This is a genomic window from Paracoccus onubensis, assembly GCF_003591515.1.
In the GTDB taxonomy this organism is placed as follows: Bacteria; Pseudomonadota; Alphaproteobacteria; order Rhodobacterales; family Rhodobacteraceae; genus Paracoccus; species Paracoccus onubensis.
In genome coordinates this window covers 55190-166495 of sequence record NZ_QZCG01000003.1, presented here as the reverse complement: position 1 = coordinate 166495, position 111306 = coordinate 55190, and the positions used below count along the sequence as shown (strand labels likewise).

Annotated in this window: 117 protein-coding genes and 3 pseudogenes (1 of these 120 running past the window's edge); 39 read left to right on the top strand and 81 right to left on the bottom strand. The window is 60.7% G+C overall.

Translation table 11 applies throughout. The features are described 5' to 3' along the window. On the bottom strand, positions 1-679 hold the 5' portion of the coding sequence (locus D3P04_RS05815; protein ID WP_232844902.1) for an ornithine cyclodeaminase family protein. It extends 332 nt beyond the left edge of the window; the window shows 679 of its 1011 coding nt (coding positions 1-679); its start codon is at positions 677-679; its stop codon lies off the left edge, out of view. Next, on the bottom strand, positions 654-1754 hold the full coding sequence (locus D3P04_RS05810; RefSeq protein ID WP_119746836.1) for a mandelate racemase/muconate lactonizing enzyme family protein: 1101 nt from the start codon (positions 1752-1754) through the stop codon (positions 654-656). The genes D3P04_RS05815 and D3P04_RS05810 overlap by 26 nt, the downstream gene beginning before the upstream one ends. 57 nt (positions 1755-1811) lie before the next feature. On the opposite strand from D3P04_RS05810, the gene D3P04_RS05805 reads away from it, so the two are divergent. Beyond that, complete coding sequence (locus D3P04_RS05805) at positions 1812-2777, top strand: LysR family transcriptional regulator (RefSeq protein WP_220475276.1); 966 nt, start codon at positions 1812-1814, stop codon at positions 2775-2777. Between the two features lie 895 nt (positions 2778-3672). Here the strand turns inward: D3P04_RS05805 and D3P04_RS05800 are convergent. After that, the gene (locus D3P04_RS05800; protein ID WP_119746833.1) at positions 3673-4560 is read right to left on the bottom strand and encodes a LysR family transcriptional regulator; all 888 of its coding nucleotides are present in this window, start codon (positions 4558-4560) and stop codon (positions 3673-3675) included. Positions 4561-4606: 46 nt separating this feature from the next. On the opposite strand from D3P04_RS05800, the gene D3P04_RS05795 reads away from it, so the two are divergent. Both D3P04_RS05795 and D3P04_RS23930 read left to right on the top strand, forming a co-directional pair. Then, positions 4607-5653, top strand: coding sequence for a permease (locus tag D3P04_RS05795; RefSeq protein WP_232844901.1), 1047 nt, complete (start codon positions 4607-4609; stop codon positions 5651-5653). Next, positions 5650-5817: a DUF1127 domain-containing protein gene (locus tag D3P04_RS23930; RefSeq protein ID WP_119746831.1), complete on the top strand. Its 168-nt coding sequence runs from the start codon at positions 5650-5652 to the stop codon at positions 5815-5817. The genes D3P04_RS05795 and D3P04_RS23930 overlap by 4 nt, the downstream gene beginning before the upstream one ends. A 179-nt stretch (positions 5818-5996) precedes the next feature. Here D3P04_RS23930 and D3P04_RS05785 read toward each other — a convergent pair whose 3' ends face one another. The 5 genes from D3P04_RS05785 to D3P04_RS05765 form a co-directional block, all read right to left on the bottom strand. Beyond that, positions 5997-6764 (bottom strand): phosphodiesterase, encoded by a 768-nt coding sequence (locus D3P04_RS05785; RefSeq protein WP_119746829.1) that lies wholly within the window; start codon positions 6762-6764, stop codon positions 5997-5999. Further along, positions 6761-7528 (bottom strand): arsenical resistance protein ArsH, encoded by a 768-nt coding sequence (gene arsH, locus D3P04_RS05780; RefSeq protein ID WP_119746827.1) that lies wholly within the window; start codon positions 7526-7528, stop codon positions 6761-6763. The genes D3P04_RS05785 and arsH overlap by 4 nt, the downstream gene beginning before the upstream one ends. Then, the gene (locus tag D3P04_RS05775) at positions 7525-8712 is read right to left on the bottom strand and encodes an MFS transporter (RefSeq protein ID WP_220475275.1); all 1188 of its coding nucleotides are present in this window, start codon (positions 8710-8712) and stop codon (positions 7525-7527) included. Before D3P04_RS05775 ends, arsH begins: the two co-directional genes overlap by 4 nt. A gap of 70 nt (positions 8713-8782) precedes the next feature. After that, complete coding sequence (locus D3P04_RS05770; protein WP_119746825.1) at positions 8783-9130, bottom strand: PadR family transcriptional regulator; 348 nt, start codon at positions 9128-9130, stop codon at positions 8783-8785. A 209-nt stretch (positions 9131-9339) separates the two neighbouring features. Next, positions 9340-11226, bottom strand: coding sequence for a PhoX family protein (locus D3P04_RS05765; RefSeq protein WP_119746823.1), 1887 nt, complete (start codon positions 11224-11226; stop codon positions 9340-9342). Between the two features lie 249 nt (positions 11227-11475). Here D3P04_RS05765 and phnD point away from each other — a divergent pair, with 249 nt between their 5' ends. The 4 genes from phnD to phnE (D3P04_RS05745) all read left to right on the top strand — a co-directional run bounded on the left by phnD (position 11476) and on the right by phnE (D3P04_RS05745) (position 14928). Beyond that, complete coding sequence (gene phnD / locus D3P04_RS05760) at positions 11476-12426, top strand: phosphate/phosphite/phosphonate ABC transporter substrate-binding protein (protein ID WP_119746821.1); 951 nt, start codon at positions 11476-11478, stop codon at positions 12424-12426. 68 nt (positions 12427-12494) lie between these two features. Beyond that, a complete protein-coding gene (gene phnC / locus D3P04_RS05755; protein ID WP_119746819.1) occupies positions 12495-13316 on the top strand; it encodes a phosphonate ABC transporter ATP-binding protein in 822 nt (273 codons plus the stop codon). Further along, positions 13313-14119 carry a phosphonate ABC transporter, permease protein PhnE gene (gene phnE / locus D3P04_RS05750; protein WP_119746817.1) on the top strand — a complete coding sequence of 269 codons (807 nt, stop codon included), beginning with the start codon at positions 13313-13315 and terminating at the stop codon, positions 14117-14119. Before phnC ends, phnE (D3P04_RS05750) begins: the two co-directional genes overlap by 4 nt. After that, complete coding sequence (gene phnE, locus D3P04_RS05745; protein ID WP_119746815.1) at positions 14116-14928, top strand: phosphonate ABC transporter, permease protein PhnE; 813 nt, start codon at positions 14116-14118, stop codon at positions 14926-14928. Before phnE (D3P04_RS05750) ends, phnE (D3P04_RS05745) begins: the two co-directional genes overlap by 4 nt. Positions 14929-15308: 380 nt before the next feature. Here the strand turns inward: phnE (D3P04_RS05745) and arsJ are convergent, their stop codons facing one another. From arsJ to D3P04_RS05725, 3 genes are read right to left on the bottom strand one after another with little or no spacing between them, the layout of a single operon-like run. After that, positions 15309-16562: an organoarsenical effux MFS transporter ArsJ gene (gene arsJ / locus D3P04_RS05735; RefSeq protein WP_269902618.1), complete on the bottom strand. Its 1254-nt coding sequence runs from the start codon at positions 16560-16562 to the stop codon at positions 15309-15311. Beyond that, complete coding sequence (locus D3P04_RS05730; RefSeq protein WP_119746811.1) at positions 16559-17560, bottom strand: ArsJ-associated glyceraldehyde-3-phosphate dehydrogenase; 1002 nt, start codon at positions 17558-17560, stop codon at positions 16559-16561. Before D3P04_RS05730 ends, arsJ begins: the two co-directional genes overlap by 4 nt. Continuing rightward, on the bottom strand, positions 17557-18396 hold the full coding sequence (locus tag D3P04_RS05725) for an arsenate reductase/protein-tyrosine-phosphatase family protein (RefSeq protein ID WP_119746809.1): 840 nt from the start codon (positions 18394-18396) through the stop codon (positions 17557-17559). The genes D3P04_RS05730 and D3P04_RS05725 overlap by 4 nt, the downstream gene beginning before the upstream one ends. Before the next feature lie 294 nt (positions 18397-18690). On the opposite strand from D3P04_RS05725, the gene D3P04_RS05720 reads away from it, so the two are divergent. The 5 genes from D3P04_RS05720 (at position 18691) to D3P04_RS05700 (ending at position 25409) form a co-directional block, all read left to right on the top strand. Continuing rightward, positions 18691-19524: a substrate-binding domain-containing protein gene (locus D3P04_RS05720; RefSeq protein ID WP_119747114.1), complete on the top strand. Its 834-nt coding sequence runs from the start codon at positions 18691-18693 to the stop codon at positions 19522-19524. Further along, positions 19524-20960: an ATP-binding protein gene (locus D3P04_RS05715; RefSeq protein ID WP_119746807.1), complete on the top strand. Its 1437-nt coding sequence runs from the start codon at positions 19524-19526 to the stop codon at positions 20958-20960. The genes D3P04_RS05720 and D3P04_RS05715 overlap by 1 nt, the downstream gene beginning before the upstream one ends. After that, the gene (locus D3P04_RS05710) at positions 20954-22183 is read left to right on the top strand and encodes a sigma-54-dependent transcriptional regulator (protein ID WP_119746805.1); all 1230 of its coding nucleotides are present in this window, start codon (positions 20954-20956) and stop codon (positions 22181-22183) included. Before D3P04_RS05715 ends, D3P04_RS05710 begins: the two co-directional genes overlap by 7 nt. A gap of 162 nt (positions 22184-22345) precedes the next feature. After that, on the top strand, positions 22346-22870 hold the full coding sequence (locus D3P04_RS05705) for an arsenate reductase (azurin) small subunit (protein ID WP_119746803.1): 525 nt from the start codon (positions 22346-22348) through the stop codon (positions 22868-22870). A gap of 13 nt (positions 22871-22883) precedes the next feature. Then, positions 22884-25409 (top strand): arsenate reductase (azurin) large subunit, encoded by a 2526-nt coding sequence (locus D3P04_RS05700; RefSeq protein ID WP_119746801.1) that lies wholly within the window; start codon positions 22884-22886, stop codon positions 25407-25409. A gap of 46 nt (positions 25410-25455) precedes the next feature. Here the strand turns inward: D3P04_RS05700 and phoB are convergent, their stop codons facing one another. The 6 genes from phoB to D3P04_RS05670 form a co-directional block, all read right to left on the bottom strand. Continuing rightward, positions 25456-26145 (bottom strand): phosphate regulon transcriptional regulator PhoB, encoded by a 690-nt coding sequence (gene phoB / locus D3P04_RS05695; RefSeq protein ID WP_119746799.1) that lies wholly within the window; start codon positions 26143-26145, stop codon positions 25456-25458. Between the two features lie 3 nt (positions 26146-26148). Continuing rightward, positions 26149-26877 carry a phosphate signaling complex protein PhoU gene (phoU, locus tag D3P04_RS05690; RefSeq protein ID WP_408634356.1) on the bottom strand — a complete coding sequence of 243 codons (729 nt, stop codon included), beginning with the start codon at positions 26875-26877 and terminating at the stop codon, positions 26149-26151. Between the two features lie 17 nt (positions 26878-26894). Further along, positions 26895-27692 (bottom strand): phosphate ABC transporter ATP-binding protein PstB, encoded by a 798-nt coding sequence (gene pstB, locus D3P04_RS05685; protein WP_119746797.1) that lies wholly within the window; start codon positions 27690-27692, stop codon positions 26895-26897. A gap of 23 nt (positions 27693-27715) precedes the next feature. Beyond that, on the bottom strand, positions 27716-29008 hold the full coding sequence (pstA, locus tag D3P04_RS05680) for a phosphate ABC transporter permease PstA (RefSeq protein ID WP_119746795.1): 1293 nt from the start codon (positions 29006-29008) through the stop codon (positions 27716-27718). A 9-nt stretch (positions 29009-29017) separates the two neighbouring features. Continuing rightward, entirely contained in the window at positions 29018-30394 is a 1377-nt protein-coding gene (gene pstC / locus D3P04_RS05675) for a phosphate ABC transporter permease subunit PstC (RefSeq protein WP_119746793.1), read from the bottom strand. Positions 30395-30457: 63 nt separating this feature from the next. After that, a complete protein-coding gene (locus D3P04_RS05670) occupies positions 30458-31507 on the bottom strand; it encodes a substrate-binding domain-containing protein (RefSeq protein ID WP_076528414.1) in 1050 nt (349 codons plus the stop codon). 235 nt (positions 31508-31742) lie between these two features. Here D3P04_RS05670 and D3P04_RS05665 point away from each other — a divergent pair, with 235 nt between their 5' ends. Next, positions 31743-32507, top strand: a complete 765-nt coding sequence (locus D3P04_RS05665) for a helix-turn-helix domain-containing protein (RefSeq protein ID WP_119746791.1) — start codon at positions 31743-31745, stop codon at positions 32505-32507. A gap of 278 nt (positions 32508-32785) precedes the next feature. On the opposite strand, the gene D3P04_RS23540 is transcribed toward D3P04_RS05665, so the two are convergent. The 5 genes from D3P04_RS23540 to D3P04_RS05640 all read right to left on the bottom strand — a co-directional run bounded on the left by D3P04_RS23540 (position 32786) and on the right by D3P04_RS05640 (position 35743). Then, entirely contained in the window at positions 32786-33055 is a 270-nt protein-coding gene (locus D3P04_RS23540; RefSeq protein WP_119746789.1) for a hypothetical protein, read from the bottom strand. Continuing rightward, positions 33052-33279, bottom strand: coding sequence for a hypothetical protein (locus tag D3P04_RS23535; protein ID WP_119746787.1), 228 nt, complete (start codon positions 33277-33279; stop codon positions 33052-33054). Before D3P04_RS23535 ends, D3P04_RS23540 begins: the two co-directional genes overlap by 4 nt. Positions 33280-33403: 124 nt before the next feature. Beyond that, positions 33404-33952: an MFS transporter gene (locus tag D3P04_RS23530; protein WP_119746786.1), complete on the bottom strand. Its 549-nt coding sequence runs from the start codon at positions 33950-33952 to the stop codon at positions 33404-33406. Next, positions 33949-35358, bottom strand: a complete 1410-nt coding sequence (locus D3P04_RS05645) for an NAD(P)-binding domain-containing protein (protein ID WP_119746784.1) — start codon at positions 35356-35358, stop codon at positions 33949-33951. The genes D3P04_RS23530 and D3P04_RS05645 overlap by 4 nt, the downstream gene beginning before the upstream one ends. A gap of 43 nt (positions 35359-35401) precedes the next feature. Further along, entirely contained in the window at positions 35402-35743 is a 342-nt protein-coding gene (locus tag D3P04_RS05640; protein ID WP_119746782.1) for an ArsR/SmtB family transcription factor, read from the bottom strand. Positions 35744-36352: 609 nt separating this feature from the next. Here D3P04_RS05640 and D3P04_RS05635 point away from each other — a divergent pair. Then, positions 36353-36844 (top strand): annotated as a pseudogene (locus D3P04_RS05635) (TCP-1/cpn60 chaperonin family protein); the annotation flags it as partial. 124 nt (positions 36845-36968) lie between these two features. Here the strand turns inward: D3P04_RS05635 and D3P04_RS05630 are convergent. Next, a complete protein-coding gene (locus tag D3P04_RS05630) occupies positions 36969-37439 on the bottom strand; it encodes an Lrp/AsnC family transcriptional regulator (RefSeq protein ID WP_269902617.1) in 471 nt (156 codons plus the stop codon). A 117-nt stretch (positions 37440-37556) separates the two neighbouring features. Between D3P04_RS05630 and D3P04_RS05625 the strand changes: the two genes are divergently transcribed. The 3 genes from D3P04_RS05625 to D3P04_RS05615 all read left to right on the top strand — a co-directional run bounded on the left by D3P04_RS05625 (position 37557) and on the right by D3P04_RS05615 (position 42024). Next, on the top strand, positions 37557-39932 hold the full coding sequence (locus D3P04_RS05625; RefSeq protein ID WP_119746778.1) for a transketolase: 2376 nt from the start codon (positions 37557-37559) through the stop codon (positions 39930-39932). Between the two features lie 89 nt (positions 39933-40021). Then, positions 40022-40993: a GHMP family kinase ATP-binding protein gene (locus tag D3P04_RS05620; RefSeq protein WP_119746776.1), complete on the top strand. Its 972-nt coding sequence runs from the start codon at positions 40022-40024 to the stop codon at positions 40991-40993. Further along, positions 40990-42024, top strand: coding sequence for a PLP-dependent cysteine synthase family protein (locus D3P04_RS05615; protein WP_119746774.1), 1035 nt, complete (start codon positions 40990-40992; stop codon positions 42022-42024). Before D3P04_RS05620 ends, D3P04_RS05615 begins: the two co-directional genes overlap by 4 nt. Positions 42025-42089: 65 nt before the next feature. Here the strand turns inward: D3P04_RS05615 and D3P04_RS05610 are convergent, their stop codons facing one another. The 6 genes from D3P04_RS05610 to D3P04_RS05585 all read right to left on the bottom strand — a co-directional run bounded on the left by D3P04_RS05610 (position 42090) and on the right by D3P04_RS05585 (position 48314). Beyond that, entirely contained in the window at positions 42090-43598 is a 1509-nt protein-coding gene (locus D3P04_RS05610; RefSeq protein ID WP_119746772.1) for a tripartite tricarboxylate transporter permease, read from the bottom strand. Next, positions 43599-44036, bottom strand: a complete 438-nt coding sequence (locus tag D3P04_RS05605) for a tripartite tricarboxylate transporter TctB family protein (protein WP_119746770.1) — start codon at positions 44034-44036, stop codon at positions 43599-43601. It abuts the gene before it with no gap. Further along, positions 44033-44995, bottom strand: a complete 963-nt coding sequence (locus D3P04_RS05600) for a Bug family tripartite tricarboxylate transporter substrate binding protein (RefSeq protein ID WP_119746768.1) — start codon at positions 44993-44995, stop codon at positions 44033-44035. The genes D3P04_RS05605 and D3P04_RS05600 overlap by 4 nt, the downstream gene beginning before the upstream one ends. Positions 44996-45011: 16 nt before the next feature. After that, entirely contained in the window at positions 45012-46202 is a 1191-nt protein-coding gene (locus D3P04_RS05595) for a threonine synthase (protein ID WP_232844910.1), read from the bottom strand. A 116-nt stretch (positions 46203-46318) separates the two neighbouring features. Beyond that, positions 46319-47527 (bottom strand): M24 family metallopeptidase, encoded by a 1209-nt coding sequence (locus tag D3P04_RS05590; protein WP_119746764.1) that lies wholly within the window; start codon positions 47525-47527, stop codon positions 46319-46321. Then, a complete protein-coding gene (locus D3P04_RS05585) occupies positions 47517-48314 on the bottom strand; it encodes an IclR family transcriptional regulator (protein WP_119746762.1) in 798 nt (265 codons plus the stop codon). The genes D3P04_RS05590 and D3P04_RS05585 overlap by 11 nt, the downstream gene beginning before the upstream one ends. A gap of 140 nt (positions 48315-48454) precedes the next feature. On the opposite strand from D3P04_RS05585, the gene D3P04_RS05580 reads away from it, so the two are divergent. After that, a complete protein-coding gene (locus tag D3P04_RS05580) occupies positions 48455-48727 on the top strand; it encodes a helix-turn-helix domain-containing protein (RefSeq protein ID WP_232844900.1) in 273 nt (90 codons plus the stop codon). Positions 48728-48768: 41 nt separating this feature from the next. Here the strand turns inward: D3P04_RS05580 and tnpA are convergent, their stop codons facing one another. Together tnpA and D3P04_RS05570 are read right to left on the bottom strand one after the other, a co-directional pair. Further along, complete coding sequence (gene tnpA / locus D3P04_RS05575) at positions 48769-49167, bottom strand: IS200/IS605 family transposase (protein ID WP_119746758.1); 399 nt, start codon at positions 49165-49167, stop codon at positions 48769-48771. Positions 49168-49347: 180 nt separating this feature from the next. Next, a complete protein-coding gene (locus D3P04_RS05570) occupies positions 49348-49608 on the bottom strand; it encodes a helix-turn-helix domain-containing protein (RefSeq protein ID WP_232844899.1) in 261 nt (86 codons plus the stop codon). Between the two features lie 104 nt (positions 49609-49712). On the opposite strand from D3P04_RS05570, the gene D3P04_RS05565 reads away from it, so the two are divergent. The 3 genes from D3P04_RS05565 to D3P04_RS05555 all read left to right on the top strand — a co-directional run bounded on the left by D3P04_RS05565 (position 49713) and on the right by D3P04_RS05555 (position 52149). Further along, complete coding sequence (locus D3P04_RS05565; RefSeq protein ID WP_119746754.1) at positions 49713-50441, top strand: helix-turn-helix transcriptional regulator; 729 nt, start codon at positions 49713-49715, stop codon at positions 50439-50441. Positions 50442-50515: 74 nt separating this feature from the next. After that, positions 50516-51169, top strand: coding sequence for an acyl-homoserine-lactone synthase (locus tag D3P04_RS05560; RefSeq protein ID WP_119746752.1), 654 nt, complete (start codon positions 50516-50518; stop codon positions 51167-51169). Next, positions 51166-52149 (top strand): LysR family transcriptional regulator, encoded by a 984-nt coding sequence (locus tag D3P04_RS05555; RefSeq protein WP_119746750.1) that lies wholly within the window; start codon positions 51166-51168, stop codon positions 52147-52149. Before D3P04_RS05560 ends, D3P04_RS05555 begins: the two co-directional genes overlap by 4 nt. On the opposite strand, the gene D3P04_RS05550 is transcribed toward D3P04_RS05555, so the two are convergent. From D3P04_RS05550 to trbG, 3 genes are read right to left on the bottom strand one after another with little or no spacing between them, the layout of a single operon-like run. Beyond that, positions 52082-52321, bottom strand: a complete 240-nt coding sequence (locus D3P04_RS05550; RefSeq protein ID WP_119746748.1) for a DUF2274 domain-containing protein — start codon at positions 52319-52321, stop codon at positions 52082-52084. The two genes, D3P04_RS05555 and D3P04_RS05550, sit on opposite strands and share 68 nt — an antisense overlap. 3 nt (positions 52322-52324) lie before the next feature. Then, positions 52325-53452, bottom strand: coding sequence for a TrbI/VirB10 family protein (locus tag D3P04_RS05545; protein WP_119746746.1), 1128 nt, complete (start codon positions 53450-53452; stop codon positions 52325-52327). After that, entirely contained in the window at positions 53449-54411 is a 963-nt protein-coding gene (trbG, locus tag D3P04_RS05540) for a P-type conjugative transfer protein TrbG (protein WP_456299486.1), read from the bottom strand. The genes D3P04_RS05545 and trbG overlap by 4 nt, the downstream gene beginning before the upstream one ends. Before the next feature lie 57 nt (positions 54412-54468). On the opposite strand from trbG, the gene D3P04_RS05535 reads away from it, so the two are divergent. Next, on the top strand, positions 54469-54834 hold the full coding sequence (locus D3P04_RS05535; protein ID WP_119747108.1) for a cupin domain-containing protein: 366 nt from the start codon (positions 54469-54471) through the stop codon (positions 54832-54834). 8 nt (positions 54835-54842) lie between these two features. On the opposite strand, the gene trbF is transcribed toward D3P04_RS05535, so the two are convergent. From trbF to D3P04_RS05425, 22 genes are all read right to left on the bottom strand, one after another. Further along, the gene (trbF, locus tag D3P04_RS05530) at positions 54843-55532 is read right to left on the bottom strand and encodes a conjugal transfer protein TrbF (protein WP_119746745.1); all 690 of its coding nucleotides are present in this window, start codon (positions 55530-55532) and stop codon (positions 54843-54845) included. Next, positions 55529-56887, bottom strand: a complete 1359-nt coding sequence (gene trbL, locus D3P04_RS05525) for a P-type conjugative transfer protein TrbL (RefSeq protein WP_119746743.1) — start codon at positions 56885-56887, stop codon at positions 55529-55531. The genes trbF and trbL overlap by 4 nt, the downstream gene beginning before the upstream one ends. A gap of 3 nt (positions 56888-56890) precedes the next feature. Continuing rightward, positions 56891-57178, bottom strand: a complete 288-nt coding sequence (gene trbK-alt / locus D3P04_RS05520; RefSeq protein ID WP_119746741.1) for a putative entry exclusion protein TrbK-alt — start codon at positions 57176-57178, stop codon at positions 56891-56893. An 18-nt stretch (positions 57179-57196) separates the two neighbouring features. Next, positions 57197-57994 (bottom strand): P-type conjugative transfer protein TrbJ, encoded by a 798-nt coding sequence (gene trbJ, locus D3P04_RS05515; RefSeq protein ID WP_119746739.1) that lies wholly within the window; start codon positions 57992-57994, stop codon positions 57197-57199. Beyond that, on the bottom strand, positions 57991-60555 hold the full coding sequence (gene trbE, locus D3P04_RS05510; RefSeq protein ID WP_119746737.1) for a conjugal transfer protein TrbE: 2565 nt from the start codon (positions 60553-60555) through the stop codon (positions 57991-57993). Before trbE ends, trbJ begins: the two co-directional genes overlap by 4 nt. Before the next feature lie 10 nt (positions 60556-60565). Continuing rightward, complete coding sequence (locus tag D3P04_RS05505; protein ID WP_119746735.1) at positions 60566-60847, bottom strand: VirB3 family type IV secretion system protein; 282 nt, start codon at positions 60845-60847, stop codon at positions 60566-60568. Then, positions 60847-61176, bottom strand: a complete 330-nt coding sequence (locus D3P04_RS05500) for a TrbC/VirB2 family protein (RefSeq protein WP_119746733.1) — start codon at positions 61174-61176, stop codon at positions 60847-60849. The genes D3P04_RS05505 and D3P04_RS05500 overlap by 1 nt, the downstream gene beginning before the upstream one ends. Then, positions 61173-62105 carry a P-type conjugative transfer ATPase TrbB gene (gene trbB / locus D3P04_RS05495; RefSeq protein ID WP_456299487.1) on the bottom strand — a complete coding sequence of 311 codons (933 nt, stop codon included), beginning with the start codon at positions 62103-62105 and terminating at the stop codon, positions 61173-61175. Before trbB ends, D3P04_RS05500 begins: the two co-directional genes overlap by 4 nt. A 355-nt stretch (positions 62106-62460) precedes the next feature. After that, entirely contained in the window at positions 62461-63138 is a 678-nt protein-coding gene (locus D3P04_RS05490) for a UPF0149 family protein (protein WP_119746729.1), read from the bottom strand. A 20-nt stretch (positions 63139-63158) separates the two neighbouring features. Next, entirely contained in the window at positions 63159-64292 is a 1134-nt protein-coding gene (locus D3P04_RS05485) for a Fic family protein (RefSeq protein ID WP_119746727.1), read from the bottom strand. A gap of 457 nt (positions 64293-64749) precedes the next feature. Next, on the bottom strand, positions 64750-65118 hold the full coding sequence (locus D3P04_RS05480; protein ID WP_456299485.1) for a CopG family transcriptional regulator: 369 nt from the start codon (positions 65116-65118) through the stop codon (positions 64750-64752). A 63-nt stretch (positions 65119-65181) separates the two neighbouring features. Further along, positions 65182-67167: a conjugal transfer protein TraG gene (locus D3P04_RS05475; protein ID WP_119746723.1), complete on the bottom strand. Its 1986-nt coding sequence runs from the start codon at positions 67165-67167 to the stop codon at positions 65182-65184. Positions 67168-67192: 25 nt separating this feature from the next. Next, positions 67193-68932, bottom strand: a complete 1740-nt coding sequence (locus tag D3P04_RS05470; RefSeq protein ID WP_119746721.1) for a relaxase/mobilization nuclease domain-containing protein — start codon at positions 68930-68932, stop codon at positions 67193-67195. Between the two features lie 243 nt (positions 68933-69175). Further along, positions 69176-69937: a lytic transglycosylase domain-containing protein gene (locus D3P04_RS05465; protein WP_119746719.1), complete on the bottom strand. Its 762-nt coding sequence runs from the start codon at positions 69935-69937 to the stop codon at positions 69176-69178. After that, a complete protein-coding gene (locus tag D3P04_RS05460) occupies positions 69934-70275 on the bottom strand; it encodes a DUF736 domain-containing protein (protein ID WP_119746717.1) in 342 nt (113 codons plus the stop codon). Before D3P04_RS05460 ends, D3P04_RS05465 begins: the two co-directional genes overlap by 4 nt. Before the next feature lie 47 nt (positions 70276-70322). Further along, on the bottom strand, positions 70323-70859 hold the full coding sequence (locus tag D3P04_RS05455) for a S26 family signal peptidase (RefSeq protein WP_119746715.1): 537 nt from the start codon (positions 70857-70859) through the stop codon (positions 70323-70325). Next, positions 70856-71383 carry a DUF2840 domain-containing protein gene (locus D3P04_RS05450; protein ID WP_119746713.1) on the bottom strand — a complete coding sequence of 176 codons (528 nt, stop codon included), beginning with the start codon at positions 71381-71383 and terminating at the stop codon, positions 70856-70858. The genes D3P04_RS05455 and D3P04_RS05450 overlap by 4 nt, the downstream gene beginning before the upstream one ends. Beyond that, a complete protein-coding gene (locus D3P04_RS05445) occupies positions 71380-72543 on the bottom strand; it encodes a replication initiator protein A (protein WP_119746711.1) in 1164 nt (387 codons plus the stop codon). The genes D3P04_RS05450 and D3P04_RS05445 overlap by 4 nt, the downstream gene beginning before the upstream one ends. Before the next feature lie 18 nt (positions 72544-72561). Then, positions 72562-72843, bottom strand: a complete 282-nt coding sequence (locus D3P04_RS05440; protein WP_119746709.1) for a helix-turn-helix transcriptional regulator — start codon at positions 72841-72843, stop codon at positions 72562-72564. Between the two features lie 139 nt (positions 72844-72982). Continuing rightward, on the bottom strand, positions 72983-73471 hold the full coding sequence (locus D3P04_RS05435; RefSeq protein ID WP_232844896.1) for a DUF2285 domain-containing protein: 489 nt from the start codon (positions 73469-73471) through the stop codon (positions 72983-72985). Continuing rightward, positions 73410-73760: a transcriptional regulator domain-containing protein gene (locus D3P04_RS23525; RefSeq protein WP_119746705.1), complete on the bottom strand. Its 351-nt coding sequence runs from the start codon at positions 73758-73760 to the stop codon at positions 73410-73412. Before D3P04_RS23525 ends, D3P04_RS05435 begins: the two co-directional genes overlap by 62 nt. Before the next feature lie 107 nt (positions 73761-73867). Beyond that, positions 73868-74146, bottom strand: coding sequence for a DNA -binding domain-containing protein (locus D3P04_RS05425; protein WP_119746703.1), 279 nt, complete (start codon positions 74144-74146; stop codon positions 73868-73870). A gap of 425 nt (positions 74147-74571) precedes the next feature. Between D3P04_RS05425 and D3P04_RS05420 the strand changes: the two genes are divergently transcribed. Further along, entirely contained in the window at positions 74572-75039 is a 468-nt protein-coding gene (locus D3P04_RS05420) for a mobile mystery protein A (RefSeq protein ID WP_220475272.1), read from the top strand. Further along, complete coding sequence (locus D3P04_RS05415) at positions 75036-75626, top strand: mobile mystery protein B (RefSeq protein ID WP_119746700.1); 591 nt, start codon at positions 75036-75038, stop codon at positions 75624-75626. The genes D3P04_RS05420 and D3P04_RS05415 overlap by 4 nt, the downstream gene beginning before the upstream one ends. Positions 75627-75719: 93 nt before the next feature. On the opposite strand, the gene D3P04_RS05410 is transcribed toward D3P04_RS05415, so the two are convergent. The 5 genes from D3P04_RS05410 to D3P04_RS05385 all read right to left on the bottom strand — a co-directional run bounded on the left by D3P04_RS05410 (position 75720) and on the right by D3P04_RS05385 (position 84080). After that, positions 75720-76121: a single-stranded DNA-binding protein gene (locus tag D3P04_RS05410; RefSeq protein ID WP_119746698.1), complete on the bottom strand. Its 402-nt coding sequence runs from the start codon at positions 76119-76121 to the stop codon at positions 75720-75722. A gap of 706 nt (positions 76122-76827) precedes the next feature. Continuing rightward, on the bottom strand, positions 76828-77244 hold the full coding sequence (locus D3P04_RS05400; protein ID WP_119746693.1) for a hypothetical protein: 417 nt from the start codon (positions 77242-77244) through the stop codon (positions 76828-76830). Between the two features lie 163 nt (positions 77245-77407). Next, entirely contained in the window at positions 77408-78343 is a 936-nt protein-coding gene (locus D3P04_RS05395; RefSeq protein ID WP_119746691.1) for a DUF2493 domain-containing protein, read from the bottom strand. Positions 78344-78681: 338 nt separating this feature from the next. Continuing rightward, complete coding sequence (locus tag D3P04_RS05390) at positions 78682-79725, bottom strand: DUF7146 domain-containing protein (RefSeq protein ID WP_119746689.1); 1044 nt, start codon at positions 79723-79725, stop codon at positions 78682-78684. Further along, the gene (locus tag D3P04_RS05385) at positions 79725-84080 is read right to left on the bottom strand and encodes a strawberry notch-like NTP hydrolase domain-containing protein (RefSeq protein WP_119746687.1); all 4356 of its coding nucleotides are present in this window, start codon (positions 84078-84080) and stop codon (positions 79725-79727) included. The genes D3P04_RS05390 and D3P04_RS05385 overlap by 1 nt, the downstream gene beginning before the upstream one ends. Before the next feature lie 175 nt (positions 84081-84255). Between D3P04_RS05385 and D3P04_RS05380 the strand changes: the two genes are divergently transcribed. Together D3P04_RS05380 and D3P04_RS05370 are read left to right on the top strand one after the other, a co-directional pair. After that, positions 84256-84549 carry a hypothetical protein gene (locus tag D3P04_RS05380; RefSeq protein ID WP_119746685.1) on the top strand — a complete coding sequence of 98 codons (294 nt, stop codon included), beginning with the start codon at positions 84256-84258 and terminating at the stop codon, positions 84547-84549. Positions 84550-85000: 451 nt separating this feature from the next. Then, positions 85001-85213 (top strand): hypothetical protein, encoded by a 213-nt coding sequence (locus tag D3P04_RS05370; protein WP_182912744.1) that lies wholly within the window; start codon positions 85001-85003, stop codon positions 85211-85213. A 46-nt stretch (positions 85214-85259) separates the two neighbouring features. Here D3P04_RS05370 and D3P04_RS05365 read toward each other — a convergent pair whose 3' ends face one another. From D3P04_RS05365 to D3P04_RS05330, 8 genes are all read right to left on the bottom strand, one after another. Continuing rightward, entirely contained in the window at positions 85260-85559 is a 300-nt protein-coding gene (locus D3P04_RS05365) for a type II toxin-antitoxin system RelE/ParE family toxin (protein ID WP_119746679.1), read from the bottom strand. Then, positions 85556-85837 carry a type II toxin-antitoxin system ParD family antitoxin gene (locus tag D3P04_RS05360; RefSeq protein WP_119746677.1) on the bottom strand — a complete coding sequence of 94 codons (282 nt, stop codon included), beginning with the start codon at positions 85835-85837 and terminating at the stop codon, positions 85556-85558. Before D3P04_RS05360 ends, D3P04_RS05365 begins: the two co-directional genes overlap by 4 nt. 67 nt (positions 85838-85904) lie before the next feature. Then, on the bottom strand, positions 85905-86549 hold the full coding sequence (locus D3P04_RS05355) for an antitoxin of toxin-antitoxin stability system (protein ID WP_119746675.1): 645 nt from the start codon (positions 86547-86549) through the stop codon (positions 85905-85907). Then, positions 86542-86958 carry a hypothetical protein gene (locus D3P04_RS05350; RefSeq protein WP_119746673.1) on the bottom strand — a complete coding sequence of 139 codons (417 nt, stop codon included), beginning with the start codon at positions 86956-86958 and terminating at the stop codon, positions 86542-86544. The genes D3P04_RS05355 and D3P04_RS05350 overlap by 8 nt, the downstream gene beginning before the upstream one ends. A gap of 69 nt (positions 86959-87027) precedes the next feature. Further along, positions 87028-87375, bottom strand: coding sequence for a hypothetical protein (locus D3P04_RS05345; RefSeq protein ID WP_147391890.1), 348 nt, complete (start codon positions 87373-87375; stop codon positions 87028-87030). Positions 87376-87626: 251 nt separating this feature from the next. Next, complete coding sequence (locus D3P04_RS05340) at positions 87627-88001, bottom strand: DUF6915 family protein (protein ID WP_119746669.1); 375 nt, start codon at positions 87999-88001, stop codon at positions 87627-87629. An 11-nt stretch (positions 88002-88012) separates the two neighbouring features. Beyond that, positions 88013-88501 (bottom strand): DUF6878 family protein, encoded by a 489-nt coding sequence (locus tag D3P04_RS05335; protein WP_119746667.1) that lies wholly within the window; start codon positions 88499-88501, stop codon positions 88013-88015. Between the two features lie 192 nt (positions 88502-88693). Further along, positions 88694-88858: a hypothetical protein gene (locus tag D3P04_RS05330; RefSeq protein ID WP_119746665.1), complete on the bottom strand. Its 165-nt coding sequence runs from the start codon at positions 88856-88858 to the stop codon at positions 88694-88696. 519 nt (positions 88859-89377) lie between these two features. Between D3P04_RS05330 and D3P04_RS05325 the strand changes: the two genes are divergently transcribed. Next, on the top strand, positions 89378-90385 hold the full coding sequence (locus D3P04_RS05325; protein ID WP_119746663.1) for an AAA family ATPase: 1008 nt from the start codon (positions 89378-89380) through the stop codon (positions 90383-90385). Then, positions 90378-92879, top strand: coding sequence for a S8 family peptidase (locus D3P04_RS05320; protein WP_119746661.1), 2502 nt, complete (start codon positions 90378-90380; stop codon positions 92877-92879). Before D3P04_RS05325 ends, D3P04_RS05320 begins: the two co-directional genes overlap by 8 nt. A 124-nt stretch (positions 92880-93003) precedes the next feature. Here the strand turns inward: D3P04_RS05320 and D3P04_RS05315 are convergent, their stop codons facing one another. The 4 genes and pseudogenes from D3P04_RS05315 to D3P04_RS05300 form a co-directional block, all read right to left on the bottom strand. Then, positions 93004-93309, bottom strand: a complete 306-nt coding sequence (locus tag D3P04_RS05315; RefSeq protein WP_119746659.1) for a hypothetical protein — start codon at positions 93307-93309, stop codon at positions 93004-93006. A gap of 98 nt (positions 93310-93407) precedes the next feature. Then, entirely contained in the window at positions 93408-95537 is a 2130-nt protein-coding gene (locus tag D3P04_RS05310) for a ParB/RepB/Spo0J family partition protein (RefSeq protein ID WP_119746657.1), read from the bottom strand. A 125-nt stretch (positions 95538-95662) separates the two neighbouring features. Then, positions 95663-96044 (bottom strand): annotated as a pseudogene (locus D3P04_RS05305) (DUF2958 domain-containing protein). Continuing rightward, positions 96041-97003, bottom strand: coding sequence for an ArdC family protein (locus tag D3P04_RS05300; protein ID WP_119746655.1), 963 nt, complete (start codon positions 97001-97003; stop codon positions 96041-96043). Before D3P04_RS05300 ends, D3P04_RS05305 begins: the two are co-directional and overlap by 4 nt. Positions 97004-97153: 150 nt before the next feature. Here D3P04_RS05300 and D3P04_RS05295 point away from each other — a divergent pair, with 150 nt between their 5' ends. Next, entirely contained in the window at positions 97154-97429 is a 276-nt protein-coding gene (locus D3P04_RS05295) for a DUF6429 family protein (protein ID WP_232844895.1), read from the top strand. Positions 97430-97522: 93 nt separating this feature from the next. Here the strand turns inward: D3P04_RS05295 and D3P04_RS05290 are convergent, their stop codons facing one another. Then, positions 97523-97897 (bottom strand): hypothetical protein, encoded by a 375-nt coding sequence (locus D3P04_RS05290; protein WP_119746653.1) that lies wholly within the window; start codon positions 97895-97897, stop codon positions 97523-97525. 109 nt (positions 97898-98006) lie between these two features. On the opposite strand from D3P04_RS05290, the gene D3P04_RS05285 reads away from it, so the two are divergent. Next, positions 98007-99509 carry a DUF6880 family protein gene (locus D3P04_RS05285; protein ID WP_119746651.1) on the top strand — a complete coding sequence of 501 codons (1503 nt, stop codon included), beginning with the start codon at positions 98007-98009 and terminating at the stop codon, positions 99507-99509. 127 nt (positions 99510-99636) lie between these two features. Next, a complete protein-coding gene (locus D3P04_RS05280; RefSeq protein WP_119746649.1) occupies positions 99637-101022 on the top strand; it encodes an IS1182 family transposase in 1386 nt (461 codons plus the stop codon). Positions 101023-101331: 309 nt separating this feature from the next. Here D3P04_RS05280 and D3P04_RS05275 read toward each other — a convergent pair whose 3' ends face one another. Further along, positions 101332-101673: an ArsR/SmtB family transcription factor gene (locus D3P04_RS05275; protein WP_050525650.1), complete on the bottom strand. Its 342-nt coding sequence runs from the start codon at positions 101671-101673 to the stop codon at positions 101332-101334. A 56-nt stretch (positions 101674-101729) separates the two neighbouring features. On the opposite strand from D3P04_RS05275, the gene D3P04_RS05270 reads away from it, so the two are divergent. The 4 genes from D3P04_RS05270 (at position 101730) to D3P04_RS05255 (ending at position 104639) form a co-directional block, all read left to right on the top strand. After that, entirely contained in the window at positions 101730-102578 is an 849-nt protein-coding gene (locus tag D3P04_RS05270) for a cation transporter (RefSeq protein WP_050525651.1), read from the top strand. Then, a complete protein-coding gene (gene lspA, locus D3P04_RS05265; protein ID WP_050525652.1) occupies positions 102575-103084 on the top strand; it encodes a signal peptidase II in 510 nt (169 codons plus the stop codon). Before D3P04_RS05270 ends, lspA begins: the two co-directional genes overlap by 4 nt. 101 nt (positions 103085-103185) lie before the next feature. Then, entirely contained in the window at positions 103186-103653 is a 468-nt protein-coding gene (locus tag D3P04_RS05260; RefSeq protein WP_050525653.1) for a DUF411 domain-containing protein, read from the top strand. Between the two features lie 353 nt (positions 103654-104006). Further along, the gene (locus D3P04_RS05255) at positions 104007-104639 is read left to right on the top strand and encodes a tyrosine-type recombinase/integrase (RefSeq protein ID WP_119747105.1); all 633 of its coding nucleotides are present in this window, start codon (positions 104007-104009) and stop codon (positions 104637-104639) included. A gap of 174 nt (positions 104640-104813) precedes the next feature. On the opposite strand, the pseudogene D3P04_RS05250 reads toward D3P04_RS05255, so the two are convergent. Then, positions 104814-105327: pseudogene (locus D3P04_RS05250) on the bottom strand (Arm DNA-binding domain-containing protein); the annotation flags it as partial. 594 nt (positions 105328-105921) lie between these two features. Here D3P04_RS05250 and D3P04_RS05240 point away from each other — a divergent pair. From D3P04_RS05240 to D3P04_RS05225, 4 genes are all read left to right on the top strand, one after another. Continuing rightward, positions 105922-107418: a multicopper oxidase family protein gene (locus D3P04_RS05240; RefSeq protein WP_119746645.1), complete on the top strand. Its 1497-nt coding sequence runs from the start codon at positions 105922-105924 to the stop codon at positions 107416-107418. A gap of 10 nt (positions 107419-107428) precedes the next feature. Continuing rightward, entirely contained in the window at positions 107429-108046 is a 618-nt protein-coding gene (locus tag D3P04_RS05235) for a DsbA family protein (RefSeq protein ID WP_232844894.1), read from the top strand. A gap of 93 nt (positions 108047-108139) precedes the next feature. Next, the gene (locus D3P04_RS05230) at positions 108140-108592 is read left to right on the top strand and encodes a DUF305 domain-containing protein (RefSeq protein WP_010400332.1); all 453 of its coding nucleotides are present in this window, start codon (positions 108140-108142) and stop codon (positions 108590-108592) included. 81 nt (positions 108593-108673) lie between these two features. Next, positions 108674-109324, top strand: a complete 651-nt coding sequence (locus D3P04_RS05225) for a L,D-transpeptidase (protein ID WP_010400331.1) — start codon at positions 108674-108676, stop codon at positions 109322-109324. A gap of 27 nt (positions 109325-109351) precedes the next feature. On the opposite strand, the gene D3P04_RS05220 is transcribed toward D3P04_RS05225, so the two are convergent. The 5 genes from D3P04_RS05220 to D3P04_RS05200 all read right to left on the bottom strand — a co-directional run bounded on the left by D3P04_RS05220 (position 109352) and on the right by D3P04_RS05200 (position 111299). Then, positions 109352-109624 (bottom strand): hypothetical protein, encoded by a 273-nt coding sequence (locus D3P04_RS05220; protein WP_010400330.1) that lies wholly within the window; start codon positions 109622-109624, stop codon positions 109352-109354. Positions 109625-109662: 38 nt separating this feature from the next. Beyond that, positions 109663-110118, bottom strand: a complete 456-nt coding sequence (locus D3P04_RS05215; RefSeq protein ID WP_010400329.1) for a c-type cytochrome — start codon at positions 110116-110118, stop codon at positions 109663-109665. A 3-nt stretch (positions 110119-110121) separates the two neighbouring features. Beyond that, positions 110122-110601, bottom strand: coding sequence for a DUF411 domain-containing protein (locus D3P04_RS05210; protein WP_010400328.1), 480 nt, complete (start codon positions 110599-110601; stop codon positions 110122-110124). 93 nt (positions 110602-110694) lie between these two features. Then, positions 110695-111018 carry a hypothetical protein gene (locus tag D3P04_RS05205; RefSeq protein ID WP_010400327.1) on the bottom strand — a complete coding sequence of 108 codons (324 nt, stop codon included), beginning with the start codon at positions 111016-111018 and terminating at the stop codon, positions 110695-110697. Next, complete coding sequence (locus D3P04_RS05200) at positions 111018-111299, bottom strand: metal-sensitive transcriptional regulator (protein ID WP_101459771.1); 282 nt, start codon at positions 111297-111299, stop codon at positions 111018-111020. The genes D3P04_RS05205 and D3P04_RS05200 overlap by 1 nt, the downstream gene beginning before the upstream one ends. Between the last annotated feature and the right edge of the window lie 7 nt (positions 111300-111306).

The following is a 111306-nucleotide window of genomic DNA, read 5'->3' as shown; positions in this document are numbered from 1 at the left end:
GGTCGACATGCGTGCCGGGGCGCAGCCAGTCACCCATCAGGACGGGCTGCCGGGCCATGGTGGCGGCCGAGACAATGTCGGCCTGGCCCACGGCCTCAGGCAGGTTCTCGACGGCCGTGACGCTGGCCCGAAGGTCGCCGAGCGCCGCGGCAAGCGCCCGGGCCTGCTCGGGCCGGCGCGCCCAGATCGAGATCCGTTCGATACCGGGAAAGGCGGCGTCATAGCCGCGCGCCAGCGTCGCGGCCACCGCGCCGGCGCCAATGATCAGCAGGTGGCGGCTGTCCGGGCGGGCCAGGCATTGCGCGCCCAGCAGGCTGTCGGCAACGGTCTTCCATTGCGTGACCAACCGGCTGTCGATCACAGCACGCACCGCGCCGCAATCGGGATGGTAGAGCAGCACCGCCCCATGGACGGTAGGCAGCCCCTTGGCGGCATTGCCGGGAAAGATGCTGTCGCCCTTGATCGCGAAGCCCAGCCCCTCGATCCGGGCGGCGCGGTTCAAGAGCCGCGCATCGCCCGAACCCAGAAGTAGGTCGCCCTGCTCGGGCCGGGGCAGCCGGTGGCCCTGCCGCAACGCGTCGATGGCGCCGGGCCAGCTCAGCGCGGGAAGGCTTTCCTCATAGGTCAGCAGCTTGGGCAGCATGGCCGTTCCCTCACGAAAAACTTGCAACCGGCGCATCGAGCATCGCGCGGTCAACCGTAATGCCGAGGCCGGGGCCGGTCGGCGCGGCGCCCAGGCCATCGCGGGTGCGGGGTTGATAGCCGGCGACATGCTCGTTCGTCCAGTCGTTGAAGAACGAGGTATGCAGCAGATGCTCGGGGCTGGAACTGGCCGCCACATGCGACACCGCCGCCGAGGTGACGTCGCCGCCCCAGACATCCTCGATGGCGAAATGCATGCCCAGGTCCTGCGCGGCATTGCGCAGGCCGATGGTGGGAGTGATGCCGCCCAAGCGTCCCAGCTTGATGTTCACCGCAGCCGCCGAGACCTCGTATTTCGCGCGATAAAGGTCGGCGTGGTTCAGGACGGTTTCGTCCATGATCATCGGCAGGCGGCCGGTGCGGCGCAGGATGGCGCAATCGGCCAGTTCGCGGCAGGGCTGCTCGAAGAACATGCCGGTGCCGTCCAGTTCGCGCATCGCCACCTGCGCCTCCAGCAGGGTAAAGCCGGCATTGGCGTCGACGAAGAAGAAGATCCCGGGGAAGGCCTCGGCGATGGCGCGGGCGCGCGCGGCGTCCTTGACCGGATCGTTGCCGATCTTGATCTGATAGCGCAGGATGCCCTCGGCGCTGCGCTTCTGGACATAGGCGATGCTCTCCTCGACTGAGGACAGCGGAATCGCCTCGAAAATCGGGAACTCGGTGGAAAGCACGCCGCCGATCAGCGCCGAGATCGGCAGGCCGACCGATCTGCCGAAGATATCCCAGCAGGCCACGTCATAGGCGTTCTTGGCATTTGCCTGGCCCATCAGCACGCCGGCCATGACGCGCTGCAACTGGCTGGCATTGCGCGGGTCCAGCCCGATCAGCACCGGTGCCAGCTCGCGCAGCGCAGCGCGCGTGCCGCCGGCAAAGACCGGCAGGTAGTTCCCCGACAGCGTCGCCGCCTCGCCCCAGCCCTCGATGCCGTCATCGGTGATGAGGCGCACGAGATTCGAGGGCTGCTGCCTGGCCGAGCGCCCCTTGGACATCACATAGGTGCCATGGGCATAGGTCAGGTCGTATTCGTAAAGCTCGATGGCAGCGATTTTCATTTCGGGTTCCCGTTGCAGGCCGCATGGCGACGTCATTGATCTGATGCGCCGAAAATCATGCCTGGCGCGGCTTGCGACAAATCAGTTTTTGTCTATTCTAGGCTTAGAAAAACTGAGCCTCATGCCGCCATGCCTGTCGCCCCTCCCTTCAGCCGGATGCCGTCGCTGAACGCCCTGCGTGCCTTCGAGGCCGCCGCACGGCTGGGCAGTTTCCGTCACGCCGCCGAAGAGCTGATGGTCACGCCCGGCGCCGTGACCGCCCAGATCAAGGCGCTGGAGGCAGAATATGGCGCGCCCCTGTTCCAGCGCCAGGCGCGCGGTGTCGAGTTGACCGCGCTTGGCGTCCGTGTGGCCCCGGGCTTCATCGCGGCCTTCGATGCGCTTGGCGATGCGGTGCGCGAATTGCGCCGCCATGCCGCGCCGCGCAAGGTGCATGTCGTGACCTCGCCCGCCCTGGCGCAACTTTGGCTGGCCCCGCGCCTGGTCGGCCTGCGCGCGGTGCTCAGCGACGTTGACATCTCTCTGACCGCGCTGGAGGAACCGCCGGACCTGAAGCGCACCCCCTTCGACATCTGCCTGTTCTATGGCGCACCGGACCCGGGCTGCGCGACGCTGTGGGACGAGATGCTGCTGCCCGTCTGCACCCCTGCCCTGGCCGAGCGCCTGGTCCGACCCGAGGATCTGGCGGGCGTAAACTGCATTTCGGACGTGGTGTGGCAGGACTGGAAGATCTGGACGGCCGCGGCCATGCCGACGGGGCATGTCGTGCCCACCGGACCCGGTTATTCGCTTTACGCCATCGCGGTGCAGGAGGCCCTGGCTGGGGCCGGCGTGCTGATGGGTCGCCAGTCCCTGGTGCAGCCGCATCTCGACAGCGGCGCGCTGGTTGCGCCCTTCGACCTGGTCGTGCCCCTGGGCCTGTCCATCACCGCATGGATGCTGCCCGAAAGCCGCAAGGACAGGGCGGTGATCGCCGTGGCCGAGGCCCTGCGCGACGCCGCGGGTGGTGTCAAAATCCGTTGAGAAGGCGGTCGGGGCTGCAAAGCCACAACATTGAGCGGGTCGGCGCTCTCCCCCTTGGGAACAATCTGAATATCGTCAAATTCGCCGCGACGAAACAGAAGCACTTAGTATTGCGGAGGGGAAAACGAAGCGATCTGGCGCGCTTCACCGTAGCCTCACCAAGGTGAAGCGGTTGAAAGTCCAACAATATCAATAAAATATACTGTCATATATTGCCTATCGGTGAATTATGACAGCATTGGTTGCGGGGGCATGCAACCATCTCAACTTGCGACCGCCCTATCCGCTTCACGCCATACTGCTCCAGATGGAGACAGCGCTTCTCAGCCAAGCATTTCGCGCACCGGCGTAGAAAAATAATCCAGCCCGGACACGATTTCACCAACGAAATTTCTTATTTTTATCTCAAGCAGTTAGAACCCATCAAATCCTTTTTTGAGCCTTTATATCATCCTGTCGAACGTGATCTTCCAGCGAAAACTCGTAGAACAATGCCGCCTGTGCCTCCTGTCTCGGACCCATCATCGCCGGAAACCTCCCACCCTGATGACAAGATTGAATCAGCGATCAGTGCCTCGAGCAACAAGAGTTTTTCAACAAATAGGCTGCCTGCTGTCATCTGCTAAGGCGCCTGCAACCGAATGTGATGCTCTTGGGCGACAATCCACGCGCCGCGCCGCCGCAACGCGGCTCCGAGCCGATTGTTGAAAAACTCTCTGCGTCGTTCCGCACCCTCAAAAATGCAGAACATTGTTCTTTCTCGGGGCATTACTTGCGCAATTTCCAGCTGTCACGGGGGCAAAACAGAACATCTTTCCGCAAAGTTGACCCATCAGGCGCGGTTGCGGAGTTTTTCAACAGCATCAGCCCAAAGCAGCCGAGGCTTACAATCCCGCTAATCTAGTGGACCGAGAGATCGAACTACCTTTGTGACGATCGCTGTCAAACTATCAGCCAGCCTTGATTGCGCGCCCAATGATCGGGACATAACGAGGGGTGTTTCCCCAAGATGTGGCAGCGTGGGTTCCGACAGGCGCCTGATCTGCTCAGTCAGCGTGCTCTGCGGCAGCACGCCTATCGCGAGACCCGCAGCAATTGCTGCCCGTATCCCGGCAACGCTTTCGCTGGTACAGACGATTTCGTAGTCCGTGCCGGATTTCTGTAACAGGTCGAGACAACGTTCGCGCCACCAACACGCTCTGTCGAACAGGGCGACGGGAAGCGGTCTGCGGCTTTCGGCATCATGAAAGATTGACCCGGCCCAGACTGCCGTTTCCCGGCGGATAACGACATCATTCTTCGTGATCGTCTCGGGGGTGTGGAGGGCAAGGTCCAGGTCGCCCCGAGCAAGCGCGGCTGGAAATTCCACACTTGAGCCACAGCGCAGCAGGATGCGCGCACCGGGACGCTCCTGAGCAAAGCCGGCTAGGATCTCTGGAAGCAGGGTTTCGCTATATTCTTCGGGTATGCCAAGGCGGATTTCGCCTCGCACCTCGCTACCCCGCATCCCGGCAACCGCCTGATCAAGCATGTTCACCACGCGGCGCGCGACAGGCAGGAGGTGTTCGCCATGCGTGGTCAGTGAAACCCCGCGACCATGCCGGTCGAAAAGCCGTTGACCAACGATTTCTTCCAGCTTCTGCAGCTGGACGCTGACAGCGGACTGTGTCCGAAGCAAATGGATCGCGCCACCGCTGACGCTGCCAGCCTGCGCCACGGCAAGGAAGCTGCGCAGCAGATCGCTGTCGAGCTGTTGGGAAGAAGATATATCGTAATTATTCATACCTTCTATTTAGACTATTCGTTTTATTTATGAAATAGCGCATCCTATGATGAATCCCGAAAGGGTTATTCCGATGAGCACCTCACTTCCTAAACGCAAAATGCAGATGGTCTGGATCATTGCCGGAGCCCTGCTTGGCTCCGTGGCGCTGGTATGGCCAGACAAGGCATTGGACACCGTCCGCTTCGTGCTCGCGAGCTTCGTGGAGGTCGCACCAATCATTACAGTCGGTCTGCTGTTCTCGGCATGGATTTCGGCCAGCGGCGCTGCCACGTTCACCACAAGATGGTTGGAAGGACGGCGCGGTGTCACAATCGTTGTCGCAGCGGCTGTGGGTTCAGTGTCGCCTGTTTGCGGCGTGACCGTGCTGCCGCTGTTGACTGGTTTCCTCGCCGCAGGTGTGCCGCTCGCCCCGGTCATGGCATTCTGGCTGTCGTCACCCGTGACCGATCCGGCAATGTTTGCAGTGACATGGGCGGTACTCGGCCCGGCATTTGCCATTGGCAAGATGGTTGCCGCCTTAGCGCTCGGTGCTTTTGGAGGTCTGGGAACCGCTATGCTGAGCGGCACGCGGATGGTGCAACATCCGCTTCGTTCTGACAGGCATCTGGCTGCGGGCCGGTGCGGGGCCGACCCTGTTTTCGGCTTCAAGTTGCGGGTCTGGCAGGATGCAATGCGGATGGGCATTTTCCGCGCAGAACTGCTCGCCATGGCGCGGCTGATTGCGCTGTGTCTGACTTTCGCTTTCGCGGCCGAACACCTACTGCGAGACCTGATGCCCCCACATGTCCTGACTCCTTATGTCGGAGACGATTCCGTCTTTGCGATTCCACTGGCGGTTATCGTCGGAGCTCCAATGTATCTCGACGGCTATGCTGCGCTGCCGCTCGTCCGAGGGTTGCTCGATCTTGGCATGTCGCCCGGCGCAGCTCTCGCTTTTCTGGTTTCCGGAGGTGCGATCAGCATCTGGGGTGTTTTCGCAGTCATAATGGTGCTCCGGCCATCGACCATTACCCTCTTCGTGTCTCTTGCCGTGATCGGATCACTAGCCATCGGATACGCCTTTGCAGGGCTGTGGGTGCTGTTGCCATGAACGTGTCCGTCATCAAGAGAACATGGGTTCTGTTGTGCCAAAGGCTCGTGCTCTGGAGCGGCAATTCACGGCATAAACACCGGCTGTCAAAGCTCGACGATCATCTACTGGACGACATTGGGATCACGCGCGAAGAGGCCAAGAAACTGGATGGGGACCAATGACATTAAGTGAGCTCTAGTCGCGCTCCGCTCTCCCTGCTTCACTCCCAGTGCGGGCATTCCAATACTGTACTTCCTCATATTCGGCATAGCTTGGATTGATCGTCAATCCATCAAGTCTTTTCTAATGCTTTGGCGCCGAAGCACCGCCAATAATCGGCCGAGTTCCAATTAAAAAATCCTTACAAGGCAGGAATATCGCGATAATTCACGATGATCCCGTTCGGTTTTATGAGAACCACTGCGTATCCAGGTGGTTCGTCACCGCGAATTAGATTGGAGCCAGTCAAGTCCAATTCGAACTGGACATGAAGGCTCTTGAGAGCTGCCAAGGGATACCCGGCCCAAAGCCCGGAGGCATTCCGATGTACGTGGCCGCAAAAGAGATGGGTCGGAGCTTCCCGGGCCCGGATCAGGTCGCCCAGTTCGTCGCTGTCAACGAGGCTCAAACGATCAAGCGCCGGCACACCGATGTCGCATGGCGGATGGTGCAAGAAAATAAGGAGCGACCTTTCGTCTGCTGACCTGATTTGCTCACCGATCCACTGCATCCGAACCGGGCATAGTTCACCATGGTGTTTGCCTTCAGCAGCGAGCGTATCGAGATATAGAAGACGCACATTACCAACATCTTCGACGCCCTGAATGAACCCGTCAACACTACTGAGCTCCGGGAAACTGGTAAGCATTGCCTCGCGGTTGTCATGATTACCGACCAGCAGGCGATAAGGCATCGATATCCGAGTCAATTCCTCACGCAGAATACCATAAGCCCCCGGATTACCGATCTGGATGAGATCTCCGGAGATAACAAGGCGCTCCGCATCGGAATGAAACGCTTGTATTTCGTCGAGGCAGAACCGAAGTCTCGCCAAGGGATCAACTCCCTGTGGCCAATCTCGTCCCTGTTCGACCAGATGCAAATCGGTCAACCAGACCAGTTTCTTCATCGCTTCTCTCCCGCCACTTGATGGGCAATCGCGATCGCCGAAAGATCCGACGCGACTTCGCGCTCGGCATGCGCCGCTTCCTTTCGTTCGGAGTATCGATCGGTCAGATGATCGGTATGGGGCCGCAGCAGCACTGTGAAACGGACAAGTTCCTCGACGACATCAACAATGCGTTCGTAATATCTTGATGGCTTCATGCGCCCCGCTTCGTCGAATTCCTGAAAAGCTTTCGCGACACTCGACTGATTGGGGATGGTGACCATCCGCATCCAGCGGCCAAGCATTCGCAGCGTATTGACCGCGTTGAAAGACTGCGATCCGCCGGACACCTGCATGACGGCCAGTGTCCGGCCCTGGGTTGGTCGCATTCCGCCTATATCGAGCGGCAGATGGTCGATCTGCGTCTTCATGACGCCGGTGATTTGACCATGGCGCTCCGGGCTGCACCAAATCTGTCCCTCGGACCAAATTGAAAGCTCACGCAGCTCGTGCACCGCTGGATGGTTGTCGCCGGCGACCTGGTCCGGCAAGGGGAGGTCTGACGGATCAAAGATGCGCGGCTCGCCACCAAAATGCCGGACGAGGCGGGCGGCTTCCTCGACAACCAGGCGCGAATAGGAACGCTCTCGAAGCGACCCATAAAGAAGCAAAATGCGAGGCGGATGCTGTGGCGCGGTAGTCAAGTTGGTTGCGGGCTGACGCAGTGCATAGCGCGCATCCAACGCAGGCATGTGGTCAGGGTCGGGTAACGTTCTAAGTCTCATGCGTGTTCAACCTTTGATGTGGAGGTGAGGGAAAGGAGGGCCGCAAGGCCCGTGAGCCCAAGGATAATCGACAGAAGCAATGCGGCGGCACCGTATCGCTCGATCAGGAGGGCGAACAGAAACGGTGCGCCAGCCTGACAGAAACGTGCCGGGGCCATCAGAAGACCCTGACGAAATCCGTAACCGGAGGGACCGAAGATCGCGAGCGGTAGTGTTCCCTTGGCAATTGTCAGAATGCCGTTTCCTGCCCCGTGCAGGAGGGCGAATATGATTACGGCCGGAGCACCGAATGCAATGACCATGAGTGCTCCGAGTGGATGGGCAACGATTGCGAGGCGCGCCGAGAGCAACGGATGAAAACGTTGGAGTATGCCGAATTCGAGAAGGCGCCCCGCCACCTGCGCCGGCCCGACCAGGGCGGCAGCCCCGATTGCCACAGCTGGCGAAGCGCCCGCTTCCTGTAAAAGCAAGGGGAGATGCGTTGCCATCGCAGTGCTCGTAAACCACGTCACCGCGAAGACAAAAGCAAGGAGTGCCATTGTAAGGCTTGGACGTTCAGCGCCGCGTCCAGGGGGCGTGTGCGACATGTCCTGTGATTCTCTTGCGACCGACTGACTGCCCGATGGCACTACGAGGCGGTTGAGCGGCAGGCCGATAACCAGATGAGCCATTGCCCAGATGAAACAGGCCATACGCCAGCCGACTTCGGCTTCGAGGTAAGCGGTGATTGGCCAGCAGATGGTGCTCGCGAGTCCGGCGATAAGTGTAATACCGGTAATCGCACCGCGCGCATTGCGACCATAAATACCGGCGAGCGTGGAAAAGGCCGCCTCATATAAGCCCATGGCCATGCCGGCGCCGATAAGCAGCCAGCCGGTAAACAGCATACCCGCCCCTCCCGCTGCGCCGAGAACCGCAAGACCTGTCGCGAACACCAAGTTCGAGATCGCCAACACACCGCGACCGCCGAACCGGTCAATTCTTCGGCCGACCAGCGGCCCAAGACATGCAGAAACCATCAGTCCAGCCGAGAAGGCGGCGAAGACCATACCGGTCGGCACGTCAAGGTCATGTGCCATCGGCACGGCCAGGATCGCTGGCAAATAATAGGTCGAGCCCCATGCCAGCGTCTGTGCACTGCCAAGTGCGACAATCACCCGAGTCTGTTTCGCTGGCATGATCATGGCGCGTGCTTTCGACTATATATATCGATAGCCGATGCCTCGATCATCGATGTATATAGATAAAAAAATGTCACTCGCATGGGGGCTCTGCCTTGTCATAGGAAATCGCAAGTGCGCCCGCCGCCGCCTTGCTGGCAATGATGCAATCGGTCGCCTCCAGCCACGCGTCCACCGCAGTCTGGAACGCGATAGTCCCCTTCTCTGTCAAGGTATAGACCTTCCGCTCTCGGCCCTGGACAACGTCAAAATGCGAGGTGAGGTAGCCTCCTGCTTCAAACTCGTTCAACATCGGATAGACGGTCCCCTCGGTAGGACTACAGCATCCCTTGGTCGTTTGCTCGACAGCCTGAACGACCTCATAGCCATGCATGGGCTTCTGATGAAGCACACAAAGCACGAAAAACTTTGAAAGTGACATCTTGATCGTTCCCCTCCAATAGGCCGGATCGGCATAATCCGGAGATTGGCGAGGAATAGAGCGGATGGGTTTCGGGTCGCGAGACATGGTGCTAGGTGTATACCTTGCCCATCGAGGTATCAACCTTGATTATGCATATAATTGATCTCAAATGACAGAGAGGCCGTGCAACGGCACAGCCCCTCATTCGCAGCTTCCCTCTCTGCGCCTTACCCGATTTGCGCACCGTCCTCGCGTGTGATCGCGACGATCGTTGAACGGGGCAGGCTGTCTTCCCCGTCCGGGAAGGGAGCATCGGGGTGCTGGATGCCGACGAACATGGTCCGCTTGTCGGCAGACCAACACAAACCGGTCACTTCGCAACCAAACGGGCCGGTCAGGAATCGCTGGATCTTACCGGTTGACGGGTCGCCAACCAGCATCTGGTTGTTCCCCTGGCCTTCGAAATCACCCTCGTTGCTGTCATCGCCATCGGTCTGGATCCAAATCATGCCGGTAGAGTCGATGATCATGCCATCGGGAGAGTTGAACATGTTGCCCGCGGTAATATTGCGCGATCCGGCATAGTCATCATCATGTTTTGTCGGATTACCGGCCATGACATAAAGGTCCCAGGTAAAGTCCGGGCTGGCATGGTTCTCTTCTGCCGGACGCCAGCGCACGATTTGACCATAGCCATTCTCTGCGCGCGGGTTGGGACCACCAACGGGGGTTTCGTCTCCGCCGGCGTTCGGCTCGACACCACGTTTGCTGTTGTTGGTCAGCGCGCAATACGCTTCGGCCGCGATGGGGCTCACGGCGACCCATTCCGGGCGATCCATCGTCGTTGCACCCGCCTTGGATGCCGCGATCCGGCTAAAGACCAGGATTTCGTCCTCGGCCATTTCTGTCGTTTCAGGGGTCAGGGGAAGCCATTGTCCCGAGCCATCCTCAAGGAACTTTGCCGCATAGAGGGTGCCATTATCGAGCAGCGTGGAAGTGTCGCCACCGGGCACGTAAACTTCGTTCGACACGTATTTGTAAAGAAACTCGCTCCGCTCATCATCACCCAGATAGACGACAACGCGACCGTCGGGTGCGATTACGCAGGCAGCGTTTTCGTGCTTGAACCGCCCAAGCGCAGTGCGCTTGACCGGCGTGGAGTCAGGATCGGACGGGTCGATCTCGACGACCCAGCCTTGCGTGTTCGGCTCGTTGGGGTCCTTCGAAAGATCGAAGCGGTCATCGAATTTCTCGTAACCGTAACGCCCTTCGACATTCAGGCCATAGCGCACCTGTTCGGTTGTGCGCTCCAGATTGGCATCGGTCGATCCGAAATAGCCGTTGAAGTTTTCTTCGCAGGTCAAATAGGTGCCCCATGGCGTCTTACCGGAGCCGCAATTGTTCATCGTGCCGCGTGCGGTCATGCCCGTCGGGTCCGAGACAGTTTTCAGAAGATCGGAACCAGTTGCCGGACCGCTCATCTGGATCTCGGTGTCTTGTGTGATACGGCGGTTGAAAGGGCTGTCGACAACAACGGACCAACCGCTATCGGTCTCGGCCACTTCCATTACGGTCACTCCCTGCAGGTTGCGCAGGAGTTGGGCGTCTTCGGCACTATCCGCCACGCCGTCCGCATGCGTGTTCGGCAGATTGATCTTCGTATTCGCGTATTCGTGGTTGATGGCAATCACTTGCTTATTCCCGACAACAAAGAGCTCCATACCGTCGGTATTTTCTCCAAACACGCGTTCCGACGCGGCAAAGGAGACACCGTTTGCGGGGTCAAAAGGTTCCGCATCCGCGAACAAGGCATCGCCCCACTTGATTACTGGTTTCCAGCTGTATCCCTCGGGCACACGGACTGTATCATCGGTCGCGATCAGGATCGGTTTGAAGGCGAAGCGCGTCACCTGCTGCGCCTGTGCGGAAGTGCCGTTCAAGAGGCCCGCGCTCATAGCCGCGGCCCCGGAACCAACAGCGACCAGGCCAGAGAGGAAGCCGCGACGCGAGAGACCCGCCTCAACGATCCGGTCGAATTCCGTCCCTTCCGGGCGTGGGTCGTTCAACTCATCCCACTCGTCCCAGCTCAATGCGCTACGATCCGAATCTTTCATGATTTCTGGCTCCCAGTCTTTTGCTGCGCGGGAACCTATCGATCGAACGCAACCAAAAAATGACAGCCAGATATTTGATGGCTCTTGTCGCTTACCGGTGCACTGCAAAGAAGAGGTGGAGCAATCAAAGGAGCGCTCCCACAACTTGTCCGACTACAAAAATCACTATCGAAACAAACAACTGGCGTCACCTCACTGTCACAGTAAGGCGCTAGTTCCAGCAGAATTCATATCACCTTGGGGAACAAGATGAAAACTCTGACTAATCTGACTGCTGTAGCTGCGATTCTTACCGCTGTGCCCGCCTATGCCGAATTCAAACTGGACAGCCGCTTCGCGGACGCCGACGGCGACCTAATCGCAGACATCCCGACTGATGCGTCACAGCTGATCGATCCGTCAACACTGATTTTTGCCTACACCCCGGTCGAGGATCCCGCCGTATACGCCGAGGTCTGGCAAGGCTTCCTCGACCATATGGTCGAAGTGACCGGTAAGGAGGTTCAGTTCTTCCCGGTCCAGTCGAACGCCGCTCAGATAGAGGCGATGCGCGCAGGGCGCCTGCACGTCGCCGGCTTCAACACCGGATCGAACCCACTAGCCGTGGCCTGCGCAGGCTTTCGCCCCTTCACCATGATGGCCGCCGAGGACGGCTCATTCGGATACGAGATGGAGATCATCACCTACCCGGATTCCGGCATCGAAAAGGTCGAGGATATCGCTGGCAACAAGATGGCCTTCACCTCTGAGACCTCGAATTCGGGCTTCAAGGCGCCTTCCGCGATTCTTTCGGCGGAATTCGGGATGGAAGCCGGTGAAAATTTCGAGCCGGTGTTTTCGGGGGCGCATGACAGCTCGATCCTCGGCGTAGCCAACAAGGACTACCCGGCCGCCGCCATTGCGAACTCGGTCAAAGGCCGTATGTTCGAACGTGACGTGGTGACCGAAGACCAACTGGTGACAATCTACACCTCGCAGACTTTCCCGACGACGGGCTATGGCACGGCGCACAACCTGACCCCCGAGCTCCAGGAGAAAATTCAAGAGGCTTTCTTCAGTTTCGATTGGAAAGGATCCGCGCTGCTGGAAGAGTTCAGCAAATCGGGCGAGGCCAAGTTCATTCCGATCACTTTCCAAGAAGACTGGGCCGTGATCCGGACCATCGACGAGGCCAACGGCGTCGCCTACGAATGTAACTGAGTCTCCGGCAAATTCTGACATCCACGGGCGGCCGCACGTTGCCCGTGTATTCGTGCGAGACCAATTGAATGCTGACTCTCTCAGGCCTGTCCAAGACCTACAAAACCGGCGATACCGCCCTCGCCGATGTTACCCTGACCGTGCCCGAGGGCCAGATACTCGGCCTGATCGGCCCCTCTGGTGCAGGTAAATCCACGCTGATCCGTTGTATCAACCGGCTTGTCGAGCCGACCGCGGGAGAAGTCACGCTGGGTAAAGTGAACCTCGTGGGCCTCGGCAAGTCGGAGCTACGACGGCAGAGACGCCGCATTGGCATGATTTTCCAGGAATACGCATTGGTCGAACGGCTGACCGTGATGGAAAACGTGCTTTCCGGGCGCCTCGGCTATGTTCCGTTCTGGCGCAGCTTTCTGCGAAAGTATCCGGGTGCTGATGTCCAGCGTGCCTATCAGCTTCTCGACCGCGTCGGGCTGATCGATCATGCCGACAAGCGTGCCGACGCTCTGTCCGGTGGGCAGCGCCAGAGGGTCGGTATCGCCCGAGCCCTCGCTCAGGATCCAGAACTACTACTGGTCGATGAACCGACCGCGAGTCTCGACCCCAAGACGAGCCGACAAATCATGCGCCTTCTAACAGAAATCTGTGCCGAGCGTGGCCTACCGGCCATCGTCAACATCCATGACGTGCCACTGGCCCAGCAGTTCATGCAGCGGATCGTCGGGCTGCGCGCGGGGCGTGTCGTCTTCGACGGATCGCCCGATGAATTGACCGAGGCAACGCTTACCACGATTTATGGAGAGGAGGACTGGAACGAGATGCGCCGAGGCGACGAGGAGCAGGCCAAGGCGGAAGCCGACGCCCGCGAGCGGATGGAAGCCCTCGCCCAATGACCACACAAGCCTACCCCACAACCTGGCGACGCCCGCCGCAGATTATTAAGAACCACCACTGGCGCCTCGCTTTGCAGGTCGGCATCCTTGTTTACCTCGTGCTGGCAGTGAGCACTGTGGATGTGAACTGGGCCCGCGTCTACGAAGGGTTGGAGCGCGGGCAGCGCTTCATCATGGGTTTCCTTCAGCCCGATTTCACCAGCCGCTGGAAGGACATCAGCCAGGGACTTGTCGAGAGCCTGACGATGACGCTGACCTCCACGGTCGTCGGTGTTTTGATATCCATTCCCGTCGGGATCGGCGCTGCACGCAACCTCACACCGCGCTGGATCTACTATTTCTGCCGCGCGATCATCGCCACCAGCCGGGCCTTGCAGGAGATAATCATTGCGATTTTTTTCGTAGCGATGTTCGGCTTCGGTCCCTTTGCGGGCTTCATCACCCTGTCTTTCGCCACCATCGGCTTCATCGCCAAGTTGCTGGCCGATGATATCGAAGAGATCGACGCCGCCCAGGCCGAGTCGATCCGCTCCACCGGGGCTTCCTGGTGGCAAGTGGTCAATTACGCGGTTCAGCCACAGGTAATGCCCCGACTGATCGGTCTTTCGCTCTACCGGCTCGATATCAATTTCCGCGAAAGCGCGGTGATCGGCATCGTCGGGGCGGGAGGCATCGGCGCCACACTCAACACCGCCATTGACCGCTATGAATATGACAGCGCCGGAGCGATCCTGCTCATCGTTATCGCCATTGTTATGGTAGCCGAATACAGTTCCAGCTACTTGCGGAAGTTCCTGCAATGACCGAGATTTCCCACTATAGTCAGGTCTGGTCCCATCGTAGCCCGCGCGGGCGGCTGATGCTCTGGGTCGGATGGCTGGCCCTTGTCGCGCTCTTCGTCTGGTGCTGGAAGTTGATGACAGCAGACACGATCTGGTTCTTCGTGGCCGATGCACCCAAGCAAGCCGCCGACATCGGCAGCCGCATGATCCCTCCGCGCTGGAGCTACCTGCCCGAGCTGATGCAACCGCTCTGGGACACGATCAACATCGCCACATTGGGCACCATCGGAGGGGTGATCATGGCAGTGCCGGTCGCCTTCATGGCAGCCCGCAACACCACGCCCTCGGCCACGATCCTGCGGCCCCTTGCGCTTTTCATCATCGTGGCCTCGCGTTCGATCAACTCGCTGATCTGGGCGCTGCTGCTGGTGACCATCATCGGGCCAGGCCTGCTAGCTGGAATCGTTGCCATCGCGCTGCGCTCCATCGGCTTCGTCGGCAAGCTGCTCTACGAGGCGATCGAGGAAACCGATGTCACCCAGATCGAGGCGATCGAGGCTACGGGCGCCAGCAGTGCACAGGTTCTCAACTACGGGATTGTCCCGCAAATCATGCCAGCCTTCTGGGGAATCACTGTCTTTCGCTGGGATATCAATATCCGGGAAAGCACAATCCTGGGCCTTGTGGGAGCAGGGGGCATCGGCCTGAAACTCCAAGCTTCGCTTAATACCCTCGCATGGAGCCAGGTAACGGTGATCCTGCTTTTGATCCTTGCCACGGTCGTGCTGAGCGAATGGGTTTCGGCTCGGATACGCCACGCTATCCTCTAATCGAGCAGGTTCGCAGACCACCTAAACTGCTCAGTTCAGGGAGTGGTGGCGCCATATATTTAATGGCCCTTTGAACCTATTGGCGCGCGGCAAAGAAGAGTTGGGGTATACAAAGGAGCGCTCCCATAACTTGTCCGGCCGCGAATATCCCTGTTGGGACAAGCAACTGGCGATCCGGCGCAATAACAGCCGCCGCAGCTTGCGGTAGCATTGTGGTGACGCAAATCAAGAAGCCCATATAGACTAAGCGCGCTGGCAGCATGCTTCTCTCCTTCCACTGGCCCCATTGATCAGGATAAGATGTAAGCACTGATTGAGTGACCGAAGTCGTAATCCATCCGCTGAGACAAGTTCGGGTTAATCTGACGACACATCCGCTATCACGCCGGCCGCAACCGCCCTGCCCCAACCCAACTAAGGGCAATCAGCGCGGCCGCGGTCGCCAGGCAGAGCGCCAGCCCGCCAAGCTGATAGCTGAGCCCCGACAACAGCGTGCCCAGCAATCGGCCAGCCGCATTGGCCATGTAGTAAAACCCCACATCCATCGTCACTCGCCCGGAGGTCGAGAAGGCGAGGATCAGGTAGGAATGCAGCGAGGAATTGACCGCGAAGATGGCCCCAAAGACCAGCAGGCCGATCACGATCGCGGCGGTCAGTCCCGGCCCCGGCGCGCCCACGCTCCAGATCAGCACGGCCAAAGCCGCCGGAACGACGAACAGGAACCCGGCCCAACGCCGGGCCTCCCGGATCAATTCCGCCTCCGGGCGCTTCGCGGCCCCGAGCAAGCGCGGCGCAGCCGCCTGCACCGCCCCATAAAGGATGGTCCAGACCGCCATGAATGTGCCGATCATGAAGAAGGCGGCGCGGTTGCCCTCTTCCGACCCGTCGGACAGCACCGCGTAGAAATAGATCGGGATGCCGACGACGAACCACACATCGCGGGCACCGAACAGGAACAGCCGCGCCGCCGACAGTCGGTTGATATTCCGGTCCTTGGAAAACACTTCGCGGAACTTTGCGCCTTTCCTGCCCTGCGGCAGCCCCGCCGGCATTTTCAGCAGGACAGCAAGCAGGATCAGCGCCAGCACCAAGGCCATCGCCAGGATCGCGGGCACGAAGCCCAGAACGGCCAGCAGCACCGCCCCAAGCAGAAAGCCTGCCCCCTTCACCGCGTTCTTGGAGCCGGTCAGCAGCGCCACCCACCGAAACAACCCGCCCTCGCCCGAGGGGGCAAGCAGCTTCACGGCGCTTTTCGCGCTCATCTTGGACAGGTCCTTCGCCACGCCCGACGCCCCCTGCACCCCCATGACATAGACAACCGAGGCCCAGAGGCTCCAGCCCGGATCGAGCGCCGCCAGCGCCAGAAGCGCCAGCACCTGGATGCCCAGCCCCGCGTAAAGCGTCGAGGTCAGGCCGAAACGCGCGGCGATCCAGCCCGCCGAGAGGTTGGTGACGATGCCCGCCACTTCGTAAAGCAGGAACAAATAGGCCAACTGCACCGGCGAGAAACCGAGCGTGTGAAAATGCAGCAGCACCAGCATCCGCAGGGCGCCATCGGTCAGCATAAAGGCCCAATAGGCGGCGGTCACGGTGATATAGGCGGCAAGCCCCTCGGGCCGGGTTGTGGCGGTCACAATGACGCCCCGACCATCCGCGCGACATCGATCAGCCGGTGGGCATAGCCCATTTCGTTGTCATACCACGCATAAATCTTGACCTGCGTGCCCGCGACAACCATCGTCGATGGCCCGTCCACGATGCTGGACCTTGTGTCATTCACGTAATCGGCCGAGACCAGCGGGCGGTCTTCGAAGCCTAGGATGCCTTGTAGCGGCCCCTCGGCGGCGGCACGCAGCATCGTGTTCACCTCTTCGGCGCTGGTCTCGCGGGCCACTTCGAACACGCAATCGGTCAGCGAAGCGTTGAGCAGCGGCACCCGCACCGCATGACCGTTCAGCCGCCCCTTGAGCTCGGGATAGATCAGCGTGATCGCCGTGGCCGAGCCGGTTGTGGTCGGGATCAGCGAATTCAACGCCGAGCGGGCGCGGCGCAAATCCTTGGCCGGACGGTCCACGATTGTCTGGGTATTTGTCACATCATGGATCGTGGTGATCGAGCCGTGGCGGATGCCCAGCCCCTCATGGATGACCTTGACCACGGGGGCGAGGCAGTTCGTCGTGCAGCTTGCCGCCGTGATAATGTCATGCCGGGCGGGGTCATAGGTCTCGTGATTGACCCCATGAACGATATTCGCAACCGGCCCATCTTTCACCGGCGCGCTGACGATGACCTTCTTCACACCGGCGGCGAAATATGCGGCGAGTTTCGCCTCGCTCTTGAACACCCCTGTGCAATCGATCACCACATCGACACCGTCGAGCGGTAAATCCTCGATGCGCGCTGCGTTGCGAACAGGCAGGCGAATACCGTCAATGCCGATGCTGTCAGTGTCATGGGTGAACTCGGCAGGCCAACGGCCATGCACGCTGTCAAATTCCAGGAGATGGGCGTGCATCTCTGGGTCGCCCACCGCATCGTTGATCCAGGCGATTTCGGCCCCGCTTTCCAGCAGCGGCCGCAGCGCCAGCTTGCCGATCCGGCCAAGCCCGTTCAGCGCATAGGTGATGCTCATTGTGCCTCCAGGTCGCGGGCAATGTCGTCCACGCGATGTTGCAGCGAAATGCGATCAAGGCTGTCCAGCGGCAGCGCGGTGAAGGCGAGGATACGGTTGCGCAAACCGGCATAGGCCTGCTGGAAGGCAAGTTTCTTTTCGGCCTCGGTCCCCTCTGCCTTCACCGGATCGGGCATCCCCCAATGCGCGCTGATAGGTTGACCGGCCCATGCCGGGCATTCTTCGTTCGCAGCGCGGTCGCAGACAGTAAATACGAAGTCCATCTGAGGTGCGTCGGGGCCTTGGAACTCGGCGACATTCTTTGCCCACAGGTCCGCGATGTCATGCCCCTTATGGGCGAGCATCTCGATGGCAAAGGGATTTAATTTGGAATAGGGGTGGGTGCCGGCGGAATAGGCATTGAAGCGGTCTCCGGCCTCGAAGCGCAGGATCGATTCGCCAAATATCGAGCGGGCGGAATTGCCAGTGCAGATGAACAGGACATTGTATTTCCGATCGGACATGGGTCTTTCTCCGGAAGGGGTGGGTTGAATGAATGGCTGGCAGAGATCGGGGCGGCCACGGCAGCAATCGGCGACTAGGTAGCCGATCAGCGCCGCGGATTGTTCGATCTCGGCGCGGTAAAGCAATGACCGGCCCTCGCGGGCCTGGGAAATCAACCCGGCTGCACGCAGCGAGGCCAGGTAGGATGACAGGGTATTCTGACGCGCATCGATCGCCTCGGCCAGCTCTCCGGCAGAAACCTGGTCCGGATAGCGCCGCACCAGCAGCCGGAACAGGCCCAGCCGTTGCGGATGGGCGAGCGAGGCGAGCTGGTCTATGCGATTCGTATCCATATTTCGAGAATATTCGATATATGAGCATCGGCAAGTATGATCTGCACAAAGCTCCCTTGAGGATATTGACTCATTGGCACGATGTGCTGGTAAGAGACGACCATAGGCGATAAATGTAGTGCGCCTTGAACCTGCGCCATATCGGCCGGGAATATAGCCACCCGGCCAAACGCCTTTCACCATAAAGAACTGTTTTCATGACCATAACGCACTATGGCTTTAATAAAAATTATAGCCCAGTATCGGTGATGCATTGAGAAATTTACCATAGGAACGCCCATGTTGAGCAGGCGGATGTTTTCTATCGGCGCAGCAACGCTCGGTTTTCTAAGTCGACAAGCCGACGCACAAACGAGCTTTCGATTAGGGCTAACGCCGGTGTTTCTCGACAATGACTCCGAAACCATCGATCGCCTGCGCACATCTCTGAGCTATGCGGCGGGCATGCCAGTCACCCTGGTCCAGAAACGCACATACCAGGAGGTAACCGGATTATTGCTCGAAGGCGGTGTGGATGCGGCGTGGCTATGTGGCTATCCATTCCTCCAACATCGGGATGAGCTTTCCCTGGTCGCTGTCCCGCTCTGGCAAGGCGCGCCGACCTACCGATCCTACCTGATCACTTCTGCCGAAGATCCGGCATCGGGCCTGACCGACCTTAGAGGCGGCGCACACGCATTCTCAGATCCTAATTCGAATTCCGGATATCTCGTAACAGCCTCTGATCTTGCTCGCAACAATCTGAGGCCGGAGCAATTTTTCTCTCGTATCATTTTCACTTACGGGCATAGGAATGTCGTCAGGGCAGTGGCGGGCGGCCTAGTCAGATCGGGCAGCGTGGATGGATATGTCTGGGAAGCACTCACGAAGGTGGAACCAGAACTTACCGATCGCACCCGGGTCGTTTCCCGATCCGAACCTCTGGGCTTTCCGCCGTTCTGCGCAAGGACAGACCGGATCGGCGAACCCGATCTTGCCGTATTTCAGGCGGCCTTGCTACAGATGGCCGAGTCCGAACGAGGGCGAGATGCCTTGACGCTACTACAACTGGACGGAATGATTCGGGGAGAAGTGGCCTTGTTCGATGGTATCCTCACCCGGATGCAGGATCTCGCTGGACATCACTGATGGGCCGCTTCCTTTATCTCCCCCTCTCGCTTCGTGTTCCACTTTTGGCAGCAGTGTTGATGATATTGGTAGGTGTGATCGCGTCGCATCAGGTGCTTTCGACGCTTGATCGAGTGCAGGACAACAGACTTCGTGAGCTTGCCCGGCTTCATATTGAAGGTCTGTCACTGGCGCTTGGTCCCTCTGTTCTACGAAAAGATATCTGGGAGGTTTACGACACGCTCGACCGTGCCAGTTCTACGGGAAGTTCGCGCAGAATGCTTCTGACTGTCGTTGCCGACGAAACCGGGAAAGTCCTGGCGGCGACGGATCCCCGGCGAGTCCCGATTGACACCTCAATCGATGCTTTAGCGGAGGAGGCCCAACGCCTCGATGCGATTACTTTTGCAAGAAATTCCTCGCATGTCAGGGTTCGTGCCCCATTGGTTTACCAGGGGCGCGATGTCGGAAAAATCGTCACGGATCTCGATGTCAGAGACATGAGTGCCGAGCGTCGGCGCGCAGAACTTTTGCTGATTATTGGCAATACGCTGTTAACTGCTGCAATGGCACTTGTCGGATATCTTGCGGTTCGGCGAATGCTGCGCCCCGTAACGCAACTGGCGCGACGGATGGATGCGACAATCGGGCAGCCCAGTCCAATTCCCGCTGTCCAGGTTCCGCGCGGAGATTCGGAAGTTGCACGCCTCTTTCAGACCTACAACGCGATGGCCGAAGCCATTGAGGCGCGCAGCGAGGCTGAACGCCAATTGGCTGAACGTGAGCGGTTTGTGAGTCTCGGACAGCTTTCTTCCTCGCTCGCCCACGAGATCAACAATCCCCTGGGCGGTCTGATAAATGCGACCGACACCATCCGCCGCTTTGCCGACCGGCCGGATGTGGTTCGGCAATCGGCTGAATTGCTCGAGCGCGGATTAAAACATTTGCGGGACGTGACTCACGCCACACTCGAGCAAAACCGGATAGATCAAGATGGCCCGGATATGTCGCTGGATGATCTGGCAGATCTGCGCCTGCTGATCGGCCCTGAAATTACCAGGCACGAGCAACGGCTCGATTGGCGGATCGAACTCGACCCGAAAAATTTATCGGGTCACGATGCAGGAATGCTTCGGCAGGTTCTGCTCAACCTGCTGCTGAACGCATCAAACGCAGCAAAGCATGGGGGAAAAGTTGGGTTGCATGCGTATCTGGCCGGAGATGCATTGCGGTTCGAAATTTTCGATAATGGATCCGGAATGCCCGCCCCTGCCCTACGGCGCCTGCAAGGTTCGGAGCCAATTTTGCCCGGCGAAGGGGTCGGATTGCGAATGGTGCGAGAACTTGTGGGAATGCTTGCCGGAACCATCACACATTTAGCCCCACCGGATGGCGGCACCCGGATCATCATCTCACTTCCATGTAATCCACCAACTCCGGCCAGCCAGTCATGCTAAATCAACGCCGCATTGCTCTAATCGAAGATGACGAAATCATGGGCGGCTCAATCGCGCAGAGACTGAAATTGGAAGGAGCCGAAATCATCTGGCATAAACAGATGGTCCGGGCACTGGGAGCAATTCGCACCCCGCGTGCGCCCATTGACGCAGTGATCTGCGACATCATCTTGCCGGACGGCACCGGCGAGGACTTGTTCGCAACGCTGTGCCGAACCTCTACTCCACCCCCATTTTTGTTCATCACAGGGCAGGGAAGCATCGCCCAGGCGGTTCGCCTCATGCAGTCCGGCGCCGTGGATTACGTAACGAAACCCTTCGACATGTCGGTGTTTCTGGATCGGTTGGTATTGCTGATGAAACCACGCAATGCACTTGAAATGCCTCCTCTGGTGGGTATCTCGCCTGCAGCGCAGAGAGTTGAAGAACTGGTGGAGCAGGCCGCCAACCGTAACGGTCATGTAACGATTCTTGGTGGTCCCGGCACCGGAAAAATCTCGATTGCTAAGCGACTACACGAACTTTCCGACCGCTGCTCTGCGCCTTTCTTGACCGTAAATTTCGCGAGGGACCAGAAGGTTGAGCAAGCGCTGTTCGCAGCAGGCGGCGCAATGGAAGCTGTTGGAGAGGGCATCCTTTGCCTACAATCCATCGATCGGATGAGTGAAGCGTTACAGGATCGTTTGCTCACGTCGCTTGATCGGGATTTTGCCGGCCGTATCATTTCGACCACCGACCCGACAATCGAGGACGAGGTTGCATCAGGATCGTTCCGCGCCGATCTGTTTGCCCAACTCTCCGAGGTCGAAATTCCGGTCCCGCCTTTTCGTCAACGGCCTGACGATGCGGTATGGCTGATGAATCGTCTCTTCGACCAGCTGAATGCAAAACACGATCCCCCCTTGCGCGGCATTAGCGCCCTGACCGAACAGGCTCTGCGCGGCCATGACCTGTCCGGTGGCGGTCGGGAAATTCGGACCCGTCTGACTCGGGCGATTCAGACCGCGCGGGACGGCTGGATACAGCCCGCAGACCTTTTTCCCGAGAGACTCGCCGAAGGTGACTGGTTCCTGACCCTGGCAGAAGCACGTGATGCGGCAGAGCGGTCACAGATCATCGCGGCGCTGGAACAGACCGGCGGACATCTTGGCAAGACCGCCAAACTCTTGCGGATCGCTCGGACGACATTATGGGAAAAGATGCAGAAGTTCGGGCTTTCCTGATTATTTCCCTTGGCTTTCGCGGCTAATGTTCGGGAAACCGAACATCAATAAAATATAAATTAATACAATTTATTACCAGATTTTTCTTGCGTGATACTGCCATAAGATTGCCACGATAATTCGCTATACTCTTCTCAACCAGCGAGGGGAGAACCAAGCCAGATGACGAAATGCAATCGCTTGATCGATGCGGGGCGCCGCCAGTTCCTGCGAGGCGGGATGATGGCCACCGCGGGTGCGGCCGTGACGACATTGGCTGGAACGCAAGAGGCCAAGGCACAGGCTGCGCTCGCGCGGGTTGATTATCCGGCGAGCCGGCTGGGGAATATCGGCGAACTGACCGAAAACGAACCGCTCGACGTCAGCTACCCAGATGATGACAGCCCAGGAGTGTTGCTCAAGCTTGGGCATGCGGTGGAAGGCGGTGCCGGGCCGGATGGGGATATCGTTGGCTTCTCGGTCCTCTGCCCGCACAAGGGTTGGTATCTGGGCTATAACGCCGATGACCGGACCTTCAACTGCCCCGGCCATTATTCGCGTTTCGATGCCGAGGCAGGCGGGCAGCAGGTCTGGGGGCATGCCACCAGCAACCTGCCGCAATTCAATCTGCGCGTCGATGATGATGGCGAGATCTATGCCGAAGGCGTGGACGAGCTGATCTTTGGCCGCCTGTCCAATACGCTCTGAAGGAAAACGGATCATGGCTTACAAGAGACATATCGACCGTCTGCCGATCATCCCGGCGGACGCAAAAGTTCAAAATGCGGTTTGCCATTATTGCATCGTCGGCTGCGGCTACAAGGCTTACACTTGGCCGATCAATCGGCAAGGCGGCACCGATCCCTCACAAAACGTTTTCGGCGTGGATCTGAGTGAGCAGCAACCGCAGGACACCGAAGCCTGGTATGCGCCCTCGATGTATAACATTGTGAAACAGGACGGTCGAGACGTTCAACTGGTCATCAAGCCCGATGTGAACTGCGTGGTAAATTCCGGTCTCGGCTCGGTGCGCGGCGCGCGCATGGCCGAGAACCACCCTTCGACCGTTACCGGCACCCAGGGACATCGGCTGACCGATCCGCTGACCTGGCGTTATGGATCATATCAGCAGACAAGTTGGGAGGATGCTTTCGATCTGGTTGCAAGGGTGACCGCTCGGGTTGTGATGGACGGGTCTGAGGACGATCTGATTGTATCGATGTTCGATCATGGCGGCTCGGGTGGCGGCTATGAAAACACCTGGGGCACTGGAAAGCTGTATTTCGAGAGCATGAAGGTCAAGAATGTCCGCATTCACAACCGCCCCGCATATAATTCGGAGGTCCATGCCACGCGAGATATGGGTGTAGGCGAATTGAACAACGCCTATGAGGATGCGGAACTCACCGACACGCTGGTTGCCTGGGGATGCAACCCTCTGGAGTGCCAGACGAACTACTTCCTCAACCATTGGGTGCCGAACCTGCAAGGCATGACGTCGGACAAGAAAGCCGAATTGCTGCCGGACGAACCGCAAGAGCCCGCCAAGATCATCTTTATCGATCCGCGCAGAAACGTTTCGGTCAACGCGGCAGAGCAAGCCGCAGGGCCAGATAACGTTCTACATCTGCCAATCAATTCGGGAACCGATCTGGCACTGGCGAATGCGATCTTCACGCATATCGTCGAACAAGGCTGGCATGATCAGGATTTCATCGACGCTCACACGCTGCGCGAAGCCGCCGAACACCCGGCGGAGTTCCCGGCGAAGGGCGCATCAGACGCATATCCGGGCCTGCTGACCAGCTTCGAGGATGCCGTCGAGGCGAACCGGATGTCGCTGGAGGAGGCCGCCGAAATCTGCGGCGTTCCGGCCGACGATATCCGCAAGGCCGCCGAATGGATGGCCGAGCCGAAAGAAGGCGGTGCCCGTCGTCGCATGATGATCGGCTATGAAAAGGGGATCATCTGGGGCAACGATAATTACCGCACCAATGGCGCTATCGTGAATATCTCTCTGGCGACCAGGAATATCGGGCAGCTGGGCGGAGGTTGCGTCCGGATGGGAGGCCATCAGGAGGGCTATTTTCGCCCGAGTGAAGGTCATGTGGGACGGCCCGCGGCCTATGTTGATCAACTTATCATCGATGGCAAAGGGGGCGTGCATCATATCTGGGCCTGCAACCACTACCGAACCACTTTGAACGCCACCGAGTTCAAGCGCATCTACAACCACCGCACCAATATGGTGAAAGAGGCCATGGATTCGGTTGCAGGACAGGGGCGAGACGCCTTGGTCGATGCCATTGTCGGCGCGATTGCCGAGGGTGGGCTCTTCGCGGTGAACGTGGATATTATCCAAAACGAGATGGGCAGCCAGGCGCATGTCGTCCTGCCCGCTGCCCAGCAGGGCGAGATGAACCTGACTTCGATGAATGGAGAGAGGCGCATGCGGCTGGCCGAGAAATACATGGACCCGCCGGGTCACGCCATGCCCGATTGCCTCATCGCGGCAGGAATTGCCCGGCATATGGAGCGCGTGCTCTCCGAGACGGGCAACAGCGACTATGCCGCCAATTTCCAGGGCTATGACTGGAAAAACGAAGAAGACGCCTTCCGCGACGGCTATCAATCCGCCCATCCCGATGTCACCTATGAACGGCTGCGGGCAATGGGGACGAACGGCTTTCAGGAGCCTCCACAGGGTCTGGACGGCGAAACCATCATCGGCACCGACCGGCTTTACAAGGACGGTAAGTTTTCTACCGATGACGGGCTGGCGCGATTCATGGCTGGGCCATGGCGTGGCCTGGTTACTCCCGGAAAACAGGAAGAGAGCGAATCCTACACGTTCCTGATCAATAATGGTCGCTCAAATCTCAACTGGCAGAACTGGTTCCTGGACCAGGAGAATGAATTTGTTACCGACCGCTGGCCCTATCCGTTCATCGAGATGAATCCCGAGGACATGGCGGAAAACAGCATCGAGCCGGGGGACCTGGTGGAAATCTTCAATGGAAACGGTGCCACGCAGGCGATAGCCTACCCGACCGAGACGGCCACGCGAGGTGAGACCTTCATGCTGTTCGGTTCGCCGCGGGGAACCCAGGGCAATATCGTCAGCAAAGGTGTGAACGAATTGGTGATCCCCGTCTATAAGCAGACATGGGCGGACATTCGCAAAATAGCGGACGTCCCGGAAGCCGCACGGCATATTTCGTTCAAGTCGAAGGAGTTCCGGTTCTGATCCGAACCGCTACTATAGCTTGCCCGGCTCGACGCTGGGCAAGCCGTCAGCCAAGCGCGTAACCTGTTCCCCGCACCGTCCGGACCGGATTGTCGCCACCGTTTGACATCAAAGCTTTGCGCAACCGGCCGACATGCACATCGATGGTGCGGGTATCAACATAGATATCGCGCCCCCAGACCCGATCCAGCAATTGTTCGCGCGTCCAGACCCGGCCCGGCTTTTCCATCAGCGTGGACAGCAACCGGAACTCGGTCGGCCCCAGATGCAGGGGCTGGCCGGCGCGAAAGACCCTGTGCTCGGCCGCATCCAGGATGATATCGCCGAAACTCAGCCTTTCGCCCATGGTCGAGGGGCGGGTGCGGCGCAACTGGGTCCGAAGGCGGGCCATCAGTTCGACCACGGAATAAGGCTTGACGACGTAATCATCCGCCCCGGTTTCCAAGCCGCGCACCCGGTCGGTCTCCTCGCTGCGTGCCGAGAGCATGATGATCGGGATCCCGCGGGTCGCCGGATCGGCCTTGACCTGACGGCAGACCTCGATCCCCGAGACCCTGGGCAGCATCCAGTCCAGAACCAGCAGATCGGGCTGCTCCTCCTGCACCAACAGCAAGGCGTCCTCGCCATTATCGGCGACCACGACCTCGAAGCCCTCGGCCTCAAGATTGTATTGCAAGACCTCACGCTGGGCGTTTTCGTCTTCGACAACCAATACGCAAGGGGCCTGACTCGTCATCTCTTATCCCTCACTTCTCGCGATGCCAGCATCGGTTGACACGCTGCTGGCCTTGGGCCGGCTATCATCCGGCAATTCCCCGGTCACCAGGTAGATCACCTGTTCGGCAATCGAAGTCGCGTGGTCGCCCATCCGTTCGACATTCTTGGCGATGAAATGCAGATGCATGCAGGCGGTGATATTGCGCGGGTCCTCCATCATATGGGTCAGGAATTCGCGGAACAAAGCGTTATACATCTGGTCCACTTCCAGATCACGCTGACGGACATCCTCGGCCAGTTCGCCATCGCGGCGGATATAGCTGTCCAGCGCATCCTGCAGCATCTTGCTGACCGCCTGCGACATGCGGCGTATCGCCATGCCCGAGCCGTCGATCACCGGCATCTGCGTCAGCACATCGGTCCGCTTCGCCATGTTCTTGGCGTAATCGCCCACGCGTTCCAGCGAGGCGGCGATCTTCATCACTGCCAGAACCATGCGCAGATCCGTGGCCGTGGGAGCGCGCAGGGCGATCAGCCGCGCCGCATCCTCGTTGATCTGCAATTCCAATGTGTCGATCGCCTTGTCCCGGCGGCGCACCTCTTCGGCCAGGTCCTCGTCCCGGGTATCCAGTGCCGTCGCGGCGTCCGAGATGGCGACTTCGACCATGCCGCCCATCTTGACGACCTGCGCCTGAATCGTCTCAAGGTCGCGGTCGAACGCGGAGGATATATGCTTGTCGCGATTGATCATTCCTGTCTCCTCCAGAGTCAGCCGATACGGCCCGAGATGTAGGATTCTGTGCGCGAATCCTGCGGTTTCGTGAAAATGTCGTCGGTTTCGCCATATTCGACAAGGTTGCCCAGGTGGAAAAAGGCGGTCTTCTGGCTGACGCGCGCGGCCTGCTGCATCGAGTGGGTCACGATGACGACCGAGAACTGCGAGCGCAGCTGTTCGATCAGTTCCTCGACTTGCCCGGTGGCAATGGGGTCGAGCGCCGAGCAAGGCTCGTCCATCAGCAGCACCTCGGGCGCGGTCGCTACGGCACGGGCGATACAGAGGCGCTGTTGCTGCCCGCCCGACAGGCCGGTGCCGGGTTCCAGCAAGCGGTCCTTGACCTCGTTCCACAGCGCCGATCCGCGCAAGGATTTTTCGACGATCTCGTCCAGCTCGGCTTTGTTGCGGGCCAGGCCGTGGATTTTCGGGCCGTAGGCCACGTTGTCATAGATCGACTTGGGGAAGGGATTAGGTTTCTGGAACACCATCCCGACGCGGGCCCGCAGCTGCACTGGATCGACTTTGCGGTCATAAATGTCCTGTCCATCCAGTCGGATCTGGCCTTCGATGCGCGCGATGTCGATACTGTCGTTCATCCGATTGATGCAGCGCAGGAATGTCGATTTTCCGCAGCCCGAGGGACCGATAAAGGCCGTTACGGTCTTGTCGAGGATCTCGACATTCACATCCTTGATGGCATGGGTATCGCCATAATAGACCTGCACATTTCTGGCCGAGATCTTGATATCCTGCTGGGTCACGGCACTCTCCGCTCGGTTGATGTCATACATAATACTAGGCTCCTTCGACCGTATCACCAACGGCGTTCAAAACGGTTGCGCAGGAAGATGGCTAGGGCGTTCATCATGACGAGGAAGCCCAGCAGCACAAGGATTGCAGCAGATGTCCGGCTGACAAAGCCGCGTTCGGGACTATCCGCCCAGATGAAAATCTGCGTCGGCAGGGCGGTCGCGGCATCAAGTGGCGTAGACGGCGCAGCCGTCACGAAGGCGTTCATGCCGATCAGCAACAGTGGCGCGGTTTCCCCGAGAGCTTGCGCCAGCCCGATGATCGTGCCGGTCAGGATGCCGGGCATAGCCAGCGGCAGCACATGGCCGAACACAACCTGTTGCTTGGACGCGCCGACGCCAAGCGCCGCTTCGCGGATCGACGGTGGCACCGCCTTCAGCGCGGCACGGGTGGCGATGATGATCGTCGGCATTGTCATCAGCGCCAGCGTCATCCCGCCGACCAGAGGTGCCGAGCGTGGCATCCCGAACCAGCCCAAGAATACCGCCAGGGCCAGCAGACCGAACACCACCGAGGGGACCGCCGCGAGGTTGTTGATATTGACCTCGATCACATCGCTCAGGCGGTTCTTGGGCGCGAATTCCTCCAGGTAGATCGCAGCGCCGATGCCCAGTGGGAACGAGATCAGGAAGCAGACCAGTAGTGCATAGAACGACCCGATGATTGCGCCTTTCAATCCGGCAAGTTCGGGGAAGCGTGAATCGGCATTTGTGATCAGGGCCCAATTGATCGGCTTGGAAATCCGGCCTTCATCCTGCAATTGCTGGAACCAGCCGATCGCGGCGTCGTTCAGCCGCCGCATGGTTTCATCCGACTCGGTATCGACATTGCCCTTGTTCAATTGATCATACGGGTCCGAGACCGGCACCTTTATGGTAATGGTCTGGCCGATCAGCGAAGGATCGGCCACAATACGATCCCGCACCTCAAACTGGGCGGCATTCGACACAATCCCTGACAGAGCGCGCAAATCACCCTCTTCCGCATCCGGAAAAGTAACTTGCATCGCCTCGTTCATAACGTTGCGATAATTGCCGCGAGACGGGTCCTCGGCATCTACCAGCTCGGCCGAGATTGGCACGTCAAGCGTGATATGCGTTTGCCTAAATGCCTGCGTCCCTCCCGAAATCAGCGTCCAGAGCAGGATGCCCAGCATCAGGAAGGCAAAGAGGATCGCGCCCAGTCCAACCCCCTTCAGGATCGCCTCGCTCCGGCGACGACGCGAGAGTCTGTTTTGGAATTCCGGTGAAGCCCAGCCATGGGAGGCTTGAGGCGCGTCGTTCGTCTGATCGGTCATGTCCGGGCCTCAGTCGTAAAGTTCGCGGTATTTGCGCACGATGCGCAAGGCGACGATGTTGATAAGCAGTGTCACGATGAACAGCATCAGCCCCAGGGCGAATGCAGCCAGCGTCTTCGGGCTGTCAAACGACGTGTCGCCAATCAACAATGTCACGATCTGCACCGTCACGGTCGTGACGCTGTCCAGCGGGTTGATGGTCATCTTTGCGATCAGGCCCGCCGCCATCACCACAATCATCGTCTCACCGATTGCACGGCTGACAGCCAGCAGGACACCGCCGACGATGCCGGGGATCGCTGCCGGAAACAGGACTTTCGTGACGGTTTCGGCCCGTGTCGCGCCAAGCGCCATGCTGCCATCGCGAAGCGACCGTGGAACCGCCGAAAGCGCGTCATCCGCGAATGAGGAAATGAACGGGATCAGCATGACTGCCATCACGCTGCCCGCTGCAAGCGCTGTGTTCGGCGCGATCGGGAGGCCAAGCGACGCACCCCAGGCTCGGATTGCCGGAGCAACCGTAAGAATAGCAAAGAAGCCATAAACCACAGTTGGAATGCCCGCGAGGAGCTCCAGCACCGGCTTGGCGATGGCACGGAAACGCTTACTGGCAAACTCGTTCAGGTAAATTGCCGACATCAACCCAACCGGCACGGCAACGACTATGGCGACAAAGGTGATGACCAGCGTGCCCAGAATGACCGGCAGCCATCCGAAGGCTCCTTCTGCCGCAACCTGATCCTCGCGGATAGGTATCTGCGGCTCCCAACTCGTCCCGAACAGAAAGTCGGTGATCGGAACCATCTGGAAGAAGCGGATAGATTCGAAAACAAGCGACAAGACTATGCCGACAGTCACGAAGATTGCCACAAGCGAGCAAGAGATCAACAACCCCATGGTGATGCCTTCGACCGCCTGACGCGCCCGGAATTCTGCCCTGACGCTACGGCGGGTGACAAAGAGCGCCGCGGCACTCACCGCCGCCACGACAAGCAGCATCAGCCATCCGGATGCCGCCCGCAACGAGTTCATACGCTCGGCTGCATCCATCTTCCATTGTTCAGGATCGCCGAAAACCCGTCCTTGCGAGATCGATTGGATCTCGGCTTTGATCAGTTGGATCGCCCCGGAACCGAGATTGTCCAGAACCCCATCGGGCAAGCCGGCCATCACCAGCCTGTTGATAACCGTGGATTGCAGCACCAGCCACAAGAGCACGATGATGATCGCAGGCACAAGCACCGCCAGCAAAGCGTAGAGACCGTGAAACATACCAAGTGAATGAAGCCGCTGGCCACCATCCCGCAATGTCACTGCCGCCTGCCGGTTCATCATGTATCCTGCGAGTGCCGCAGTCAGCAGCAACGCAAAGGCGAATCCAGTCATGCCCAACCTCGCAAAAGGAGCCGCCCGCCCGGACTGATCCCGGACGAGCGTGTAGAGATAAAGTTACTCGGTAACTTCCAGCTTTACCGAACCGGTCGTAACGGCTTCCTGAAGCTTGGCGCGCTCGTCATCGCCAAGGGCGACCAGACCGCGCTCTTCCAGATAGCCACCCGGAGCCAGCGCGTTCTCGGACATGTATTCGTCGACGAATTCCTGCAGGTTCGGGATCACGCCGCGATGCGCATTCTTGACGTAGAAGAACAGCGGACGCGACAACGGGTATTCACCCGATGCGATGGTGTCCATTTCGGCCTGAACGTCGTTCAGCTTTACATCTTTCAGCGTATCCTGATTTTCATACAGGAAGGAATAGCCAAAGATGCCGAGCGCATTCGGATCCGAATTCAGGCGCTGCACGATCAGGTTGTCGTTCTCACCCGCTTCGATGAAGGGACCGTCGGTCCGCATGCGCGAGCAGTTCTCGTCAACCCAGTCCTCGTTGCCGGATTCTTCGGCAATCGCGGTGACTTCCTCAAGCGATTCACAACCGGCATGCATGGCAAGTTCGACAAAGGCGTCGCGGGTGCCCGAGGTCGGGGGCGGTCCAAGAACGACGATCTCGGTGTCGGGCAGCGATTCATCGATTTCCGACCATTTGGTATAGGGGTTGGCCACCATTTCGCCGTCTTGCGGCACCTCGGCGGCGAGCGCCAGGAACACCTGACCAAGCGTCAAATTCCAGTCGGTTTCGTTCTCGCGGCTGACAGCCAGCGACAACCCGTCATAGCCGATCATCGCTTCGCTGATATCGGTGACGCCATTTTCGACGCACAGATCAAATTCGGATTTTTTCATAGCGCGCGACGCGCCGGTCAGGTCTGCGGTATCTTCGCCGATACCTTCACAGAAAATCTGCATGCCGCCGCCAGTGCCGGTGGATTCGACGATCGGAGCCGGCGCGCCGGTTTGGTTTGCGAATTCCTCTGCCACTGCTTGCGTATATGGGAAAACAGTAGACGATCCGACGATGCGGATCTGGTCACGAGCCGCGGCAGCGGTCGCGGACAATGCGATGACGGACAAAGCAGTTGCCGTGAGGCCGATGGATTTCATAGGGATGCTCCCTGAGTTGAGTGTAAAAAGACCTAGCGAGTCGCTGATTACCCCGGCATTGTGACGGTAGCGCAACTATAATATGTCACTTTTGTGAACACTCTTGGCATCCATGCAACTTGCGCAGCTACGCGAGGACCAGAGCACAATGCAGGTCTATACTTTAGGAAAGTTCGTCCCATATGATCGCGATCGCTCTACAACTTCTGATAACGAAAAGGGCTACAAGTAGAAAATGGATAGGCATCTCGAACCCATATTTTCCGCGATCTCGAACCCAACCCGTCGAGCAATTTTGGATTTTCTATTGAGAAAAGACGGAGCTTCAAGAGCAGAAATAGAAGCGGAACTCAATCTCAACCAAAACACACTTACAGGGCATTTAAGAACACTCGCAAATTCGAGTGTTGTTATTGCCATGGGAAATATAACCAGACCACATTATTACGTGAACCTTACTGCGTTCAGAATTATGAATGAGCAGTGGATCCGCAAATTTATTGAAAGCGAAGGGTGTGACGATGAAACGCCCATCTTTAGCGACGAACGATCAATCAAAAGACATTTCACGATATACATACGCGCAACGCCAAGGATTGTTTGGATTCAAATGACAGATGATCGAAGAACAAAACTTTGGTTGCAGATGGAATTGAGCACTGAAACGGTAGAAAAGTCCATAAAATTTAAGACTGGCAACACTGTTGCTTTTACAGGAAGAATTACTAAATATAATACGAACAGAGAATTCTCATATGAAATTTATACATCCGATATCAAGGACATGCACGAACAGAAGATATCCCCAAATATCGCCTGGAAACTTCGCCCGATTGGGGATTACGCAACAAAACTTGATATATACCTTGAACATTTAGAAATAGACAATGACATTATCAACCTCTTCCTTAATCGCTGGCCAGAAGCTCTGTCGAAACTAAAAACGCTATCGGAAACTGGAACACGATTTTGGATATCTCCTTTAGACGCATCAAGTTAGAAAAGATCGACAGTGCACCCTCATCATTGAACGACTGAACGACCTGCTTCGACAAGGCAAATGATATGATTAATTTAACGGGGAAAGGTATCTTAGTCTCGCGACTTCGGAACATACCTGCAAGCTGTCAATTAAACCGCCATCTCACTGGAGGCGATTGCGAGTCGCACCACATTTATCCAGTAGAGCAATGACCTGCAACCTATCCAGGATCGCTGGCGAACTGGCCGTACAATCACGTCCGAAACGGTGGCACTGGGACAAAAAATCTAAGCCAGTCACGATGTCTGGCGGCCGGTCATCCGGAACAGTAGAACCGCAAAACCCAAAGGCACCGTGGACAGGGTGGCCAGGACAAGCAGCATAGCCGACGCGCCAAACGCATCGATTATCCAAGCCCCAGCCGAAGGTGCGATAGCAGAGGAGATCAGCATCGGCGTGGCCAGCCGACCCATAGTGCGCGCATATCCAGCCGGCCCGAAGACCGCCAGTGGCAGCGCACCCCGGGCAATGGACCACAGGCCGTTCCCGGCCCCGTAGGCGATCATGGCGATCGCTGCAGGAAAACCGAAGAGGAGCCCGCCAGTACCGCGAGGGCCGAGAAGAGCATTGTCCAGAGCGGATGGTGCCGACCACGCCCCATCATCTCAAGCAATCGCGCTGCCACCTGGGCCGGGCCGATCAGCGTGCCGATCCCGACGGCGACGACGGTGGCATAGCCCGACGCGGTCAGAATCGATACAAAATGCACCGACCAGATCGTCGAAAGCATGGAGAGCGTAACTCCCGTGAGGGCCAGGCAGAGAAACCGCGGGTCTGTTGCCGGAACCGGCGGAGGTAATGAGGCCGTGGCGTCTGATGTGGGGGGGTGTACGCCTCTTGGCCGAAGGCAGACCCTAAACGGCCAGTGGCGCCGTCACAGCAAGGTGGAATCCGGCATAGGCGAAGCAGGCAGAGCGCCAGCCGACCATCTCTATCAGCCAAGAGGAGAGCGGCCAGCAGACCGTGCTGGCGAATCCGCCCCAGAGCGTGAGCTGAGTGATCGCCAAGCGTGCATCCCGACCGAATACCTGTCCAAGACTCGAAAACGCCGCATCGTAAAGCCCGCACGCCATGCCGATGCCCATCACGGTCCAAGCGGCGTAATAAACTATCAGGCTATTTGCCAAGCCCAGCAGGGAAAGTCCGGCCGCCAACAAGACCATGCCAGACGCGAGCACCGGTCGGCCTCCATGCACCTCTATCAGACGGCCCACGAAAATTGCCGAAATGCCCGAGACGAGAAGCCCGATCGACACACCCGCGGAGATCGCGGCCCCGGACCAGCCAGTCTCGGCCGCGATCGGTTCCGCAAGGACGGCGATCAGGTAAAAGCTGCTGCCCCAGGCGAAGATTTCGATCACGCCAAGGGCGGAGACAATCCGTAAACGCTCGGATCCGGTCATGTCGCAAACGCGGCGGTGCTTTCGGCCGTGCAGCCGCACCCGGATTTGCCATCGGCCTTCGCCAACTCGTCCTTGCGGCAGCAGGCGTCGGCGTTGACGGTCGGGGCCCCTCCACAACATCCGGCGTTCGATATTGGAGCCGAAGGCGTGCCGCCAACCTTGCAGACGCCAGTTTCGGGTAGCCTCAACCGCACTTCGCGCGCCGCTGCCGGATCGCCAGCCAGTTCCGCCACGACCGAGCGCACCTGCTCGTAGCCGGTGGTCATAAGGAATGTCGGCGCGCGACCATAGCTCTTCATCCCGACAATGTAGAAGTCGCGCTCGGGGTGGCTCAGTTCGGTCACGCCATGTGGACGCACGGTGCCGCAAGAATGCAGGTTCGGGTCAATCAATGGCGCGAGGGCGGGGGTGGACTCGACGATTGGATCGAGTGACAGGCGCAGTTCCGACAGCATCGACAGATCGGGCCGAAAGCCTGTCGCAACGATGATCCGATCAACCTCGAAGGAAACCTCCTGCCCTTCCTCCCGGCCCGTCACGAGAAGCGTTTCTCCCCGTTTTGCGATCCGCTCCACGACGAAAGGCGACCGCAAGGTCACGCGACCCGAACCGACTGCCTCAGCTGCCCGGAGGCCAAGCTGACCCCGGCCGGGCAACTCGTCGGCGAGGCCGCCACCCAACAGACGATCGACCCCACCGGACCGAGTGGCCCATGTGATGCGTGTGCCTGGCTCGATCTCCTGAAGGTCCATCAGGTCAAGCGCCACGTTGATGGCCGAGTGCCCGGCGCCGATTACAAGGGTATGGCCTCCGACATGGGCTGCCCGAGCGGAACCCAGAACATCGGGAATGCCATAATCGATACGGGCGGCATACTCTGCTTCACCCGGCACGGGCAGACCGTCGACGCCGATCGGGTTCGGCTTGGTCCAGGTACCGGAGGCATCGATGACAGCCCGGGCGCAGGTCCGGTGACGCACGCCCTCGGTATCTCGCCAGAGCACCACGAAAGGCGAGTCTTCACGCCCGTCGCTTGACTGCTTGGAATGCCCCTCGCGCGTGATCGCTGTTACCTCAGCCCCGAGCCTGAGGCGGGTGACGATATCCGGGTGCGATGCCAGCGGGGCAAGATATTCAGAAATCAACTCGCCCCCGGTTGGCAGGTGGTCCGGGTCGGGCATCGTCCAGCCGATGACCTCGAGCAGGGCGCGGGAGGCCACATCGACATTATATTCCCAAGGCGAGAACACGCGCACATGGGCCCAGTCCGCGACAGCGGCCCCGACGGTCGCCCCCCGCTCAAGGATCAGGGGAACAAGACCGCGCGATAGTAAATGCGATGCGGCCGCTAGGCCGACGGGGCCGGCACCGATCACGACAATTGGGAGGCCTGTAGGATCTATCATATTATTCCATCCTTCCGGTACATTCGAAATATCGGTGAGAAATTTAGCCGATCGGGGCGCCGGCCTCGGCTTCCTCTGTGCGGGCATCGTCGATGCAGTCTTGATCGGCACAGCATTCATCAGTGAGATACCCGATCAGTGCCGACATCGCCGGGTACTCGGCGTGACAGATCAGGGTCGTGCCGGAGCGGTCCTGCCGCACCAGCCCCTGATCGACCAGGCGTTTCATGTGATGCGAGAGGGTCGAGGCCGCGAGACCAACGTGCTCCTGCACCTGACCAACCGTCAGCCCGCCGGTTCCCGCCCGGACGAGTGTCCGGTAGATCCCGAGGCGGGTTTCATTGCCGAGCGCTTCAAGCTGGCGTGCTGCTATTTCGATGTTCATGGAAATATCTTGGGGTATCTCAGTACAGCCGTCAAGTGTTATTTCGAATATGATCGAAATACACTCACTCCCCCGAGTACTGCTCATCATGCTAACGCATCTTGAGCAGAATTCACTCCCACTACTCAAATCCTCGATGAACTCGCTAGCGAGCGGTTCTATGGATCAACTTCCGGGATCACTCTAATTACACTTGTTATTTCAATGACTTACAACTTCCATCGACGACGAGACTTAGCACCGATCCATAATTCTCATAGTTCGGGTTGACTCGGTCACACAACGTTTTTACCTCTATATTCAGTCGATGCACGGTGGGGCGACGCTGCCCCCGCCTGCGGTAGAGATACCGCCTGCGAAGACAAATTCCGTGGAATGCTTGTCGTCTTACGGGCGACCGCATCGCGGAGAACAGCGTGCCGCGATCCAATGATTGAGCTTGCCGAACGTGGCTATGCCGCGGCGGCAGTGGGTTACATGAGGCCATCAATCATTGTCAGATTGCTGCAGGCGTGCCCATGGGGATAGGCTTTCCCTTGGCGCCTCGTCTGCCGCCCGACCGAAAGAAAGTATGGGAAGGCATGGCCACAAAAAAAATTACGCTTTGATATAGACGCACGAAACAGGTTGCTGGCTGGCGTCGACGTTCTTGCTGACGCCGTCAAGGTGACGCTTGGTCCCAAGGGCCGCAACGTGGTGATCGACAAATCCTTCGGCGCGCCCCGTATCACCAAGGACGGTGTGACGGTCGCCAAGGAGATCGAACTGACCGACAAGTTCGAGAACATGGGCACACAAATGGTCCGCGAAGTCGCTTCGCGCACCAATGACGAGGCCGGCGACGGCACCACGACCGCGACGGTTCTGGCTCAGGGCATCGTCAAGGAAGGCATGAAGGCCGTTGCTGCCGGCATGAACCCGATGGATCTGAAGCGCGGCAACGACAGCGCCACCGCCAAGGTCGTCGAGGCCATCAAGGCCGCCTCGCGCCCGGTGAATGACAGCGACGAAGTCGCGCAGGTCGGCACCATCTCGGCCAATGGCGAAGCCTCGATCGGCCGCCAGATCGCCGACGCGATGCAGAAAGTCGGCAACGAGGGTGACCGAGGCGATCCGCCACAGAACGCCGTCGACAGCCTTCCAGGGCGATCAGGACGCAATCATGGCCCTGCGCCCGTTGATCAGGCTTCCCCAATTCATATAACCTTCTAGTCATACTAAAAAATTACGGCTGCCTGGAAATCCCCGACTTGACGCGCCGGATCGGGATCGAGCTTTCGATGCTGGAGACGCAGGTCAGTCGGGTTAAGCGGCTGGTCAGAAAATCCTCGAAGCCCTTCAACCCGTCGGTGACCACCCGCAGCAGGTAATCGCGGTTGCCGGTCATCAGCCAGCAATCCACCACCTCCGGAAAGGTCTGGATCGCCGCCTCGAACTGCGCCAATGCCTGATCCACCTGCCGGTCCAGCTTGACCGATACGAAAACCGAGACCGGATAGCCCAGTGCCGCCTCGTCGATCAGCGCGGCATAGCCGGTAATGACTCCCATCGCTTCGAGATTGCGGACCCGCCGCGCCACCGGTGTCGGGCTGAGACCGATGCGCTCGCTGAGTTCCTGCAGCGACATCCGGCCGTGATCGCGCAATAGACGCAGGATTCGCAGATCAAAATCATCAAACTTGGTGGATTCAGCCACGTTTCTTCCATTTTCATACGAAAATCCTCGCAATTTGGCCATATCAGGGCTGAAAACGCAAGGACACCCTGCGCCTCTTCGGGGCATGATGCCCGAAAGACCGTCAGGAGACTGCCCATGCCCAACCAGCCCGAATCCACCCACCTGAAAACCGCCGAACAGCGCCTGTTGTGGCTGTCGCATTGGATGATCCACAATGCCAACCACCTGCGCCCCAGGCAGGACGGCATCAAGATCGGCGGGCACCAGGCCTCCTGCGCATCGATGGTGTCGATCATGACGGCGCTGTATTTCTCTACCCTGCGGCCCGAGGACCGGGTGGCGGTGAAACCGCATGCCGGCCCCCTGTTCCACGCGATACAGTACCTGATGGGCAATCTCGATCGCCAAAAGATGCTGGATTTTCGTGGCTATGGCGGAGTGCAAAGCTATCCGAGCCGAACCAAGGATGCCGATGACGTCGATTTCTCGACCGGTTCGGTGGGGCTGGGCGTTGCGGTAACCTCGTTTGCCTCGATCATCCAGGATTATATCGCCGGCAAGCCCTGGGGTGCAGATATGCCCATGGGCCGGATGATCGCGCTGATGGGCGATGCCGAGATGGACGAGGGCAATATCCACGAATGCCTGCAAGAGGGCTGGAAACACGATCTGCGCAATGTCTGGTGGGTAATCGACTATAACCGGCAATCGCTGGATGGCGTCGTGCGCGAGGGGCTGTGGAACCGGATCGAGAAACTGTTCGAGGCGTTCGGCTGGGATGTCGTGCGGATCAAGTATGGCGTGTTGCAGCGCGCGACCTTTGCCGAGTCGGGGGGCGAGCGGTTGCGCGAATGGATTGATGCCTGCCCGAACCAACTCTATTCGGCGCTGACCTTCAGCGGTGGGGCCGAATGGCGCAAGCGGCTGATGGATGATCTGGGCGATCAGGGCGAGGTCTCTGCGCTGATCGAGCGGCGCAGCGATGCCGAGCTGGCGGCGCTGATGGAGAACCTGGGCGGCAATTGCGTCGAGACCATGGCCGAACAATTCGCCGCCATCGACCATGACCGGCCGGTCTGCTTCCTTGCCTATACCGTCAAGGGCTGGGGCACACCCATCGCCGGGCACAAAGACAATCATGGCGGGCTGATGACCAAGGTGCAGATGCAGGACTGGCAGGCGCATATGGGCGTGCCCGCGGGCGAGGAATGGGAACCCTTCGCCGCTGTTCGCGACCCGGACGGCTTGCGCGATTTCCTGCGGCAGGTGCCGTTCTTTGCCGCCGGGCCACGCCGTCATATCGCCGGGTGGATTGCGGTGCCCGCCATGCCCGCCCCCGGCGGCGCCGAGAATTCGACACAGGCCGCATTCGGCAAGCTGCTCGACGATCTTGCGCGCGGCGACAGCGCCTTGGCCGAGCGGATTGTCACCGTCTCCCCCGATGTGACCGGCACCACGGGGCTGGGGCCATGGGTGAACCGGCGCAAGCTCTGGGCGCGACATGCCCGCCCTGATCTGTTCCGTAGCCAGAAGATCCCTTCGACCGCCAAATGGGACTTCGCCCCCGAAGGCCAGCATATCGAACTGGGCATCGCCGAGATGAACCTGTTCCTGCAACTGGCGGCGGCAGGGCTGTCGGGCTCACTTTTTGGCAAGCGGCTCTTGCCGGTGGGCACGGTCTATGACCCCTTTGTCTGCCGTGGGCTCGATGCGTTGAACTATGCCTGCTACCAGGATGCCCGCTTCATGATCGCGGGAACGCCCTCAGGCGTGACGCTGGCGCCCGAGGGCGGCGCGCATCAGTCGATTTCGACCCCGCTGATCGGTATGGCGCAGGACGGGCTGGCCAGCTTCGAGCCCGCATTCGCCGCCGAGCTGGCGGCGATCATGGAGTGGGCCTTTGACTATATGCAGCGCGACGGCGAAGGCGGGGCCGATCCACGCACATCACTGGCCGATGACAGTGGCGGCGCGGTCTATCTGCGGCTCACCACCCGTCCGATAGAGCAGGCCGCCCTGCCCGACGATTTCCGGCAAGGCGCCATCGATGGCGGTTACTGGCTGCGCCCGCCGGGGCCGAATTGCGAGGTGGTCATCGCCTATCAGGGCGCCGTTGCCCCCGAGGCCATCGCCGCGGCCGGCTTCATCGCCGAAAGCCGCCGCGACGTGGCTGTGCTGGCGGTGACATCGGCCGACCGGCTGCATGCCGGCTGGACCGCCGCGCAACGCGCCCGGCGCAGTGGAGCAGCCGCGAATTGCCATGCCGAAACCCTGCTGTCGCCCCTGCCCCGCCATTGTCGGCTGGTCACGGTGATCGATGGCCATCCGGCCACGCTGTCATGGCTGGGCGGCGTCGCCGGGCACCGAACCATCGCGCTTGGTGTCGAACAGTTCGGTCAGACTGGCACGATCAGCGATCTCTACCACCATTACGGCATCGACACCGCCGGGATCGTCGGTGCCGTCTCGGCCTTGACCGACGGCGCAAGGCTGGCGCCGGTCATGGGATGAGATGTCCCCTCCCCATATCTGGCGAGTGACACTCACCGCCGGAAACATGCATCCTTACGCCATGGGGCGACACCCCTGGAGAGGATGTGATGATCTGGAAAAACCCGGCGGCATTAAGCGAGGCAGGCAGCGGTGTGCTCGGCATCGGTGATGGCAGCCGCCTCCAGGTCGGCGTTGGACGTGCCATGGGTCATCACGGAGAACTGCTGCAAGGTGTGTTCGAGGGTGAAGATGGACGATTGCTTCGCGGATTGGTGACTTTACCTCTGGACCGCCAGCAATCGCTCGCAACCTTCTGGCCCAGGGACCAGGGTGAGATACGCGCCCGCCCACCCGATCGGAAGAAGGCGGCGCGCGCGGCAGCATTGACCCTTGCACATCTCGGTTTCAGCAGGATGGCAGGCGATCTGACCATCGAAAGCGATATCCCGGTCGGTCATGGTTATGGATCGTCCACCGCCGATGTCATTGCCACGATCCAGGCGGTTGGCTCGGCTGCTGGCGTGGCATTGCGGCGCTCAACGATATGCCGGCTCGCGATCACGGCAGAAGGAGCAAGCGATGCTATTGCCCATCATGATCAGGCCGTTCTCTTCGCCCATCGAGAGGGAAAGATCATCGAGCATTTCGGCGGAGAGTTACCACCGCTCATCGTGATCGGAATCCAGACGGATTTCAGCCCGGTCGATACGCTGACCTTGCCGCCAGCGCACTATGATCATCAGGAAATCGAACAGTTTCGCGTTTTACGCGGATTGCTGTATCGCGCTGTACGGCAACAGGATCCCGTCCTGATCGGGCGGGTTGCGAGCATGAGTGCACATATCAGCCAGCGTCACTTGCCCAAACCGCGTTTCGACCAGGTCGCGCAACTCGCAAACACATATGGCGCATGCGGCGTGCAGGTCGCCCATAGCGGCACATTGATCGGAGCGCTGTTCGATGCCGATCAACGCGGGATCGGAACGCATATCGCCAGGTTCGTCAGAGCCCTTGAGCGAAACAGCCTCCACCGGATCACCGCCTTCACCGTGAATGTCGATGGTGGAATTCTCTCATGAAAATACAGCGAGATTTCCTCACCGCCTATGAACTTCCGCGTCCTGCACGGCTCGCATCCAATCTCTACGCCGCCTGTTTTCCACTGATGAAGCTCCTGCCGGCACGTTACATCTTGGAACGCGCTAAGGCTGACGGCAAACTTCTGCGTTGCGGGAAAGTCGCAGAAACGACGTCAGGTACGCTCGGGCTGGCCCTTGCCATGTTGTCAGCGACCGAAGGGTTCAAACTGACACTGATCAGCGCGACAAGCCTGATGGACGAACCGCTTATGAGCCGACTACGTAATCTCGGCACCCATATAGAGATTATCGAGGATCCAGTGGGATCGGGGGCACAACGTGAGCGTCTCACACGGCTTCAGGCCATTCTCGAAGAGCAGCCGGACACGTTCTGGCCCCGGCAATATGACAATCCCGATAACAGGCTGGCCTATGGCAAACTGGCCGAATGGATCACTCGCGCATTTGGCCAGGTCGATTGTCTTGTCGGCTGCGTTGGTTCCGGCGGATCACTCTGTGGAACTGGCGAATTCCTGAGAGACCTGTTTCCAGACCTGATCCTGATCGCCGTTGACACGCATCACAGTGTGCTGTTCGGACATGAGCCCGGCCCGCGCCTGCTCCGCGGCCTCGGCAATTCCCTCCTGCCGGCAAATCTCCACCATGACTTGATTGATGAGGTTCACTGGGTCGGCGCCCTGCCCGCCTTCGCATCGACACTTCAACTCTACCGGGAGCACGCCTTGTTCATGGGGCCCACCAGTGGCGCGGCCACATTGGTAGCGAATTGGTATGCGCGTGCCCATCCCGATGCGAAGATCGTCGTCATCCTGCCGGATGAAGGGCACCGATATCAGCATACCATCCATGATCGTGCCTGGCTTGCCCAGCAAGAAGGTTGGCCGGTCAGGCTTCCCGATGCGCCCGTGACGCTTGAAAGGATTACGGAGCGGTCGGAAAGTGAATGGACGCGTTTTGCCTGGGCGCGGATGCCGAGAAAAACTGACCGCAGAGACATCGACTCTTCATGATGGCTTCTCGCCTCCTCCCAAAACCATATCCGCGACTCCGCATGTACTCGTCTGTAGATTTGTCCTCATGACGCAACACCTCCAGAACGGCGCCAGCGGAGCTTTTGCAACAGTGGCAGAACTAATGTCATTCCCGCAATGACAAGAAAAGCCAGGCTGATCGGGCTCGTGACGAACAACATCGGGCTTCCAAATCCCAGGATCAGGCCTTGGCGAAGGTTCTGTTCGAGCAGCGAGCCAAGCAGAAAGGCCAGTAACAGCGGGGCCAGATCGAAGCCGCTTTTACGCAGAGCATAGGCAAGAAACCCACAGATGATGACGATGCCGACATCGAACATGCTGTTGTTGATGGAGAAGGCGCCAATGACACAGAAGATCAGGATCGCGGGAGCCATCATCGCAGGCGGGATCCGGAGCAGCAGGACGAACACGCGGATCAGCGGCACGTTGAGGATGATTAGCATGGCATTGCCGATCAACATGCTTGCAATCACGCCCCAAAAGAGTTCGGGATGATCGAAGATCAGCCGCGGCCCCGGCACGATACCCTGCATCAGCAATCCGCCCATGATGACACCGATCACCGCATTGGCAGGGATGCCCAGGCACAACAACGGAATGAAACTGGCCTGGGCCGCCGCGTTATTCGCGCTTTCAGGTCCGGCCAACCCCTCGATCGCTCCCTTTCCGAAGCGTTCGGGTTCTCGCGAAATTCGTTTCTCCATCACATAGCTTGCAAAACTGGCAATCAGGGCTCCGCCGCCCGGAAGAAGACCAAGAACGAACCCCAGCACCGTGCCACGCGCCATCGGCTTCCCCGATGCTCTCCAGTCCGAGGCATCCGGCAGAAGATCCCGGAGCCGGTAGCGCGCTGAAAGCGCCGACGTGAAGTCTCGCTTGCGTTCAGCGAGGATCAAGACTTCGCTCACCCCGAACATCCCCATGGCAAGCACTGCAACGTGCAGACCGTCCCGCAGATACGGGATGGAAAATGTGTAGCGCTCTTCCCCGGTAACCAGATCGACGCCCATGGTGGACAGCAAGAGACCGAGCGCCACCATGACCCAGGCCCGGATACGCGGCCCCTCGCCGATATTGGCGGCAAGCGTCAGGCCGAAGACGACCAAGGCGGTTTTCTCAACCGGTCCGAAGACCAGGGCCGCAGACGCAAAGCTCGGTCCGACCAGGGCAATCGCGAATGTCGCCACGATACCCGCGATAAAGCTTGCGAAAGCCGTAATCCCGAGCGCGACGCCCGCGCGACCGGATTGCGCCATCGGATATCCGTCGAAACAGCTGACAACGCTGGCCGCCTCACCCGGAACCCGAAGCAGGATCGATGCGGTCGAACCGCCATAGAGAGATCCATAGTAAATACCTGCCAGCAGAATTACTGCCGCGGTCGGATCCAGCATGATCGAAATCGGCAGGAGCAGGCTGATCGTCGCAGTCGGCCCGAGCCCCGGTAGAACTCCGATTGCGGTACCCAGCACAGAGCCCAGAAACGCAACTGCGAGGTTTGCGGGCTGGAGGACGACACCCAGTCCGGCCATTAGATTAGAAATACTGTCCATCTATTGGATCTCCATAAATCCGGGAGGAAGCGGTACACCAAGCAGATAGCGGAAGATGCCCCAGGACAGGCCCGCGAGCACAACAGCCACGGCAAACGCATGTCCCCGGGACCGATCTTCGATAAATCGCAATACCCCGCCGATAAGTCCAAATGTGGCAATAAGCGTCCCGAGCGGCTTCATAGCAATACCGAACCCGATAATTGCAACGGCGTATTGCCCGAGGCGCCTGAAATCGACTGGCCCATCGCCGTCTTCCGGGTTCCGGGTTTGAATCGCGGAAAATATGGCCGTGGCGCTTAGCAATATGCCTGTCGCGAAGGGAAATAATCCTGGCCCCGGTTGGCCCGAGGTCCAGATTCCGAGCCGCCATGCCATCGCGGCAGCCACAAGGCCAACCATCGCGAGAAGCGATGCGCTGATGCGAGACATGGTCATGGGCGCAACCCAAGCGCATCGATCTGCCGACCAATGTCACGATAACCATCAAGCACCGTCTTGGTGAAGCTAGCACTGTTGGAATAGATCTTATGCCCGTGAAGCGTTTGTAGAAAACCTTTATAGGAAGCGCTCTCGGTCATTTCTTCGACAAGTGTTTCCCACCAGGACACGATTTCTTCGGGTAAACCGGCCGGTCCGAGAAGGCCATAGGTCGCTGGAATCGCGAGAGGATAACCCCGCGATTTATACGTGGGCAGATCGGGCTGTTCCGCGATCGGATCCGGGCCGGTCTCGATCAGCAGGCGAATTGAACCGGCTTCGAGATGTGGGCCATAACCGGAAGCAACGACGGCATCGATATGGCCGCCCAGCAAGGCAGTGACGGCCTCGGCCCCGCCACCGAAGGGCACATAGGCCGACTCGACGCCTTCCTGGCGAAATGCGGCCTCGGTGGCAATATGCGCGATACCTCGAGGTGCCGCGGTTGACCATCTCAGCTTCCCTGGATTGGCCTTGGCATGATCGAGCAGCTCGTCCCATGTACCGAGTTGGCTATCATTGCGCACGAAGAGCGGGATCGAGATTCCAGCAAAGGCTGCAATATAAGTAAACGCCTTGAGGGGATCATATGCCACCTCCTGGAGATGCGGAGCCACCATAAACGGGCTCACCGAAAACAGCGCCAGAACCGATCCATCCGGCTCCGCGCGCGCAACCTGATCGCTGGCAATGGTTCCACCGGCTCCCGGACGAAAGTCGAGCGTGACAGGGAGCTCCCGAGTAGAATTCGCGTATTTTGCGACAGCACGGGCGGCCAGATCCCCGGCCCCACCGGCGGCGAATCCGACAATAATTGCCGGATCACGCGCCGGATAGGACGTTGCCGCCGCCAGCGCTGGAAGCGGCAACGTAACGCCGGCCATTGTCGCGCCGGCCAGAAAGCTTCGTCGATCCATGATATACCTCCTCCTTTTATACTCCAGACAGCTGATTACATGCTGGGTTCACGGGTCCTGCGAATCTCCTCTCCTGCCATCCACTCCCGGACAGGTATTCCCAGGCTTTCGCAACCGAGGCGAACGATCCATGGGGTGTTTCTTCCGGGGATGATCGCTCGACATCTTTCAACCCGCTTGCGGTCGCGATCACGACCACCCGGTCATCATGTTTGATGATGTTTTCATTTCGCAGCACTTCAATGGCGGCCAATGGCGCCACCGATGTCAGCTCAGTGAATATACCCTCTCTTGACGCCAGTTCTTCCTGCCAGGCAATCAGATTGGCGTTGCCGATCGTGACAGCCCGCCCCTCGGATTGCCGGAGCGCCTGCAGGGCCTGGAAAGTGCTGCGTGTGGCACCAATCGACACAGCAAGAGTCTCACCATTGGCGCGCATGTCAGAGACAAGATCATCACCACCGGCCAATGCCTTGCTCAGGGAACCATGCACCTCGGCCGCCACCAGCCGCGGCAAGTGCGAAATCTTGCCCTCGGCATATAGGTCCTGAAACCCCCACCACAGCCCCGCCAGCGCATCGCCATAGCAAACCGGCAAAACGCACCAGTCCGGAACCTCATCACCCAATTGCTCAACGATTTCATAAGCAAGGGTTTTATATCCTTCGACACCGGCTGGATGGCTGCCAACAACGGGCGCTCGGAAGGGCGAGGTAGCAAACCAGCCCTGTTCATCGACTCCTTCGGCAATGAAGGCCCACCGATCAGCTTTGTTTGTGAAGGGCACGATGATCCCTCCGGCTTTGCGGATTTGGGCCAGCATCGGACCGGTGGCACCGGCGAAGGTCGCGACGAGGCATGTCAGGCCGGCTCGCGCCGCATAAGCAGCAAGGGACGCTCCGGCATTCCCCGAAGAGGCTGTCGCCATAATGCGGGCACCCTGCCCCTTCGCAACCGACACAGCGACTGTCGAAAATCGATCCTTGTGCGACCATGTCGGATTACGGCCCTCATCCTTGACATAGAGATAGGCGAGTCCAAGTCGATTTCCGATGCCAGGGGCTCTGATAAGCGGAGTCAGGCCCTCGCCCAGAGAAACGGCATGGTCTTCAGGACAAGGAAGGCGATTGGCATAGCGCCAAAGCGAAGGAAGCTCTGCTCCAGTGGATATGGAACTCGCCTGTTTACCCGGCGCCTTTCCCTGCATCACGCGCAGATTCGCAGGGGCATCCTCGTAACAGGCCGGACAACCACGTGAGTCGATCGACAGCTTGTCGGAATATCGCGCTCCACAGCGAATACAGATATAGCCACGCCCCATGTTCATGGCTCGACCTCGATGAGATCACCGCTTGTCGCCATCAGCCGCTCGGCGCCATCGGAGCGCACCACGAGCATGTCCTCGACCTGAAGTCCCCACCGACCGAGCTCGTAATAGGGCGTTTCGACACAGAGGACCATTCCGGCTTCCAGAACCTCGTCACTGGTCGCCGTCAATGCCGGGGCGTCATATCCATCTATGCCTATCCCGTGCCCAACATGGCTGCGGCGATAGTGAGCGATACCTTCGCGGCGCACCGTTTCGACTGCTGCCTCGAATATCGATGAAACTCGGACACCGGGGCGGATTAGCTCACAGGCCCGCTCGACACCCTTGAGAAGCGCGCGGTGGTAACGGCGTACATCACCCCGAGGTTCGCCGAATGTCGCGATGCGAGCAATATCGGCCCGATAATGACCATAGCGTCCACCCACGTCAAAACGAATGACATCCCCCCTCGCAAGCTTGCGTTCCGAGGGTTGAACATTGGGCAGCGCACTTCTCTCGCCAAATCCTATGCAGCCGAGAACGGGAACAGCATCATCCGCAACCGTTCGGGCATGGAAGGCTCGCGCGAGTTCGATCTCGCTCACCCCCTCTCGCGCGATCTTCAGCGCCGCCCTGATCGAGCACTCCGTGATGTCGGCAACCCGCGCCAACCGGGCGATTTCTTCTGGTGTCTTGATCGCGCGTACTTTCCGGAGCAGAGTTGCCGCAGGGGTGAATTTTGCTTCTGGCAGGTGCTCACGGAGTTTCTCCATCTGCCCCGGCAGGAGTCCGATTTCGTCGATGCCGATACGGGCAGACGCCAGCCCTGCCTCCGAGATCCCCGTTACAAGCGCAGCGAGGCCGTCCGCGTTGTCGGGTGTCCCCATCTGGTCGACAAGCCGTTGCGTGGTGGGGTCCAGGGCGGCATCCGGATCGCGATCGAGGTGAAAGCTGCCGAAGCGGCGAATATTGCTCACCCAGATTTTCTGATCCGCCAGGAGATCGAGCGTGGAAGAACTGGTAATGATTTCCGGTTCCACATGACCGGGCCCAGGCCATAACACATAGGCTTGCGGGCCACGGCGTATCCATTGTGGCAATGCCCAGAAGCCGCTCATATAGGTGACATTTTCTGGAGAAGTCGCCACGATCACGTCAAGTTCGGCGTCAGCCATCAGATTGTGCAGGCGATCATGGTTCAGCAACGCAGTGTCAGGCAGCATGATGAGGTCCCTTCTCGCCGGATCTACCATTCGCACCGCTTCCGAGCCCAGCTGATATGCGCGCGGCCGCCGCGGCCACGCGCTCTCCCAACTCGGCAATTTCAGTTTGCGGTCCGACTGAACGTGGATATGCGACACTGATCGCGGCAATCACGTTATGATCCGCGTCCCATACCGGCGCTCCGATCGAGATCACCCCCAGAATATTTTCGTCGAGCGAGGTTGTGTAGCCGACGGCGCCTGCGGCCTGAAGCTGGGCAATCAGACGCTCTGGTTCCGTGACCGTGCGTGGCGTCAGTTTTTCCAGCGGCGCCTCTGTCAGGAACGCGCGAAGAGCCTGATCGGGCAATCCGAGAAGCAGGGCCTTGCCCAATGCCGTGGAATGCAATCTCATCGGCTCCCCCGGCGCGGAACGGATGACGACCGGGCTGCTGCTTTGCACGGTGAGGAGATACATTCCGGCTGATTTGCCGCGCACTCCAAGGAACGCGTTGAAACATCCTTCGGCGGCCAGTGCCTGGAGTTCCGGATCGGCCAGTTCAATCAACCGATCCTTCTTGAGCAGATGTTGGGCGAGCACCAATACGCCATAGCCCAGGCCATAACGACGGGTTTCAACATTCTGATCGACATATTCATGTTCAGCCAGCGTATTCAGAATTCTCTGGACGGCGGGTGCACTCAACTCCAGCCGTCTGGCAATTTCACGCACGCCGAGCGGTTCACCTGACGATTTCAGCACCTCCAGCACTGACAAACCGCGATCCAGGGAAAGACTACCAGACATTTACTGTTCCTTATTTAGGAATACTGTTCCGATATATATCATTCAAGCGCATCATCGTATCCTGTGTCAAGAACGAATGTTCACTATAGTGTGTCGCTCTAAAGTGTGCGTGCTGAGATCTAGGCTGGATGGATATCCGCGTGACCGTCGGTCTCAACATTCAGCGCCTCAGGCGCGCACGGGAAATGTCGCAGGAGGAATTATCCCTGCGTTCCGGTTGCACACGCGGTTATCTGAGCGGCATTGAAACAGGGAAGAAGAATCCGTCGATCCTGTTTCTTGCCAAACTGGTCAAGGCACTGAAGAGCGACATGACAGAGTTTTTCATCCCGCCGACCAAGCAGGAAACGACGAAGAAAACTTTGGCCAGAAAGAAACCTGCTTCCACCAAGAAGAGGATAGCTTCCTCTTGATAATCAATCAGTGAACGACACACCGGCTGACGCCGGTGGCATCATTTGGCGGAATGTAATTCCAAGTACTGCATGATGATGTCGTCGGTGACATTGCCCGAAGTGGTGGAGAAATATCCGCGCGCCCAGAATCGCCTGCCCCAATAGCGCTTGCGCAATTCCGGGAATTCCATCTGGATGCGACGCGACGACCGGCCCTTGATCCGCTGCATGACATCCGACAGCGACAGCTTCGGCGGGATCGACAGGAACATGTGGATATGGTCTCGCGCCAGCACGCCGCGCACGATGTGAACTCCCATTTCGTCACAGGTCTGACGGATGATCACCTTGATACGTTCCCGCATCGGGCCCTGCAGCACCTTGTAGCGGTATTTCGTGACCCACACGACGTGGAACCTGTGGTAAAATCGCGTGTGCGCGGATGACGAGTAGCGCATGATCCTTCTCCCCGGAATCTGAAGCCATACCGCCCAGGCGGGTTTCAGATTCCGGGGAGAAGGATCAAAGATAAATACGCTGAAGCGGACCGGCTGGAAGCCGGTGGTTTAAATCCAATTCGTGGAAAATTAATTAATTCCAAACGGGCAGCCTCTCGCTGCCTAACCAGATTGATCGCGTTATCTGTGTGCCGGCAGCTCGCGCCGTAGAAACCATTCAACATCGACCTGCAGCGCCAATGCGACGGCTTCCAGCGTATCGACCGTGGGGGAATTTTCTTCGCGCTCGAGTTTACCGATGTAATTTCGATCAAGGCCCGCAAGATCCGCCAGCTGCTCCTGCGTCAGGCCGGATGCCTGACGAAGCAGTCGGAGATTTCGTGCGACGACGGTTCTGAGCCTCATTGCGAGAATGAGCCAGCAGCACGATTTTTTCTCCACCTAATATAGTACGCATTCGTATGCTGCCACCTTGTCGCCCGGAGATGACCCTAGGTAACCTGTTCATGTTGCTCTTGGATTTCACTCGGCCAACGGCGTGACTGATGACACAAAAGAAGCTCCTCAACCTCCTTCAACTCGTCGAAACAGTCGACGAGGCAGGAGATGTCGATGAGGTCGTCTCCGCTCTTTGCCGCAGCCTTGAGCTATACGGTTTTGATGCCTGCCTGATTACGAACCTGCCGATGCGCCGGAGGGATCATTGGCACGAGCATATCCTGGCCAATCGTTGGCCCGAGGAATGGTTTATACGTTACAATGCCTCCGGGCATTATCGCCATGATCCTTGCGTCACACGTTGCTGCCAATCCGCGGCTCCCTTCACCTGGAGCGACGTTCGGCAGGAATCTCTGGAAGACGCCGCGATCAAAGTCATGGAAGAGGCACATGAGTTTGGTCTTCTGCAAGGCATCTGCGTGCCTCTCCACACGCCATTCGCTCCACCCGCCGTCGTGAGCATCGCCGGGGAAAACAGCGAGATCGCGCAGCAGGCCATATCGTCCCTGTCCATCATTGCACGCCATGCGCTAGAAACAATCTTGCGCTTCCTATTGAGTACGAACGAGCCACCCCAATCGCACCTTTCCAGGAGGGAGCGCGAGGTCTTGCAGTGGATCGCCGAAGGAAAAACGGCTTGGGAAGTCTCCCGGATCCTGTCCCTTTCCGAGCATACGGTGCTGACGCATCAACGTAATGCCAAGCAAAAGCTGGGGGCTGCAAACACGGTCCATGCCGTTGTCAAAGCCTTCCTGAGGCACGAAATCCATCCCTGATCAATCGCCAGATCTCGGTATGGTGACCTGAAACCGCCCCGTCATACTCGTCGGATATGCAGGGGAGAAATGCCATGTTCCATGTCCGCGCCATCGATCGCTCAAACAAGCATCTCTATCTTGATCAGCTCGAGCAACATTTCCGGATCAGACATGATATCTATGTAGGCGAACGGGACTGGCAGGATCTCAAGCGTCCCGATGGCCGGGAAATCGATGCATTCGACAATGACGACGCCATCTACCTCCTCGGGATCACGGCAGATGACCGGGTGGTCGCCGGTTCACGACTTGTGCCCAGCCTGAAGCCGCATCTGATGAGCGACGTTTTTCCGCAACTCGCGCCCAACGGGATCCCACGGGACACCGATTTGTTCGAGTGGACACGCATTTTCGTCATCCCGGCCTTACGCAGGCCAGGTCGTTCCTGTCTCGCGGCAGGCATCATGTATTGCGGTTTGCTCGAATACTGCCTTCAGCAATCCATTCACCGCTTGTCCGGCGTCTGTGAAACCTACTGGATTGCTCGCCTGACCCAACTTGGCTGGCGACCAGAGCCACTTGGCCCGCCCATTCATTACCAAGGGGAAACCATCATCGGAATCACGGTCGAGATGTCTGTCAATGCCTTTGAGATGACTCGCCGGGCCTATGATATCAAGCATACAGTTCTCTGGGAGAAGCATCCGCCGATGTCAGCGACCCGGAGGTCCGAACAAACATCATGACGGATCTGACTTGGGCGGTGCAAATGCGTCATATTCGCTATGTCCTGGCGGCTGCGGATCATGGCAGCTTCCGCAAGGCAGCCGCGATCCTCAACATCCAGGAATCCGCGATCAGTCGCCGCGTTCGAGACCTGGAAGCCTGGCTGGGCACGCCCCTGTTCATTCGCAATCCGGGCGGGGTTCAGTTGACGCCTGCCGGTCATCAGTTCGTGTTTCATGGGCGCAGGACAATTGCTGAAATCAGATCCGTGCAAAGTGAGATCAGCACGATCGGCAAGGGGCAGACAGGCAAACTGCATATCGGGATCTTTTCATCTTTGGCATCCGGATTTCTCTCCGATCTCATCCAAAAATTCAGAACCCGGCACAGGGCGATACATCTGTGCTACGTAGATGGAAATTCCACCGGAAACATCGCAGCCGCCCTGCGACAGCAACGGCTCGATGTCGCCTTCGTTATCGCCCCCTCCCGGAGTGAAGGCTGCGAGAGCCGGCGTCTCTGGAATGAACGGCTTTTCGCGGCACTCCCCGTGGGGCATCCTCTCGCAAGGCGCATCGAGATTTATCTCGGCAGCTTGACGGATGAGACCTTCATTATCAGCGACACACCACCAGGTCAGGAGATTCATGATCACCTGATTCAGCGGTTTGCAACTCTCGGCCGCCGCCCGATCATCCGATATCAGGATGTAGGACGGGATAATCTCATGTTATTAGTCGCCCTGGGTCATGGGGTAACGCTGACAAGTGAAGCCACGACCGGCGCTTATTTTCCCGGCGTCACGTACCGCCCCGTGATAGGGGAGACTCTCTCATTCAGTGTGATGTGGTCGCCCAAAAACACCAATCCGGCACTGCATCTGCTGCTTGACCTCGCCCGATCCATGTCCGAGATCACCGGACGATCAGAGGTTACCTCCTCATCTGCTGGTTCGAGGTTGATCGCTGCGCCTTCGCGAAGCCACGATCCGTCGCGATGAATTTTTCCAGCATGGGCACGATGAGTCGCACAGGCTCAACGGATCCTTGCCCGCCGTCCCGGCCAAGAATCTCGCCATAGGAAACAAGGTCCCGATAGAGGCTGGCGGGCAGTTCCACCGTGATTTTCACCGGCTTGACGTCCTTGATCGGCGCGAGTTTCAGTTGTGTCATGAATCATTCTCCTGCGTTTTCGAATACCAGATCCCGGATCACGAGCACCCGCACAGGAAAGCCCGGCCGGATGGTCAGTGTCGGTTCCACCTGCAATTGCCGCTGGACGATCTGTTGCCCGGTCTCATTGATGGTGTCGACGGCGCCTTCGCGGATGGCGCGGGTCAGGCGGTCCTCGTCGTCACTCGCAAACTCGGCGCTGGCGGCGAGCAGCGTGGACAAACCGGCCCCCTTCATCAGATCCCACCAGTGGTAATCGACACCATCCTCCAGCCCGCCAAAGCCGCTCGCATCCGCACCCGGCAGGCGCTCCAGCACGAGGGAGCGGCCATCCGGGAAAATCAGCCGGTTCCACACCAGCAGCACCCGGCGCTGCCCGAAACTGACGCTGTCATCATATGCGCCGATGAGCCGCGTGCCCTGCGGGATCAGCAGGATCGAGCCCGTTGGGCTGTCATAAACGGGCTCGGTGACCTGGGCGGTGATCTGGCCAGGCAGATCGGAACGGATACCAGTAATCAAGGCGGCTGGAATGACTGACCCCGCCTGCAGGATATAGGGCGAGGCCGGCGGCGTGATCCGATCCGAGGCCACTGCTTGCCGGTCGATGGGGCTATCAAGGAAAGCCTGGTGCCCGTCCTGCGCCCCTGCTGAATCGGATCGTCCTGCGAGTCCCGCGAAACTCGTGGTGGCCCCTGACACATTGCCGGTATCCGGCCCGGTCTGAAAGAACACGCCACTCAGCCGCGCGGCCTCCTCCTCGGCGCGGCGTCGTGCTTCCTCCGGATCGACGGTGGGCGTGGTGATTGGAGGCGGGTCTACCGGCTTCCCTTGTTTCCGAGCCTTCAGGATCGGGCCGCCAAGATCGCCGGGCAATGCCGGCCCGAGCACCGGGCCGGTATAGTCGGAGGGCAGGTCGGCAAGTCCATCCGCCGTGGTACGGTTTTGGGTCGAATAGAGTTCCTCACCGCCCGGTGCTGCCTCTCGGCTCTGCAGCGCATAGATCAGTGCCCCGCCGATCCCCAGCAACACAGCGGCGCCGACGCCGAGGAGCAGTTTTCGGGACAGGCGGGTGACCCGCGGCGGGTTCGGGTGCAATCGCATCCGCGCGGCAATGTCCGCCCTACTCATGACCTCCCCCCATGACGCGCAGTACCTGCCTTCGCGGCCTTCACCTGTGTCCTTTCAATCCGGACGATCCGCACCACCTGCTGGCGATCACCACTGCCGAGACGCAGCTCGGCGGTTGCAAACAACCGGTCCACGATCAGGACGTTGCGGGAAACGCGGCTGTTGACGATCTGCGGCTCGCCATCGGGTCCCAGCACGAAGATCGGCGGCATTTCACCCTGCACGATGCCGGGTGGAAAGACCACATAGGCATGGCGGCCATCATCGAAGACGGAGACAGGCCGCCAGGGAGGGCTGTCGCCCGGGATCTGCAGTCCGTAGCGGTAATTCCGGGCCGAGACTGCGGGGATGGCGGGCTGCGCCGGCGTGACGCGCCGTGTGACCCTCAACTGCGGATAATCCCATGAGACAGCCGGCATCCAGGTCTCCTCGCTGGCGCGCAGCTCGATCATGTAGCTGCGCCGGTCGGTGCTGATAACCAGGTTCGTCGAGATATCTGGCCGGGTCGGCTTCACCAGCACATGGGTGCGGGCACCTGCACCGGAGCCGCTTGTCGTATCGCCGATGATCCAGCGGGTGGTATCACCCGCCGCGATCGGTCCGGCATCGGTGAGTTTCTCGCCCGGCTCCAGCGCGATATCGGTGATTTTTCCAGGCGCGGCATAGATCTGGTAGAGCGCGCCTTCCGACCAGGGATAGATCTGGATGGAATTGTAATAGCCTTCGCGGCGTGGCTCGACCCGGGCGGCGGCATTGGCGTTCGCGACCTGCGAAGCCGGCGCTTTCGCCATCGCGCCGCCCTTTGCCGGTGTCCAGGCGGGCGGTGTGTGCAAGGGTTCGGGCGGCGCGTCCGCCTCCGTCACGGCAGGCGACTCCGCCAAGGGCGGCACATGATCGTCATAGCTGAATGGCGGCGGTTTGTTCGCGGCACAACCGACCAGGGCCAGAGTGGCAAACACGATGCTCAATCCGTATATGACATGCTGACGAAACAGTCTTAGAGGCAGGGGCAAAAGATGGTGCAACATGGAGATATCGCTGCGAAGTTTTCGCTTTTCTCGGAACATTGGCGCCCGAAGGTGATCGCAAGCCTCAACGGGCAGGAGGTGAAAGTGGTCAAGGTTCAGGGCGTCTTTCCATGGCATCAGCATGAGGATTGCGAGGAAATGTTTCTGGTCTGGAAAGGACGTTTCCGGGTGGAGTTTCGTGACAGGATTTGTGATATGGGCCCAGGAGAGTTTGTTGTCGTTCCGCGCGGTGTCGAGCACCGCACCGCAGCCGATGAGGAAGCGGAAATTCTGATCTTCGAACCAGCTGAGGTCCTGAACACCGGCAATGTCACCGATGAGGCATTCACAGCCCCACGAGGCGTGACGATCTGAACCTGTCCTCATTGGCTCATCTCCCGCGACCAGTTGATGGCATTGACATAGATGCCGAGCGGATTGGCGCGCAGGCGCTCGGCATCGCGCGGAGTCTGGATGACGATAGTCAGTATCGCGGTCCAGCGCTCGGTGCCCGAATGCTGGCCGTTCTCGTAGTGACGCTCGGTCCAGGCGACACGAAAGCTGTCCGGCGAGGCCCGGATCACGGATGAGACCTCCACGGAGATCTGCTCCTCGCCAACACGGGCGAAGGGATCATTGGCACGGGCGTAATCATTCAATGCCGCCGCACCCCGATCCGTGGTGAACTCATAGGCGCGCAGCCAGTTCTGCCGCAGGATCACCGGATCGGCAGGCAGCCCACGGGTCTGCTCGATGAAACGGCCGAGATGGAAGGCGATCTGGGGGTCGGTCGGCCGGTAATCGGCCTCGGCGGGTGCCACCGCCTGAGCTTCGCCCAGCGCATCGACCTGCACCACCCAAGGCACCACGGTGCCACGCGCCGATTGCCAGATCAGCGCTGCGGCGAAACCACCTGCCAGCAGCAGGCAGAAGAAGGCCATGAAGCGCCAGTTTTTCGCCTGCACCCGGGCCGAGCCGATCCGCTCGTCCCAGGCCTGTGCGGCCTTCTGATAGGGCGTCACCGGTTCCGAGGCCTTGCCGTAATGCGTGGTCGGGCGTCTGAAGATATTCATGAGCGGGTACTTTCGGAGAGATTGACGGAGGCACCGGGGCCATGGCTGTCACCTGCGCGCAGGGCGTGGGCCGTAACCCGGGCGCCGTGGCCCAGTCCCGGATGGCGGCGCAAGCGCTGCGCCCAACCGGGCGCGTTGCTGAGGGAGGTTGAATTACCGGACGTGGAAGCCTCGCTTCCGCCCAGCGTCCCCATGGTGGAACTGCCGCCAGTCGCCATGACACTGCTTTTGGCACCCTGCGCATAGCTGGTCTTCATGCTGTCTGCGGTGCGGGAGGCGGCATGCTTGAGCGGAGACGAGATCGCGCTTCCGGCAGCGCGCCCAATCCCGCCCATGCCCGCGGCGGTGCCGCCAATTCCGGATTGTCCCCCGGTCCCGAGCCGGTAGGCGGTGGAGGCGCCGCCGGCAAGGGCCGCTCCACCCCGGGCGGCAGCCGCAGTTCCGGAAAGCGCGGCCGCGCCACCGCCAGCCGCGAGCATAGCTGCACCGCCTGCGGCCACAGCCGCGCCGCCCACTGCCAGCCCGGTGCCGGCTGCGGCGCCTGCGCCGAGTTGCGGGCCGCCGGAGACCAGCCCGGTGGCGATGCCGGGGCCGAAGATCCCGAGGCCCAGTAGCGACAGCGCCGCCAGCACGATGGCCATGGCCTCGTCGATACTCGGGCTGATGCCACCGAAGCCTTCGGTGAACTGGCCGAACAGCGTCGAGCCGATGCCGATGATGACCGCGAGCACCAGCACCTTGATGCCGGAGGAGACGACATTGCCCAGCACCCGCTCGGCCATGAAGGCGGTCTTGCCGAAGAGCCCGAAGGGAATGAGCACGAATCCGGCCAGCGTGGTCAGCTTGAATTCGATCAAGGTGAAGAAGAGCTGCACGGCGAGGATGAAGAAGGCGAGGATCACCAGCACCCAGGCAAAGAGCAGGCAGGCGATCTGGATGAAATTCTCGAAAAACGCCACCCAGCCCATCAGATCGGATATGCTTTCCAGCAAGGGCCGTCCGGCATCGAGCCCGGTCTGGGCGACCCGGCCGGGCCGCATCAGATCCTCGACGGAAAACCCGGTGCCCGACGCCATGAGCCCGAGCCCCGCGAAACTCTCGAAAACAATTTTGGCGAGACTGTTCCAGTTGGAGATCAGGTAAGCGAAGATGCCGACAAAGAGGGTCTTCTTCACCAGCCTTGCCACGATATCATCCTCGGCGCCCCAGGCCCAGAAGAGCGCGGCCAGCGTCACATCGATGACGATCAGGGTGGTGGCGATGAAGGCGACCTCGCCGCCCAGCAAGCCGAAGCCGGAATCGATATAGTCGGTGAAAACCCCTAGGAACTCATCAATGACGCCCGTACTCTCCACGGTTCACTGCCCCTCGTTATCCAGCGGAAGGGCGGGGCCTGCGTCGCGTCCGAGAAAGCGATCCCGGGTCTCGGCCCAGACGCGCAGGCATTCTTCGTCCTTCGCGGCCGCCTCCCCCATCTCCTGGCAGCGGCGCTGTTCCGCGCGCAGCGGATCCTCGGGCAGCAGACGAATTGCCGGTTCCGGTGTCTCCGGCAGATCGCCAGTCTCCTGTAACCGGATCACGGTCACCGTCATGGCCACGGCCAGCAGAAGGATGGCGAGGGTGCGCGGCCAGAAAGGATCATGCATGGCACTCACCTGCTGTCATTATTCATTGAACATGCGGGCATGGCCCGGCTGATAGCCGCTGCCGGGCGTAAGAAACCGCTCGCGCTGGACGCGACCCTGCTCGGCGGCGGTGGCGCGTTCGGCCTCAAGAAGCGCTTCTGATCGGCCATTGGCCGACATCACCGCAACCAGGTCGGAGAGCTGCTGCGATTGTAGCGCCAATAACTGGTTGCCGGCCTGTGTAGCCTGGAGCGCCCCCACGGCCTTCTGGCTTTCACCGACCAGCGCCGACATCTCCGCTCGGTTGCTGTCGATATTGCCGACGACGCCGGCCTGTACGCGCATCGCGTCCTGCAACCCGCCGATAGTGGTCTCCCAGCGCGACCGGGCATCGGCGATCAATTCGGCCTCGGGCGCGTTTACAGGCAGATTGCCATAATCCTCCCGGAATTTTTTGTCGATCTCCTGGACGTCGAAGGCGATATTCTGCGCCTGTCCGAGCAGTTGCTGGGTCTGCTGAACATTCTGTTGCAGCTGCTGGATCGCGCTATAGGGCAGGCTTTCGAGATGGCGGGCCTGGTTGGTCAGCATCCGCGCCTCGTTCTGCAGCGAGGTGATCTGGTTGTTGATCTGCTCGAGCGCGCGTGCCGCCGAGAGAATGTTCTCGGCATGGTTCTGCGGGTCATAGACAATGAGGGGTCCTCCGCCGAGGCCGAAAAAGGCGTGGGCGGGTGAGGTGATAGCCGGCATGGTGAGTGTCATGGCAAGGACCGTGGCACCCACCACGCGAAATCTGCGGCGTCCGTGATGGAGGTTGGGTTTCCTTTTGCCTGTCATCGATTGATCTCCTCGTCGTTCGTGTCCTCTTCCCCGGCGAAATCGGCGTTGGACTGAGCCGGAATGGCCTCGTCCTTTTCGGGCACCCCTGCATCATCGGACAGCGGTCCGGTTTCCGCTTCAGGTTCCGCAGGTGCGAGATTGGTGAGATCGGGGATGAGATCGGCGGCCCATTCAACGCCTCGAACCATGAGCCAGGCCGCCAGAAACCCCTCACGGCCATGTTCGGCAAGAATCCCGGAGATCAGCGTCTGGTCAGATTTGGACGAGGCGGCACAGAGCGCCAGCCCAACCTCCGAAAGCCCCAGTTCGAAGAGCCGGTTGCCGCGGCGCGACTGGCAGTAATAATCGCGTTTCGGCGTGGCCCGGGCAAGGATCTCGATCTGCCGTTCGTTGAGGCCGAAACGACGATAGACACGCAGGATCTGCGGCTCGATGGCGCGCTCGTTCGGCAGCAGCAACCGCGTCGGGCAACTCTCGATGATCGCGGGCGCGATGACGGAACTGTCGATATCCGAGAGCGACTGCGTGGCGAAGATGACGGAGGCGTTCTTCTTCCTGAGCGTCTTCAGCCACTCGCGCAGCTGATCGGCGAAACCCTCGTCATCCAGCGCCAGCCAGCCCTCATCGATGATCAGCAATGTCGGGCGGCCATCGAGCCGGTCACCGATCCGATGGAAGAGGTAGGAGAGCACGGCCGGCGCCGCGCCGGTGCCGACCAGCCCCTCGATCTCGAACGCCTGGACATCCGAACTGCCCAGGTACTCGAACTCGGCATCGAGCAGCCGCCCGTAAGCCCCGCCGATGCAATACGGCCGTAGCGCCTGTTTCAGATCATTCGCCTGCAGCAGCACCACGAGCCCGGTAAGGGTCCGCTCGCTAACCGGCGCCGAGGCCAGCGAGGTCAGAGCCGTCCAGAGATGCTCCTTGACTTCAGGAGCGATAGGGATGCCTTCACGCATCAGGATGGCGGTGAGCCAGTCTGCCGCCCAGGCGCGTTCATGGGGCTCGCTGATGCGCGCGAGCGGCTGCAGTGAGATGGAAGCCTCCTCGCTTTCCGTCAGGCCACCGCCGAGATCATGCCAGTCACCTCCCATGGCCAGCGCCGCCGCGCGGATCGAGCCGCCGAAATCGAAGGCGAAGACCTGGGAACGCTCATAACGCCGGAACTGCAGCGCCATCAGCGCCAGCAGCACCGATTTTCCCGCGCCGGTGGGGCCGACGACCAGCGTGTGTCCGACATCGCCGACATGAAGGGAGAACCGGAACGGGGTCGCACCTTCGGTCCTGGCATAGAACACAGGGACGTCATCGAGATGCGCGTCCCGGCCCTCGCCCGCCCAGACGGCGCTGAGCGGGATCATATGGGCGAGATTCAATGTGCTGATCGGCGGCTGGCGGATATTGGCATAGGCATGGCCGGGCAGCGAGCCGAGCCAAGCATCCACCGCATTGACCGTTTCCGGCATGGCGGTGAAATCACGGCCCTGGATCAGTTTTTCCGCCAGCCGCAGCTTCTCGTCGGCGCGATTGGCGTCCTCATCCCAGACCGTGACGCTGGCCGTCACATATGCCATACCCGCGCTATCGGCCCCAAGTTCCTGCAGCGCCATGTCGGCATCGGCGGCCTTGTTGGCGGCATCACTGTCCACGAGGGTGGATTGTTCATTGGTCATCACCTCCTTCAGGATCGCGGCGATCGACTTGCGCTTGGCGAACCATTGCCGCCTGATCTTCGTCAGCAGCCTTGTGGCATCCGTCTTGTCCATGAGAATGGCACGGGCCGACCAGCGATAGGGAAAGGCCAGCCGGTTCAGATCATCGAGAATACCGGGTGTGGTCGCACCCGGAAAACCGGTGATGGTCAGGACCCGCAGATGATGTCCGCCCAGACGCGGCTCCAACCCGCCGACAAGCGGCTGATCGGCCAGCAGCGCATCGAGATGCATCGGCACCTCCGGTATACGCACGCGCTGCCGGTTGGTGGAAATCGTTGAATGGAGGTAGGTGAGCGTCTCGCCATCATCGAGCCAGCGGCATTCCGGCATGAACCCGTCCAGCAATGCCAGCACCCGGCTGCTGCGGTCCTGAAATCCGCGCAGCAATTCCCACGGGTTGACGCCCGAGCTCTCGCGGCCCTCATAGAGCCAGGATTCCGCCCGCGCCGCATCCTCGGCGGGCGGCAGCCAGAGAAAGGTGAGGTAATAGCGGGAGTCGAAATGTGCGCTGTCCTCCTCAAAACCGGCTTTCCGCTCCGCATCGAGCAATGCCGAGGCGGCATCGGGAAACATGCTGTCGGGATAACTGGCGGCCGCGCTGCGTTGTGCCTCGACGAAGATTGCCCAGCCTGAGCCCAGGCGGCGGAAGGCATTGTTGATGCGGCCAGCGGCGGCGACCAGTTCAGCCGCCACGGCGGAGTCCAGATCCGGCCCGCGGAACCGCGCCGTGCGCTGAAAGCTGCCATCCTTGTTCAGGACCACGCCCTGACCCACCAGCGCCGCCCAGGGCAGGTAATCGGCGAGCCTCGTGGCATGGCGGCGATATTCGGCGAGATTCATCATGACCACGCCTTCACACCGCCAGATGACCGGGGACACGCAGATGCCGCCGCGCGACCTCGACAAAGAGCGGATCGCGTTTTGCGGCCCAGACGGCGGCGATATGGCCCAAAGCCCAGATCAGGAGACCCGCGAGCCAGAGTTGGAGGCCCAGGCCGATGGCCCCGGCCAGCGTGCCGTTCAGGATGGCGATGGACCTCGGTGCGCCGCCGAGCAGGATCGGTTCTGTCAGGGCGCGATGCACCGGGACGGAGAAACCCGGCACCGCGTCGAGTTGCTCGAAAACGGCCGCCATTACACCAGAATCCCGCCGCCGAAGCTGAAGAAGCTGAGAAAAAACGAACTGGCCGCGAAGGCGATGGAGATCCCGAAAACGATCTGGATCAGCCGCCGGAACCCGCCGCCGGTATCGCCGAAGGCCAGCGTCAACCCGGTCATGATGATAATGATCACCGCGATGATCTTCGCGACCGGCCCCTCGATGGATTCGAGGATCGATTGCAGTGGCGCTTCCCAGGGCATGGAGGAACCCGAAGCATGGGCGGCACGGGTCGTGAGACTGACCCAGGTGACGGTCGCTGCGGTGGCGATATGATAGCGAATGCGCATGGCATGGCGGATCATGCGGAATCTCCTTCCGGATGGATGACGGGGGTGATGCGGTAATCGCCGTCCGGGCCGAGCCCATGGACGCGGGCGAGTTCAGAAAGACGGCGCGCGGCTCCGCGCCCCGAGAGCACGGCGATCAGATCCACAGTCTCGGCGATCAGCTCGCGGGGGACCGTGACCACGGCCTCCTGAATGAGCTGTTCCATCCGGCGCAGTGCGCCCAGTGCGGAACCCGCATGGATGGTGCCGATGCCGCCCGGATGGCCCGTGCCCCAGGCCTTCAACAGATCGAGCGCTTCCGGACCCCGCACCTCGCCGACCGGGATCCGGTCCGGGCGCAGGCGGAGCGCCGAGCGGACGAGATCCGACAGCGAGGCCACACCCTCCTTCGTGCGCATCGCCACCAGATTGGGGGCCGCGCATTGCAGCTCGCGGGTATCCTCGATGAGCACCACGCGATCCTGCGTCTTCGCCACCTCGGCGAGCAGCGCATTGGTCAGCGTCGTCTTGCCGGTCGAGGTGCCGCCGGCCACGAGGATATTGGCCTGCGTCGCCACGCCGAGGCGCAGCGCCTCGGCCTGCAGCCGGGTCATGATCCCGGAGGCGACGTAATCGTCGAGCGTGAAGACCGCGATGGCGGGCTTGCGGATGGCGAAGGCCGGGGCCGCGACCACCGGCGGCAGCAGCCCCTCGAAGCGCTCTCCCGTCTCCGGCAGCTCCGCCGAGACGCGCGGCGCCCCGGCATGGGTCTCCACACCGACATGATGCGCCACCAGCCGGATGATCCGTTCGCCATCCTCGGACGAAAGCCACTCATCCGTGTCGGACAGACCTTCCGAGAGCCGGTCGATCCAGAGCCGCCCGTCGGGGTTGAGCATCACCTCGACGGTCACGGGATCCTCCAAAAACCGGGCGATCGCCGGCCCGAGCGCCGTTCGGAGCATCCGCGCGCCCCGCCGTATCGCTTCCGGTTTCCGATGGGTGTCGTCCATGCCGTCCCCGCTTCCCTGCTGGGCGCCTCCAACAGGCAGCCCTGGATCGGGGACAAGTAAAAGAACCCGATTTTGCGGCGTTTCAACAGGTTTTGGGCGGGCGTCGTAGTCTGGCGTGCATTTACAGGAAAACGGCGGTTTTGCCCTTCATGTCGACAATCCATGCACGCGACCAGGCTTCCCGGTTGATTCGATCATCCTGCTGATTTCGCGGCTACGTGGATGTTACCCGATCATCGCCTGTGCATTCCCGGCAGTTCTGGAGGGTCACATCGTGGAACTGCAGGTTGATAATCATCCGCGCTTGTCAGTTCTTCCCACAACATTGCTTGTACTTGCGTCCCGAACCGCAGGGACAGGGATCGTTCCGGCCGGGGCGTTTGCTCCGGAGCAGGCCATGGGAAACGCTTCCGGCACCCATGCCAAGCTCGGGCCGCGACACGAGCAGGATCGCGGCCACGCAGTTGGGAATCAGATCGGGTGCCTGGAGGTCGATCTCATCGATCTCTTCATCGGTGGATTTGCTGATCCCCTCGTTGATGTCCTGCAGGGCAAACAGGAAGATCAGCGATGACCGCGTCTCGTCATCTGCCTGTTCGAGTACGGTCTGCCAGGCTTCGGGACGCAAACGCAGCGCCCAGGCGAAGCCATCGACCCATGGCTCCCAGAGCGTCTCGTCACTGTTCGGATCCACCTCATAGATGGGTTCGATCCAAAGAGTCTTCGTCATCTCCGATGCGACTGAATTGTAATGCGCCTTCACGGCCGAAATCGTTTCTTCGGCCGTCGTCAAATCCGGGAAATTGGCCTCACCGGTCTCGCCCCAGACATGTGGAAGCCATTCGGAGGGAGGGACAAGATCGGGACAGGCCAGGATGCCGGTCACATAACCATCGAATTCGCTCAACGTCATGGGAAAGTTTTCCTGCGGCAGAGCCGACAGGAGCTTATCAAGGCGATCGAGGTCCTGATCCGAGCAGCTCATGATATGTCTCCCCCAACGCTTCAGACTTTCAGCAGATCAAGTAGTGGATCAAAGGCATACATGGCGGCGCGACGCCCCGAGGCTGCTTCGATCGTGCGCAACAGGCCAGCTTCGACGAGGCGGCGTGACAGCGCGCGTGCCGAAGATGGCGGGATTCCGGAGCGATCGACAAACCGGTCGTTTCGGAAGATCGGACTGGCGAACACGAAGTCCAATGCCTGATCATGGAACTGCGAGTTCAGCACGTCACGGAAGCGTTCGCGCATCTCACTGTGCAGTCCGAAGATCGCATCTGCCGTCTGGATATTGACCGTCGCTTGCGCGTGCATGGCCTGGAGGAAAAATGCAGCCCATCCAGTCCAATCGCCGGTTGCCGAGACCGCGCGCATCCACTCGATATACTCGTCCTTATGGGCCTCGAAATAGCCCGAGACGAAGAAGTTCGGCTGATGCAGGACGCCGAGCTTCCAAAGCATCAGGGTAATCAGCATACGGCCGATCCGGCCATTGCCGTCTTCAAATGGGTGCAGGGCCTCGAATTCGACATGCGCTATGGCTGTGCGGATCAGCGGCCGCATCGTGCTTTCGTTGATATAGCGCGCGAGCTCGGCCATCGCTGGGCCAAGATGCTCGGGAGCAATCGGGACATAAGAGATCTTTCCCCGTCGTTCGTCCCCAATATAGTTCTGCTCGACCTTGTAGCTTCCGGGACGCTTGCGGGCGCCGCGGCCAAACGAAAGCAGCTGCTGATGGGCTGTCCGGATCAGGTATTCGCCAAGCGGCGCTCCCTCGGCAAGCGCTTGCTGGGCATTCCGCAGGGCGCGGGAGTAGAGATAGGTCTCGACATCGTCGTTTCTGGCCTCGCGATAGGGATCTGCGCTGCCTGCGTCTTCCTCGGCCTCCAGCCGGTAAAGTTCCTCGATGGTCGAGATCGTTCCCTCCATTCGGGAAGATGTGACCGCATCCTGTCGACGCAGGGGGGCGAGGAACAACTCGCTGTTCACCATGCCTGACATCTTGGCATCGTACCGCGCAAGGGACGCCGCGGCTTCTTCGAGCGGCCCAAGAAGGGCCTCGTAGTCGAGGCTGGCCGGGGGAAAAGCGCCGGTGTGATAGAATACGGCCTCTGTCAGATCATAGGGTTTGATGGCCATTTTAACGCCAATTCTGTTATCAACGGGTTTTGACGCCAACCTAATCACACCAAGGAAGCTTGGCAACAGAATATGGCCACATTCTGACATCAAACAGCGTTGTCGCCAAGCATCTGCTATCAAGCGCATTTGATAACAGGCATCGGCCAACACGTTCTCATCAAACCGCGACACCATACGAGTTCAGCCCGCCCCTGCCTCATCCTGCGTAAAGCATTATCGGGCGATCTTCTATTTAGAGATCGCTGCGGTGTCCGTTCTTGCCAAATGACGGGTAAGGGGCGAATGATCCCGCGGATAGAGGCCGAAATCGGGTCAGATGCTTACGAAACGTCATTTCCGTGTTTCAAACCAAATCGAAAGAACGGCAGAAATAGGCTTAGCGGGTAACGCGCGCGTCACGGTTTTCCTCAAGGCAAACCGGACACGCATTACTGATCGAATATCGCGAATCCTTTCATGACTCTGATCCGTTTTTGTCCTCCGATATTTCTTGCCGAAGTTTCGGTCCCTGCGCCAGCCGACGACCAAGCGCGGTGATGAAGGCCTGATATCGCTCGCCGGCCTTGGCGCGCGCGGCCTTCGCCGCCGGCTCGGGCAATGCAGGTGTGGTGGCGAGCCAGAAGCGGATGAACACCGCGAGGCTTTCCACGGCAATGCCAAGGTCGCGCTCCATCCGCGTGATCCGGCGATCGAGCTGATCCAGGCGTTTCGCGACAATCGCCTCGCGGCGCTCCACATCGTCCGGCGACAGAAACGAGGCGATGGCGGCCTCGGCAATCATCGATTGCGACCGGTCGCGGCGCGCCGCGAATTCCGCCAGCATCCGCATCACCTCTGGATCGAGATAGGTGGTGAACTTTGTTTTCTTTCGCGGATTGGCCATGCGCTACAGATCCATACCGTCATCAGGATCCAAGGAAACCTGCCGCGCGACACCCCGCATCCGGCGTGACATTTGCTGGTTTCGGATGACCTCCTCATCCGTATCATCGGCCAGGCCGAACTCGAACTCGCTTTCGATGGACGCCTGTTTCTCCGCCGCACCTGCCCTGCCAAGCTCAGGCTGTCGGCGCCGTTCGGATTCTGTCGGGTCTTCGTCGTCAGAGGACTCCGGAATCTGCTCATCGACATTCTCGGGCCGAGCAGGAGAGCGCAAATGGCTCCATGCATCGGCGGCGGGTTTGTCCTTATGGGCCAGGTCGGGCGGCGAGAGCAGGCGTTCCGTGAACCGCGCATCCAGATAATAGCGCGCCTTCTTCGCCCGGATCGGTGGTGTCCCCGCCACCATGACGATCTCGTCATCGGGCGGTAGCTGCATGATTTCACCGGGGGTGAGCAGAGCGCGCGCTGTTTCCTGCCGCGAGACCATCAGATGTCCGAGCCAGGGCGAAAGCCGGTGACCGGCATAGTTCTTCATCGCCCGCATCTCGGTGGCGGTACCCAGGGCATCGGAGACACGTTTCGCCGTGCGCTCGTCATTGGTGGCAAAGCTCACCCGCACATGGCAATTGTCGAGGATCGAGTTATTCGGCCCGTAAGCTTTCTCGATCTGGTTCAGTGATTGCGCGATCAGGAAACTCTTGAGTCCATAGCCCGCCATGAAGGCAAGCGCGGATTCGAAGAAATCGAGCCGGCCGAGGGCGGGAAACTCGTCTAGCATCAGGAGCAGACGATGACGACCGGAATTCGCCTGCAGGTCCTCGGTCAATCGCCGGCCGATCTGGTTGAGCAGCAAGCGCATCAGTGGCTTTGTGCGATTGATGTCCGAGGGTGGCACGACCAGATAGAGCGTGGTTGGCTGATCGCCGCTGACGAGATCGCGGATTCGCCAGTCGCAGCGCCGCGTGACCTGCGCCACGACCGGATCGCGATAGAGACCGAGGAAGGACATGGCCGTGGATAGCACGCCCGAGCGTTCGTTCTCGGACTTGTTGCGCAATTCGCGCGCGGCGCTGGCGACGACGGGATGCGGCCCTTTCACCCCGAGATGCGGGGTGCGCATCATGATACGCAGGGTCGATTCCACCGGACGCTTCGGATCGGACAGGAACTGGGCAACACCCGCCAGGGTCTTGTCGGGCTCAGCATAGAGGACATGCAGGATCGCACCCACGAGGAGCGCATGGCTGGTCTTCTCCCAATGGTTGCGCCGCTCGAGGCTGCCTTCCGGATCGACCAGGATATCGGCGATGTTCTGGACATCACGCACCTCCCATTCACCCCGGCGCACCTCAAGGAGCGGATTATAGGCCGAGGAGTGCGGGTTGGTCGGATCGAAGAGCAGGACGCGGCTATGGCGCGACCGGAAACCAGAGGTGAGCTGCCAGTTCTCGCCCTTGATGTCATGAACGATCGCCGATCCCGGCCAGGTCAGGAGTGTCGGCACGACGAGACCGACACCCTTACCCGATCGCGTCGGCGCGAAACACAGCACATGCTCGGGGCCGTCATGGCGCAGATAGTCACGCTCGTAGCGGCCGAGTACGACACCGTCGGGACCGAGAAGACCCGTGGACCTGATTTCCCCTTTCCCCGCCCACCGGGCTGAACCGTAGGTGGCGACGTTTTTTGCCTCCCGCGCCCGCCAGACCGACATGCCGATGGCGACCGCGATCGCGATGAAACCGCCCGAGGCGGCGATGATCCCGCCCCGGGCAAAGATCGGCGGCGCATAAGCCTCGAAGAAATACCACCACCAGAAGATGGCCGGTGGGTAATAGACAGGCACGCCGAAGATCTCGAACCAGGGCGGGCCCAGCTGCGTCTGGTAGCCGAAGCTCCAGGCGACATATTGCGTGGCGCCCCATGTGGTGGTGAGGATGATCAAAAAGACGATGATGACCTGTCCCCAGAGGATTCTGGTCGCGGACATGAGTATGGTTCCTTTCCATTCGGTATCAAAGGCCGAGCCCACGCTTGCGCCCGAAATCCCAATCGACCCCGCCATCACCGCGGGAGACACCGGAGACTTCGCGGCCAAGTTGTTTTTCGAGCGACGGTGACCAGGGCACGAGCTGGAATCCGAGGCCATCGCCGATCATGGCAAACCGCCCGGAAGAAAGCGTGAATCGCTGGCGATACGTGCCGGTGACATATTCTCCGGTCTCGGCGCGGCTGAACGGGAGGCCGGTCTCGCGGGCAAGCCTGTCGCCAAGCGCATTGACTTCGCGGTCGCGCAATCTCTTGAGCAGGCCGCGCGCGAAGACGACGCGGCCGGCTTTTCGTTCGGCGAGACCTTCGTCGACCAGGTGATCGGCACGGGTTTCAAGCGCCTGCCGGACCTCGGCTCCGAAACCGGATTCCGAGAGTGCTATCGGATCGCGGGACACGGCTCGCCGATCAAGCCATGTCGCCCCCGGCGCATTGATTTGTGCCTGCAGATCGAGATCGGACCGAATGGCAAGGGCGACACGGCGGTTGCCCCGCGCGTCATCATAGCTGCGCAGTTCGACGATCGAGCCGGGCACACTGTCACCGGCGGCATCGAGATGCGGCAGCCTGATATGATGGGTCCGGCCGTCCACGCCATCGACCACGGCATAGGCGGTGCCTTTCAATTCGTCATCAAGTCCACGCTCCAGCAACCGCCCGATGACAGGCGTATCAAGGCTTTCCCCCGCCAGCACGTAATCCGAGGAACCACGTTCGATGCCGCGTTCGGTGAGCGCGCGATGCATCCGCTTGATGATATCGCCGCGCTCGCCCAGTTCCCGCAGAACCGTTTCGGCCCGATCCCTGATATGCCATTGACCCGGGCCCAGCTGGTCGGCGAGGCCCAATATTTCCAGTTTCCGGAGCCGACCGAGTTTCAGCGCATGAAACTCGTCCGGCTTGTGATCGGGGCTCGGAGCGAGATCGATGATGCCGGTTTTGCCGGCGTCGCGAAGAAGCTGCCGGTCGAGCTGGGTCCAGCGCTCTGCCGAGATCTGCCGCTCGAGGCTGCGGCGGATATCGAGATCGGTCCGTGGTCCCAGCTCCAGGGTGATGAGATCACGCGCCCGGTCCCGCATCCCCTCCTTGATATAGTCGCGCGAAATCACGAGGTCCTGGCCGTCATCGCGGACTCCACGGACGATCAGATGGACATGCGGATGTGCCGTATTCCAGTGATCGACAGCTACCCAGTCCAGCCCGGTGCCGAGATCCTTTTCCATTTGGCGGGCGAGATCGCGGGTGAAGGATTTGAGATCGGACATCTCCACCGCGTCGTCCGGCGAAACGATGAAGCGGAAATGATGGCGGCCATGCCTGCAACGCTCGGCGAAGGCGCGCCCATCGGCCTCCCCCTCGCCCGGCCCGAACAGCCGCGCCTTCTCCCCGTCCCGGGTCACGCCCTCGCGGCGCAAATAGTCGAGATGCGTTCCCAGTGGCGCGGATCGCGCATTGTGTCGAACCACGCGGGCCTTGATGACGGCACCTCGGCTACGCGACGTGATGAGGCGATTGGCCTGGATGCTGGCGCGCTGGCCGCGTCCGAAACGGGAGCGATTGCTGGAGACAACGCGGCCGGTTCGCGAGACGCCGCCCCCGGCCCTTTTCGCGGCGGCCAGTGCCTGGGCGACAAAGGGCCGGGCCGCTTGAGCGCGGGTCAAGCGGATGTGCCCCGGACGGATGCGGAATTCGCGCTCATCATTCATAGCACCACCCCACACGGTGCAAAACAGCGCGGAATGTCAAAGATTTGAACGGTAAGCGCACGGTGCACGAAGGTATCGCACGGTGCGGAATGCACCGAAAACATGAACCAGAACAACCGCCCGCCAGAGCCGCACCGTGCGGGCTTTTATCCTGCCATGCCCCGGTCGTGACACCCGCCGTCGCCCCCTGCCCGCTCCATAGGGCGCCGAGATACGATAGGATACGCATTGTCGGGAAGTTGCTCATTGCCGATCCCCACCGGCATGGCTGGCAACGAACAACCCGTCAGTCAGAGGCGCGGCACGTGATTCCGGTGTCGTCGAGAGGGAAGAACCAGTACTGTCCGATTGGTTGCCGGGCGAACTTGGCACCGAATCAGAAACGCCATTATCGTGCGCAACGAAGATCGGCGCTTCACGCCAGTCCCGCGGTTTAGCTGTTGCAATAACAGAGTCCGACGGCCGTTCGCCACGCAACACGGGCGCAAGCGACGCGACATAGGCGCGGGTCTCAGAGGGCAGCGGACGATCCGTCTGTCGGTATTCGTCGTAGCGCGCCGGACCGGTATTATAGGCCGCGAGCATTGCGGCGACATTGCCGTATCTGACCCACATCTCGCGCAGGTAAGCCGTGCCCGCGAGAATGTTGTCGCGTGGGTCATGGGGATCTTCGCCGAGACCATAACGAATACGCAGGTCGGCCCAGGTACCGGGCATAATTTGCATCAGTCCCATGGCACCCGCAGATGAAACGGCATGCGGACTTCCGGCACTTTCCACTCGCATCACGGCCATGATCCATGCCGACGGAATGTCGAAGCGTTGCGAGGCCTCGGCAATATGGGTGTCATACGGATGCAGGGTGACTGCACGATCCGCCGCAACTTTCTGCGCCAGAACCGGCGGCGATGCAGTGGCGAAAATCAGGCCGGAAAGAAGAAGGAGAATGATGCGGCGGCGCGCACCGCATCTTCCGAAACCGAAACAAACGCGGAGATTAGTCATGACCCCTCCCGTTCGTCACGTTTTTTCGGACGGGCCCAATGCAGACCCCAATCACGGCCCTCCTCGTCCGACTGGAACAGGCGGGCACGGATCGGTTGCTGGAACATGGGATCATCGAGCAGCACGGCAATGAACCTGCCCGCGCGTTCGCCGGAATGTTTCCAGCCCGCGCCAACCTCCGGTCCGTTCTCATCGCCGAGATGAATCCGGTAGGCTGGCGCATTCTCATTCTCGAGATTCTCTGTCGGAACGAGCGTCAGTTCCAGGTCGAGCGAGAGTGTCCGGATGCGCCCGGAATAACCGGATGGCGTCCGGGTGAATTGGCCGATTTGTGCCATGGTGATGGTCTCCTCTATGCAGGGTTGGGAATGAGATGAACGTGCGGTCACCCGCGCCAATTGAGACGACCGGTGCCATCCGTAAGGGTGAGGATCGGGACAGCCCGGCCGATCACCGACGAGGCAGGAAACGGCCCGAAATAACGGCCGTCGAGACTGTCGCCGACCTGCGGATTCATCAGGAAGATGTTGCCATCGGCGAGCTGTCGGCAGCCCTGCCAGACAGGCAGATCGCGGCCCCGGCTGTCGCGCTCGCGCGCCTCGCCGAGCGGGTTGGCGTCGATGGTAACATTGCGGCCAGTGCGACAGACACGCTGCCCGGGCAACCCCATGACATGTTTCAGGATCGGTGTATCACGGGCGATATAGCCCCGCTCAACCATGAACCCGGCAAACGGTTCGGGCGGCATGACAGCGACGAGATCGTTGAGTGCAAGGGTTTCGCTCGGCGCAATGAGATAGAGCCCGATCGGCACGCTGGCGGTGGCGCTCCAGACCAGTTTCGGGGCAATCGGACCAACGCTGACGGCAGCAATGCCGAGTACAGAAACGGTCGCGATCATGACGTAACCTCTGCGTGTCATGGGGCAATCTCTCGTCGGCGCAGCCATGCCCGATGGCGTGCGGTCGTGTAAGCACGCGGCGCCTCGCCCGCGCGCATCCAATGCGCGACATGACGCCAGTGATCGGGATCGGTCTCGACAGGATCGATGCCGACGGCCTCGATCCTGTCGACATGCAACAGCACCTCTTCGACTTTCGGCCAACCATGGATCTTCAGCAGGATCTCGGCCCCCGGACGCACAGAGGGAAGCGTCTGATAGGCCTCGCCCGGCGCGACGGTCCGCAGAATATCGATCCGCGAGGTCACCGTGCCGTAATCATTCGCCACCCAGCGAATGAAGGCAAAAACGGTATTGGGCGGGAAGAAAACGATATGCCGGTTCCGATCGATGACCTGCGTGCCGGCGGCATGACCAAACCTGATCCAGTGTTCGATTTTTCCCTTCACCCAGGTCAGGTCGACGCATGTGAACTCGTCCGGAAGCTGCCTGCGCCAGGTCACACCAATAGTGTCGCTCTTCCGATCAGGGTATCCAGCACTCATGGGTTTCTCCCCGACGGCTTCAGAAGCAGCTGTGGAAATTCAGGCGCTTCGGAAGCCAAAGCACCGCCCTTTTTGCCTGCTGATTGATCGGAGAGTTCGCTCTTTTTCTCGGCCAGGCCGACGCTTCGGACAGTGCTGCGGCGGGAGTTTTCCACAGCGCGGCCGCCCTCTTCAATGTTAGACTCTCCGTTAGATTCTAAGTTACGGGCGCGATTTTCCGTTATTCTTTGGTCATTTAACCCCGATCTCGGTTCCCAATCGCACGCGACGCGGGTTCCGGATGGCACGGGTTCAGGGGTTCCCATTCGCACGAACGGTTTCACAGGTTTTCCACAGGGCGCGGTCGGTTTGAACGCAAGGAGCGATCGGCCGCCAGGATCGATCTCGTGCGACAGCCTGTAACCCGGCAAGGCCTGACGGCGAATGATGCCACGCAGCTCGAAGGCGAAGCGCTTGAACGCAGACAGGCTGCCGGATTTCTGATGCAGATGATGGAAATCGAAGCGCCAGCCGCGGCGCTGCCGACCGCCATGTTTGCGCACGAGACGGTAGAGCCAACGCTCGATCCCGCCGGTCAGGTCGAAATATGCCCGATCGATGGTGAGGACCAGCGCGTCATCGAGAACCGCCCGATAAAACCAATCCGGCAAGATCATCTCGATGCCGTCCGGATTTCCGGCGCCGTCCCTGCGATCCTTCCATTCATTGATCCAGGAGAAGCGATGCTGTCGTCCCTCGGCCAGCTGACGTATTGTCGTGCTCACGGTTGTGGATTGCAGGCGGTCGAGCCCGGCTTTCAGGCGCCGATAATCGCGCACCGACGTGCCTCTGCCGATAAAACTCAGGATCTCGTAAGGTGTGGCAACCATCAGTCGGGATGTCTGGAGTCCGGCATCGCGCGCCTCGACGATCTGGCTTGCCGCCCAGATCAGGATATCGGCGTCCCAGATCGTCGCCATGCCATATTCGGGGACCGCCTCGACCCGGATGACCACGTTGCCGGAAACAAAATCGATCGGTGTGATCCGATGGGTCTTTGACAGGGAAAAGAAGGGATAGGCCATGAGATCCTGCGCGTCGCGTGGCGCGAAATCACCGGGAAGCACCCTGAACAGAGCGAGCTGTCCGCGCTCGGAACGGGAGGGATGTCGCGCTGTCATGCGGGAATCCGGCTGCCGTCAGACTGCATAGCGGCCGGGTTGCGCCACATCCGGAAGCGTCTGGCGCTTCGCGGGCAGAACGGATCCACGTGGATCGGAGGTCGATGTCATCGTGCCGCGGTCGGCCCAGGCTTCAAGCTCGTCTATCGCATAGACAACCCGGCCGCCGAGTTTGCGATAAACAGGGCCTGTCCCGTAGGTCCGGTGCTTCTCAAGCGTCCGGGCCGAAAGGCTCAGGAACTCGGCCGCCTCCTTGGTGCGCAGAAAGCGCGGTGGTTGTAGGGCGTGTGCATGTGGCATGGGTCGGCCTCCGTGACGTTGCGGGTGGCCGCCGGGGATCAGCGGCGGATTGCGACCACGGTGGCGCAAAAGAGTCGGTGAGTTGCAGGGCGAAGTTGGGGGGTATTGAAATCGCCCACCGGCCGGAGCGAAAAATCTGCTAGGGTCGGCGGCGATGACGCAGGAGTTTTCGATAGCCGCCCGCAATCATGACACGGGCATCGCGCTGCAGCGCCTTGATGGCGTGACGCGCCGAGGATGCTTGCCAATCGTCACGGTCAAGAAGCCCGATCTTCAGGATGGTCTGTGCGATCTCCTGCTGCGTTGCGCCTGCCCTGTGGCCATCGAAAGCACGCAGCATCCTGCGCTGGCGCGCGCGTTGCTGCCGGGTTAGGCGTGTGTCGGGCGGAATGGCCCGGCCATGCAGGGCCGAGAGAAATCGATGAACGGCTTCGAGCCGATCAAAGCCTTCGAGGCCGAGCGGAATGACGGTGGCTACGACCGCCCTGTCTTCGATGCCGCAATCGACGATCTGGAGGTATTGCCCCTCACCAAGCGCATAGCGAAACAGGGCTGTATCATCGTCATCAAGCGGTGGAGGCGCGCGCCAGGATCCAATCGGATCGGCGGTCCGACACCCATCCAGCACCGAAGGAGCTTCGGTCAGGACAACTACGCTGGTATCCTCCTCCGGCAGCCAGAAGACCGGTGCATCGGGAGGAGCAGCGAGGGGATCGACCGGGAAATCGCAAACCCCACCGCCGACGGATTCGCTCCGTCAGCGTGGCGGGGTCTCCCTGGTCAGTGGCCGAGGCTTCGAAATCCGCGTCATAGGCATCGTTGCGACGGAGCCACTCCCAGGCCAGATCGGATGGCGTCAACACATCCAGATGCTCGTATTCCGCCGAAGAACGCCATGTCGATGCGTCGGGTGTCATCGTGGTCCTCCCGGTTATTCAGTTCAGGGTGTCGGAAAACCTACGATTCCTGATCGAATGGGCCTGGGGTAGTCAGGCAAGGATCAACAGGTGATGCCGGACGTGCATCACGAATTCTTCCGCTGGCTTTCCCGGACCAGTTCACGATAACCGCGCTCCGTCATCCAGTGCGCCCGCGCCAGATGCGCATCATGAATGGATCGGTAGCGCTCGGGGTCCTGCTCGGGGTCGATGCCAAACAGGACATGCACGGCCTCGCGCCAGTCAGCGCCATCGCGCTCGGCATCGAGCAGTCGCATATAAAGTTTCATATGCGCGCGATCATAAGTTGTGAGCGTTTCGCCAGTCGGCGGTTCATCCAGAAACGTCTCTGTCTGCCTTGCCATCGATCCCCCCAATCCTCACGCATGTCATGCTTGTTAAACATCTCCTATGGAAGATAGCCATCTTCCTTGACAAGAATGCGTCGTTACGCGGTCCCCGACTCTGCCTTCCAGTGCCTATCCAGCCATGCAGGAGCAACGCATCTCTTCCCTCCTGTCCTTTGCCAGAAGGTCGATACCGGCTGGTTTTGCGCTGGTGATCCGACGGGGTGATGCAACAATCGGAAATTCCCACCGTTACCTCCATTCACTTGGATCTCGGATCGACACTTGTCCAGGTTGATCATTACGACCCTGCTCCGCTCAGAAGGCATATCTATTGAAGCCCTTCTGTATACGATTGGCATATTTATTGATATAATTATTGATATCTTTAGGCTATCTATATATAATCTTTATAAAGAAATTCGGATATCAATAGATACACCATGCTCAACGTCAAGGACACGGCAAAACGCCAGGCCGCGCGCGCACTCGATCAAGTGGCGAAGCAATTCGCGGGCATCAGGAGGCCGCGCAGCGGATGGATCATGTCCATGCGCAAGGCGCTTGGCATGAGCGCGCCCGCGCTTGCAAAACGCGCCGGCGTCACCAAGGCAGCCATCTATCAGGCCGAGAGGAAAGAGCTGGAAGGCGGCGTGACTCTCAAGCATATGGAGAAACTCGCCGAAGCCCTTGGCGGCCGCTTCGTCTATGCGATTGTCCCCGAAACCAGCATCGACGATGTGCTGCGCGACCAAGCGCGCAGAAAGGCAGAGGCGATCGTCAAACGTGCCAGCGCCCATATGGCGCTCGAGCAACAATCTCTCTCCTCCGGGGATACGCAGCGCCAGATAGAGGAACTGACCGAAGAGCTGCTGCGGGATGTGCCTGCCGATTTCTGGGAGGCGCCATGATTTTCGGCGAGCCGGAAGGCGCGACACCGCTCGATCCGGATGAAATCGCCGGGTTGAAGTTCGATCACGTCACCACGCGCAGCGAGCTCGATGAGCTCGAACAGGCCAATATCACCCAGGGTCTGCGATGGCTCGGACGGCGTCGCGGCGGGGATGTCCTGACGGATGAGTTTATCCGCCAGTTGCATATCCGCCTGTTCGGCGATGTCTGGACATGGGCCGGAACCTACCGGCAGCGCGAGAAGAATATCGGCATCGCGCCATTTCAGATCGCGGTCCAGATCCGCTACCTGCTCGATGACGCGCGCTATTGGGTCGAGCACGCGACCTACGCGCCGCTGGAAGCCGCGGCACGGTTTCATCACCGTATGGTGCAGATCCATCCCTTCCCGAATGGCAATGGTCGCCATGCGCGTATTGCGGCAGATATCTTCCTGGACGACTATTTCGACCATCCGGCCATCGAATGGACCAGCGGCTTCGATCTGCAATCCGACAATGCAAGGCGGAACGTCTATATCGCCGCGTTGCGCGCGGCGGATGGCGGTGATTACGCCCCCTTGCTCGCATTCGTCGGCGCAATCTGATGCTACCAGCGGAAGTTCCTGGTCTTCCCACGTGATCCGATCGTCACGCGGGAAAACCCGGCGGCTCGCGCCGCCGGGTTCTTGATTTCCGCGTCAAAACGGAATGTCATCATCATCGATGTAATTGCCGTCATCATTCTCGGTCTGCCTGGCCCGGCTCAGGAAATCGACCGTCTCGGCGATGATCTCGCAGCCATAGCGGTCAACGCCCTGCTGGTCGGTCCATTTCGAGTAGTGGATGCGGCCACGCACCAGAAGCTTCATGCCCTTCTCGCAATATTGCCGGACCGTCTTGCCGAGGCCGTTGAAGCAGGTGATGCGGTGCCATTCCGTGTCCTGGACCCGATAGCCGTTCTCGTCGCGAAGAACCCGGCCTTCCGCATAGCGGGGGCGCGAGGTGGCCAGGGTGAAATGGGTGATGGTGGTTCCGCCCTGGGTGGTGCGGGTTTCGGGGGCCTGACCAATGTTGCCGGCGAGGATAACGATATTTTGCATGGGTTTTCTCCGTTGCTTCTTCGGAGGGACCATCCCTCCGATGAAACCCGCCCGAGACCGTCGGGAGACAGCTGCAACCGCCGATCCATCGGCGGCCTGCCCCCAAGGCCCGGAGTGGTGCGGGCAGGCGCGTTCCGCGCCAACACGGTCCGGAGCCGCGGGGGTTGCCGATGGAAACCGAACGGGCTTAGGGGATCGATCAGGAGGAGGGATTGGTGCATTCGAGAGCAAAACGGGGACGCACCGCAAAACCGGTATCCCTGCCGGAAAGAGTGATCAGGTCAGGTCCTGGAAACCCGCAGCATCCGGAACAACAGTATCTGCCCCATTTCCGGCCAGACCCGCGTTTTCCGCAGGAAGGTCGGGTTCTTCGGGACGAGAGCGATCACGCAATCGGGTCTTGGGACGCGGTCTGGCAGTGCCCTCATATCGGCCAACCATGGGCCGATCCGGTGATATTGCGAGAAGGCCGACAGAAGCTGCCCGCGATCACCTCCACGGAACGAAATGGGCTGGCGCAGCAGGGATTGGCCAGGCCATTTTTGCGAGATCGCTGCCGATGGCCGAATTTCCACACCGGGCAACACGGACCGAAAGGAATAGCAATGATCCCATGATGCAATGATTTTCTGCGTCCACGGAAAACCAAGGTCCCGGTGCCGCAAACCGCCAGATTAACCCAGGCGTATCGGGTCATAGCAGTGGTTCAATCCGAGAAGACCGACTCCCCAAGCGCATTCAGTTGGGCAATGGCCGCGATACCGATGATCAGCCCGCCAATTCCGCCAAGCAGATTGATGGCAACGCCCGAGTCGATGAGATTCTTCGTGATGCCATGGACAAACGCATAGCCGGCGATCATCGCGGGCACCGCAAATCCGGTGAGCGCAACGAGACGTAGGACCGGACTCTTCGCAAAGACGAGCACCGCGATCACCAGCGTCATCGAGAGGAGCGCGGCACCGATGGCGGCAAAGCCCGACATCAGAACACCGGCTCCGGCCGTCCAGGCATATTGTGCGGCGGTGATGGCGACCATCACGGGCAAGGCCCAGATCGCGAGATGATATGCGATCACGCAGGCGACAATGGTCAGAAAAATGGCAAGCAGGATCAGCGTCATGGAAGCCTCTGGATAGGTGAATGAAGATCACGTCAGGCTGCCAGAGGATACGCTCCGCCTGCGACTATGCTGTTTCGCCGGTTCTGCAAGGATAGCGTATTGAACGATGAACAAGCCATAGCGTCAAGTATTGGCGGCTGAAACAGCCGCCAGACGGCGGCGCTTACGCGCCACCGTCAAACTTCATGACCGGGATGCCGAGCTTGCGGGCCTTGTCGGCGAGGTTCTCCTGGATCCCGCTGCCGGGGAAGACGAGGACGCCAACCGGGAGGGCGTCCAGCATGGCATCGTTGCGCTTGAAGGGTGCGGCCTTGCCATGCTTCACCCAGTCGGGCCGGAAGGCCACCTGCCGTACCTTGCGGTGGTCAGCCCAGCGGGAGGCGATCAGTTCCGCTCCCTTCGGGGAGCCGCCGTGCAGCAGCACCATCTCGGGGTGCTTGGCATGGACCTGATCGAGCTTCGCCCAGATCAGCCGGTGATCGTTGAAGTCCGCGCCGCCGGTCACGGCCACCTTGGGACCGGCGGGCAGCATCACCTCGGTCTCGGCCCGGCGCTTCGCGGCCAGGAAGTCGCGGCTGTCGATCGTCGCGGCGGTCAGGTTGCGATGGTTGACCATCGAGCCGGTGCGGGGCCGCCAGGCGCTGCCGGTGTAGTGCTCGAATGCTTCGGCGGCGAGGTCGCGGAAGAGTTCCATGCTGGCGCGCCGTTCGATCAGGGTCTGCCCCTCGGCGGTGAGGCGTTCGAGTTCGACCGATTTCACCTCGCTGCCATCCTGTTCCCGCTGCATCCGGCGCTGCGCCTGTTCGTTGCCGTCGAGATCGCGCTCCACCCGGCCGGTGGCGCGGTGGAAGAGATTGACGGTCCCCCAGAGCAGCTCTTCGAGATCGAGCTCGAGGCGGGTGTCGCCGAGAGTCGCGACGAGGGCGTCGAAGATGTCGGTAACGGCGGCGGCGACGGTCTTGCCCTCGGGCAGCGGTCTTGGATCGGGTTCGTCCTGGAAGGGGCGCCAGCCGTAGAGCTGGAGCTCGGAGAGGGCGTGATCGGTCTGGGAGGAGCTGTGGACCGGCTCGTTGCCTGCATATTCGGTTTCGTATTCCATCGGTTGCGTCCTTTGTCTGGAGACCGCGCCCATCGCGGCCTTCGCAGGCGTCGACGCGCACGGGTGGGATGGGTTGGCAGCCCTCGCCCGCTCCGCGAGGGCCTCGATGGCCAGGTGCGGCTAATTTGCCTTTCGCGATGCAAAGGCGGGGCTCGTCCCCGTCGGCGGAAATTAGCCGGACGCGGCCATTGCCTGCCCGTCCCGTTTGTGCGCCGATCGCCCTCTCGAGACAGGCCGTGGGTGCGGGACTCTCCGGTGATGGATGCACCTGCCGATGGCGAAGGACCGAAACCGGCAGGGGCCAAGCCGGGCCACGCCTTCGGGGACCAATCACGGCTTCACCCCTCCAAGAACCGGCGAACGTCCTCAGGATGAAGTTGATCCTTCAAACCCGTAATGAGGGAATCGACACCAAAGCGTCGCAGATCGTCGTTGAAATCACCCTCGCGCGGCGTGAGCGATATCGCCTCGATCCCGAGACTCGCTGCCCTGGCGACTAGGCTGTCCCTCGCACCGTCCCCGGCCGGATCGCGATCCTTGATGACATAGAGCCGGCGCAGGGATGGCGGGAACAGGAGAGCGGCGAGGTGGGCGGCCGAAAGCGCCGCCAGCATCGGCATGCGGGGCAGAACCTGACGGGGCGACAGCACGGTCTCAATGCCCTCGCCGGCGGCGAGCACCTCATCGGCGGCGCCGAAGCGGACAGCATGGCCGAGAAGGTCGCCCATCGCCCGCCGCGGTGTCTCGACAGGTGCCTTGCCGGAACCGTCCGGAGCGAGCCAAGTGCGATGCACGCCGGTCTGGTTGCCGGCAAGATCGGTGACGGCAGCGACCAGCGCCGGCCTGATCTCGGTGGGCGAATGCGCGTCAGGTCTATAATAGCACCGGGGATGGTAGCGCAGCGCGGCGGTGCCCGAGAGGGAGGTGATCGCCCGCCCATGCAGGTAGATCTCCGCGAGCGTGCCGCTGATTGGCTGCGCCATGGCGAAGAGGCGGCGCGACGCTTCAGGCGAACCGAATGCCATGCTGGACGTGCTGCCGGTCGGCGTCCTGGTCTTTTCCGGCTGGGGATGCGGGAGGGCGAGAAACCGGCGCGCTTCTTCGGCCACGTCCCTGAAGTCGGCGAGGCCAAGCGTCTCGCGGATAACGTCGAGCAGATCGCCATGCTCTCCGGTCGATGCGTCGGACCATTTGCCAGCTGCGCCCTTGCCGGATTCCGACCCGGTCAGGCGCACGAACATGGACCGGCCGGGGTTGTTCCGCACATCGCCGACCAGCCAGTATCGCCCGGCGCGATGGCCGGACGACAGGTAGTGGCGGCATACCGCCTCGGCCTCCCGGCCGAGACGGATCGCCAGTTCCGATGCATCAAGGCGGGACATCACCCCGCCTCGCGCGCGCCGATGCGCAGTGCGGGCCAGCGGGTGAAGATCTTGCCGAGAACCGTCGGGCCGCTGGCATCGACGGGCACGAACATGCGCAGCTTCCATGAGATGATCTCGTGGAAGAGACCATAGGCCGTGAGGCACTGGCGCATGCTGTCGGTAAAACCGGAGAGTTCGATGCGGTTCGCGCCCATGACCCGGACCCGGCGAAGCTGGAGCCCCTCGGCGAGATCGAGGATCGTCCGGCCTTCCATCAGCGCCGCGAAAGCATCTTCCGGCATGGCCGAGGTGATGCCGGTCGTGGTCGCGTTTGCCGCCCAGGCCGGCGAGACCTTGCGGCCGATGATGCGCTCGCCCGCATCGGTCTGGAGCCGATAGACGCGGGTGGAGTCGTTCGGCAGCCGCTTCCAGATCGGCAGCAGCAACCCCGTCACCATATGCAGCGTGGACTCGGCGAACTCCGGCACCTCCGCGAGTTCCGCCTGCCAGACGGTAGCGAAGGCATCCCGATCCGCCTCGACCCAATGGGTCTCGCCCATCATCCTGACCGGGACGTTCTGGGCCTCCATCGGCCGGATCAGGCGGACGCGGCGCTCGATCTCGCCATCGTCCAGCATGACGCTGGTGGTCGGAATCTGCACCGCTGCGCGCCCCGAGCGCTCATTGATCAGCAGCTTGACGCGTGGATCGTCGAGTTCGGCAAGGGCGGCGTCGAGCGTCACCGGGTGGTTGCGCTTGCGCTCGGTGATGGTCAGCAGGCTGGTCTCGGCCCCGGTGCGGGGGTGGGTGTAGATCACCTGCCGGTCGGTGACAGTGAACGACTCCGCCCGCAGCGTCTCCAGCCCGGCATCATAGGTGCCCGAGGCGATGGCGCCCTCGATCCGCGCCGTCAGCAACCCTTCAAAGGCCGTGAACAAGATGCCCTGAAGCTCGATGGTCAGCGCCAGCAGACGGTTGAGGAAGGTGGTGATGGCGGGCAACTCGTCCTTGATGCCGTTCGAGTCCATCAGCTTCAGCCCGGTGGCAGCCTCGAACCGCTCCAGTGAGCAACCCTCGATCTTGCCGCGCACCAGCAGGAGATAGAGCTGGCGCAGCGCGTCGCGGGCATAGTGCGATTCCAGGTTATCTTCCGGCCGGAACAGGCCCTGGCCGCCGGTCTGACGCTGGCCGCGCGTGATCGCGCCCAGCGTGTCGAGGCGACGGGCGATGGTCGAGAGGAAGCGCTTCTCGGCCTTCACATTGGTCGAGATCGGCCGGAACAGCGGCGGTTGCGCCTGGTTGGTGCGGTGTGTGCGCCCGAGCCCCTGGATGGCCGCATCGGCCTTCCAGCCCGCTTCGAGCAGGTAGTGGACTCGCAGCCGGGTGTTCTTCGCCGAGAGTTCGGCGTGATACGACCGGCCCGTGCCGCCCGCATCGGAAAAGACCAGCACACGCTTGGCATCGTCCATGAACGCCTGGGTCTCGGCCAGATTGGCCGACCCCGCGCGGTTCTCCACGACAAGCCGGTCGATGGTGACGCCATTGCCGGGTTTGCGGACGATGCGGCGCGACCGGCCCGTCACCTCGGCCACCGTATCGGTCCCGAAATGCTGGATGATCTGGTCGAGCGCGCCGGGGACCGGCGGCAGGCTCGCAAGGCTCGCGATCATCTCGTCCCGCCGCGCCACCGCCTCGCGGCTCTCGACCGGCTGGCCGTCGCGAGTGACCGGCCGCGAGGACAGGTTGCCCTCAGAATCCGTGAAGGGCTCGTAGAGCTGGACCGGGAAGGAATGGGCGAGATAGTCCAGGACATATTCGCGCGGCGATAGATCCATTTTCAGATCGCCCCATTCCTCGGTGGGGATCTCCGCCAGCCGCCTCTCCATGAGCGCCTCGCCGGTCGAGACTATCTGGATGACGGAAGAATGGCCCGCGTCCAGATCGGTCGTGATCGCGCGGATCAGCGTCGGGGTCTTCATGCTCGTCAACAAATGGCCGAAGAACCGCTGCTTGGCGGATTCAAAGGCCGAGCGCGCCGCACATTTGGCCTGCCGGTTCAACGTGCCGGAACCGCCGTCGCCGCCGGTGATGTTGGCGGCCTGCATCGCCGCATCGAGGTTGTTGTGGATGATGGCGAAGGCATCGGCATAGCTGTCGTAGATGCGGACCTGTTCCGGCGTCAGCTCATGGTCGAGCAGCTCGTATTCGACGCCTTTGAACGACAGCGAACGGGCGGTGTAGAGACCGAGCGCCCGCAGGTCGCGGGCCAGGACCTCCATCGCCGCGACGCCACCGCCCTCGATGGCCTCGACGAACTCGGCCCTGGTCGAGAACGGGAAATCCTCGCCGCCCCGGAGGCCGAGCCGCTGCGCATAGGCGAGGTTGTGGACGGTGGTGGCGCCGGTCGCCGAGACATAGACGACGCGGGCCTGCGGCAGGGCGTGCTGGAGGCGCAGCCCGGCGCGACCCTGCTGGCTGGCGGCGACATCGCCGCGCTCTCCCTTGCCGCCGGCGGCATTGGCCATGGCATGCGCCTCGTCGAAAATCACCACTCCATCGAAGTCCTTGCCCAACCATTCGACGATCTGCCTGACCCTGGAAACCCTTTCTCCGCGGTCGTCGGAGCGCAGCGTGGCATAGGTTAAAAATAGGATGCCTTCGTTCAGGGTGATCGGCTTGCCTTGGGGGAATCGCGACAGCGGCGTGACCAGCAGACGCTCCATGCTAAGCGCCGACCAGTCGCGCTGCGCATCCTCCAGCAGCTTGTCGAACTTCGAGATCCAGACCGCCTTGCGCCGCCCCTGCATCCAGTTGTCGAGGATGATGGCGGCGGATTCCCGGCCCTTGCCGACGCCGGTGCCATCCCCGATCATGAAACCCTGCCGGAAACGGATGGCGTCCTTGGCGTCCTCTTGCGCGGCCGACAGAGTGTCGAAGGTATCGTCCACCGTCCACGCCCCGGCAAGAAAACCGGCATGGGCCTCGCCGGCATAGATCACGGTTTCCAACTGCGCCTCGGACAGCTTGCCGAGAATGTCGGCGGGCAGCGTGGGGCGATAGCTCGGTTTGGGGGGCGCGATGCTCGCCATCGAGGCGGACTGCACGAGCTGGGTCGGATGCGCCTGCGCTCCGGCGATGCGGATCGTCTGAAGACCGTAATCCTCATAGATCGCATCGGAGAGGCGGCCGTCTTCGGCCGCTGCCCAATCGACGGTCTCATAGGCGAGTGGCACACCTTCCGGCTCGGCCAGAGGCGCGCCGGGTGCGGCCTTCGCGGCCCGGTTGACATAGCCACGCACCGTGCGAGGGGCGGTGGTTGCGGCAACCGGCACGGCAATGCCGGGATCGACCGGCAGCCGCGGGGGCAACTGATCCGCCAGCCAACCCATCAGCGTGGGCACGTCCGGCGCGACGCCGGGCGCTGCCGGGAACACCGTCGGATCGTCGGCAGGCAGCTTGTCGATGACGGTCAGCCGCGTGTCGATGGTCGTGCCGTGCTTGGCATAGACCGAGCCGTCGACGGCGGCCGAGAAACTGACGCGGCCGCGTTCCTGCAGCCGGGTCCAGGAGGCCGTCCAGGCCGGATTGTCGGGGGCGAAGCTGGCGCCGGTGATGGCGACGAGCCGCCCGCCCGGCGCAAGGCGCGCCAGCGCCGAGGCGACAAGGCGGAAGGCGGCATCGGCCATCCGGCCCTCGACATTGGCCACGACCGAGAACGGCGGGTTCATCAGCACCACCGTCGGGACAAGGCCGGGATCGAGGTGATCGTCGATCTGGGCGGCATCAAGCCGGGTGACGGACAGGGCCGGAAAGAGGGAGGACAAGAGGCCGGCGCGCGTCTCGGCGAGTTCGTTGAGCAGCAAGGAGCCGCCGGCGATCTCGGCCAGGATGACGAGGAGACCGGTTCCGGCCGAGGGTTCCAGCACCCGGTCGGCGGGCGTGATCGCCGCCGCCGTCATGGCTGCGAAGCCGAGCGGGATCGGGGTGGAGAACTGCTGGAAGGTCTGGGCTTCCTCCGACCGGCGCGTATGCGTCGGCATCAGGCCGGCGATCTTGCCGAGATGCGGCAGGATCGCGGCAGGAGATCCGGCTTTTCGGAAAAGCGCTTTTCCGTATTTGCGCAGGAACAGGACCGTCGCCGCCTCGCAGGCGTCATAGGCCACCTTCCAGGTCCAGGCGCCGGTGGCATCGGACGCACCGAAGGCGGCTTCCATCGCGCCGCGCAGCGTGGCGGCGTCGACGCGCTGGCCGCGTTCGAGATGCGGTAGCAGCAGGCCGGCGGCGGCGAAGACGCAGGCTGCGGTCTCAGCGTCATGGTCGAGCGGAAGCGGCGCGGTGGCGGATGCCGCCGCGGATGCGGAAATCAGGGTCATCGGGGAATCCTCGGGAGAGCGGAAGGAACCGAGCCGCGCGGCGCTCTCTCTCGACCGCACCGGCTCAAATCCCTTCCGGCTCCACTCTCCCTCTTCCTGAATCCCAAGGCATCGGAATTGATTTTGTTCTCGTTATGTTCTATATCTGGAACAGGCTCAAACAAGGAGATTCGCCATGGACTCCACCAGTTTCACGCTGCCCGCCACCCCGCGCCAGATCTCCTATGCGAGGTCACTGGCGGTCAGGAACCACACGCTTCTGCCATGGGAGGCATTGCAGGACCGGCGGGCGCTCAGCGCCTGGATCGATGCCCAGGCCAGGATGAGACCGGCAATGCCGGACAATCTGCCGACCTCGAAACAGGTCGGTTTCGCGGAACGGCTTGCGCGTATCAAGCGGCATACGGTGCCGGATGAATGCTTCCGTGATCGGCAATTGCTCTCGCGCTGGATCGATTGCAACCGGTGAGGCCCGAACAGAAAGTTGACGGAAGTTGAATGACGGGGATGCCCACGCGCCTCTTGCGGGCGCAAATGGCCGTGCCTATCTCATTTCAGTAACCCGCCGGCAGCCACAACAGAACAAACGAGCATGCTGACGATGCGATTCCTGCTGACATTTTATTCCGAGACAGCGGACCAGTTGCGCTGCCTTGATACCGCACATCTTCCTGCGTTTCGCTCAGGCAGGATGGAAGATATTCCCGCAGCTCTGCGACAGGAGCCGGATCTGGTCATGCGCTGGATGCTCGGGTGCTACAAAATTGCGGATGTTCTTATAACTGGGCCGCAAAGTCTGAGACGGACAGAGAAGCAGGGGGATCTGATCACGGTTTATGCCCTTGATCCAGAATGCACCGTTATCGGCCTTGGAAACGACTACCACGGTGCCTGGCTGGAAATGTTCCTGCATGGAAACCATGCCGCTTGGGTCTATCGCCACCCGCAAGGCACAGATCTCGCCGACGACCGGGATGATAGCCTCGCTCGAAGAGCGGGTCACCCATCCCCTGAACACCAGTGATGCGGCCTGCCGTCAGACGGCGGACAAGATCACCGGCTACCAATCGATGTTGGATGAATTGCGCAAGGATGACGCCTGGCGGGCAGATCGTCCGGAGGAAAACGTCTGATACTCTTCCATCGCTCGCCTTTGAATCGCACCGGGTGGTGTTATGATCAGAATGTCGCCTCCCAGTTCCTGCCAGCCGCAAAGACCCGCAGGATGGTGACGGTCTCATCCCCGACCACGAAGGCAATCGTCAGGCGCCGTTCGAAACCGAGGATGCGCAAACCTGGCCGGATATCCGATCGAAGATGGCCGCGGTGAGAACCGATACCGAGACGGAGACAAAATCCTTCTACCCGCTCGATATAACCAATGGCAATCATGGGGGAGGCAGCATCAGCGATCCAGTCATAAACGCCAATAAGATCGTCCTCAGCTTCGGGGCTGAAGATTACGGGGCGTTCCTTCATGAACGCCCCGAGAGCGTCCTTGCATGATGTACGCGAATGGCACTGAACACCTCATCCGCCGATCGGGCGCGGCCGGGCTCCGCCTCCATTGCATCATAGACCGGTGCGACTTCTTCGCGCAGCCAACGCTCGACAGCCGTATTGCGTTCCTGCAATGCGCGCAGACCCGCCCGAACCACTTCACTCGCCGAGGCATAGCTGCCCGAGGCGACCTGCTCGTCGATGAAGGCCGTATGCTCGGCCGGCAGACTGACGGTGCGCTTTCCGATATTCGCCATGTTGCGTCTCCACTGGGTATGAGGAATTCATACCATTTCGTGATGCCCTTGTCATCCCGCCGATGGATCATCCGAATCGCCGGCCATCAGCAGTGAAGGTGTATTCGTTAGCGGTGATCGTCTCGTCGACCGCCTCATCCGAGGTCAGGTATTCGTATTCCCGCTCAAGCTTGCGATAGAGCCAGCGAGCGAGATCGCGCAGCGCCTCGATGACGATCTCCTCGGCATCGGCGGTCATGCCCTGCCCGGTTGGACTGTCGCGCTCAACGGAAACCGCCATGCAATACTCATGGTAATAATGACCGCGATGGCTGACGTCGGCGCGAAGCTGGTAGAAATTGCGGCGCTGGATCGCCTGAAGGGCATCGGCGATGCCGTGCAGAATAGAGTCCAGCGGGGCGTAGGACCGGATCTCCACCGTGGCGTTCTTCCGGTAGGCGTAATAGCTCTCGAACGACGCGCCGTCCCCTTGTGACCAGAAGCCCGAGAAGAAGATACGAGGCTCCTGACGCGACCCGCCGCCCATGAGGCGGATGGTGCGGGTCTTGAAGTCGATGCCGAGGATTTCCGCGATCTGCTGGAAATCCTCATAGACGGCATCATACCAGTCGTAGTCGAAGCCTCCCTCGCGATACCAGGCGCGGGCCTTGTCCTTAGCCTCGTCGGAAAGCTCGTCGAGCCGATAGACGGTGGTTTCGATGATCTCAGGCATAGGGATCGCCTCCGTCCAGAACGATCTCCAGCCAACTGCCGCTGATGACCCAGCCCATGGTCTCGCCGGTGGCGAGATCGAGAACATGCGCGCCGCCGCCGAAGGCGTTCACCCGCGCTTGTGAGCAGGTGGTGGCATATTGGAAACCCCACAATCCGGTCAGGTCGAACGCGGCGGCGCAGCGCTTGACGAACTGGATGACATGCGCGGGATCGCCGGTTTCGTCGTCGCGTATCCAGAGCCGTGTGCTGCCATGCTCGGGCTGGATGGACAAAAGGAAACCCTCGGACGGAGGGTCTTCGGCAGCGTTCTCCTCGGACAGTGCATTGTAGAGTTCGAGCGCGCGGGCCGCGTTCTCGGGCGTGCCCAGATCGAGCAGGCAGGAGAAATGGGTGTAGTAGTTGGCCATGTCAGGCTCCTGAAACGACAAAGCCCGGCGTGAAGCCGGGCGAGGATGGTTGGGGAGTTTGGCGATAGGTCAGGCAGCCTGAAGCGCCTCGATCTGCACGATACCCCGCCAGGCCGGGTCGACCAGACGGGCATCGAGGGCTGCTGCATGGAACCGCAAGTCACGCGCCGTATCGCGCTCGTCCCGATCCTGGGCCACCATCGCCTGCCCACGTAACCGACATGCCTCATGCACCACGCGCTTCGCTTCCGCCTCGGAGGCGACAGGCGCGCACCAGATCAGACCCGCCGGTGTGATCTGCCCGGCCAGACACAGTCGCTGTTGGTGGTCTTGAAGCGCTAGCAGGTTGGGTGTGTAACCCGGCAGGTATTCCGCGCGAAGCCCGCCGGGGCGGCCCCTGCGCATGGCGCTGGCCATGGCCTCGTCAAACTCGCGAAACCGGCCCAGGAGGAAGGTGGTCTGGACCGGCCATGAGCCGAGGTCCGGGTCATAAGCAACGGTTTCGCCGAGGCAAATCAAGCTGAAAGGACCAGCATCGGAGAGCCGGGTCGGCATGGTATTGACAGGGAAGTAGGAGGTGCGCGTTCATCGGGAAAACTCCGCGACGGGCGCCGGAAGCCTCTCTCCCGGCTACGACCCGTCACGGAACTCCTGTCCCGCCTCTCCCTCTAATCCGAATCGGTGGGAGGTGCCGCGAAGGGATCGACGTCCGGTTCGATTTTCTGGGCCCGGCCCATCCATGGTTCCGGCCGGATCGCCTTCACCCAATCGGCAAAGCTCGGGATGAAGCCCAGGTCCTCGCCCACATGCTGCTCGCCGACCCATCGGGTCGGGATCACCCGGCCGGTCGAGAGGGTGAGGGTCGGCCCGAAGATCGTCTCGGCCATGAAGATGCCCTCGGCATGGTGCCGAAGCGCCCGATGCCGGAAATCGGCGGTAATCTCCTTCGATGCGTCGAACCAGCTATGGAGGCTCAAATAATCACCGACCTCGCCGCCCCATTTCTTCACCGAGGACAGGGCATGATGATAGGGATGTGCCATTGCCGCCTCCCTCAAAAGGTATGTTCGTAGGTTTCGGTGGCGGTGTAGCGCTCGTTGTAGTCGAGCGTGATCGTCTCCTCCTCCACGTCGAAGGTGAATTCGCCATAGGCGCCGTCATTGTTCTCCCAGCCGCCATGGGTTTCCGAGAGAAAATCATAGGCGAGCTGTTCCACTGCCTCCTCTACGCTCATGGTGTTTTCGGTGATTTCATCGTTGCCCCAGATCACCCTGGCGATGGTGATCTCACCCTTGGGCAGCGCGACAGTATCGCCGCCGCAAAGCGCCGAGATATCCTCGATCTGGCCACTGTCGCCATAGCCGTCGAAGGTCACGATGACCTGGGTGATGTTTGCCGACGCCAGCGCATCGAACAGGGCTTTCTTGTTGGCCGGATGGACGGATTCGGAGCGGCGTTCATAGGCGGCGCGATCGGCATGATAACGCGCCATCGCGGCGGCCATATCGAAGGGCTTCGGGGCGTTCTCGTTGGTATCGGTCATCGGGTTTCTCCCAGAGAGCGGACAGGAAACGAACCGGCCGGCGCGCTCTCTCAACCCGGCAGGCTCGCCCCCTCCGGCCTGCCTCTTTCTCTCTGGCGCCTGCTGGTCACGTTCGGGCTACGGTACCGAACGAACAGGAGCGGGCCAGGGGTGCGGTGGCCCCTGACCGCCGGACGGAGGCGTCTTCGCGCCTCACTCGTAGGGGTCCAGTTCCAATTTCACCATGTCATCGTCGCCGTCCCATTCGGCGGCGGGGCAAGCGCCGTGGGTTCCATCCCCGGCCTGGAACACGACGACCTCGACCATCAGCGTGGTGGCGAGGCTGGCGGCGAAGGCGGTGGCATCCGCATAGGACATCGGGATCGGCTCCTGTCTCTGGGAGGCGGAGGACCATCCCCCGCGCGACAGGCGCCCGAAGTGTCTGACAGGATCTGCAATCACCCTCGCGCGTTCGGGCGTGCCCCGAATCCGCGAGGGCGGCACGCTTGCGTAAGCCGACCCTCTAGGGGTTGACTGCAAAGAGACGGATCAGACCAAGGTTTGCGAATGGAAGCGGGGGTGGTGCTTTGCCTCTGATCGGAGCCGGATACCGGTCGCAGGTGCCGCCGTTCTGACAGCCTTACCGCCATGCGACATCGCGATCGTGTTCCGGGCCAGGGATGGAATCCGCTGCCCAGACCAGATCATCGGAATCATGGTGAAGCTGGAACTGCCTGCCTGAGGCGTCTCAGGCGAAGGCGGCACTGTGAGCCAGGGGCTGCTCTGCCCAGAGCAGGACTGTACAATGCGCGGTAATATCCTGCGCAAATCAATCGTTGCAAAAGTGCGAAAGTCAACTAAGATTCTGCGAAAACACAGACCAACTGGGGCAACGCAGTGTCGAATGCAAAACAGATACTGGCGATGCTCAGAAGCCAAGCTGAAGGCGATGAGGAGCAATTCTTCTCCATCGCACTTCAGGTTGCGGCAGGAGAAGCCCGCCAGGGACACCGCGCGACTGCGGAGGAAATTCGTGCAGCGGTGGATGCCGCGCGTTCACAGCGCGGGACGCGGGCCTCTGTCCCAATCGCTTTTTCGCGCCCGCGCGGAGATCTCGACAACCTTCTCGACCTGCGGGAACCACAGATCCGCCTCGCGGACGCGGTGCTGAACAGGTCCGTCAAAGATCATCTTGAAACGGTAGTGGTTCAGCAGCGGCGTCGGGATTGGCTACGGGAGCATGGAAAGACGCCGAGTCGCCGTCTGCTGTTTGCCGGGCCTCCGGGTTCTGGTAAGACGATGACTGCCGAAGCGCTCGCTGGTGAATTACACCTGCCTCTGTTTGTTATCCGGCTGGAAAGCTTGATCACACGTTTTATGGGAGAGACGGCGGCCAAATTGCGTCTCGTCTTCGATGAGGCTCAGAAGCGCAGAGGCGTCTATCTCTTTGATGAATTCGACGCAGTGGGCAGCAACAGGTTGGCGACGAATGACGTTGCTGAAATGCGGCGGGTTCTGAACAGCTTCCTACAGTTCATGGAAGAGACGTCGGCGACCGACAGTGTGCTGGTGGCCGCTACCAACCATCCATCTCTCCTTGATCGCGCCTTGTTGCGGCGTTTCGATGAGGTCCTGCAGTTTGAAATGCCGTCGGCTGATGAAGTGCGAGCCATTATCAAGGCCCATCTCTCGCCGATGAAATATCCCAAGATCAACTGGAAGACTGTTGTTGCTGCGGCCGCCTGCCTTAGTCAGGCTGAGATTGTTCACGCGGCAGAAGAGGCCGTCAAAGCGGCGATCCTCTCAGAACGAAATCAGATTTCCACCGCCGATCTGACGCGCGAGCTTCGCAAACGCCAGGCAATGAGAACGGTGTTCTCTGAAGAACAGGGACACATTGGCTGAGTACGAGCATCGTCATATCGACCTGAGCGGTCTGTCGGTAACCCGCGATTACAAGTCCCCAGGCAGTAACGCCCGCCAACGGCCCCTTCAACGCATCCGTGAGGAACATGGCCGGCGCATCGTCGGAGAGCTTGAAACAGCTTTTGAAGCCGCCGATGTCAGGCGGGATGACTTGGGGTTACCTGAGGGGACGCCTCCGTCCGACGGCGTATATCTCGAGGTGGAGCTTGCACCTTCCGTGGGGCCGACCACGCTAGAGAAAAAACGCGAGGGTACACGCCAGGGAGCGGTCACACTTTCCGAAACCGGCGCACGTCGCATCGCACTCTTCGTACCGGACGACACCAGAAATGTCTTCGAAGCGGTTTTCCGGGATTACGCATTTACGGAAATAGACGAAAGAACAGAGCCCCCAAAGAAATCCCGTGTCGAGCCGGTCGAACATATCCGCACGGCGCGTTTGCGAACCTTCTGGCGTGACGATCCACTGGCGCTGCCCGATGATCCGCAGGCTGAAATGTGGTGGGCTTTGTGGTGTTTTGCTGACCGCTTTGAACGTGTCGAGACAACCGCTCTGCGGCTCGGGTTGACTATCGGAGGAGAGGACAGTCGGCTAAATTTCCCCGAAGTAGTGGTTCTGCCGGTTCACGGACGCCGAGTAGCGATCGAGATGCTGCTGTTTTCAACGGGAGGCGTCTCAGAAATCAGGCGGGCAAGCGATACGCCGACGGTTTTCACGGATGAGCTCGCGGGCATAGCGAATGAATTTGTGGATAACCTGGCCGAGCGGACCACGTGGCCGGGTCGCGACGTCCCGGCCGTTTGCCTCCTCGACACCGGTGTGAACCGCGGTCATCCTCTGATCGAACCCGCATTGTCGCCTGGAGACATGCACGCTGTATATGCCGATTGGGGCGTAGATGATGATAGCGACATCGGTCATGGATCCGGAATGGCCGGACTGGCGCTGCATGGCGATCTAACCATGCCGTTGGGAGATGCGTCGCGACCGGTCCTGGCGCATCGCCTCGAGTCCGTCAAAATCCTTCCACCGGACGGCTTTGAGCCGAGCGACCCTTCATCCTACGGCGCAATCACAACATCCGCCACCTCACTGCCGGAAATATCGGCTGCCGAGCGGCCAAGGGTCTTTTGTATGGCCGTAACAAACGAAAACCGGTCAGGAGCGGAACCAACTGCCTGGAGCGCAGCTCTGGATCAGATCTCGGCGGGTGTGGACGCAGCCGAGGAAGGCCCGGACCATATTCGGCGCCTTTTTGTCCAGGCGATCGGAAACATTGCGGACAATTCGCGCGCTGAGGACATCGCCGATGGCGACGCGTTTCCAGGAGAGGACCCCGCGCAGGCATGGAATGTCCTGACGGTGGGCGGCACTACCTTGAAGTCGGAGGTTTCCGAAGGCGGTTACCGTGACTGGCGAGGATGGTCCCGTCCCGGGGATCGCAGTCCCTACAGTCGCACCAGTACGCTTTGGCGCTCGGGACAGTCCCCGATCAAACCGGAGATCGTCCTGGAGGCAGGAAACCGCGGGCTCAGCAGTTCGGGGCTTGAAGCGCTGTCGGGTCTTCCTTCACTCTCGGTGCTGACGACTGCGAAATCAGCCGGCCCACATCCGGTAACTCCGTTCTGGGCGACCAGCGCGGCCACAGCACAGGCGGCAAGACTAACAACGCGGATCATGGCTGAGCACCCTGAGTACTGGCCCGAGACCATCCGCGCCCTGACTGTGCATAGCGCCCGGTGGACGCCGCATATGTTGGGGGAATTCAACGCGACCGGATCGAAATCCGACCGGAAGGCGCTCGCTCGAAAATATGGATATGGCGTACCGGATCTACGGCGCGCACTTGCATCGGCCCGCGACGATCTTGCTCTGGTCGCACAGCAATATATTCAACCGTTCCGGGTCGAGAATGGCAGCGTGCGTTTCTCTGATGCTCACGTCTACCGCTTACCTTGGCCCAGGCAGGTCCTGGAGGATTTAGGGGATCAGCCTGTGCGGCTAAAAGTGACGCTTTCATATTTTGTCGAGCCGAACCCAAGCTTTGCAAGCGCGATCGATCCCGCCAGATATCAATCCTTTGGGCTGCGCTTCGATCTCAAGCGAGCACGCGAAACGGATGGGAATTTTCTACGTCGGGTCAACAAGGATGACCGTGGCGAAGGCGATCCCCGTCCGATCAACGAGGACAATGACGGCTGGTTCTTTGGCCCCAAGTCGATCTCGGCCGGTTCAATACATACCGACATTTGGGCAGGGAGCGCCGTGGAATTGGTAGAGCGTGACCTGCTCTACATATACCCAATATCCGGCTGGTGGCGGGAGCGGCGCGCACTCGGGAGAGCGGAGAGCAAAACCCGCTATGCGCTTGTCGTCGGAATCGAGACTCCGGATTTAGATGTCGATCTGATGACACCTATCGAGACTGAAGTTGCGGCACTGCTCCGGACGGGTATCGATATCGAGATTTGACGACATGCGCCGTCGAAGCGGTGGGGTAAATGTTTCGCATCGAATGGAATTTCGATGCCGGTGACGCCCGTCCCGAACGGGACGGGCTGACCCCAATATCAAAAAGGATGGGCCAACACGACCCTCAATCCCAAAGCCCGTCGGCGAACTCGCGTGCGACCATGGCTCGGGCCTTCATCATCACGTCATCGCCGCAGGTGTCGATGTGACCGTAGAACAGGGCAGGACCGCCCTGTGCGGTCCAATCCGCGTAGCGGCAATATTCGCGCATATCGAGACGAAAGGCGCGCATGTCTTCCGCCCAATGCGGTTTTGGTTCCACGACCACGGTGATGCCGTCACGTGTTTCCTCCCAGGGCAGCGAGCGTTCAGCAGGCGGGTTGGCACTGTCCTCCCGGAAGATCTGGTCAATGTCGATATTTGCAGGCATCGGATATCTCCAAAGAAAAATCCCGGTCACGAGGACCGGGCGAAGTGTGGAAACGGAACGGGTGAGACGGGGCGGCGATGGCCGCCCCCGCCCGAGGATCATTCGGCAGCGACCATCGACTGCACGTCGTCCTCCTCGGTAGCTTCTTCGTCCTCTCCACCCCCTGCAAGGAACTCGGGCAGATCGTCCGTCTCCGCGTCGATACCGGCATCCGCATCCACCTTGGCATTAGGATCGACCATCCGGAGCGGTTCCGGCAACCAGCCGGATTCGGCCAGCAGGCGCTCGGCCTCCTTCGCCATGTCGCCCTTCTTCAGATGATCGATAAGTTGGGCGGCCCGGTCGCCAGAACCTTCCCGCACCGCCTCGATGATCCGCGGCTTGGTCACGCGGCCGAGATAGTTGCTGACGGTCGGCCGCCAACCCACGGCTACCATGTCGAGCCCGGTGGCCCGCGCCAGCCGGTCGGCTTGCGACAGGCGCACGTCCAGCCCATGCTGGCTGACGCCCATGCCGCTATAGGGATTGGGCTTCTCGTGTAGCGCGTTGACGCCGAAGCTGACACAATGGGCGAGCAGCTCCATCCGGGTGGCGTCGTCCTGATCGGCCAGCCAGTCCCAGAGTGTCGTATCGTCGGCCGGGATGTGATCGCCCCAGCGTTCATGCCGATCCTGGATGGACTTCGCCGAGGAGCTTTCACCCAGATCCTCGGACTGTGCCGGGAAGTGGACCTCCCGGACATGAGCCTCAACACACCCTTTGGTCGAATGCGGCAGGAAGCAATCCGTCACCAACCGGTGCAGCAACGCGGTCATGGCGACATGCGGGTTGGATCCCACGGCATCCCGGAGCGCCAGGGTGCGATGCGCGGTCAACTCGCTGACGAGGCGATCGGGCAGCGGCCGGATGGTCTCGACCTCTTCGTCCTCCTCGGTCTCTGGCGCTGCGCCGCCGACCGTGATGACGGCGCGCTGGATACTGCCATCCTCGCCACTTTCGGGAGACACACCATCAGTATTACCGTCCTCGGGATCGACTGCCGCCTCGTCTTCGGACCGGACATAGCCGCGCTCGACAGCAAGCTGCCCGTCATGGCGGATGCTGACGAAGACACCGGCCTTGGCCATCTGCTCCTCATCGTAGACCATCGGCCGGTTTTCGAAGGCGTCGAGTGCCTCCTCGATCTCGCCGAGCCGCGCATCCACCTCGTCGGGCAATTCGTCGGCTTCAGCATATTGCGCCTCCAGCACGTCGAACTCGTCGCGGAGTTTTTCGCGCTCGGCGCGCTCTTCGTCGGTCAGGTCGATGGTGGTGCCGGCCAGACGTCGCAAGCCGCTGGTGTGGCCATAGGGGAAGCCCACCGCGATCTCGATCCATTTCCAGCCCTCGGCGGCGATCGTCTCCGCCTCCGATTTCAGCTTCTCACCCGCCAGCCGGTCGAGCAGCGCCGGGTCCTGGAGCCAGCCGCCATCGTCCTGCTGGAACAGATCGCGCAGTACATAGCCGCCCGCCGCCTCGTATGTGTCGATGCCGACGAAGAGCGCCCGTTTGTCCGAAGCGCCCACCGCAGTTTCGGTTAGAAGACGGCGGATGTAATAGGGCTCCTTTTGCCAGCTATCCTTGATCGCCTCCCAGACCTGTTCCTGCCGGGCGTGATCCTCCGATACGGTGAAGGCCATGAGCTGTTCCAGCGTCATGCCGTCCCCTGCATAGATGTCGAGCAGCAAGGGTGAAACCGAGACAAGGCGCAGGCGCTGCTTCACCACCTTGGCGTCGACGAAGAAGGCGGCGGCGATTTCTTCCTCGCTCATACCCTTCTCATGCAGCACCTGGAAGGCGCGGAACTGATCGAGGGGATGCAGCGGCGCGCGCTCGGTATTCTCGGCCAACGACAGCTCGTCGATCAAAACGTCAGCATCGACCTCCGACACGACACAGGGCACCGGCGCGGTCTTGTTGAGGCGCTTTTGTTTGACCAGCAGTTCCAGCGCCCGGTAACGGCGGCCACCGGCGGGCACCTCGAAGAGGCCGGTTTCCTTGCCCTCGGCATCGAACTCGGGCCGGACATGCAGGGACTGGATCAGCCCCCGGCGGGCGATGGACTCGGCCAGTTCCTCGACCGAAACACCGGATTTCACGCGCCGGACGTTCGATTGACTGAGGGTCAGCTTGTTGAAAGGGATGTCGCGCGAGGACGACAGGGTGATTTTCTGGGTGGCAGTGGCCAAGGTCTTTCACTCCGCGACGGGCGCCGAGAGCCTCTCTCTCCGCTTCCAACCCGTCACGAAGCGAAGCGCCGCCCTCTTCCTCTGAAGAGAGCGACGCCGAAACCGAAAGGCCGGAACCCCGGAAATCAGGACTCACTGGTCCTCGCGTCGGAGGGTTTCCCGGGCGATAGGCGACCAGAACGGTAAAGCAGGCGCTTGGCATCGCGGATACTGCCGGTCTCCCGCGCGGTGTCGGCCCAGACCGAGATCGGCACGTCACCGCTGAAGAGCAGGTCCAGCTCGATCCCCATGCCGAAAGGCAGCCGGATCGCGGAAAGCTCGGCAAAGCTCCGGATAGCCGATATCTGCCAATCCGAACATGGTATCGCCATCTGTATCCAGTTCTGTCGCCAGCCAGACACCTTCGCCCAACGGATTGAAGAATTTGACGACGGGGTTGTGATCGACGTCCGGTTGGCGGCCATTGGCGAGAAGCTGCGCACGTTGTTCATCTGTCAGGAGGATCATGCCACGGCCCTCCGGTCGATCGCAGCCTTGTCGGCTTCTCCCGCATCGCGCTCCGGCAGATGCGCGAGAATCCAGTCGGCGGCCTTGCTCGCCTGCGAGGCGGCTCGGACGATGGCGCGGGAATCCTCGCGCAGCACCTCAAGCCAGGATCCAATGTAATCGGCATGGCGCACGGTCGGCACGATCCCGAGCGAGGCGCAGCAGAAAGCCGCATTCATTTCCGCGACCAGTTCCTCGAAGGCGTATGTCTTCGAGCCGAAAGAACCGGTGAGATCACGGTTCAGGCGATGGGACGCGCCGCTGGCATGACCGATCTCGTGCAGCGCCGTCCGGTGCCAGTTGATTGGCTCGAAATAGGCCTGTGGCGGCGGCACCTGCACATAGTCATGCGCTGGTACGTAATAGGCCCGGTTCCCACCGATGCGGAAATCGATGCCGGTGGCGCGGATCAGCGCCTCGACCCGAGGCTCGATCATGCTGGGCGGTGGCGGGGGTGCTGCGACAGCGATATTCTCGGGCAGATCTTCGCATTGCGCCGCATTGAACACGGTGAAGCGCTTCAGGAACGGGATGCTGCCGGGGTGCTCGCCGGTCTCGCGGGCCCGACGTTTCTCGTCCTCGGGCGTGAAGCGATCGGCATAGACGACGGTGGTGCCGTGCTCGCCCTTGCGGACATTGCCGCCAAGCGCCTGCGCCTGGCGATAGGTCAGCCAATGCTGTGTGGGATAGCCATGCTGGACCACGGCACCCCAGAGGATCAGGATATTGATCCCAGAATATTGCCGGGAGGTCGCCGCGTTCCTCGGCATGGCGAGCGGCGCTTTCGCCGCCGCCGACCCCCAAGGCTGGACCCAGGGCAGCCGCCCCTCTTCCAATTCGGCGACGATCTTGTCGGTGATGTCGTCGTAAAGGTTTGTGCGCGTGCCGCCCTTGCGGGCCGCGCGGTGCTGTCTGGCCATCGGGATGATCTCCGCGACGGGCGCCGGAAGCCTCTCCTCCGGCCCTCAACCCGTCACGGAAAACCCGTCCGCACTCGAACTCTCAGGGCGTGTTGCGGGTTTTCCGTGCTGGAATTCGTTGGATCGCGGTGATGCGGTGAATGGGATACCATGGCGGGGAAAAAGGACGATTGGGAGCAGGAGGAAAATCGCGCCATGGAGATTGACAGGGACAGGATCGACGATGCGATTCTCGCGCTGCTTTACCTGACGCTCGATCGGGACGGGCGGGCGTGGAAGGGTTTCGAGTGGGACGCGATGAAGCGGCTGCACGAGAAAGGCTTCATCGGTGATCCCGTCAACAAGGCCAGGTCCGTCTGGCTGACCCCCAACGGGATCGCGCAATCCGAAAAGCTTTTCCACGAGATGCTTTGCCGGTCGGCGTAGATCGTCATTTCCAGTACCCCCGCCGAAGCACCACGGTACATCTTCGCCTGGAAACGAAAACGGGAGAGGTTTGCCGCGACGGCGGCGACATGGTCACTGATGGTGAATATCGCCCTTGCCCATCAGGCCGGGATCCGGTTCCGGATCATCCCATCTTCTTGCGGCGCTCAGCCACCGGATGATCACCTTCTGGAAATCCGGATCGTCGAGCCGCAGGTGAAACGTGTAGAGGCGATTGACCACTTGCCGCATGAGATCGCGCATCTCGGCATCATCCAGCCGGGAAACCTCCGCCCATGGGATGCGGTTGCCCTCGGCATCGAGGACAAAGACATCCGAGTAATCGCCGGTCCGGCTCACCGGCACCGGGCCGGCATGCAGGTCTTCCAGCCGGGTATTGCGCACGCAGATCATCGCCATGGCCTTGGCCAGGTTCGCGACAATCCGCTCCTCGTCGGATTCGGTCATGACTGAAGCCTATCCCGCGGCACCGGTCGGGGCCAAATGATTTTGAGGCCCGGCGTATTGCGTCGGCATCGCCCTCAAGGCAGAAACTGGACCCGCAAGGAGGTGAGACATGGCCCGCAGACCTGCTCTGAGCATCGAGAATCTGACGGAACTCGATTCTGAAAAGCTGGCCCGGCTCGTTCTGGACGAGACCGAGCGGAATGCCGGATTCAAGCGGCAGGTGTCGGCGGCCCTGGCCGCGAAATCCGGCCCGGAGGCGGTTGCGAAGCTGATCGATCGGCGCCTGGCGGGGCTGGAAAGGGCGCACAGTTTCATCGAGTGGGAGAGAACACGCGCCTTTCGCGACGATCTGCAAAGCCTGGTCGACACGATTGGCTCGGAGCTTGCCTCGGCCTCCGTGCTACTGGCGACAGATCGCCTGCTGCGGTTCGTGGCGACCCATGAGCGGGTCTTCGATCGGGTGGATGATTCCTCGGGGCATGTGCAGGATGTCTATTATCTGGCCATCGCGGAGATGGGCGCGCTTGCCGGAGATCTCAGTCCGGCAGAGGCGGCACAGCTGCCGGATCGGATCATGGCCGCACTCGGTGAAACCAGCCATGGCTATCTTCGGGACCTGGCCGAGGCGGTCATTCCGCATCTCGCCGATGACGTGCTGGAACAATGGGATCACGAGCTGATCCGGGCAATCGGGCAGCGCGAGACGGAGGAGGCCGGCCGGTCCTCATCGGGATGGCAGTATTCGATGACCTCGCAATGGCGCGACATCCGCAAGATAATCGCCCGGCAGCGCGGCGATCTCGACCTGCTGATCGAGCTGGAGAGCCGGAAAGCGGCACATATGCAGGACAATCTCGGGCTGGCGGCGGCGCTGCTACAGGCGGGGCGGGCCATTGAGGCATTGGACTGGGTGCGCAGGCCGGGCCGGCGGGCATTGGTCGCATCATCCGGCGATGATGACGAGGACCTTTCCCCCGACCAGGCCAGCCTCGAAGCGCGGATCCTGGAAGCGCTTGGGGAGAAGGATGCGGCGCGGGCATTACGCTGGGCATGCTTCGGCCAGACCCTGTCGGCCGATATCCTGCGGCAGCATCTGAACACCCTGCCGGATTTTGAGGATATCGAGGAGCTGGACCGGGCCTTCGATCTGGCGCTTCAGCATCCTGGTAAGGAAGCGGCGCTGCGGTTTCTGCTGGGCTGGCCGCGGCTGGATCTGGCGGCGCGATTGATCACCGATCATCATGATGAGTGGGATGGCCGTGATTACCACATCCTGCCGCAGGCGGCCGCCGTACTCGAGCATGAATACCCTCTGGCGGCGACAATCCTCTATCGCGCCCTGTTGGACAGCATCCTGGCGCGGGCCAAATCCAAGGCCTATCCGCATGGCGTGAAGTATCTGCGCAAGCTCAATATGCTTGCCAAGGTTGCAGGTGCCTCGTCTGAGCTACCCCGAACGATGATGGATCATGCCGATTACTCTGCAGCGCTGCGCAAGGCGCATGTCAGAAAGATTGGTTTCTGGCGGCAAGTGGAGCCGGATGCAAAGAATCCAGATTCAGAGTCTGGGATGCCGTCTCGGGGTCGGGCGCCGCATTGGGTGGTGGAATGATCGCAGATATTCGATCAGATCGACACGGAATACGCAATGCAGGTTGGGCGTATTTTGTTGAAAAACTTTTCCTTGATTGAGGTCTGAACTGCTGATTCAATTCCTGTAATTTAGGGGAGTGTTGGTAATGTTGGGACCCAAGCAGCAAGCGCAAGCTGCGTTGTTTTACGAGTTCTCGCTGGAAGATCACGTTCCACAAGACCACTTTCTGCGCTCGATTGATCGGTTTGTCGATCTGAGTAGCATCCGCGCCCACCTGGCGGATTTCTATAGCCACACGGGCCGTCCGTCGGTTGATCCTGAGCTGCTGATCCGGATGCTGTTGGTCGGATATTGCTTCGGCATCCGGTCGGAACGGCGGCTCTGCGAAGAGGTCCATCTGAACCTCGCGTATCGCTGGTTTTGTCGCCTTGATCTGAGCGATCGTGTCCCGGATCATTCGACGTTTTCCAAGAACCGGCATGGTCGGTTTAGGGAGAGCGAACTGCTCCGTTATCTGTTCGAGACGACTGTGGCCCGGTGCATTGCAGAAGGCTTGGTCAGTGGCCAGCGCATGGCAATCGATGCCAGCCTGATTGAGGCGGACGCTAACAAACAGAACTCGACGCCGAAGGAAGATTGGGACGCGGCGAGTATCGACCCAGCGGATGCGCCCCGCGCCGTGCGCGAGTATCTCGACACCCTGGACGAGGCCGCCTTCGGCGCGGCCAGCGAGGTTCAGCCCAAGTTCACGTCGCATTCCGACCCGGCCAGCCAGTGGACCGCAGCTCGTAAAGGTCCGGCGTTCTTCAGCTATTCCGACAATTATCTCATCGACACGGATCACGGTGTCATCTTGGATGTGGAACCCACCCGCTCCATCCGGCAAGCCGAGGTTGGATCGATAAAAACGATGCTGACGCGGGTGAAAGACAAGTTCGGTCTGGTCCCTGACTGGATGATCGCCGACACTGCGTATGGCTCAGGCCCAATGCTCGGCTGGCTCGTGGATCGCAAGATCGATCCTTACATCCCGGTAATCGACAAGGCCGGACGCCCCGATGGCACCTGGACACGCACAGATTTCGACTGGGATGCGCAGAACGATCAATACATCTGCCCCGAGGGTCATGCGCTCAAGCAGTTCCGCCGGAATTATTCCGATCCGAACCGGGGCCCGACGGGCAGGGGCACCGCGAAGTATCGTGCGCTGAAGCTGACCTGTCAGGTATGCCCGTCGAAACAGAAATGCTGCCCGAACGCCGAGGCCAGATCGATCACCCGCGAGGAACACGAAGATGCCCGCCAAGTTGCCAGGGATTTGGCCAAAACTGATGAATACGCGATTGCGATGAAGCTCAGGAAGAAGATCGAGATGCTCTTCGCCCACCTCAAACGTATTCTCGGCCTCGGTCGGCTTCGATTACGTGGCCCATCCGGTGCAAATGATGAATTCCTACTCGCCGCAACCGCCCAAAACCTCCGAAAACTGGCCAAGATATTTCCCGCACCGCAGCAAACGCGAAAAGCCTGACAAGAAAGGTGCTCGCGCTGAATTCCGAACAGCTATTTCTGCGCTCGCAAACGTTAGTTTTTCAACAAAATCGGCGGAAAGCGGAAGTTCGCTGCGACAAGAACGAACGGCCAGAATGCGGGACAAATGGTGATTTCGCTGCGGATGCGCCAACGTCCGGTTCGGCGGACCGTTCAACGAATGGTGGATGCCCCCCAATCTTACGTCCTCCGGGATGCATGACCTAGCGTCGGCAGAACCTGCAAGTGTAACCGCTTCGGCCTTGGCAGGTTTATGACCAGCTTTCTTTGCTGCCAAAACGACCGTTTGTCACTCGCGATAGTTGCCGCACGCCTCAACACCCTCTGCGACCAATTCCAGAAGTGCGTCCACATCATTCAAAAGGGCTGTAATGCGCGGGCTGCTGATACGGTAGCGAATGAAGCGTCCATCGCGGTCGCTGGCGACAAGCCCACAATCCAAAAGACATCGGAGATGGTTGGAAACGTTTGGTTGCGATAATTCCGTGCGTTCGACGAGTTCGTGAACAACCAGCGGCCCCCCGCACAAGGCACCGAGAATAGCCAAGCGGCTTGGGTCGGCGAAGCCGCGGAAAAGCTTTGCGCGTTGTTCAATGGTAGCGGTCTTGCGGTCGGTAACGATCTGCGTCATATCATTACTCACTGATATATTATCCTTTGATCCACTTTAGCAGGAGAACTGCGACCATGGCCAACGCAGAAAACGCGATAGCAGATATTCCATCCTTCCGTTACCGCGTCTCCGGCATGGATTGCGCCAAGGACGCCGCACAGATTGAACGAGCGGCGCAGTCTGCCGGGGTCGCGCCCGACGCGGTGAAAGTGTCGGCGGCGACCCATATCATGACCTTGAAGGCCCCTGAAGCGCGGTTGCCGGAGATCGAAAAAGCCGTTGAGACAACTGGGTATGGGTTTGACCGTATCGAGAGCGACGAGGATATTCAGCAAGGTGCGGCCCATCAGGACCCGGCCTACCGACGCGCGCTCTGGATCGTCGTAATCCTAAACGTTGGTTATGGTGTCATCGAGATGGTCGGCGGGTTCATCTCCGGATCGCAGGCTGTGAAGGCCGATGCGCTCGATTTCATCGGCGATGGCGCAATTACCTTCCTCGGACTTCTGGCCATCGGCTGGAGCCTCGCCTGGCGAGCGCGATCAGCCCTGATTCAGGGCATCTTTCTCGGCTTGCTCGGTCTTGGCGTCCTTGGCACAACCATCATACGGGCATTCGAGCCGACACCGCCAGACGCCACTCTGATGGGGATACTGGGCCTTATTGCTCTTGTCATCAATGTCATCTCCGTGTTGCCCCTGCTGAAATTCCGCAAAGGCGACGCGAACATGCGTGCCGTCTGGCTGTTTTCGCGCAACGACGCCATCGGCAATGCGGCAGTCGTTATCGCCGCCGGTCTGGTGTTTTGGCTGGGTAGCGCATGGCCCGACCGAATCGTCGCCTTCGGCATCGCAGGATTGTTCTTGCATTCTTCCTGGGCGATCATCCGCGATGCGCGTTCCGATCTGAAAGTGGCGGCATGAACAGCCGCATTCTGGGGGCGGTCTGCACGATTGCAGCTTTCGGTCTCGATCAGGGCACCAAGGCGCTTGCCCTGAACACCCCGGCGCTTGAGCATGGGGTCGAGGTTCTGCCCTTTCTCAATCTCGTTCGTGTCCTGAACGATGGGGTCAGCTTCGGCATGCTCGGTGGGATCGTGCCCTGGTGGGGTCTCGTCGTGCTTGCTACCGCGATCATGGCATGGCTGCTGATCTGGTTATGGCGCGCGCCGAACAGGCTGACGGCTGCTGCTCTCGGTCTGGTCATCGGCGGTGCGCTCGGCAATGTCATCGACCGGCTGCGTTATCAGGCGGTCCCTGACTTTCTGGATTTTCACTTCGGAACATACCACTGGCCGTCCTTCAACCTCGCTGACGTGGCGATTTTCTGTGGGGCGGCACTGCTGTTCTGGGACGGCTTTCGCGCGACGAAAGACAAGCCGGGACATCAGGAACAAGACCAACGCGAGGGAAATATCACGGGGAGATAAACGATGTCCGCATACCATCCGCAAAGGGCTTCGACAGCACGTTCGCCCAACTGCGCAACCCAAGTCCCGCCCAAGGCATGCTATTCAAAAGGAGAAATGCGATGCACATAACGCGCCGCCAAATTTTGACCGCCGTCGCTGGCATTGCCAGCGCCGCGCCGCTTGCGGCATTTGCGCAAGCTGCACCAACAATCCACGTTCTCAAAGACCCTAATTGCGGCTGCTGTCGCGCCTGGGTCGCCATTCTTAGGCAGGAGGGCTTTCGCGTCACCGAGGAGCGGAGCTTTGGGACCCTCATGATGCGTCACAAGCTGGACAATGGCATCCCGCAAAGAATGATATCGTGCCACACGGGCGAGATTGAGGGTTACATGATCGAAGGTCACGTGCCGGTTGCCGACATCCGCCGCCTGTTGGCTGAACGGCCAGATGCTGTCGGTCTCGCTGTTCCTGGCATGCCTTATGGGTCGCCTGGAATGGGCCCAGAAGATCAGCGTGAAGCTTATGATGTGTTCTTGATCCGCCGGGATGGTAGCAGCGAGGTCTTTACGAGCTATTCCGCAGCTTAGAACTCCAATGACCTCTGGGTCAGAGTCTTTATGAGAAATGACCGTTTTGATTGTGTCCTTCTGACAGAACTTATCCAAAAACGGTGATGCACGTTCCGATCTGAAGGCGGCGGCATGAACAGCCGCATTCTGGTTGGGTTCCGCGCAACGGAAGACACACCGAAAAAGCCTGAACAAGGCAACCGCAAAAATAGTGCACAGCAAAGACCGAGAAGCGGCCATTCAGTTATTCTGCAGCATCTGTCGAAGTGGGCTCGGAGCAGACCTTCGCGGTGGGCTGGCTTGATGTGGTATACTGTGTCACCAACATGAGGTTGGTGTCGAGGCTGGGCGAGGAGGTTGGAGGACAGAACATGCCTACTGCCAACTTACCTGCCATCCGCGCTTGCCGCCCTGCTTGGAACAAGGGGCGCCTGATAGGTCAGAAACGCCCACTTTTGCCGAAACATGTCTGGGCCATCCGCGTTCGCCTAGAGATCGCCGGGAACCATCGCGACCTTGCCCTCTTCAACTTGGCCGTCGACAGCAAGCTCCGTGGCTGCGACTTGGTGAAACTAAAGGTCGTCGACGTCTACGCTTCCGGCCAGGTCAAGGAACGTGCATCGATCATTCAAAGCAAGACCCAACGGCCGGTCAGGTTTGAGATCACGGAAGGAACGCGGAAATCGCTGTCGCGCTGGATGGAAGAGCCGTTGATGGTCGGCTCGGAATTTCTCTGGCCGGGCCGTTTCCATGAGCGCCTGCACATCTCGACACGGCAGTACGCTCGTCTCGTGCGGGATTGGGTGTCATCCATCGGCCTGGACCCCACATCCTACGGAACTCACTCCATGCGCCGGACGAAAGTCGCGGAGATCTATCGGAAGACGGGGAACCTGCGCGCCGTTCAGCTTCTTCTGGGACACACCAAGATGGACAGCACGGTCCGGTATCTGGGCGTGGACCTAGAAGACGCGCTTGCCATCTCCGAAAGTGTTGAAATCTAATGGACCGGGCCGCCGTCACTGGCGGCCCAGAGCGGCCTTCTGCGCTCGGTTCGTCGCTGCATTGCAGCAATCACCAGACCTGCCATTGCATGCTTGGCGCAGCATTTTACGTTGGCCCGTTGACGGCAGGCGGCAACCACTTACTTCCGACCACGATTGTTGATCCCCCAGTGGCAGCCACCGTTCGCGCGGGTTCTCGATCCGGCGGCGGAAGCCCGATGCCGGATTGTCCTCACGCCAGCCCAGCTATGCGCATAGGTGAACATCTTTCGGAGCACCTCGCCGACCCGGTTGGCGCACACCGGCGTTGGTTTCGATCCCTTGAGCTTGCGGGCGCGTCCCTCCCGTCTTCCTTCACGCCCAGCGGATCGCCCACAGCATCTATGTCGCGGCGCAACTCCTTGGCCGGCTCCCGCGCCGCCGCCGTCGACCATTCCGGCCAACGCCCCAGCGTCATCCGCCGCCGCCGCCCGGCATAGCGGTAGTCCAGCGTGAAGGCCCGGTTGCCCGAGCGGTAGATGCAGGTGACAAATCCCCGAACCTCACTGTCAAAAATCTGGTAGTCCCGACCCGGTTCCGGTGCCGCCTTACTTACTGATTTCTCGTTCAACCTCAATCGTTTCACCGTACCCAGCGTCTCCTTCTTGCATCCCACTTGAGGCTCAGCCTCGCGCGCAGGGCAAGTCATATATCGCCACTCAGACCGGCGGGGAGGCGGAAGGTGGCAGAACCCCGGGGGAGGGCTGCCGGTCAATGGCTCAGAAGGGAAAAAACTACACCCTCTGTTGATTACTCCGTGAATTGCAACGAGAGCCTGTCCTGCTTATTGTCAAGCTAGTTGCATAGGTTCCAACTCAACCACATGATGTGCCGCGCGATATGTTCTCTGCTTGTGGTCCTGCTCGTGTTCGCGGGCGTGACGCAGCATGGGCAAAGTGCTGGCACAGCCGGACTGTCGGCCGATCACTTTGTCGCTTCGATCAGCAATCCCGGCGACAAAGGCGGGCATGAGCACGGCTCTTCGGGGGAAACCTCTCGGCACGATATGACCGATGCCTGTGCGATTGTATGTGTTGGCACACCTACGCCTTGGCTTGCTGCCGCGCAATTTGCGCCTGTTGAGACCGAGCATTCGCTGAAATGGCACTCTATAGCGGTGACACGTGAGGGCCGTCTGGTCGGCCCCGGATACCGCCCTCCGAAATCCATCTGAACACTTGCTTGCCGCACCTTTCAAGGTGCCGAACATGGTTCGCCCTACGGGGTCTGATGGATTATTCATATGACTTGCACACTGAATCGCCGCGGCTTTCTGACCGCATCCGCTGCCATGGCCGCAGCTTTTGCCACCCCGCGCGCGGGCTTTGCGCAGCCAGCCGCGCTGGCATTGCAGGCAACGACGCGCACGCTTGACATCGATGGCCGCGCCGCCACGGTTTTCGGGCTGATTAACGGCAACGGAACGCCCGGGCTGATTCTAGACCCCGCCCAGCGTTTCCTGCTGGACCTGAACAATGATCTGACCGAGCCGACGATCATTCATTGGCATGGACAGATCCCGCCGAACGCGCAGGACGGCGTTCCCGATATGCCGATGCCGCTGCTGCAGCCAGGAGAGACGCGTGCCTATGATTTTGAGGCCGCAGCAGGCGCGCACTGGATGCACAGCCATGTGCCCATTCAGGAGATGCAGTTGCTGGCCGCACCCCTGATCGTCCGCCGCCCCGAGGATCTGCGAGCTGATCGGCAAGAGGTCACCATGTTCCTGCATGATTTTTCCTTCCGCCCGCCGGAAGAGGTGCTGGACGAAATCCGCTCGGGAAAGGGGCATGACGAGGCCGCCGAAGCCGAATTGTCACAACCAGCCGATCCCCATGCCGGTCATGACATGGGGGGCGGTATGGCCATGGATGGGATGTCGGAAATGGGCGGCATGTCCATGCCCGGTATGGCCGGGATGCAGATGGACCTGAACGACTTCGATTTCGATGCCTATCTGGTGAATGACCGCACCTTGAGCGACCCGGAAGTTGTGCGGGTAGAAAAGGGTGGCCGGGTCCTGCTGCGGGTCATCAACGGGGCTGCGGCCACGGTATTCTGGCTCGACAGCGGCGAGGTTCCGGGTCGGCTTGTTGCGGTGGATGGCCAGCCGGTGCAGCCCTTGCCAGGAACGCGCTTTGGTCTGGCCATGGGGCAGCGCCTGGATATCGAGCTTGACCTGCCCACCGGAGGCGGCGCATGGCCGATCCTTGCTCTGCGCGAAGGCGCGCAGGAGCGCACCGGCCTTATCCTTGCGACCGCTGGCGCCAAGGTGCCGGTCATGCTTGGAATGGCAGACGAGGCCGCACCTGCATTCGATATCGACCTTGCACAGGAAGCCGCCTTGCGGGCCGTTGCTCCGCTGACGGAACGAGTTGCCGATGCATCACCCATGGTGATGCTGGGCGGGCAGATGCAGCCCTATCGCTGGACCATCAACGACCGCGTGTTCGAGGATCGGATTCCGGTTACGGCCAAAACAGGCCAGCGGGTCGAGATCATGTTCCACAACATGTCGATGATGGGCCATCCCATGCATCTGCATGGCCATCATTTCCAAGTTGTCGCGATCAATGGCAGACGGTTTTCCGGTGCATTGCGCGACACGGTCTATGTGCCGCCCATGTCGATGGTCACGGTGGCGCTGGATGCGGGCGAGGCGGCGGAATGGATGCTGCATTGTCACCACATGCCGCATCTTGCCAGCGGCATGATGACGACGTTCGCGGTCTCGGCGTGACGGGAGTGACATGATGTTTCAGCGACGCATGATCCTGACCCTGGCCCTTACCGCCCCGGCGATGGCCATCGCACCGCGCCTATCTTGGGCTGGTCATTCGCTTCCACCCGAATTCCGCAGGCAGCTTGAACATGACGCGAATGCGCCGATCTTCGGCAATCCTGACGGCGATGCGACTCTGATCGAGTTCTTCGACTATAACTGCCAGTTCTGCCGTGCGATGATGCCAGTGGTGGATGCCGTGTTAGGAGCCGATCCCGGCTTGCGGATGGTGATGCGGGAATGGCCGGTCTTTGGCGAGGGTTCGGTTTTCGCGGCCCGCGCGGCGCTGGCGTCGCGCAAGCAGGGCCGCTACGCCGACTTTCATCGCGCCTTGATGAGTCAGAAACCCCGGGCCGAAAGGGCCAGCGTCCTGCGTGTTGCGCGATCCATGGGTTTAGACACTCAGCAGTTGCAGCGCGATATGGGCGGCCCGGAGATTGCCCAACATATCCAGCAGTCCAATGCGCTGGCCGAGGCGATGGGGCTTGTCGGCACACCCACCTTCATCGCCGGATCGGATTCGCGCTTTGGCGCCATTTCATCAACGGAACTGGCCGAACTGGTTGCGGCCTCGCGTGGCAATTGAAGCATTTCACGAAAGGACAACGCTATGGATAATTCTGATCGACACAATAGCCACGGAAGCCAGAGCGGCGGAAGCTATGGCCGTTTTGCGGCGATGATCGCTACCTCGACGGTGATCATGTTCGGGCTGATGTATCTGAACACCTGGGCGATGGATCATGTCTTTTTCAGCCAGACCCGGATGTGGATGGCGCTTTACATGGGCGGCGCCATGGCGCTGATCATGCTGGCCTTCATGCTTGGGATGTATCGCAACCAGCGCGCCAATATGACCGTCGCAGGCCTTTCAATTCTGGCCTTTGCCCTCGGCCTGTTTCTGGTTCGCAGTCAGGCAACGGTCGATGATACCGCCTGGATGAAGGCGATGATTCCGCATCACTCGATTGCGATCCTGACATCCACCCGCGCGGATATCTCGGATCCTCGCGTGCGGGCGCTGGCGGACAGCATCATCGAGGCCCAGACGCTGGAAATCGCGGAGATGAAGGCGCTGATCGCCGATCTGGAAGGCGGGCCAGCGGCGACGCCCGAGGTCGATGGGCGCTGATGCGATACGGTTCGGCAATCGCGGATCCCGCTGCGCTTGCCGCATTCATCTGAAGGTACAACCATTACGAGGAGCAATCACATGCTGACACGCAGACATTTCATCCGAACGACGACGGCGCTGTTCGCGGCCTCCGCCGCCAGCCCGCTTATGGCCTCGACCTGGCCCGACGCGGCGCAGAAGGCCGCCTGGGATGCCGAGGTGGAAGCCGGCGGCCCCAATCCTTGGGGCCTGCACCAGCGTTTCCTGCCGCAGCGGATTGTCGCGAATGACGGTCTGGTGCCGGGCGATATCCATGTCGATGCCGTGGCCCGATACCTCTACCACATCGAAGAGGGCGGCACGGCGATGCGTTACGGCGTGGCCATCGGCCGGGGCGATCTTTACGAGCCGGGGACCTATACAATAAAGCGCAAGGCCGAATGGCCGCACTGGACCCCGACAAGGAACATGATCGAGCGCGAACCCGAGGTCTATGCGCAGTATGAAAACGGCATGGAGCCCGGTCCCCGGAATGCGCTCGGGTCACGGGCGCTTTATCTCTATCTCGGCGAGCGCGACACCTATCTGCGCATTCACGGCACGCCGTTTCCGACCTCGATCGGCAGCCGCGCCAGTTCCGGCTGCGTCCGCATGGTCATGGCCCATATCAACGGACTCTATCCACGCGTCCAGATCGGCGCGACCGCCTATCTCTATTCGCCGGAGGGCAGCGTGACGGCCATCAGCTGAACGGTCGCCCTCTGGCGAGGCCGGGCGTCAGGACGTACGCGCGTTGCAGATATGGTTGCCGTTGGCCGCCCGCAGCGGCACCAGCGTCGTTTCGACCGGCCCGACATGATAATACCAATAGCAATCATCCGCCGGGTCCAGCCGCGCCGTTGTCAGGTCCTGGTTGGGGCCGGCGATGGCGACGACCTCGTTCGGAATGGGATACGGCGAGGCCGCTTCGGCAGCGATATCGGGCGCCTGGGCCGCGCATCCGGCAAGGACGAGCAGCGTCAGGGCGATGGCGGCGGTTCTTTTCTTCATGGGAAACTCCTTGGCTATGGTGGTGTCGCGCCGGGGTGTTACGGCGCGCTGTCCTTGGTGATGCGGCTCTGGATTGCCCGTTCCCGTTCAGGCCAGGTAGATTTGATATAGGCCAGAACGGCGGCGATTTGGTCGTCACTCATGACATCGCCGAAGCCGGGCATGTCACTTTTATACCCATCGCCGACCACGGCGGCCGTGCCGTCGCGAATGATCTGTACCAGAAGCGCGTCGGCGTGATGCCATGTGTGACCGGTCTCGTCATGCGGGGGCGCCGGATAGCGGCCACTTGCGAGCGGGGTCTGCCAGTCCGGCTGGCCTTCCAGATCGGCGCCGTGGCAACTGGCGCAGTTATCGACGTAGAGCCGCTGGCCAAGCGCGATCACGGCCTGATCCTGCGCGGCTGTTCCGGTGGCCCCGCTGCCGCGCCAGAGGATCAGGATCGCAGCGGCCAGACCGACCGCTGCGATGAGGATGAGTGCGTTGCGCGTCATCTGCTACCCGTCCAGCGGAAAGGCGCGACCGTCACCGGCAATGCCGCCCCAGGCGATGACCTCGGCGGTGGCCTCGACCCCGCCACCCATGCCCGGCGAGTCGGCGGGCATCCCCGGCACGGCGATCCCGGTAATGTCGGGGCGCTGTTCCAGAAGCTGCCTTATGGCCGCGAAGGGCACATGGCCCTCGACGATATAGCCGCTGATCCGGGTCGTGTGGCAGGACCACAGGTTTTCGGGCACAGCGGCGTCGCGCTTCATACCGACATAGTCGCTGGCCTCAGTGATCTCGACCTCGAACCCCGCCTCGATGGCCAGATCGGCCCAGGCGCCGCAGCAGCCGCAGCCGGGGTCCTTGGTGACACTCAGCAGGTTCGGCTTTTCGTCCGAACCGATGGCGGCAAAGGCAAGGGTAGAGGCTGTCGACAGTATCGCCGCGACCGCAAGGATCGCCCCGCGACGCGAGAAGTGATGATTGCTCATATCTGATGTCTTTCAGGATATTGCGCGCCGTAGGGTCATTCATCCCTGTCATGGCGCAGTTGATCGGCTTGTGGCCCCTCGGGCCATGTGGCGTCAGAGAGCAGCGGATCGCGGAGGGGGCAGCGGCAAGCGCGGCCTGGCCGATTTCATATCTTGCAGCGGGGGAAAGTGTCGGATTCGGCGTGGCAAGCGGGCCGCGTTGGGCGTGATTTCGGCATTGCCGATGGCGGCACAGGCCGCACAGTCGCCATGTGGAGAATCCGGCTGCGTGGTGCAGCATTCATGCGCGACTGGCGACGCGGATGTTTCGGCCATCGAGGCCATCGACGATGCTTCCGCCGAGGCGGCGCCGGTCAGGGCCAGTGGCATCGTCACCGCCAGCATGACGGCAAGCAGTGCCGATAGCAGGAACCGCATCAGTCGCGTACCTTTTCCATCAGTTCGACGACCTCGCGGAACATCACCCGCTGACGGTCCTGATCGCCGGATTGGATCGCGTCTTCCATGCAGCTTCGCGCGTGATCCTCGATCAGCAAGCGTTCGACGCCGCGCAGGGCAGACCGGATGGCGGCGGTCTGGTTCAGGATGTCGACGCAATAGCGCCCATCCTCGACCATGCGCGAGACGCCCTGCACCTGACCGTTCAGGCGGGAAAGCCGCTTCAGGATCGCGTCTCGGTTCTGCTTGTCATGCGCCAAGGAGGGC

Bases quoted from the DNA above. Each gene is read 5' to 3' on its own strand.
- D3P04_RS05810 (WP_119746836.1), bottom strand. From the start codon at position 1,754: ATGAAAATCGCTGCCATCGAGCTTTACGAATACGACCTGACCTATGCC.
- D3P04_RS05805 (WP_220475276.1), top strand. From the start codon at position 1,812: ATGCCTGGCGCGGCTTGCGACAAATCAGTTTTTGTCTATTCTAGGCTT.
- D3P04_RS05800 (WP_119746833.1), bottom strand. From the start codon at position 4,560: ATGAATAATTACGATATATCTTCTTCCCAACAGCTCGACAGCGATCTG.
- D3P04_RS05795 (WP_232844901.1), top strand. From the start codon at position 4,607: ATGATGAATCCCGAAAGGGTTATTCCGATGAGCACCTCACTTCCTAAA.
- D3P04_RS23930 (WP_119746831.1), top strand. From the start codon at position 5,650: ATGAACGTGTCCGTCATCAAGAGAACATGGGTTCTGTTGTGCCAAAGG.
- D3P04_RS05785 (WP_119746829.1), bottom strand. From the start codon at position 6,764: ATGAAGAAACTGGTCTGGTTGACCGATTTGCATCTGGTCGAACAGGGA.
- arsH (WP_119746827.1), bottom strand. From the start codon at position 7,528: ATGAGACTTAGAACGTTACCCGACCCTGACCACATGCCTGCGTTGGAT.
- D3P04_RS05775 (WP_220475275.1), bottom strand. From the start codon at position 8,712: ATGATCATGCCAGCGAAACAGACTCGGGTGATTGTCGCACTTGGCAGT.
- D3P04_RS05770 (WP_119746825.1), bottom strand. From the start codon at position 9,130: ATGTCACTTTCAAAGTTTTTCGTGCTTTGTGTGCTTCATCAGAAGCCC.
- D3P04_RS05765 (WP_119746823.1), bottom strand. From the start codon at position 11,226: ATGAAAGATTCGGATCGTAGCGCATTGAGCTGGGACGAGTGGGATGAG.
- phnD (WP_119746821.1), top strand. From the start codon at position 11,476: ATGAAAACTCTGACTAATCTGACTGCTGTAGCTGCGATTCTTACCGCT.
- phnC (WP_119746819.1), top strand. From the start codon at position 12,495: ATGCTGACTCTCTCAGGCCTGTCCAAGACCTACAAAACCGGCGATACC.
- phnE (WP_119746817.1), top strand. From the start codon at position 13,313: ATGACCACACAAGCCTACCCCACAACCTGGCGACGCCCGCCGCAGATT.
- phnE (WP_119746815.1), top strand. From the start codon at position 14,116: ATGACCGAGATTTCCCACTATAGTCAGGTCTGGTCCCATCGTAGCCCG.
- D3P04_RS05730 (WP_119746811.1), bottom strand. From the start codon at position 17,560: ATGAGCATCACCTATGCGCTGAACGGGCTTGGCCGGATCGGCAAGCTG.
- D3P04_RS05725 (WP_119746809.1), bottom strand. From the start codon at position 18,396: ATGGATACGAATCGCATAGACCAGCTCGCCTCGCTCGCCCATCCGCAA.
- D3P04_RS05720 (WP_119747114.1), top strand. From the start codon at position 18,691: ATGTTTTCTATCGGCGCAGCAACGCTCGGTTTTCTAAGTCGACAAGCC.
- D3P04_RS05715 (WP_119746807.1), top strand. From the start codon at position 19,524: ATGGGCCGCTTCCTTTATCTCCCCCTCTCGCTTCGTGTTCCACTTTTG.
- D3P04_RS05710 (WP_119746805.1), top strand. From the start codon at position 20,954: ATGCTAAATCAACGCCGCATTGCTCTAATCGAAGATGACGAAATCATG.
- D3P04_RS05705 (WP_119746803.1), top strand. From the start codon at position 22,346: ATGACGAAATGCAATCGCTTGATCGATGCGGGGCGCCGCCAGTTCCTG.
- D3P04_RS05700 (WP_119746801.1), top strand. From the start codon at position 22,884: ATGGCTTACAAGAGACATATCGACCGTCTGCCGATCATCCCGGCGGAC.
- phoB (WP_119746799.1), bottom strand. From the start codon at position 26,145: ATGACGAGTCAGGCCCCTTGCGTATTGGTTGTCGAAGACGAAAACGCC.
- phoU (WP_408634356.1), bottom strand. From the start codon at position 26,877: ATGATCAATCGCGACAAGCATATATCCTCCGCGTTCGACCGCGACCTT.
- pstB (WP_119746797.1), bottom strand. From the start codon at position 27,692: ATGTATGACATCAACCGAGCGGAGAGTGCCGTGACCCAGCAGGATATC.
- pstA (WP_119746795.1), bottom strand. From the start codon at position 29,008: ATGACCGATCAGACGAACGACGCGCCTCAAGCCTCCCATGGCTGGGCT.
- pstC (WP_119746793.1), bottom strand. From the start codon at position 30,394: ATGACTGGATTCGCCTTTGCGTTGCTGCTGACTGCGGCACTCGCAGGA.
- D3P04_RS05670 (WP_076528414.1), bottom strand. From the start codon at position 31,507: ATGAAATCCATCGGCCTCACGGCAACTGCTTTGTCCGTCATCGCATTG.
- D3P04_RS05665 (WP_119746791.1), top strand. From the start codon at position 31,743: ATGGATAGGCATCTCGAACCCATATTTTCCGCGATCTCGAACCCAACC.
- D3P04_RS23540 (WP_119746789.1), bottom strand. From the start codon at position 33,055: ATGATCGCCTACGGGGCCGGGAACGGCCTGTGGTCCATTGCCCGGGGT.
- D3P04_RS23535 (WP_119746787.1), bottom strand. From the start codon at position 33,279: ATGCTTTCGACGATCTGGTCGGTGCATTTTGTATCGATTCTGACCGCG.
- D3P04_RS23530 (WP_119746786.1), bottom strand. From the start codon at position 33,952: ATGACCGGATCCGAGCGTTTACGGATTGTCTCCGCCCTTGGCGTGATC.
- D3P04_RS05645 (WP_119746784.1), bottom strand. From the start codon at position 35,358: ATGATAGATCCTACAGGCCTCCCAATTGTCGTGATCGGTGCCGGCCCC.
- D3P04_RS05640 (WP_119746782.1), bottom strand. From the start codon at position 35,743: ATGAACATCGAAATAGCAGCACGCCAGCTTGAAGCGCTCGGCAATGAA.
- D3P04_RS05625 (WP_119746778.1), top strand. From the start codon at position 37,557: ATGCCCAACCAGCCCGAATCCACCCACCTGAAAACCGCCGAACAGCGC.
- D3P04_RS05620 (WP_119746776.1), top strand. From the start codon at position 40,022: ATGATCTGGAAAAACCCGGCGGCATTAAGCGAGGCAGGCAGCGGTGTG.
- D3P04_RS05615 (WP_119746774.1), top strand. From the start codon at position 40,990: ATGAAAATACAGCGAGATTTCCTCACCGCCTATGAACTTCCGCGTCCT.
- D3P04_RS05610 (WP_119746772.1), bottom strand. From the start codon at position 43,598: ATGGACAGTATTTCTAATCTAATGGCCGGACTGGGTGTCGTCCTCCAG.
- D3P04_RS05605 (WP_119746770.1), bottom strand. From the start codon at position 44,036: ATGACCATGTCTCGCATCAGCGCATCGCTTCTCGCGATGGTTGGCCTT.
- D3P04_RS05600 (WP_119746768.1), bottom strand. From the start codon at position 44,995: ATGGATCGACGAAGCTTTCTGGCCGGCGCGACAATGGCCGGCGTTACG.
- D3P04_RS05595 (WP_232844910.1), bottom strand. From the start codon at position 46,202: ATGCAGGGAAAGGCGCCGGGTAAACAGGCGAGTTCCATATCCACTGGA.
- D3P04_RS05590 (WP_119746764.1), bottom strand. From the start codon at position 47,527: ATGCTGCCTGACACTGCGTTGCTGAACCATGATCGCCTGCACAATCTG.
- D3P04_RS05585 (WP_119746762.1), bottom strand. From the start codon at position 48,314: ATGTCTGGTAGTCTTTCCCTGGATCGCGGTTTGTCAGTGCTGGAGGTG.
- tnpA (WP_119746758.1), bottom strand. From the start codon at position 49,167: ATGCGCTACTCGTCATCCGCGCACACGCGATTTTACCACAGGTTCCAC.
- D3P04_RS05565 (WP_119746754.1), top strand. From the start codon at position 49,713: ATGACACAAAAGAAGCTCCTCAACCTCCTTCAACTCGTCGAAACAGTC.
- D3P04_RS05560 (WP_119746752.1), top strand. From the start codon at position 50,516: ATGTTCCATGTCCGCGCCATCGATCGCTCAAACAAGCATCTCTATCTT.
- D3P04_RS05555 (WP_119746750.1), top strand. From the start codon at position 51,166: ATGACGGATCTGACTTGGGCGGTGCAAATGCGTCATATTCGCTATGTC.
- D3P04_RS05550 (WP_119746748.1), bottom strand. From the start codon at position 52,321: ATGACACAACTGAAACTCGCGCCGATCAAGGACGTCAAGCCGGTGAAA.
- D3P04_RS05545 (WP_119746746.1), bottom strand. From the start codon at position 53,452: ATGAGTAGGGCGGACATTGCCGCGCGGATGCGATTGCACCCGAACCCG.
- D3P04_RS05535 (WP_119747108.1), top strand. From the start codon at position 54,469: ATGGTGCAACATGGAGATATCGCTGCGAAGTTTTCGCTTTTCTCGGAA.
- trbF (WP_119746745.1), bottom strand. From the start codon at position 55,532: ATGAATATCTTCAGACGCCCGACCACGCATTACGGCAAGGCCTCGGAA.
- trbK-alt (WP_119746741.1), bottom strand. From the start codon at position 57,178: ATGCATGATCCTTTCTGGCCGCGCACCCTCGCCATCCTTCTGCTGGCC.
- trbJ (WP_119746739.1), bottom strand. From the start codon at position 57,994: ATGACAGGCAAAAGGAAACCCAACCTCCATCACGGACGCCGCAGATTT.
- trbE (WP_119746737.1), bottom strand. From the start codon at position 60,555: ATGATGAATCTCGCCGAATATCGCCGCCATGCCACGAGGCTCGCCGAT.
- D3P04_RS05505 (WP_119746735.1), bottom strand. From the start codon at position 60,847: ATGGCGGCCGTTTTCGAGCAACTCGACGCGGTGCCGGGTTTCTCCGTC.
- D3P04_RS05500 (WP_119746733.1), bottom strand. From the start codon at position 61,176: ATGATCCGCCATGCCATGCGCATTCGCTATCATATCGCCACCGCAGCG.
- trbB (WP_456299487.1), bottom strand. From the start codon at position 62,105: ATGCTCCGAACGGCGCTCGGGCCGGCGATCGCCCGGTTTTTGGAGGAT.
- D3P04_RS05490 (WP_119746729.1), bottom strand. From the start codon at position 63,138: ATGAGCTGCTCGGATCAGGACCTCGATCGCCTTGATAAGCTCCTGTCG.
- D3P04_RS05485 (WP_119746727.1), bottom strand. From the start codon at position 64,292: ATGGCCATCAAACCCTATGATCTGACAGAGGCCGTATTCTATCACACC.
- D3P04_RS05480 (WP_456299485.1), bottom strand. From the start codon at position 65,118: ATGCTGGCGGAATTCGCGGCGCGCCGCGACCGGTCGCAATCGATGATT.
- D3P04_RS05475 (WP_119746723.1), bottom strand. From the start codon at position 67,167: ATGTCCGCGACCAGAATCCTCTGGGGACAGGTCATCATCGTCTTTTTG.
- D3P04_RS05470 (WP_119746721.1), bottom strand. From the start codon at position 68,932: ATGAATGATGAGCGCGAATTCCGCATCCGTCCGGGGCACATCCGCTTG.
- D3P04_RS05465 (WP_119746719.1), bottom strand. From the start codon at position 69,937: ATGACTAATCTCCGCGTTTGTTTCGGTTTCGGAAGATGCGGTGCGCGC.
- D3P04_RS05460 (WP_119746717.1), bottom strand. From the start codon at position 70,275: ATGGCACAAATCGGCCAATTCACCCGGACGCCATCCGGTTATTCCGGG.
- D3P04_RS05455 (WP_119746715.1), bottom strand. From the start codon at position 70,859: ATGACACGCAGAGGTTACGTCATGATCGCGACCGTTTCTGTACTCGGC.
- D3P04_RS05450 (WP_119746713.1), bottom strand. From the start codon at position 71,383: ATGAGTGCTGGATACCCTGATCGGAAGAGCGACACTATTGGTGTGACC.
- D3P04_RS05445 (WP_119746711.1), bottom strand. From the start codon at position 72,543: ATGACAGCGCGACATCCCTCCCGTTCCGAGCGCGGACAGCTCGCTCTG.
- D3P04_RS05440 (WP_119746709.1), bottom strand. From the start codon at position 72,843: ATGCCACATGCACACGCCCTACAACCACCGCGCTTTCTGCGCACCAAG.
- D3P04_RS23525 (WP_119746705.1), bottom strand. From the start codon at position 73,760: ATGACACCCGACGCATCGACATGGCGTTCTTCGGCGGAATACGAGCAT.
- D3P04_RS05425 (WP_119746703.1), bottom strand. From the start codon at position 74,146: ATGGCAAGGCAGACAGAGACGTTTCTGGATGAACCGCCGACTGGCGAA.
- D3P04_RS05420 (WP_220475272.1), top strand. From the start codon at position 74,572: ATGCTCAACGTCAAGGACACGGCAAAACGCCAGGCCGCGCGCGCACTC.
- D3P04_RS05415 (WP_119746700.1), top strand. From the start codon at position 75,036: ATGATTTTCGGCGAGCCGGAAGGCGCGACACCGCTCGATCCGGATGAA.
- D3P04_RS05410 (WP_119746698.1), bottom strand. From the start codon at position 76,121: ATGCAAAATATCGTTATCCTCGCCGGCAACATTGGTCAGGCCCCCGAA.
- D3P04_RS05400 (WP_119746693.1), bottom strand. From the start codon at position 77,244: ATGACGCTGATCCTGCTTGCCATTTTTCTGACCATTGTCGCCTGCGTG.
- D3P04_RS05395 (WP_119746691.1), bottom strand. From the start codon at position 78,343: ATGGAATACGAAACCGAATATGCAGGCAACGAGCCGGTCCACAGCTCC.
- D3P04_RS05390 (WP_119746689.1), bottom strand. From the start codon at position 79,725: ATGTCCCGCCTTGATGCATCGGAACTGGCGATCCGTCTCGGCCGGGAG.
- D3P04_RS05385 (WP_119746687.1), bottom strand. From the start codon at position 84,080: ATGACCCTGATTTCCGCATCCGCGGCGGCATCCGCCACCGCGCCGCTT.
- D3P04_RS05380 (WP_119746685.1), top strand. From the start codon at position 84,256: ATGGACTCCACCAGTTTCACGCTGCCCGCCACCCCGCGCCAGATCTCC.
- D3P04_RS05370 (WP_182912744.1), top strand. From the start codon at position 85,001: ATGCCGCTTGGGTCTATCGCCACCCGCAAGGCACAGATCTCGCCGACG.
- D3P04_RS05365 (WP_119746679.1), bottom strand. From the start codon at position 85,559: ATGAAGGAACGCCCCGTAATCTTCAGCCCCGAAGCTGAGGACGATCTT.
- D3P04_RS05360 (WP_119746677.1), bottom strand. From the start codon at position 85,837: ATGGCGAATATCGGAAAGCGCACCGTCAGTCTGCCGGCCGAGCATACG.
- D3P04_RS05355 (WP_119746675.1), bottom strand. From the start codon at position 86,549: ATGCCTGAGATCATCGAAACCACCGTCTATCGGCTCGACGAGCTTTCC.
- D3P04_RS05350 (WP_119746673.1), bottom strand. From the start codon at position 86,958: ATGGCCAACTACTACACCCATTTCTCCTGCCTGCTCGATCTGGGCACG.
- D3P04_RS05345 (WP_147391890.1), bottom strand. From the start codon at position 87,375: ATGGCCAGCGCCATGCGCAGGGGCCGCCCCGGCGGGCTTCGCGCGGAA.
- D3P04_RS05340 (WP_119746669.1), bottom strand. From the start codon at position 88,001: ATGGCACATCCCTATCATCATGCCCTGTCCTCGGTGAAGAAATGGGGC.
- D3P04_RS05335 (WP_119746667.1), bottom strand. From the start codon at position 88,501: ATGACCGATACCAACGAGAACGCCCCGAAGCCCTTCGATATGGCCGCC.
- D3P04_RS05330 (WP_119746665.1), bottom strand. From the start codon at position 88,858: ATGTCCTATGCGGATGCCACCGCCTTCGCCGCCAGCCTCGCCACCACG.
- D3P04_RS05315 (WP_119746659.1), bottom strand. From the start codon at position 93,309: ATGCCTGCAAATATCGACATTGACCAGATCTTCCGGGAGGACAGTGCC.
- D3P04_RS05300 (WP_119746655.1), bottom strand. From the start codon at position 97,003: ATGGCCAGACAGCACCGCGCGGCCCGCAAGGGCGGCACGCGCACAAAC.
- D3P04_RS05295 (WP_232844895.1), top strand. From the start codon at position 97,154: ATGGCGGGGAAAAAGGACGATTGGGAGCAGGAGGAAAATCGCGCCATG.
- D3P04_RS05290 (WP_119746653.1), bottom strand. From the start codon at position 97,897: ATGACCGAATCCGACGAGGAGCGGATTGTCGCGAACCTGGCCAAGGCC.
- D3P04_RS05285 (WP_119746651.1), top strand. From the start codon at position 98,007: ATGGCCCGCAGACCTGCTCTGAGCATCGAGAATCTGACGGAACTCGAT.
- D3P04_RS05280 (WP_119746649.1), top strand. From the start codon at position 99,637: ATGTTGGGACCCAAGCAGCAAGCGCAAGCTGCGTTGTTTTACGAGTTC.
- D3P04_RS05275 (WP_050525650.1), bottom strand. From the start codon at position 101,673: ATGACGCAGATCGTTACCGACCGCAAGACCGCTACCATTGAACAACGC.
- D3P04_RS05270 (WP_050525651.1), top strand. From the start codon at position 101,730: ATGGCCAACGCAGAAAACGCGATAGCAGATATTCCATCCTTCCGTTAC.
- lspA (WP_050525652.1), top strand. From the start codon at position 102,575: ATGAACAGCCGCATTCTGGGGGCGGTCTGCACGATTGCAGCTTTCGGT.
- D3P04_RS05260 (WP_050525653.1), top strand. From the start codon at position 103,186: ATGCACATAACGCGCCGCCAAATTTTGACCGCCGTCGCTGGCATTGCC.
- D3P04_RS05255 (WP_119747105.1), top strand. From the start codon at position 104,007: ATGCCTACTGCCAACTTACCTGCCATCCGCGCTTGCCGCCCTGCTTGG.
- D3P04_RS05240 (WP_119746645.1), top strand. From the start codon at position 105,922: ATGACTTGCACACTGAATCGCCGCGGCTTTCTGACCGCATCCGCTGCC.
- D3P04_RS05235 (WP_232844894.1), top strand. From the start codon at position 107,429: ATGATGTTTCAGCGACGCATGATCCTGACCCTGGCCCTTACCGCCCCG.
- D3P04_RS05230 (WP_010400332.1), top strand. From the start codon at position 108,140: ATGATCGCTACCTCGACGGTGATCATGTTCGGGCTGATGTATCTGAAC.
- D3P04_RS05225 (WP_010400331.1), top strand. From the start codon at position 108,674: ATGCTGACACGCAGACATTTCATCCGAACGACGACGGCGCTGTTCGCG.
- D3P04_RS05220 (WP_010400330.1), bottom strand. From the start codon at position 109,624: ATGAAGAAAAGAACCGCCGCCATCGCCCTGACGCTGCTCGTCCTTGCC.
- D3P04_RS05215 (WP_010400329.1), bottom strand. From the start codon at position 110,118: ATGACGCGCAACGCACTCATCCTCATCGCAGCGGTCGGTCTGGCCGCT.
- D3P04_RS05210 (WP_010400328.1), bottom strand. From the start codon at position 110,601: ATGAGCAATCATCACTTCTCGCGTCGCGGGGCGATCCTTGCGGTCGCG.
- D3P04_RS05205 (WP_010400327.1), bottom strand. From the start codon at position 111,018: ATGCGGTTCCTGCTATCGGCACTGCTTGCCGTCATGCTGGCGGTGACG.